Origin of the sequence: Actinomadura geliboluensis, assembly GCF_005889745.1 — a bacterium.
GTDB classification, from domain to species: Bacteria; Actinomycetota; Actinomycetes; order Streptosporangiales; family Streptosporangiaceae; genus Spirillospora; species Spirillospora geliboluensis.
In genome coordinates this window covers 1-102,943 of the sequence record NZ_VCKZ01000001.1, presented here as the reverse complement: position 1 = coordinate 102,943, position 102,943 = coordinate 1, and the positions used below count along the sequence as shown (strand labels likewise).

At 71.3% G+C, this 102,943-nt stretch carries 98 protein-coding genes; 35 read left to right on the top strand and 63 right to left on the bottom strand.

Going from position 1 to position 102,943, the window contains the following annotated elements; genetic code table 11:
• The first annotated feature begins 141 nt into the window (after nucleotides 1-141).
• Nucleotides 142-912: a glycosyltransferase gene (locus ETD96_RS00490; protein ID WP_138632179.1), complete on the top strand. Its 771-nt coding sequence runs from the start codon at nucleotides 142-144 to the stop codon at nucleotides 910-912.
• On the opposite strand, the gene ETD96_RS00485 is transcribed toward ETD96_RS00490, so the two are convergent.
• On the bottom strand, nucleotides 818-1,504 hold the full coding sequence (locus tag ETD96_RS00485) for a glycerol-3-phosphate acyltransferase (RefSeq protein ID WP_240807031.1): 687 nt from the start codon (nucleotides 1,502-1,504) through the stop codon (nucleotides 818-820). The two genes, ETD96_RS00490 and ETD96_RS00485, sit on opposite strands and share 95 nt — an antisense overlap.
• A 40-nt stretch (nucleotides 1,505-1,544) precedes the next feature.
• On the opposite strand from ETD96_RS00485, the gene ETD96_RS00480 reads away from it, so the two are divergent.
• Nucleotides 1,545-2,210 carry a spheroidene monooxygenase gene (locus ETD96_RS00480; protein WP_240807030.1) on the top strand — a complete coding sequence of 222 codons (666 nt, stop codon included), beginning with the start codon at nucleotides 1,545-1,547 and terminating at the stop codon, nucleotides 2,208-2,210.
• A gap of 50 nt (nucleotides 2,211-2,260) precedes the next feature.
• Here the strand turns inward: ETD96_RS00480 and ETD96_RS00475 are convergent, their stop codons facing one another.
• Complete coding sequence (locus ETD96_RS00475) at nucleotides 2,261-3,730, bottom strand: phytoene desaturase family protein (protein WP_138632176.1); 1,470 nt, start codon at nucleotides 3,728-3,730, stop codon at nucleotides 2,261-2,263.
• A 520-nt stretch (nucleotides 3,731-4,250) separates the two neighbouring features.
• Nucleotides 4,251-4,547 (bottom strand): hypothetical protein, encoded by a 297-nt coding sequence (locus ETD96_RS00465; RefSeq protein ID WP_138632170.1) that lies wholly within the window; start codon nucleotides 4,545-4,547, stop codon nucleotides 4,251-4,253.
• 102 nt (nucleotides 4,548-4,649) lie between these two features.
• On the opposite strand from ETD96_RS00465, the gene ETD96_RS48005 reads away from it, so the two are divergent.
• From ETD96_RS48005 to ETD96_RS00430, 6 genes are all read left to right on the top strand, one after another.
• Nucleotides 4,650-5,120 (top strand): transposase, encoded by a 471-nt coding sequence (locus tag ETD96_RS48005; RefSeq protein WP_205719032.1) that lies wholly within the window; start codon nucleotides 4,650-4,652, stop codon nucleotides 5,118-5,120.
• A gap of 340 nt (nucleotides 5,121-5,460) precedes the next feature.
• The gene (locus tag ETD96_RS00450; RefSeq protein WP_171068773.1) at nucleotides 5,461-8,796 is read left to right on the top strand and encodes a DUF6603 domain-containing protein; all 3,336 of its coding nucleotides are present in this window, start codon (nucleotides 5,461-5,463) and stop codon (nucleotides 8,794-8,796) included.
• A complete protein-coding gene (locus tag ETD96_RS00445) occupies nucleotides 8,793-11,207 on the top strand; it encodes a hypothetical protein (protein WP_138632161.1) in 2,415 nt (804 codons plus the stop codon). Before ETD96_RS00450 ends, ETD96_RS00445 begins: the two co-directional genes overlap by 4 nt.
• A gap of 89 nt (nucleotides 11,208-11,296) precedes the next feature.
• Nucleotides 11,297-15,022: a hypothetical protein gene (locus ETD96_RS00440; RefSeq protein WP_138632158.1), complete on the top strand. Its 3,726-nt coding sequence runs from the start codon at nucleotides 11,297-11,299 to the stop codon at nucleotides 15,020-15,022.
• 23 nt (nucleotides 15,023-15,045) lie between these two features.
• A complete protein-coding gene (locus tag ETD96_RS00435; protein ID WP_138632155.1) occupies nucleotides 15,046-15,414 on the top strand; it encodes a hypothetical protein in 369 nt (122 codons plus the stop codon).
• A 16-nt stretch (nucleotides 15,415-15,430) separates the two neighbouring features.
• Nucleotides 15,431-16,264: a hypothetical protein gene (locus ETD96_RS00430; RefSeq protein WP_138632152.1), complete on the top strand. Its 834-nt coding sequence runs from the start codon at nucleotides 15,431-15,433 to the stop codon at nucleotides 16,262-16,264.
• A gap of 114 nt (nucleotides 16,265-16,378) precedes the next feature.
• On the opposite strand, the gene ETD96_RS00425 is transcribed toward ETD96_RS00430, so the two are convergent.
• From ETD96_RS00425 to ETD96_RS00400, 6 genes are all read right to left on the bottom strand, one after another.
• A complete protein-coding gene (locus tag ETD96_RS00425; protein ID WP_138632149.1) occupies nucleotides 16,379-16,867 on the bottom strand; it encodes a hypothetical protein in 489 nt (162 codons plus the stop codon).
• Nucleotides 16,864-18,675, bottom strand: coding sequence for a glycoside hydrolase family 15 protein (locus tag ETD96_RS00420; protein WP_138632146.1), 1,812 nt, complete (start codon nucleotides 18,673-18,675; stop codon nucleotides 16,864-16,866). Before ETD96_RS00420 ends, ETD96_RS00425 begins: the two co-directional genes overlap by 4 nt.
• A 77-nt stretch (nucleotides 18,676-18,752) precedes the next feature.
• Nucleotides 18,753-19,046, bottom strand: a complete 294-nt coding sequence (locus ETD96_RS00415; RefSeq protein ID WP_138632143.1) for a hypothetical protein — start codon at nucleotides 19,044-19,046, stop codon at nucleotides 18,753-18,755.
• A gap of 589 nt (nucleotides 19,047-19,635) precedes the next feature.
• A complete protein-coding gene (locus ETD96_RS00410; RefSeq protein ID WP_171068772.1) occupies nucleotides 19,636-21,192 on the bottom strand; it encodes a serine/threonine-protein kinase in 1,557 nt (518 codons plus the stop codon).
• A gap of 345 nt (nucleotides 21,193-21,537) precedes the next feature.
• Complete coding sequence (locus ETD96_RS00405) at nucleotides 21,538-22,305, bottom strand: hypothetical protein (protein ID WP_138632137.1); 768 nt, start codon at nucleotides 22,303-22,305, stop codon at nucleotides 21,538-21,540.
• A gap of 833 nt (nucleotides 22,306-23,138) precedes the next feature.
• On the bottom strand, nucleotides 23,139-23,693 hold the full coding sequence (locus ETD96_RS00400; RefSeq protein WP_171068771.1) for a histidine phosphatase family protein: 555 nt from the start codon (nucleotides 23,691-23,693) through the stop codon (nucleotides 23,139-23,141).
• 506 nt (nucleotides 23,694-24,199) lie between these two features.
• Here ETD96_RS00400 and ETD96_RS00395 point away from each other — a divergent pair.
• Nucleotides 24,200-24,805, top strand: coding sequence for a dihydrofolate reductase family protein (locus ETD96_RS00395; protein ID WP_138632131.1), 606 nt, complete (start codon nucleotides 24,200-24,202; stop codon nucleotides 24,803-24,805).
• Between the two features lie 507 nt (nucleotides 24,806-25,312).
• Here the strand turns inward: ETD96_RS00395 and ETD96_RS00390 are convergent.
• Nucleotides 25,313-25,483: an SDR family oxidoreductase gene (locus ETD96_RS00390; protein WP_240807028.1), complete on the bottom strand. Its 171-nt coding sequence runs from the start codon at nucleotides 25,481-25,483 to the stop codon at nucleotides 25,313-25,315.
• 68 nt (nucleotides 25,484-25,551) lie between these two features.
• Nucleotides 25,552-26,121, bottom strand: a complete 570-nt coding sequence (locus ETD96_RS00385) for a TetR/AcrR family transcriptional regulator (protein ID WP_138632127.1) — start codon at nucleotides 26,119-26,121, stop codon at nucleotides 25,552-25,554.
• Nucleotides 26,122-26,225: 104 nt separating this feature from the next.
• Here ETD96_RS00385 and ETD96_RS00380 point away from each other — a divergent pair, with 104 nt between their 5' ends.
• The 3 genes from ETD96_RS00380 to ETD96_RS00370 all read left to right on the top strand — a co-directional run bounded on the left by ETD96_RS00380 (nucleotide 26,226) and on the right by ETD96_RS00370 (nucleotide 28,808).
• Entirely contained in the window at nucleotides 26,226-26,852 is a 627-nt protein-coding gene (locus tag ETD96_RS00380; protein ID WP_138632124.1) for a dihydrofolate reductase family protein, read from the top strand.
• 25 nt (nucleotides 26,853-26,877) lie between these two features.
• Nucleotides 26,878-27,099, top strand: a complete 222-nt coding sequence (locus ETD96_RS00375; protein ID WP_138632121.1) for a PNPOx family protein — start codon at nucleotides 26,878-26,880, stop codon at nucleotides 27,097-27,099.
• 521 nt (nucleotides 27,100-27,620) lie between these two features.
• Complete coding sequence (locus ETD96_RS00370) at nucleotides 27,621-28,808, top strand: DUF4241 domain-containing protein (protein WP_138632118.1); 1,188 nt, start codon at nucleotides 27,621-27,623, stop codon at nucleotides 28,806-28,808.
• Here ETD96_RS00370 and ETD96_RS00365 read toward each other — a convergent pair.
• Nucleotides 28,768-29,502, bottom strand: coding sequence for a diacylglycerol/lipid kinase family protein (locus tag ETD96_RS00365; protein ID WP_138632115.1), 735 nt, complete (start codon nucleotides 29,500-29,502; stop codon nucleotides 28,768-28,770). The genes ETD96_RS00370 and ETD96_RS00365 overlap by 41 nt on opposite strands.
• Nucleotides 29,503-29,948: 446 nt before the next feature.
• Here ETD96_RS00365 and ETD96_RS00360 point away from each other — a divergent pair, with 446 nt between their 5' ends.
• Together ETD96_RS00360 and ETD96_RS00355 are read left to right on the top strand one after the other, a co-directional pair.
• A complete protein-coding gene (locus ETD96_RS00360) occupies nucleotides 29,949-32,420 on the top strand; it encodes a winged helix-turn-helix domain-containing protein (RefSeq protein WP_138632112.1) in 2,472 nt (823 codons plus the stop codon).
• Nucleotides 32,363-32,602: a response regulator transcription factor gene (locus ETD96_RS00355; RefSeq protein WP_138632109.1), complete on the top strand. Its 240-nt coding sequence runs from the start codon at nucleotides 32,363-32,365 to the stop codon at nucleotides 32,600-32,602. Before ETD96_RS00360 ends, ETD96_RS00355 begins: the two co-directional genes overlap by 58 nt.
• A gap of 71 nt (nucleotides 32,603-32,673) precedes the next feature.
• Here ETD96_RS00355 and ETD96_RS00350 read toward each other — a convergent pair whose 3' ends face one another.
• Nucleotides 32,674-32,931, bottom strand: coding sequence for a hypothetical protein (locus ETD96_RS00350; protein WP_138632106.1), 258 nt, complete (start codon nucleotides 32,929-32,931; stop codon nucleotides 32,674-32,676).
• A gap of 47 nt (nucleotides 32,932-32,978) precedes the next feature.
• Entirely contained in the window at nucleotides 32,979-33,152 is a 174-nt protein-coding gene (locus ETD96_RS44315) for a hypothetical protein (RefSeq protein ID WP_171068770.1), read from the bottom strand.
• 220 nt (nucleotides 33,153-33,372) lie between these two features.
• Here ETD96_RS44315 and ETD96_RS00345 point away from each other — a divergent pair, with 220 nt between their 5' ends.
• Together ETD96_RS00345 and ETD96_RS00340 are read left to right on the top strand one after the other, a co-directional pair.
• A complete protein-coding gene (locus ETD96_RS00345; RefSeq protein WP_171068769.1) occupies nucleotides 33,373-33,825 on the top strand; it encodes a DUF7144 family membrane protein in 453 nt (150 codons plus the stop codon).
• Nucleotides 33,826-33,871: 46 nt separating this feature from the next.
• A complete protein-coding gene (locus ETD96_RS00340) occupies nucleotides 33,872-34,411 on the top strand; it encodes a hypothetical protein (RefSeq protein WP_138632103.1) in 540 nt (179 codons plus the stop codon).
• A 9-nt stretch (nucleotides 34,412-34,420) separates the two neighbouring features.
• Here ETD96_RS00340 and ETD96_RS00335 read toward each other — a convergent pair whose 3' ends face one another.
• Both ETD96_RS00335 and ETD96_RS00330 read right to left on the bottom strand, forming a co-directional pair.
• A complete protein-coding gene (locus ETD96_RS00335) occupies nucleotides 34,421-36,031 on the bottom strand; it encodes an MFS transporter (protein WP_138632100.1) in 1,611 nt (536 codons plus the stop codon).
• Between the two features lie 87 nt (nucleotides 36,032-36,118).
• Nucleotides 36,119-37,519 (bottom strand): DUF2252 domain-containing protein, encoded by a 1,401-nt coding sequence (locus ETD96_RS00330; RefSeq protein ID WP_171068768.1) that lies wholly within the window; start codon nucleotides 37,517-37,519, stop codon nucleotides 36,119-36,121.
• Between the two features lie 237 nt (nucleotides 37,520-37,756).
• Here ETD96_RS00330 and ETD96_RS00325 point away from each other — a divergent pair, with 237 nt between their 5' ends.
• Complete coding sequence (locus tag ETD96_RS00325; RefSeq protein ID WP_240807026.1) at nucleotides 37,757-38,218, top strand: SHOCT domain-containing protein; 462 nt, start codon at nucleotides 37,757-37,759, stop codon at nucleotides 38,216-38,218.
• Between the two features lie 194 nt (nucleotides 38,219-38,412).
• Here ETD96_RS00325 and ETD96_RS00320 read toward each other — a convergent pair whose 3' ends face one another.
• The 15 genes from ETD96_RS00320 to ETD96_RS00250 all read right to left on the bottom strand — a co-directional run bounded on the left by ETD96_RS00320 (nucleotide 38,413) and on the right by ETD96_RS00250 (nucleotide 53,505).
• Nucleotides 38,413-39,558: a hypothetical protein gene (locus ETD96_RS00320; RefSeq protein WP_138632094.1), complete on the bottom strand. Its 1,146-nt coding sequence runs from the start codon at nucleotides 39,556-39,558 to the stop codon at nucleotides 38,413-38,415.
• Nucleotides 39,558-39,941, bottom strand: coding sequence for a RidA family protein (locus ETD96_RS00315; RefSeq protein ID WP_138632091.1), 384 nt, complete (start codon nucleotides 39,939-39,941; stop codon nucleotides 39,558-39,560). Before ETD96_RS00315 ends, ETD96_RS00320 begins: the two co-directional genes overlap by 1 nt.
• 10 nt (nucleotides 39,942-39,951) lie before the next feature.
• Nucleotides 39,952-40,902, bottom strand: a complete 951-nt coding sequence (locus tag ETD96_RS00310) for a sugar kinase (protein WP_138632088.1) — start codon at nucleotides 40,900-40,902, stop codon at nucleotides 39,952-39,954.
• A complete protein-coding gene (locus tag ETD96_RS00305; RefSeq protein WP_138632085.1) occupies nucleotides 40,899-41,549 on the bottom strand; it encodes a bifunctional 4-hydroxy-2-oxoglutarate aldolase/2-dehydro-3-deoxy-phosphogluconate aldolase in 651 nt (216 codons plus the stop codon). The genes ETD96_RS00310 and ETD96_RS00305 overlap by 4 nt, the downstream gene beginning before the upstream one ends.
• Before the next feature lie 11 nt (nucleotides 41,550-41,560).
• Nucleotides 41,561-42,772: an alanine racemase gene (locus ETD96_RS00300; protein WP_138632082.1), complete on the bottom strand. Its 1,212-nt coding sequence runs from the start codon at nucleotides 42,770-42,772 to the stop codon at nucleotides 41,561-41,563.
• A complete protein-coding gene (locus ETD96_RS00295) occupies nucleotides 42,769-43,587 on the bottom strand; it encodes an IclR family transcriptional regulator (RefSeq protein WP_138632079.1) in 819 nt (272 codons plus the stop codon). Before ETD96_RS00295 ends, ETD96_RS00300 begins: the two co-directional genes overlap by 4 nt.
• The gene (locus ETD96_RS00290) at nucleotides 43,584-44,318 is read right to left on the bottom strand and encodes an MBL fold metallo-hydrolase (RefSeq protein ID WP_171068767.1); all 735 of its coding nucleotides are present in this window, start codon (nucleotides 44,316-44,318) and stop codon (nucleotides 43,584-43,586) included. Before ETD96_RS00290 ends, ETD96_RS00295 begins: the two co-directional genes overlap by 4 nt.
• Nucleotides 44,315-45,451 (bottom strand): M20 family metallopeptidase, encoded by a 1,137-nt coding sequence (locus tag ETD96_RS00285; RefSeq protein ID WP_138632073.1) that lies wholly within the window; start codon nucleotides 45,449-45,451, stop codon nucleotides 44,315-44,317. The genes ETD96_RS00290 and ETD96_RS00285 overlap by 4 nt, the downstream gene beginning before the upstream one ends.
• Nucleotides 45,451-46,407, bottom strand: a complete 957-nt coding sequence (locus ETD96_RS00280; protein ID WP_138632070.1) for an ABC transporter permease — start codon at nucleotides 46,405-46,407, stop codon at nucleotides 45,451-45,453. Before ETD96_RS00280 ends, ETD96_RS00285 begins: the two co-directional genes overlap by 1 nt.
• Nucleotides 46,407-47,351: an ABC transporter permease gene (locus ETD96_RS00275; RefSeq protein WP_138632067.1), complete on the bottom strand. Its 945-nt coding sequence runs from the start codon at nucleotides 47,349-47,351 to the stop codon at nucleotides 46,407-46,409. The genes ETD96_RS00280 and ETD96_RS00275 overlap by 1 nt, the downstream gene beginning before the upstream one ends.
• On the bottom strand, nucleotides 47,344-48,954 hold the full coding sequence (locus ETD96_RS00270; protein WP_138632064.1) for a sugar ABC transporter ATP-binding protein: 1,611 nt from the start codon (nucleotides 48,952-48,954) through the stop codon (nucleotides 47,344-47,346). Before ETD96_RS00270 ends, ETD96_RS00275 begins: the two co-directional genes overlap by 8 nt.
• Nucleotides 48,955-48,956: 2 nt before the next feature.
• Nucleotides 48,957-50,009 carry an ABC transporter substrate-binding protein gene (locus ETD96_RS00265; protein ID WP_138632061.1) on the bottom strand — a complete coding sequence of 351 codons (1,053 nt, stop codon included), beginning with the start codon at nucleotides 50,007-50,009 and terminating at the stop codon, nucleotides 48,957-48,959.
• Nucleotides 50,010-50,079: 70 nt separating this feature from the next.
• Entirely contained in the window at nucleotides 50,080-51,642 is a 1,563-nt protein-coding gene (locus ETD96_RS00260) for an N-acyl-D-amino-acid deacylase family protein (protein WP_171068766.1), read from the bottom strand.
• A gap of 319 nt (nucleotides 51,643-51,961) precedes the next feature.
• Nucleotides 51,962-52,753 carry an SAM-dependent methyltransferase gene (locus tag ETD96_RS00255; RefSeq protein WP_240807025.1) on the bottom strand — a complete coding sequence of 264 codons (792 nt, stop codon included), beginning with the start codon at nucleotides 52,751-52,753 and terminating at the stop codon, nucleotides 51,962-51,964.
• A gap of 158 nt (nucleotides 52,754-52,911) precedes the next feature.
• Entirely contained in the window at nucleotides 52,912-53,505 is a 594-nt protein-coding gene (locus tag ETD96_RS00250; protein ID WP_138632055.1) for a TetR/AcrR family transcriptional regulator, read from the bottom strand.
• Between the two features lie 60 nt (nucleotides 53,506-53,565).
• Between ETD96_RS00250 and ETD96_RS00245 the strand changes: the two genes are divergently transcribed.
• On the top strand, nucleotides 53,566-54,756 hold the full coding sequence (locus ETD96_RS00245; RefSeq protein WP_138632052.1) for an MFS transporter: 1,191 nt from the start codon (nucleotides 53,566-53,568) through the stop codon (nucleotides 54,754-54,756).
• Nucleotides 54,757-54,884: 128 nt separating this feature from the next.
• Here ETD96_RS00245 and ETD96_RS00240 read toward each other — a convergent pair whose 3' ends face one another.
• The gene (locus ETD96_RS00240; RefSeq protein WP_171068765.1) at nucleotides 54,885-55,703 is read right to left on the bottom strand and encodes an NUDIX domain-containing protein; all 819 of its coding nucleotides are present in this window, start codon (nucleotides 55,701-55,703) and stop codon (nucleotides 54,885-54,887) included.
• A gap of 248 nt (nucleotides 55,704-55,951) precedes the next feature.
• On the opposite strand from ETD96_RS00240, the gene ETD96_RS00235 reads away from it, so the two are divergent.
• Both ETD96_RS00235 and ETD96_RS00230 read left to right on the top strand, forming a co-directional pair.
• A complete protein-coding gene (locus ETD96_RS00235) occupies nucleotides 55,952-56,194 on the top strand; it encodes a hypothetical protein (RefSeq protein WP_138632046.1) in 243 nt (80 codons plus the stop codon).
• A gap of 481 nt (nucleotides 56,195-56,675) precedes the next feature.
• Nucleotides 56,676-57,917, top strand: coding sequence for a glycosyltransferase (locus ETD96_RS00230; RefSeq protein WP_138632043.1), 1,242 nt, complete (start codon nucleotides 56,676-56,678; stop codon nucleotides 57,915-57,917).
• 73 nt (nucleotides 57,918-57,990) lie between these two features.
• Here the strand turns inward: ETD96_RS00230 and ETD96_RS00225 are convergent, their stop codons facing one another.
• The 4 genes from ETD96_RS00225 to ETD96_RS00210 all read right to left on the bottom strand — a co-directional run bounded on the left by ETD96_RS00225 (nucleotide 57,991) and on the right by ETD96_RS00210 (nucleotide 61,838).
• Nucleotides 57,991-58,485: a hypothetical protein gene (locus ETD96_RS00225; protein ID WP_138632040.1), complete on the bottom strand. Its 495-nt coding sequence runs from the start codon at nucleotides 58,483-58,485 to the stop codon at nucleotides 57,991-57,993.
• A 563-nt stretch (nucleotides 58,486-59,048) separates the two neighbouring features.
• The gene (locus ETD96_RS00220; RefSeq protein ID WP_205719031.1) at nucleotides 59,049-59,993 is read right to left on the bottom strand and encodes a hypothetical protein; all 945 of its coding nucleotides are present in this window, start codon (nucleotides 59,991-59,993) and stop codon (nucleotides 59,049-59,051) included.
• A gap of 356 nt (nucleotides 59,994-60,349) precedes the next feature.
• Nucleotides 60,350-60,661, bottom strand: a complete 312-nt coding sequence (locus tag ETD96_RS00215; RefSeq protein WP_138632037.1) for a hypothetical protein — start codon at nucleotides 60,659-60,661, stop codon at nucleotides 60,350-60,352.
• 142 nt (nucleotides 60,662-60,803) lie between these two features.
• Entirely contained in the window at nucleotides 60,804-61,838 is a 1,035-nt protein-coding gene (locus ETD96_RS00210) for a PucR family transcriptional regulator (RefSeq protein WP_138632034.1), read from the bottom strand.
• A gap of 69 nt (nucleotides 61,839-61,907) precedes the next feature.
• On the opposite strand from ETD96_RS00210, the gene ETD96_RS00205 reads away from it, so the two are divergent.
• On the top strand, nucleotides 61,908-62,828 hold the full coding sequence (locus tag ETD96_RS00205) for an alpha/beta hydrolase (protein ID WP_240807023.1): 921 nt from the start codon (nucleotides 61,908-61,910) through the stop codon (nucleotides 62,826-62,828).
• A 237-nt stretch (nucleotides 62,829-63,065) separates the two neighbouring features.
• Here the strand turns inward: ETD96_RS00205 and sigJ are convergent, their stop codons facing one another.
• The 5 genes from sigJ to ETD96_RS00180 form a co-directional block, all read right to left on the bottom strand.
• Nucleotides 63,066-63,932, bottom strand: coding sequence for an RNA polymerase sigma factor SigJ (sigJ, locus tag ETD96_RS00200; protein WP_138632031.1), 867 nt, complete (start codon nucleotides 63,930-63,932; stop codon nucleotides 63,066-63,068).
• A complete protein-coding gene (locus tag ETD96_RS00195; protein ID WP_138632028.1) occupies nucleotides 63,929-64,510 on the bottom strand; it encodes a carboxymuconolactone decarboxylase family protein in 582 nt (193 codons plus the stop codon). The genes sigJ and ETD96_RS00195 overlap by 4 nt, the downstream gene beginning before the upstream one ends.
• A 130-nt stretch (nucleotides 64,511-64,640) precedes the next feature.
• On the bottom strand, nucleotides 64,641-65,096 hold the full coding sequence (locus tag ETD96_RS00190; protein ID WP_138632025.1) for a MarR family transcriptional regulator: 456 nt from the start codon (nucleotides 65,094-65,096) through the stop codon (nucleotides 64,641-64,643).
• Nucleotides 65,097-65,345: 249 nt separating this feature from the next.
• On the bottom strand, nucleotides 65,346-66,326 hold the full coding sequence (locus ETD96_RS00185) for a zinc-binding dehydrogenase (protein WP_138632188.1): 981 nt from the start codon (nucleotides 66,324-66,326) through the stop codon (nucleotides 65,346-65,348).
• Nucleotides 66,326-67,207 carry a haloalkane dehalogenase gene (locus ETD96_RS00180; protein WP_138632022.1) on the bottom strand — a complete coding sequence of 294 codons (882 nt, stop codon included), beginning with the start codon at nucleotides 67,205-67,207 and terminating at the stop codon, nucleotides 66,326-66,328. The genes ETD96_RS00185 and ETD96_RS00180 overlap by 1 nt, the downstream gene beginning before the upstream one ends.
• A 74-nt stretch (nucleotides 67,208-67,281) precedes the next feature.
• Between ETD96_RS00180 and ETD96_RS00175 the strand changes: the two genes are divergently transcribed.
• Entirely contained in the window at nucleotides 67,282-67,779 is a 498-nt protein-coding gene (locus ETD96_RS00175) for a MarR family winged helix-turn-helix transcriptional regulator (protein WP_138632019.1), read from the top strand.
• A gap of 108 nt (nucleotides 67,780-67,887) precedes the next feature.
• On the opposite strand, the gene ETD96_RS00170 is transcribed toward ETD96_RS00175, so the two are convergent.
• Both ETD96_RS00170 and ETD96_RS00165 read right to left on the bottom strand, forming a co-directional pair.
• The gene (locus tag ETD96_RS00170) at nucleotides 67,888-68,847 is read right to left on the bottom strand and encodes a sigma-70 family RNA polymerase sigma factor (protein WP_171068764.1); all 960 of its coding nucleotides are present in this window, start codon (nucleotides 68,845-68,847) and stop codon (nucleotides 67,888-67,890) included.
• Nucleotides 68,848-68,868: 21 nt separating this feature from the next.
• Nucleotides 68,869-70,089 carry an NAD(P)/FAD-dependent oxidoreductase gene (locus ETD96_RS00165; RefSeq protein WP_138632013.1) on the bottom strand — a complete coding sequence of 407 codons (1,221 nt, stop codon included), beginning with the start codon at nucleotides 70,087-70,089 and terminating at the stop codon, nucleotides 68,869-68,871.
• Nucleotides 70,090-70,429: 340 nt separating this feature from the next.
• Between ETD96_RS00165 and ETD96_RS00160 the strand changes: the two genes are divergently transcribed.
• Nucleotides 70,430-70,837, top strand: a complete 408-nt coding sequence (locus ETD96_RS00160) for an arsenate reductase ArsC (RefSeq protein WP_138632010.1) — start codon at nucleotides 70,430-70,432, stop codon at nucleotides 70,835-70,837.
• Between the two features lie 105 nt (nucleotides 70,838-70,942).
• Here ETD96_RS00160 and ETD96_RS00155 read toward each other — a convergent pair whose 3' ends face one another.
• Nucleotides 70,943-71,356 carry an ArsR/SmtB family transcription factor gene (locus ETD96_RS00155; RefSeq protein WP_138632007.1) on the bottom strand — a complete coding sequence of 138 codons (414 nt, stop codon included), beginning with the start codon at nucleotides 71,354-71,356 and terminating at the stop codon, nucleotides 70,943-70,945.
• A gap of 88 nt (nucleotides 71,357-71,444) precedes the next feature.
• On the opposite strand from ETD96_RS00155, the gene ETD96_RS00150 reads away from it, so the two are divergent.
• A complete protein-coding gene (locus tag ETD96_RS00150; RefSeq protein ID WP_138632004.1) occupies nucleotides 71,445-72,545 on the top strand; it encodes a flavin-containing monooxygenase in 1,101 nt (366 codons plus the stop codon).
• Between the two features lie 122 nt (nucleotides 72,546-72,667).
• Here ETD96_RS00150 and ETD96_RS00145 read toward each other — a convergent pair whose 3' ends face one another.
• Nucleotides 72,668-72,937 carry a hypothetical protein gene (locus ETD96_RS00145; protein WP_138632001.1) on the bottom strand — a complete coding sequence of 90 codons (270 nt, stop codon included), beginning with the start codon at nucleotides 72,935-72,937 and terminating at the stop codon, nucleotides 72,668-72,670.
• A gap of 446 nt (nucleotides 72,938-73,383) precedes the next feature.
• Between ETD96_RS00145 and ETD96_RS00140 the strand changes: the two genes are divergently transcribed.
• The 3 genes from ETD96_RS00140 to ETD96_RS00130 all read left to right on the top strand — a co-directional run bounded on the left by ETD96_RS00140 (nucleotide 73,384) and on the right by ETD96_RS00130 (nucleotide 76,841).
• Nucleotides 73,384-74,541, top strand: a complete 1,158-nt coding sequence (locus tag ETD96_RS00140; RefSeq protein WP_138631998.1) for a serine/threonine-protein kinase — start codon at nucleotides 73,384-73,386, stop codon at nucleotides 74,539-74,541.
• A gap of 243 nt (nucleotides 74,542-74,784) precedes the next feature.
• A complete protein-coding gene (locus tag ETD96_RS00135; RefSeq protein ID WP_138631995.1) occupies nucleotides 74,785-76,368 on the top strand; it encodes a N,N-dimethylformamidase beta subunit family domain-containing protein in 1,584 nt (527 codons plus the stop codon).
• Between the two features lie 137 nt (nucleotides 76,369-76,505).
• Nucleotides 76,506-76,841: a hypothetical protein gene (locus ETD96_RS00130; RefSeq protein ID WP_138631992.1), complete on the top strand. Its 336-nt coding sequence runs from the start codon at nucleotides 76,506-76,508 to the stop codon at nucleotides 76,839-76,841.
• 201 nt (nucleotides 76,842-77,042) lie between these two features.
• Here ETD96_RS00130 and ETD96_RS00125 read toward each other — a convergent pair whose 3' ends face one another.
• The gene (locus ETD96_RS00125) at nucleotides 77,043-77,435 is read right to left on the bottom strand and encodes a hypothetical protein (protein WP_138631989.1); all 393 of its coding nucleotides are present in this window, start codon (nucleotides 77,433-77,435) and stop codon (nucleotides 77,043-77,045) included.
• 384 nt (nucleotides 77,436-77,819) lie between these two features.
• Here ETD96_RS00125 and ETD96_RS00120 point away from each other — a divergent pair, with 384 nt between their 5' ends.
• The 5 genes from ETD96_RS00120 (at nucleotide 77,820) to ETD96_RS00100 (ending at nucleotide 82,009) form a co-directional block, all read left to right on the top strand.
• On the top strand, nucleotides 77,820-78,020 hold the full coding sequence (locus tag ETD96_RS00120) for a hypothetical protein (RefSeq protein ID WP_138631986.1): 201 nt from the start codon (nucleotides 77,820-77,822) through the stop codon (nucleotides 78,018-78,020).
• Nucleotides 78,021-78,132: 112 nt separating this feature from the next.
• Nucleotides 78,133-78,933 (top strand): VOC family protein, encoded by an 801-nt coding sequence (locus ETD96_RS00115; protein ID WP_138631983.1) that lies wholly within the window; start codon nucleotides 78,133-78,135, stop codon nucleotides 78,931-78,933.
• 185 nt (nucleotides 78,934-79,118) lie between these two features.
• Nucleotides 79,119-80,462: an LCP family protein gene (locus ETD96_RS00110; RefSeq protein ID WP_138631980.1), complete on the top strand. Its 1,344-nt coding sequence runs from the start codon at nucleotides 79,119-79,121 to the stop codon at nucleotides 80,460-80,462.
• A 258-nt stretch (nucleotides 80,463-80,720) separates the two neighbouring features.
• Nucleotides 80,721-81,500, top strand: a complete 780-nt coding sequence (locus tag ETD96_RS00105) for a sulfite exporter TauE/SafE family protein (RefSeq protein ID WP_138631977.1) — start codon at nucleotides 80,721-80,723, stop codon at nucleotides 81,498-81,500.
• Nucleotides 81,501-81,619: 119 nt separating this feature from the next.
• A complete protein-coding gene (locus ETD96_RS00100) occupies nucleotides 81,620-82,009 on the top strand; it encodes a YkvA family protein (protein ID WP_138632185.1) in 390 nt (129 codons plus the stop codon).
• A gap of 94 nt (nucleotides 82,010-82,103) precedes the next feature.
• Here ETD96_RS00100 and ETD96_RS00095 read toward each other — a convergent pair whose 3' ends face one another.
• The 14 genes from ETD96_RS00095 to ETD96_RS00030 form a co-directional block, all read right to left on the bottom strand.
• The gene (locus tag ETD96_RS00095) at nucleotides 82,104-83,633 is read right to left on the bottom strand and encodes a sialidase family protein (RefSeq protein ID WP_171068763.1); all 1,530 of its coding nucleotides are present in this window, start codon (nucleotides 83,631-83,633) and stop codon (nucleotides 82,104-82,106) included.
• Between the two features lie 118 nt (nucleotides 83,634-83,751).
• Nucleotides 83,752-84,855 carry an alanine racemase gene (locus ETD96_RS00090; protein WP_138631971.1) on the bottom strand — a complete coding sequence of 368 codons (1,104 nt, stop codon included), beginning with the start codon at nucleotides 84,853-84,855 and terminating at the stop codon, nucleotides 83,752-83,754.
• A complete protein-coding gene (locus ETD96_RS44310) occupies nucleotides 84,852-85,679 on the bottom strand; it encodes an amidohydrolase family protein (protein WP_171068762.1) in 828 nt (275 codons plus the stop codon). Before ETD96_RS44310 ends, ETD96_RS00090 begins: the two co-directional genes overlap by 4 nt.
• Entirely contained in the window at nucleotides 85,676-86,575 is a 900-nt protein-coding gene (locus tag ETD96_RS00080; protein WP_138631965.1) for an IclR family transcriptional regulator, read from the bottom strand. The genes ETD96_RS44310 and ETD96_RS00080 overlap by 4 nt, the downstream gene beginning before the upstream one ends.
• Nucleotides 86,576-86,623: 48 nt before the next feature.
• Complete coding sequence (locus ETD96_RS00075) at nucleotides 86,624-88,168, bottom strand: N-acyl-D-amino-acid deacylase family protein (RefSeq protein ID WP_138631962.1); 1,545 nt, start codon at nucleotides 88,166-88,168, stop codon at nucleotides 86,624-86,626.
• The gene (locus ETD96_RS00070) at nucleotides 88,165-88,632 is read right to left on the bottom strand and encodes a RidA family protein (protein WP_240807021.1); all 468 of its coding nucleotides are present in this window, start codon (nucleotides 88,630-88,632) and stop codon (nucleotides 88,165-88,167) included. The genes ETD96_RS00075 and ETD96_RS00070 overlap by 4 nt, the downstream gene beginning before the upstream one ends.
• 15 nt (nucleotides 88,633-88,647) lie before the next feature.
• Nucleotides 88,648-89,682, bottom strand: coding sequence for an ABC transporter ATP-binding protein (locus ETD96_RS00065; RefSeq protein WP_138631959.1), 1,035 nt, complete (start codon nucleotides 89,680-89,682; stop codon nucleotides 88,648-88,650).
• Entirely contained in the window at nucleotides 89,669-90,691 is a 1,023-nt protein-coding gene (locus ETD96_RS00060) for an ABC transporter ATP-binding protein (RefSeq protein ID WP_138631955.1), read from the bottom strand. Before ETD96_RS00060 ends, ETD96_RS00065 begins: the two co-directional genes overlap by 14 nt.
• Complete coding sequence (locus ETD96_RS00055) at nucleotides 90,688-91,602, bottom strand: ABC transporter permease (protein ID WP_138631952.1); 915 nt, start codon at nucleotides 91,600-91,602, stop codon at nucleotides 90,688-90,690. The genes ETD96_RS00060 and ETD96_RS00055 overlap by 4 nt, the downstream gene beginning before the upstream one ends.
• On the bottom strand, nucleotides 91,599-92,558 hold the full coding sequence (locus ETD96_RS00050; RefSeq protein ID WP_138631949.1) for an ABC transporter permease: 960 nt from the start codon (nucleotides 92,556-92,558) through the stop codon (nucleotides 91,599-91,601). The genes ETD96_RS00055 and ETD96_RS00050 overlap by 4 nt, the downstream gene beginning before the upstream one ends.
• A gap of 62 nt (nucleotides 92,559-92,620) precedes the next feature.
• Nucleotides 92,621-94,261 carry an ABC transporter substrate-binding protein gene (locus tag ETD96_RS00045; RefSeq protein ID WP_138631946.1) on the bottom strand — a complete coding sequence of 547 codons (1,641 nt, stop codon included), beginning with the start codon at nucleotides 94,259-94,261 and terminating at the stop codon, nucleotides 92,621-92,623.
• 51 nt (nucleotides 94,262-94,312) lie between these two features.
• Entirely contained in the window at nucleotides 94,313-95,164 is an 852-nt protein-coding gene (locus ETD96_RS00040; protein ID WP_138631943.1) for a fumarylacetoacetate hydrolase family protein, read from the bottom strand.
• Between the two features lie 3 nt (nucleotides 95,165-95,167).
• Nucleotides 95,168-96,091, bottom strand: a complete 924-nt coding sequence (locus ETD96_RS00035; RefSeq protein ID WP_138631940.1) for a Gfo/Idh/MocA family protein — start codon at nucleotides 96,089-96,091, stop codon at nucleotides 95,168-95,170.
• Entirely contained in the window at nucleotides 96,091-97,113 is a 1,023-nt protein-coding gene (locus tag ETD96_RS00030; RefSeq protein WP_171068761.1) for a Gfo/Idh/MocA family protein, read from the bottom strand. Before ETD96_RS00030 ends, ETD96_RS00035 begins: the two co-directional genes overlap by 1 nt.
• A 177-nt stretch (nucleotides 97,114-97,290) precedes the next feature.
• Here ETD96_RS00030 and ETD96_RS00025 point away from each other — a divergent pair, with 177 nt between their 5' ends.
• Complete coding sequence (locus ETD96_RS00025; RefSeq protein ID WP_138631935.1) at nucleotides 97,291-98,625, top strand: aspartate aminotransferase family protein; 1,335 nt, start codon at nucleotides 97,291-97,293, stop codon at nucleotides 98,623-98,625.
• Nucleotides 98,626-98,996: 371 nt separating this feature from the next.
• Nucleotides 98,997-99,428 carry a hypothetical protein gene (locus tag ETD96_RS00020; protein WP_138631933.1) on the top strand — a complete coding sequence of 144 codons (432 nt, stop codon included), beginning with the start codon at nucleotides 98,997-98,999 and terminating at the stop codon, nucleotides 99,426-99,428.
• Between the two features lie 128 nt (nucleotides 99,429-99,556).
• Here the strand turns inward: ETD96_RS00020 and ETD96_RS00015 are convergent, their stop codons facing one another.
• The 3 genes from ETD96_RS00015 to ETD96_RS44300 form a co-directional block, all read right to left on the bottom strand.
• Nucleotides 99,557-100,270 carry a restriction endonuclease gene (locus ETD96_RS00015; RefSeq protein ID WP_138631931.1) on the bottom strand — a complete coding sequence of 238 codons (714 nt, stop codon included), beginning with the start codon at nucleotides 100,268-100,270 and terminating at the stop codon, nucleotides 99,557-99,559.
• 176 nt (nucleotides 100,271-100,446) lie between these two features.
• The gene (locus tag ETD96_RS44305) at nucleotides 100,447-101,232 is read right to left on the bottom strand and encodes a quinone oxidoreductase family protein (protein ID WP_171068760.1); all 786 of its coding nucleotides are present in this window, start codon (nucleotides 101,230-101,232) and stop codon (nucleotides 100,447-100,449) included.
• A gap of 5 nt (nucleotides 101,233-101,237) precedes the next feature.
• Nucleotides 101,238-101,441, bottom strand: a complete 204-nt coding sequence (locus tag ETD96_RS44300; protein ID WP_171068759.1) for a hypothetical protein — start codon at nucleotides 101,439-101,441, stop codon at nucleotides 101,238-101,240.
• A gap of 367 nt (nucleotides 101,442-101,808) precedes the next feature.
• Between ETD96_RS44300 and ETD96_RS00005 the strand changes: the two genes are divergently transcribed.
• Entirely contained in the window at nucleotides 101,809-102,339 is a 531-nt protein-coding gene (locus ETD96_RS00005) for a TetR/AcrR family transcriptional regulator (protein WP_138631927.1), read from the top strand.
• Nucleotides 102,340-102,943 lie beyond the last annotated feature (604 nt).

The window sequence follows — 102,943 nt, the reverse complement described above, 5'->3', positions numbered from 1 at the left end:
TTTCGTCCGGCCGACTTCGGCCGCCCGTTCCCGCACTTGGCGTTCGGTCCGTTCGAGGTCCTTCGCGCTAGGGCCGGGGTCGGCGGACGGACGCGCTGACGCGGCCGGCACCAGCAGGCTCATGCCCGTCCCAAGGCCGGGTTGTGCGCGAAGCTCGCCGAGCTGCTGGACACCTGGGATCTGGTCAGTGCCGGTCCCCGGTTCATCACCGGCGGCGCCGTCGAGCAGGCGCTGCACGCCGCGTTGCTGAGCACGCTGGTGTACCGGTTCGGTCCACTCGGCCCGGAGGCGAGGTCGCCGCACCGCCTCCTGGTCAACGGCCAGTGCATGGCCTTCCGCAAGGCGCCGATGGTGAGGGCGGACGCGTTCGCCCGCGTCCGCCGCCACCTCACCGACGATGCCGCGCTGGGCCGGTCGCTCGCACGGGACGGCTGGAGCGTCGCGTTCGTCGACGCGGGTGCGCTCCTGGAGGTCGACATGCACGGCTCCGCCCCCGGCGTGTGGCGCGAGTGGGGACGCTCGATCGCGTTGCGGGACGTCACCGCACCCGTCCGCCTCGCCGGTGACCTGGCGGTGGTGTGGCTGACGGCGGCGCTGCCGGTCCTGCGGCTGGCCGGGGGACGCCCGACACGGCTCGACCTGGCTCTGCTCGGGCAGCGGCTCCTGCTGACCGCCGCCCTTCGCGGCAGCTACCGGGAACCGGGTATCGGCCTGGCGCTCTCACCGCTGCTGGACCCGGTCGCCGCGCTGCGGCTGGCGCTGTCCGCGGTGCGCCCCCGGCGCGCCTGGCGCGGGCGGACCTATGGCCGCGACGCGGTCAGTCCCGCCGGGCTCGCCGCTCGCCCCGGCGACCCGGGCCCCGCCGGGCCGCGCGGCCTGCGAGCGCGGCCTGGCCGAAGCGCAGTCCGATGAGGGACATCAGCGCCCCGGTGCCGGCCACCTGCTTCGCCGGAGCGAACAGCAGCTGCAGCGCGGGGAGCGAGAACACCGCGACGCGGGCGCCGAGGGCGAACGAGCGCCCGCCGACGCCCGTGGCGGCGAGCAGCCCGAGACCGAGCCCGAAGGCGGGCGGGCAGATGACCGCGAAACCGCCGGCGAAGGTCAGGACGCAGCGCCCGCCCTTCCGCCCGGCGAACAGCGGCCAGGCGTGGCCCGCCATCGCGGCGCCCACCGCCGCGTACACCGGCAGGACCCCGGGCCCGGTGACCGTCCCGAGGCGGCCTGCCCGGCCTCCGCCGGCCGCGCGCCCCAGCAGGCCGGCCGCCGTGCCCTTCAGCAGGTCGCCGGCGAACACGGGCGCGGCCGACCGCCCGCCCACACGTTGCATGACGTTCCAGAAGCCGGGGTTGCGGTCGCCGACCGAGCGCGGGTCGAACCCGTGCGCGCGCCCGACGAGGACCGCGACCGGCACCGAGCCGAGCAGGTAGCCGCCGATGACGGGCACGAGCAGAGATCTCAGAGTGGGGGGCGTCCCGTGCGGGGACGCCTCGGGAAGCGGTGTCATCGCCTCGTTTCACCTCATCAGGTACGCGGGTGTGGACGCCATGAGGCACATCGCGTTCGACCGGCCGGAACTGCGCGCCGCGCGCGGCCTGCGGTTCTGGCGGTTGCTGGGCACCGGCCGAGGCCGGTCCATGAGTCTGGGGGCCGATCTGCGCCGCTGGGCCCTGTTCGCCGTCTGGGACGGCGCGCCGGCACTGGACGGATTCCTGGAGCGCTCGGCGATCGCCGCGCGCTGGCGCGCGGAGGCCGAGGAGTCGTGGCACGTGCGCTTGGCGCCCCTGGCCTCGCGCGGCCGCTGGGGCGGCCGCGACCCGTTCGGGGCGCCGGCGGTCCGACCGCGGGGCGCCGCCCCGCGCGGGCCCGGTCCGGTCGCCGTCCTGACCAGGGCCTCGATCCGTCCGGCCCGGCTGGTGGCGTTCTACCGGTCGATCGCCGCTGTGGACCGGGCGCTGCGGCGCGCGGACGGCTGCTTCGCCTCGATCGGGGTGGGGGAGTGGCCGCTGGCGCGTCAGGCGACGTTCTCGCTGTGGGAGGACGAGGCGGCCGTCGCCCGCTTCGCCTACGGGGAAGGCGCGCACCGTCACGTCATCGCGCGAGTCCGCGACGGGGACTGGTACGGCGAAGAACTGTTCGCACGATTCGCGCCCTATGGAAGCCACGGCACCTGGGACGGACGCGACCCGCTGCGCGACCGGGGCCGCGGTTGAGCCCGTCGTCCGGCTGCGCTCCCGTGCGGGACGTCCTGGGCGCGGCTCTCTCACCGGCAGCCCTCCAGTATCCGCGCGGCGGCCAGCCTCCCGGAGATCAGGGCAGGTGGGATGCCCACCCCCGGAGCGGTGTACATCCCGGCGAAATGCAGGCCGGGAACGCGGCGGCTACGGCCCGAGGGCCGGAGCCACGCCGTCTGCCGGAAGCGGTGGTCCAGGGCGAAGGGAGTGCCGGCCGAGTGGCCGAGGCGTGCCCAGGCCGGTGGATCGAAGGTGACCCTCGGTGCCGCGGACAGGTCACCGTAGCCCAGATCGGCGAGGCGGCTCAGCATCCGCCGCTCCAGCCTCGGCGTGAGATGCTCCCAATCCGCTCCGGAGGCCAGGTTGGGAGCGGGCTCCAGCACGCTCAGCGTCGCATGCCCGTCAGGTGCTGCGGAGGCGTCGCCGCTGGGGCAGGTGACCAGCAGGCTCGGGTCGGCCTGCGGACGTCCGGACGCCAGCGCGGCGAACGTCGCCTCCCACTCCCGGCCGAAATGCAGCGTGTGGTGGGCCCGACCCGGCGGCCGGTGGTCGAGACCGAAGTGCATGACCAGGCAGGACGGTGAGTAGCGCGGCCGCCGCAGCCGCCAGTCGCCCGCCGCCTCCGGGAGCAGGCCGGTATGGGCGCGCACCAGATCGCAGGCGATCACGGCGTGGCCGGTGGTGATGTGCTCCCCGGTGTCGAGGCGGACCGCCGACACCCCGGACGGACCGGTCTCGACGCGCTCCGCGCGTACACCGAACCTGAGCTGGGCGCCGGCCTTCCCTGCCGCACAGGCCAGGGCTTCCGGGATGGCGCGCATACCGCCTTCGACCGGGAAGTAGACGCCGCCGACGGTGTCCATATGGGAAACGGCGGAGTAGATGGCCAGTGCCTTGTCCGGGGCCAACCCGACGTACAGCGCCTGGAAGGTGTGCGCCCTGACGAGCCGCTCGTCGGTCAACTGCGCGGACACGAACCTGTCCATGCGGCGGAATCCCCCCGCCGCCGCCAGCTTCAGCAGCGCGGCGGGACGGGCCATGGCGCGCAGCCGGGTCATGTCCGCGTCGATGAACGACGACCACTCCGCGTCGAACATCGCGCCGAGCCGCCGCCGGAACCGCACGTATCGAGCGGCCTCCTGCGGTCCGCACAGGGCCCGTACGTTGTCGGCCATCTCCTGCTCACCGGCCACTACGTCCAGGTGCGAGCCGTCGTGGAAGGTCATCCGGTAGAACGGGTCCAGACGGCGGAGCGGCAGCGAGTCCTCGATGTCCTCACCGGCGGCGCCGAGCGTGTCGGCGAGGACGTCCGGCATGGTCAGCACAGAAGGGCCGGTGTCGAACCGGTAGGGCCCGAGGCTCGCCGAGCCGCAGCAGCCGCCGGGCGCGTCCCGGGCCTCGACCACCACCACCTCACGTCCCCGGGCCGCCAGATGGATCGCCGCGGACAGGCCGGACAGTCCCGCGCCCACCACGACGACCGGGCCGGTCACCGCCATCAACGCGACCGCGGCGAGCCGCCGCGCTCTGGCCGAGCGGCGCTCGAGAACGGTTCGCGGCGCACAGTCTCCTCCATTGCCGTCCGTAGGTTCCGTCGACCTCGACGATCCCCACCCGTCCGGCCCAGGGCTGATCGCGTAGCCGCCGCGCCGAACGGGCCATGCATCGCACCCAGTGACCGGTGTCCCCGATACAACCGCCGGCCCCCATCACCAGGCACAGATCCCACGGTCTGTGGCCTGCGCCGTTCCGGAATGGCCATAGCCTCGCCCGTCGGTCGGACGGTGCCTACCCGGGCTCCGGCGCGCACAAGCGCACGGTGACCGGATTTTGACGTGGCCTGGGGCGCCGCATCGCCGCGATCGGGACTGCCCGGCAAGATGGCGGGTACCGCCAGCCGATGAACAGGAAGCGCGACGACGATCCCGACGTCGGTGACGAGGTCACGTGGCGCAGCCACGGCTCGACGGCGGAGGGACGGGTGTGCGAACCCCGCGGCAGGCTACACGCGACATGTCCCTAGAGGGGGTCGCTGGTCCAGCTCCAGACGCCTCCCTCGTGTCGTGCGCGCACGAGTTGTGCGCCGCTGGAGTCGGCGAGCTCGGCGACGGTCTGGATCAGCCGGCGGTGGAAGTCGTCGGGCGGGCGGGCGCCGGATGAGCCTTCCAGCAGGGTCACACTGACCTTGGCGTCGTCGCGCAGTTGCGCGGTCAGCCTTCCGGTCCCGTCCAGCCGGAGCATCACGATCGCATCGGCGCGGACCAGGTCATGGCCCCCGCCAGCCTCGATCCAGACCTGGTGCATCGTCCCGCTCACCGGCCCCATCTCCTCGGCTCCAGGCTGTCCGTCAGGCCCTACCACCCAACATAAAGGGCCCGGCATCACCTCGTCACAGCACGGCTGGAGCGGGACGGGCGGTTGAGCCTGCGCGCGATGGTGTTCACCCGCGACGGGTCTGAACTCGTGCCGCCCACTGCGGAAGCGATCGATCCGGCCGCGTGGGCGGGCGCGTTCGGTGAGCTGTTCGCGCTGGTGGCGCCGTTCTTTGGACGGCACGCGAAATGGGACGTCGATGCGGTGCGTGACGCGCTGCGGGCCCAGGTCGCCGAGCGGCTCGGTGACGCCGGCGGGGTGCTCGCGATCGACGACACCCGGTTCGAGAAGAAGGGCCGCCGCTCGGCGGGGGTGCAGCGATCTCGGCATCCGCGACCAGTGAGCACATCAACGCCGGCCCCGAGCGCCCCTGCGGCCGGGGAAGCCGCAGCCTGCTGCGTTTTCCCTGGTGAGGGGTGGTGCCTCGCGCGGAAAAGCTATGACCACCTTCTGGAATGCTTAGAGTTACCGGTCGCATGCGAAGCGTGGTGGCCGGGCATGGCGATCGCTGGCTGAGACGTGACGATGCGGAGGGTTGCGGGTCTATGCCGGTGGCGGAGCTGCGCGAGGGTTCTACGTATGCCGTGGGCCTGTACGGCGGACGGCGCGAAGAACGGCGCCGAACCTGCGGGAACCAACGGGGGCCGCGTGCATCGAAGGCGGTACATCCACAGGTACCCCAGGTGAAGGACGGCGCCGAGCACCGCGAAACAGATCTGCACGCTCGCGCCGCACGAGTTCCATCCCGAGTGACGCGCGGGAGTGTCCTGCGCGCAGCCCTGTACGAAGCATCTAGGCGGACGACCATAGGAATTCCGTGACCCAGACATTGGCCCGGTCATCGACGACGATGACCATGGGAAGTCTCCAGACGTGGCTGAAGCGGCTCAGTACGCCGGACGGGCTGGAGATCCCCGCGGGGCTTCCCTGCGACCTGGGGGAGGTTCGGGTCGCCATAGATCTGAGCCCCCTCAAGGAGTGGGCAACCGAGCTTGCCAGGACGACAAAGCTCGTCGAGATATCGGTGAGCACCAAGAAATTGGCGGATCTGTCGCTGAGTGGCACGGTCGCCGGCACGGAATTGAAGGTGACCGTCCGGTTCGTCGCCGCGAGCGATGAACCCAAGGCCGGCGACCCGGTCGCCGGGGTCGTGGTGAGCCTGTCGCTGGCCGGGACGGAGAAGTTCGCGTTCCTGGCGGACGTCCTGAAGACGGTGACCCTCGACCTCGAGACGCGGATGATGGACGGCGGGACGCGGCGCCGCTTGTCCGTTTCCGCGGAGTTCCAGGTCTCCAGCGAGAGGACGCTGACGGCCACCGCCGAGCTGGACTCCAAGGCCACCGCCAAGTCGGATTCCAAAGCCACTGGCAAGACGGATTCCAAGGCGACTTCCAAGGGGGACTCCAAGGCCAGCGCCGAGCTGGACTCCAAGGCCACCGCCAAGAGCTTCGAGTTCACCGTGGCGTCGTCCGCCCCGATCTCGGTGGCCGAGGCGCTGTACGCGCTCGGATTCACTGAGGCGCGGTCGCTGACGTTCCTTCCGTCGTTCACCGGCATCGTCCTGCGCTACGACGTTCCGGAGGCGGGCAAGCACCGCATCGTCGTCTATCCGGCCGGGACGAAGAAAGGGACGGTGGCGTGGGCCGCGGCAGTGCTGCCCAAGGAGGGCGAGGAGAAGAGCCGGCCCGTCGTGGCCTCGGCGATGGTGCCGTTCGGCTCCAAGACGCGGCTTTCCGAGCTGGATCTGCTGCGCGGGCAGATCCCCGCCGACAGCGATCTCCAGATCGGCCTCCAGGCCGTTTACGCCTCCCAGGACCTGAGGGTGGACCGGATCAAGGCGCTCAACGGCGCCTTGGGCAAGGCGGCGGCGCCGCTGCCGGACACCGGAGACCTGGCGGCGGGCAGCACTCTGGTCGCGTGGGTGACGATCGGGGACAAGACCCACAAGATGCCGGTGCGCGAACCCGCTTCCAAGCAGTCGCGGCAAACCGGTGACGGGAAGCAGACCGGTGACGGGAAGCGGGACGAGCCCGGCGATGACGCGCAGGCGGTGCAGAAGGTCGAGCGGGCACTGGGGACGCTGCATCTGCGGCAGGTCAAGGTCCGGCTGGTGCCCGCGGTCGAGGGGCGGGCGGCGAGGCTCGTCGTGGGCCTGGACGCGGGGTTCGTGGCGGCCGGCTTCGAGCTGCAGGCGACCGGCCTCGGCATGGAGATCGAGCTGACCGAGGACCCCGTCGTCCGGGTGGTGCTGCGCGGCCTCGGCGTGGCGTACGCGCGGGATCCGCTGCAGGTGCTGGGGATGCTCGCGTCCCGTCCTCCTGACGCCGAGTACGAGTTCGCCTACGACGGGCTGATCATGGTCAAGGCCGCCAAATGGGGGCTCATGGCCGTGGGGTCCTACGCCCGCGTCAAGAAGACGAAGCAGCACCCCGCCTACACCTCGCTGTTCGTCTTCGGCGCGTTGGAGGGAAAGATCGGTGGGCCGCCGCCCGTCGTGTTCACCGGGCTGGCGTTGGGCTTCGGTTACAACAGCCGGCTCACTCTGCCCGAGGCCGACGAGGTGGCCCAGTTCCCGTTCGTGCGGGCCTTGGGCGACCTGGGGCAGCTGACGGGGGCCGAACCCGACCAGCCGATCAGCCCCACCGAGGTGCTGGAGAAGGTCACCGGCGGCGCCGACGCCGTGGTGTCACCGGCCGCCGGCGTCCTGTGGCTGGCGGCGGGTGTGAGCGCCTCGGTCGCCGAGACGGTGGACCTGACGGGGCTGCTGATCGTCCAGTTCGGCGACCGGGACTTCCTGGTGGCACTGCTCGGGACGATGTCGGCCGACTTCCCCACGGGCTCGACCGAGGCTGAGAAGACGCCCCGCATCGCCCACATCGAGCTGGGGTTCCGGGCCCTGTACGAGCACGCGAAGCGGCAGTTCTCGCTGACGGCGGCGCTGGGCGCCAACTCCTGGATCTTCCACGAGGACTGCAAGCTGACCGGCGGCGCGGCCCTGTGCGTGTGGTTCCCCGGCAGCGTGCATGAGGGCGACTTCGTGGCCACGGTCGGCGGCTACCATCCCGCCTTCGGCAAGCCCGACCACTATCCGGCGGTGCCGCGGGTGGGGCTGAGCTGGTCGCCGAGTTCCGCGGTCGCCGTCAAGGGCGAACTGTACGTCGCCGTCACTCCCGAGGCGGGCATGGTCGGCGGCCGGCTGGAGATCAGCTACGACGCCGGGGGCCTGCGCGCCTGGCTGGTGGCCCATTTCAACGTCATCGTGTGGTGGGCGCCCCTGTACTTCCGCGCCGACATCGGCGTCACCGTCGGCGCGTCCTACACCCTGGACTGCTGGTTGTTCAGCGTGACGGTCCGGGTGGAGATCAAGGCCACGCTGCAGGTGTGGGGGCCGCCCGCCGGCGGGCGCGCGCACCTGAAGGCGGGCCCGTTCTCGGTGAGCATCGGCTTCGGCGCCGACGCGGACCCGCGCTCGCGGCGGCTGGCGTGGAAGGAGTTCCAGAGCAGGCAGCTGCCCGAGGCGCCGTTGACCCTGTCGGTGCTGGACGGCCTGCTCACCGATCCGGTCATGATGAAGAAGGCGGTGCCGGGGAGCTGGATCGTCTCCACGGACGGGTTCGCGTTCACGACCCGCACCGCGATCCCCGCCACGGAGGTCGGCTACAACTCCGAGCGGCAGACACTCGAGGACGAGCCGGAGGTCGGCGGCGTCAAGCGCCGCCGCAAGACGCAGCTCGACGTGCGGCCCATGCGCTACACGGGGGAGCCGTCGAAGCGCTCCGTCCACAACGTGTCGGTCGTGAAGAACACGCACGGCGGATACCGGGACGACGGCGAGGCGTACACAGGTGCTGACGACTGGATCGTCGTCCCCCAGTACTCGGCCGTGCCCAACGCGCTGTGGGGCAAGGTACTGGACGCGCCGCCGCGCCCCGAGGACGTTGCGACGCGCCCCACCGAGGTTTACGCGACCGGTCTCGAAGTGCGGATTCCGGCCCCGCAACTGGTCGGCCGCAAGGTCGACACGTCCATCGAGGCGATCCGGGAGCGGCCGTGGACGGGACAGGTCAATCCGCTCCGGCACGCCACGTCCGAGTGCACTGCGCCGGGCGGCCCGGGAGTCCCCCGCGAGACCGCGTTCGAGGAGATGGGCAAGGTGCTCACCGGACTGGGACTGCTGGAGGTCCAGCGATGACCACGCGTCCTCTGACGTTCGCCGACAACCTGGCGCCCTCCATCGGCCGGGGCGCCTACACCATCACCGTCGCCCAGACGCTGCCGGACGACCTGCCGCTCGACGGCGAGCCGCCGCCGGTGCCCGTCACCCAGCGGATCGAGGTGGCGGGCCTGCGCCTGCACCTGGGGGAGCAGGAGGTCCACGGCGCCTACCCGCCGACCGGCTCCGGCGGCCCGCTGGACACCGTCCTGCCGCACATCGCCTTCGAACGGCGCGTACTGCCCTGGGAGAACCGGCTGGACTGGAAGGCCGGCGAGGAGGAGGACCGGAAGCGCCCCTGGCTGGCGCTCCTGCTGTTCACCCGCGGCGAGATCGTCGACGACCCGGAGGCGGCCGGCTTGACCACCGCGGGCACGGCGGGGGAACTGCTGGTCGACGCCGCGGACGTGACCGTGCCGGAGTTCTCCCCGCGACTCACCGAGGACGAGCGGGCCCAACCGGTCCGCACCATCCGCGTCACCAGGGAGACCTTCCGCGCGGTCGCCCCGCGCGCGACCGAGGTCGCGCACCTGGCCCACGTCCGCGGCACCCTGCCGGGCGAGACGGGGGACGACGCGACCAGGCGGGCGGCCGAGTACTCGTTCATCACGGCCAACCGCCTCCCGTCCAGGACGGGAGGCCCCTACGTCGCGCACCTGGTCTCGCTCGAAGGGCACACCGGACGGTTCGCCGACCCGAGCACGCTCACCCGAGACATCCGGCTCCTGTCGCTGTACTCGTGGACCTTCACGTCCGGGCCGGGCGGGCATGCGAGCTTCTCGGGACTGCGCGAGCAACTGCTCGCGTCGGCGATGCCGACCGGCGCGACGGACAACTCGCGGCGGCTCCTGCTGCGCCTGCCGCAACCGGAGACGACTCGCACCGGCGAATACACCGAGCACACCCGGTACAGGCTTGCCAACGGCTTCGTCCCGGTCGCCCACGACAGCGGGAAGCCGGGGGATTTCGCCTGGTACCGGGGGCCTCTGGTGCCCTACGAGGTGACCGGTCCGTCCCCCGCCGACACCGAGTACGGCGTCGACGACCTCGGCTACCCGGCCGCGCACGCCCTGGGCCGCGGACTCGTCCTGGCCGACCAGGACGTCGCCGCGGCGCTGGCCGCCTACCTCGACCGCGCGCACGCCCGCCTCGCGGAGGCGTGCCGCATCATCGCGCCCCAGATCCCCGCGGCGGCGGCAGAGGGGGCCGACGGGGACGGTGCGGACCTGCGGGAGGCGGTCGTCTCGCTGTTCGGGCAGGCCGGCGACGCCTGGCGCGCGGCGTTCCGGAGCGTGGTCGTGGACGGTGAGCCGGCGCAGTACCACGCCGCCGTCCTGGCCGCGGACGCCTCGGGCGCGGGCGGCCCGGCCGGTGCCGGCGCGGCCCGCGACGAGCCCGGACCCGGCGCGGGAACCGAAGCCGACCTGGTCGCGGTGCTCCGCGAGGGCGACCTCGGCTCGGCCGCCGCACCGCCCATGACCGGGTTGATGAGCGCGTTCCTGGCCGCTGACGACTCGGTCCTGGGCGACCTCGCCGCGCAGGTCACGGCCCCGGCCCCGGCGCCCGCGGCGGCCGGTGAGCCGGACGGCGGCGACGCCGGGGCCGCCGGGAGCACCGACCCCGACGAATCGACGATCGTCCAGTGGCTGGACCGGCTGCGCCGCCTGGAGCAGGTACCGTTCGACCACCTCGTGCCGCACGCGGAGATGCTGCCGGCAGAGAGCGTCCGCGTCTTCCAGGTCGACTCCGCATGGGTGGACCACCTGCTCAACGGCGTTTTCGCCGCGGCTAAGCGCTCGCGCCTCGACTGCGAGGCGCTGGAGAAGCTGCGCGACACCTACCTGCAGCGGACCTGCGGACTTCCCCGGTCCGGGATTCTGATCCGCTCGCAACTGGTCTCCGCGTACCCGGAGATGCGGGTGAGCGTCTCCGCCGAGCAGGCCGACGGCTCCGCTCCGGCGGCCGGGGAGGTGCTGCGGTGCGACCGGATCGCCCCCGACGTCCTGCTGTGCCTGTTCGACGGCCTGCCCGCCAGGATCGTCCTGCATGAGCCGATGCAGGGCCTGCACATCGGCTTCCAGAGGCGCAAGGGCGCGGGCGTCGAAGGCGACTGGGTCAGCCTGCGCACCCTGGTTGACATCGACGACCTCAAGGCGGGCCAGGCGTTGGCGCCCCCGGTGTGGGTCAGGGTCCCCTACCGGTCGGCCGACGGTGCGGGAGCCACCGTCATCGACTTCAACGACGGCGAATCGGCCCTGGCGACGGCCATCGCCGGGGCACTCGACGGCAGGTTCAAGCCGGACGGCACCACGAGGCTCAGCCCGGCCCAGCTCGCCCTGCAGATGATCCAGTCACCTGAAACCGCGGCCATGACCGTCTCTCCCGGTTGACCACCGTCTTCCCCAGCCGACCGACGTCCCGCCTCCCATCGCCCGCCGGCCCGGAGACCGTCCGGGACGTGCCTGTCAAGGAGCGCCCTGTGAGCAGCCCAGAAGCCGTCATCGTGCCCGTCCGCGTCACGGCGCTGATGGTCAACGACGCCGTCCGCAATCAGGACTGGCGCCGCTGGCGCCCCGACTTCACCAGACGGAGCGACCTCGGTCCGGAACCGGATCCGCTGAACCAGCCGGTGAGCCGTCCCGACACGGGTGTGCTGGTGCACTGGGAGCTGCCGGCCGCCTTGCGCGCCGGCGCCCTGCAGCCCGACGGGACGACGGCCTACGCGGCGGTCCCCACCCGATGGCTCGTGGTGCGCTACGGCGGCAGGACCGGCACCGATGAGCGTTCCGCCGCCGGATGGCTCGTCCACAGTGATCATCTGAGCGACACCGAAGCCGCCGACAACTCGCCCTATGCCGTCCCGGCGTCCGCCACCGACCCAACACCGGTTCCCAAGCGCGTCGGCCGCGTCCGGCCGTTGGACGGGGATCTGTCCGAGCCCGCCGAGCCCGCCGGCGTCCTGTCCGGCCCGCTCACGGCGATCGGCCCCGGCCTGCCGACCTTCGCGACCTACCAGCCCTACAACATGGGCGTCTTCTCTATGCACGACCCCCTCACCGGACTCACCGGCGACCCGCTGGATCTCAGCTACCTGGTCATGGGCTGGTACGGCACTGACGCGCACGATCCGCTCGCCGGCGTCACCGCCGGCCCGCCATCTGAGTTCCAGGAGAAGATCACCGAACGGATCGAGCGCCTCGGCTGGGATTGCCCCGTCCCGGCGACGCCGGTCCGCACCGTCTGCGCCGGCGCCGCCGTCGGCGTCCGCTGGGAGAAGACCGGCGTGCCGGAGCCGGACCACGACGAGGCGCCCGTCACCGAGGACGACCCGAAGAAGCGTCCCGTCACCTACGGCGTCGCCGAATCCTCGGCGGACGGGATCAGCGCGCTCGCCCTCGCCCATGACACCGGCTTCTGGAAGGACCCGGGCCGGCTCCGGCGGCTGCAGGCCCTCCAGTACGGGCTGCTGCACCAGCTCGACACCCGGGACGGCATGGCGGCCGTCCAGCAGCGCACGCGGGAGGCCCGATTCGAGCCGGTCGCGGGCGGCTTCACCTGGGACATCACCACCCCGCCGGCGGTTCAGGGCGAGGACTCGCAGCCGGTCCGGCCGCTGCCGGAGCCGGAGCGGGAATGGCTGGCGGACACCAACGAGGCCCAGCGGGCCTACGACGCCGCCGCCCGGCGGCTCGCCCGCCGCCAGGAACGGCTCTCCGAGCTGTGGTGGTACGTCCAGCGGCTCAACGCGATCATCCCGTCTCTCAAAACGGCCAGACAGCGGGTGGTCAAGGGCCGGCTGGAAAAGCTGAAGCGGAAGGTCGAAGCGGACCTGGCCGCCTTCGCCGGCAAGGTCACGGCCGAGCGCACCGCGCTGGCGCAGGCTCCGGCGCTGCTGAAGGCCGTGACGCCCGAAGACCTGGACACCGCGATCGACGCCGAGGTCAAGCGGCTCACCGGGCTGTGGAAGCGCGCCCCTGTGGGGCGGCCGATACGGACGCCTCGGCCGGTGTTCCACAACGCTCGCGAGCCGGTCGTCCTCATCAAGGGCGCCAAGGCGACCCGGCTGCTCGACGACCCCGCGGTCATCCCGTGCCGGTTGTCGGGGGAGACAGTGACCAAGGCCGGTGAGAACGCCGCCGTCACCGCCTTGCTGCCTCCCGGCTGGGCGGCGGTGGCGGACATGATCCCCGCCAATGTCCCCGCGGAACTGCCCGGGAACCTGCTGACCGAATTCGCCGCGCTGGACCGCTACCGGGCCCCGGCCACCGCCACCTTCGCCGACCAGGCAGCACCCGTCGCCTGGTCCGCCCCCGACCGGCGGGTCCATGCCGTCCGCCGCGCGACCGCGTTGTGGAAGCAGCCGTGGACTCCACTGCTGCTGGTGTGGGAGGCGGAGTACTTCGCCGTCCCCTACCACCACTATCAGGACGCCGGGAGGTCCGACCCCCGCAAGAACTGGGAGTTCGGAGACGACTTCTACCAGTGGCGCGGCGAAGGCGACGCGGCGGAGGACAAGGCCGTCCCGCGCAGCGTCTCGGGTTCCATCCTGCTGTCGGCGCATGCCGTGGACAACATCGCCGAACGCCTCCAGAACGTCGATTCCGAAGCTCCCGGGCAGAGCGAGGAGTTCCTCCACGCGGTCGGCGACCTCGCCAGGCACCTCGCCGACGCCGGCGGCGGCACCGACCTGATCTCGCAAGCCCTGGACGGCTTCACCGAGAAGCTCACCGGCCGCGAATCCCGGGTCCGCCCCCGCCCGGATGCGGCCGTCGCCGACATCCTCGACGGGCACCACACCTTCGCGCCGAGGGCCCTGTCCGCCGTCACCCGGGAACCGGCGAACCCCGCTCCGGACGAGAACTGGCTCGCCGCCCCCGGCTACGAGCCCTACCGCGCCGGCCAGTTCCGGTTCAACCGCCTGTTCCTGGTCGACCGCTTCGGCCGCGGATACGAGGTCGTCCAGACGGCCGACCGGCCGGACCAGCGTCCGGCGCCCGCCCGGGCCGCGACGGTCGTCCCCGATGCCAAGGACCCCCGCAAGCCGGGCGACGCCGACGCGCTCGTCCACGTCGGGCGGCAGCGATCCTGGGCGCCGCACCTGTTCCAGCTCCGGCCGCGGCTCCCGCAGCCCGCCCGGCTCGGCTTCGACTTCGTGTCCCGGCTGGACGACGCGCAGGTCGCGTTCAGCGCCGACGCGGGCGACCAGATCAGCGCCTGGATCGTTCCCAGCTACTTCGACGGGGCACTGCTGTGCATGGCGGCCGACGGCCGCCTACTGGGGGAGCTGCGTCCCGACCAGGACGCACTGGTCTTCGAGCGGTATCACGCGGACGCCCCCACCCTCGGGCGGGACAGCGCCGAACACCCCCACCTCGCTCGCTTTCTCAACGGTCTCGACTCCAGGGACGACCGGGTCAGGTCCCTGGAGGACCTGATCGCCGCGGTCGAGGCCGCACGGCTGGCCATCGTCCCGGACCGCCCGTCGGCGTCGCATCCCACGCTGCGGATGCTCGGCCACCCGCTCGCGCTGATGCGCGCCCGGCTCGAACTGGAGGGGGACGCCGAACCGATCGTCCCGATCCTGCCCAGCCGGCTCGCGGCCGACCCGCCCACCGCCGACTACCAGGAGTACGCCTGGCCGGTCCTGCTCGGCTCGAACTCCTCGTTCGAGGACGGTCTCATCGGCTACTTCGACCAGGACGACTACACCAGGCTCTACGCCGTGGCCCCTCCGCACAACCCGCCGGAGGGCTATGTGGCCGGACGGCACAAGGGGGCCGGCCTGGCCCTGAGGCTGGGCGACTCACGCCTGGTCACACTGCTCGCCGATCCATGGGCCGGTGTCCAGGCGAACACCCATATTCTGCCGACCGGCTACCTGCGGCCCGACGTCGACTACATCTCCCATGCGCTCGCGCGCATGGACGCCGTCTTCCACGTCGGCCCGGTCCTGGGGCGCCTCCAGGGCGTCACCGTCGAGCGCGGCGACGGCACCGAGACGGTCACGCAGGCATTCAGCCTTCCACTGCCGGTCGTGGAGAGCGGCGAATGGACGTGGAGGCGACCCGACGGGACCACGATCGCTGTGACCGCCACCGACACCACCGCCCGCATCACACCCGAATCCCGCACGCACCTGCGCACCGGGCTGCTGCATCTCGCCAACGGCATGACCCGACGCCACGACTCGCCCACTCGCCCGTAACCGAGCACTCACAGGAGCCCGGCATGACCAGTACCATCGCACCGCCCAGCATCGAGACCGAAGAGCGCAACTTCCCGTTCCGCTCCAGTATCAGCACCCATCCCGCGCCGATGACGGTCTCCGAGAGCTCCAACGCGCCGACGAAGGCGTCCTTGGACCTCCTGATCTCCAACGACGGCTTCTCCCGCATCGAGTTCGAATCCCTGACGATCACGTTCGCCGTCGCCGGCAACGACTGGGGAGAGGACGCCCCAAGCATCCTCACCCCCGTCTGGGACAAGGTCAGCCGGCCGAAGCTCGAACTGCCCCCCCGGCTGGACCGAGGTCACCGGCGACCAGGAACCCGGCCAGTTCACCTTCAAGCCCGCCAACAAGGAGGCCGGGCCGAATGACGCGCTGCGCCTGCACTTGGACGACATCCACGTCAGCGCCATCGAGGGCATCACCGACGTCGTCGTCTCCATCGAGGCCCCCGATGGCCGGCCAGGATTCAAAGACGCCACTCATTCGATCGGAAAGTTTCCCACCGGCTTCGAGCTGAAGAACTTCCGCGCCGATGACCCGATCGTGGAGAACGGTCGTTCTACTAAACTCAACTGGACGGTCAACGGCGACCACAATGTGAGGTACCAGTTCTTCGTCAACGGTGTGGAGAAGAAACTCGGAGGCGGTCGGATCGAACCGCCTTTCCACACCGGCCCCTTGCACACCACGACGGTCTACGAGATCGTCGCCGAACACCAGGTCGGCAACGACTGGCTCCCCTACTCCGACTCGACCGTCGTCCAAGTCCACGGCGGGGATATCACCGCGGCCAACGCGCTCATCGCCGGGCTGCGGCCCGCGCTCCTCAAAACTCTGATCTCCTTTGAGAGCCAAGAGGTGATCGGCGGAGGTGGCGAAGAGGCCAAGTATGAATGCCAGGGCCCCGGCGACGGTCTCGTCGTGGGTGAGTTGTCGATCTCCGAGGGGCAGGAGAGGGCGCAAGCAGACCTCGAAGTGCAGCTGACCTGCAAGGGGTTCGCCCCCGTCGCGGCAAGGGTGTCCGCCGGCACCGGCGGCGGATACACCAGGCAGCACATCATCATGCCGATTCCCGGGGGGGAAGTCTGCGAGGTGCGGATCAAGGCTGAGAACAGCAGCAGCACCACAGGCCGGGTCAAGCTCTACTGGGTCAGCCTTTCCGGGGACAATCGTGCTCCGAGTTGCGAGCCGTTCGCAGCAAACCCGACAGGAGCCTAGCAGGGGCGCGATCGCCGAGCCTTCTGACGCGTTGGGCTGAGCCGGCTAGGAGTTCGGACAGGACTGGAAGCGTCGATCCCGGAGCCATTTCCGCCCGCAGGGCGAAGAGTCGGGTCAGCCGGGGGGCCCGAGGGAGGTGAAGCCTCCGACGATGGCACCGAAGCCCACATGGGCGAGGACGGTGACCAGGGGCGTGCTCGGGCCGTAGTTGAACATGAGGAAGCCCGGAGGTTCCAGCAGGGCGACCTTGGGAGCGCTGGTCAGCGGGCTGCCCATCCGCGGGTGGACCAGCGGCAGCAGGATGTTCACCAGCGCCGTGCCGGCGAACGTGCCGTGCACCAGACCGAAGAGCGCCCCGAGCCACCAGCCGGCGTGGCCGATGGCGAGGAAGACGGCGTAGTAGACGAACGCGAACACCTCGCCGTTGGCGAAGTGCATGAGGTACCCGATCGCCTTGGCGCGGGCCCGGTTCGCGGTCACGGCGGTGCCGAGCAGGAACGGCAGGTCCATCCGGGTCAGCTTGAACTCGCCGGCGGCCCGCAGCGCGGTGGTCAGTACCAGCGTCCCGGCGAAGCCGCCCGCGGCGGTCCCCCAGGCGTTCACGCTCCCCCCTCCCCGGCGGCCGAGCCGATGGCGCACGCGGCATTGATCAACGCCAGGTGGCTCAGTCCCTGGGGCAGGTTGCCCAGGAAGGCGCCGGTTTCCGGGTCGATCTCCTCGGCGTACAGGCCGACATCGTTGGCCAGCCCGACCAGGTCGTCCATCAACGCGACGGCCTGGTCGAGGCGCCCGGTCCGGGCGAGGCACTCGGCCAACCAGAAGGAGCACGCCAGGAACGCGCCTTCGGTGCCAGCCAGCCCGTCCTCGCCGGAGTACCGGTCGACGAACGGGCCGTGCCGCAACTCCCGTTGCACGGCGTCCACCGTGGCGCGCATGCGGGGATCACCGGGCCGCGCGTAGCCCTGGAGGAGGCCGAGCAGGACGGCGGCGTCCAGCTCCGAACCTTCGGCGGAACGCGTGTAGCAGCCGCGGTCGGGAGAGAAGCAGCGCGTCTCGACGAAGTCGCGTATCTGGGCGCGGCCGCGCCGCCAGCGATCCGAACCGCGGCCCGGGATCAGCCCGCGCTCGGACAGGTCGATGGCGCGGTCGAGCGCCACCCAGCACATCATCTTCGAATGCGTGAAGTGCAGCGGAGCGCTGCGGACCTCCCAGATGCCCGAGTCCGTCCACCGCCAGGCGTCGCAGACGAAGTCGGCCAGCTCGGCCAGCCGCCGGGCGAGGTCGGCGTCCAGCCGTCCGGCGGCACCGGCGTAGACCCAGCCGCTCTGCAGCAGCTCACCGTAGGTGTCCAGTTGGACTTGGGCGCCCGCCGCGTTGCCGATCCGCGCCGGCGTGGAGTCGCGGTACCCGCGCAGGGGCAGGGTGCGTTCCGGGGCGCGGCCGCCGCCGTCCAGCCGGTAGAGGACCCGCAGCCGCGGATGCGTGAGCTGGGTGGCGTGCATGAGCCACCAGAAGTAGGCGTGCGCCTCGGCGAAGCAGCCCAGCCGCAGCAGCGCGTGGAGGGTGAACACCGAGTCGCGGACCCAGGAGAAGCGGTAGTCCCAGTTGCGTTCGCCTCCGACATGTTCCGGCAGCGACGTCGTCGCCGCGGCGGCGATCGCTCCGGAGGGCGCGAAGATCAGCAGTTTGAGCGCCAGCGCGCTGCGCAGCACGGCGTCCCGCCACCTGCCCTCGTACGCGCGTTCCCGCGACCATCCCTGCCAGGCCGCGACGGTGTGCTCCATGCGCGCGTCGCATTCGGACCGGGTCGGCAGGACGAGCGGTTCCTGGTGCGCGAACGCCAGGGCCAGCAGGGCCCGCCGTCCCCGCCCGAGCTCGAGACGCCCGCTGATCGCCCCGCCGGCGCACTCCGGCTCACCCGCGTCCCAGCTGCAGACCGCCAGCGCGTCCGCGCCGGACGCCACCACCGGCACACCGGCGCGCCACCTGACCCGTGGACGGCGGGCGCCGTAACCGAACCGCGGCTGCACGCTCCAGCGCAGCGGCACGGTACCGGCGACCCCGTCGAGGCGCCGCTGCAGTTCCCGCATCGGCCCCAGCGTCCCGCAGCCCTCCAGAGTCAGCGAGTCGGTGACCCGCACACTGCCGCGCCCAGTGGTGAACGTGGTCTCTAGCACGTTCGTGTCAGGCAGGTACCGGCGCGCGACCGTGAAGGGCTCCGCCGGCTCCAGCAGGAAGCGGCCGCCCCTGGCGGGGTCCAGGATGGCGGCGAACACCGACGGGGAGTCCAGATCCGGCGTTCCCAGCCAGTCCACCGACCCGTCGGAGGCGACCAGCGCGGCGCTCCGCCCGTCCCCGATCACCGCGTAGTCGCGCAGCCGGACGTAGCCGTCGCTCCGGAAGACCGTCATGCGTCCGGACCGCCCGAGCCGCCACCGGCGAGGCCGACGGCTTCGACGCACCCATGCTCCCACTCGGTCACGTTCCGTTACTTGCCCTGCCCTCCCCATATGACTCCACCGGTGGGGGAACTCCGGTCCCTCAAGGCCGGACGGCCGGCGAGAGCGTGCAACCACCCCCCGCCGCCGTGCAGCGCCTCATCAAGTTCGGAGCAGTCCAGTTCCACGTCGTCCTTGTGCTTGAGGATCACCAGCGACTCGCCGCCCGGGCCGATCTCCGCGGCCGCCACCCCGATCTGCGGGGCCGCGCTGACCTGCCCGGCGCCATGACCGAACGAGCCGTCCGCTACCCCGGCCGAGACCCGCGAGGTCGCCACCTCCACCGTCCATCCCGGCGGCACCGCCATCACGCGCGACGGCGACAATGTCCGCTGGCGGAACTGGGCCGGCTCCCGGGCGAACGCTGCCAGGGTGGCGCCCGATGGTGGGATCTGGCGATAGGGGCCGCGGCTACCGCTATGCAGGGGACACCGGTGTCGAACCTCAGCAAAAGACCGGATGGGACTGATGCAGCGAACATAAGCGTTGGCCTCGAATCCAGTGCGAGTTCGAGGAGTTGATCTCGGTCGGTGTGACTGCGTAATGTCCTGCGCTGGTTCGTGCAGAGTGTGGCGGTGGCTCCGACGTCGTGTTATCCCTCGGACCTGACCGACGACGAGTGGGCGCTGGTGGAGCCGCTGCTGCCACCTGCAGTGATCGCCTCACTGGCTCTGCATGGGCTATCGGATTTCGAGACGGTGCGGGAGTCGCGGTGTGACCTGCAGTGGAGAGGGGCGCCCCGGCCCGCAGCCGGACAGCCCCTCCAAAAGGGTCTTCAGCAGTCTTTTTAGCCTTGGAGGCCGCTGGAGAAGCCGTGTGAGGGCGGTCCGGGCGTGGCTCGGGCGTTCCCGACGGCCGTCCCCGGTCCGCGGGTCAGGTGCCGTTGGTCCGGGTGAGTCCGAGCCCGACCGTCTCGTTCTTGATCTTCGCCGCTATCTCGACGGCCAATTCTCGTGCTGTGGCCCGCACCTTGTTCTCGTCCATGTCTTCGAGGTCGCTGCGATCCTCCACGTAGGAGACCACCGTGACGAGATTGTTGATACGGAATGCGAATGTATGACTGCCCGTTATTTCGTAGTCCGTATTTGAGTCCCCGTCGTCCGCGTACGGACTGTGGTCCAGGGAATAATAAGCACCAGGCCCCAGTCGTGGCTCACCGACGGCATCGCCGTGAATGTTCTGTTTCTTTAGGTAGGTCGCGGCTACGTCCGGCCCCGACAGCCACTCCCACGGCTTGGGGGAGTGCAGTGACATGCTGACTCTGAGGTCCCAGATGAGTTTGTACTCGTATTCCTTGTGACTTCCGTCGTCCACGACGCCCGTTTTCTTCTGCTCCTTGTACCAGTGGCAGTCGATGCCGCCCTCATCCTCACTGGCGGCGTTGGAGAAGACGGCGGGGCGCAACTCGCCGCAGGCGGGCTTGGCGCGGAAGTCGCCGCCGTCCTGCAGAGGACCGCCGGGGTTGACGTAGAACGCGCCAAGGGCTACCGCCAGCACCAAGAGGAGCGTCGCGGCGAGCCACCACGGCGGGCCCGAGCGTTTGCTCCGTGAGTCGGAGGTGGGGAGCCTCACCGTGGGCTTCACAACCGGTCCGGCCGGGGGTGCGCCGGATTGCAGCCCGGCGGCCACAGGGGCGGGTGCCGGGCGACGATCGACGGCGCGAAGGCGTGCGGCGACGCACTGGGCGTTTTCGGGCCGGGCGTCCGGGTCTTTGGCCAGCAGTTCGGCGATCAGATCGTTCAAGGCCGGGGGGACGTGCGGGTGCGTGTCGCGGACCGCCGGGGCCGGAGTGAACAGGACGTCATGAAGGAGCCGACGGACGGTGTCGGCGGTGAACGGCCGCTTGCCGGTGAGGAGTTCGTAGGCCAGGGCACCCAGTGCGTACAGGTCGGTGCGGTGGTCGACGCCCTCGTTGCGGTCGAACTGCTCGGGTGCCATGAACGCGGGGGTGCCGATCAGGGCGCTGCCGGTCAGGTCGGTGGTCTGCTCGGTGTAACGGGCGATGCCGAAGTCCAGGAGCTTGACGCGGTCGTCCTTGAGCAGCATCACGTTGGCGGGTTTGATGTCGCGATGGACGATGCCCTTGGCGTGGGCCTCGGCCAGCGCGTCGGCGATCTGCGCCAGCAGCGTGACCGCCCGCACGGCCGGCAGACCGTGGGAATGGCGCCTGATCACCTCGGCCAGATCGGTGCCGTCCAGCAGTTCCATCACCAGATACAGCACGTCGTTGTCGATGCCGGTGTCGAACACCACGGCTATACCCGGATGCTGCAGGCCGCCGGCGATCTCGGCCTCGCGGCGGAAACGCGCCACGGCCTGCCCGGGCATCCCGTCCAGCGACAAGATCTTGACCGCCACGGTGCGTTTCAGGCGCAGATCGGCTGCTCTCCAGACCTCGCCCATACCGCCACGGCCCAGCGGCGTCTCCAAGCGATAGCGCCCTGCCAAGGTCCGCCCCTGCATCCCCGCTCCCATCCCGCCCGCACGCCTGAATGATCTCCAACGCATGCACCTCGGGTCCAGTGGAGAACGGGCCGAATCACCATTGCGGTGTGCCAGGCACGATTCACGCGACCGGTTCGGATCGCGCCCGGTCGAGCGCACAGAAACCCGCCGCAATCCCGTGGCCGACAGCCAGCGGGCCGGTGCCTCGCTGGCCGCATCCTGAAGCGAGGCGGCGGTGACCGGCAGCCCGAGGGATTTGCCGCGATGCCCCGCCGGTGCACGGTCGGCGTGCCCCTGACAGGTGCCGCCGGACGTTCTGCGCCGGCCGGGCTACCCCATGATGGCCGCGTCGATCTGCGTGGAGTACTCCTTCACAACCTGGTCACCGTTGTAGAGCTTGACGGTCACAGAAACCATTCCACCACCGGGCGTGGGACCGTTCGCGCCGCCGCCGCTTCTCCTGAGGACGAAGAAGCGATCGGTCACCGGGGCCTGCACTGAGTTGCCGTCCGGGCCCGTGAAGGTGATGCGCGTGCCACCCGGCATGACCCGTCCGGCGACATGCAGTTCCCAGCCCTTTCTGGAGGCGGGATCGTCGAAGCGCAGATCACCGCCGCCTGTGTCGTCATAGATCACGTGGTCGGGGACGATTGTCAAAGGAACACCCCAGACGCGGGCGGACTGATTGGGAGCCCGGTCATTCGGGGTCGGCTTGCCGGATCGATCGAGCATGCACAGCCGGTACGCCGTCCCGCTGCCGAGCAAGACCGTCCGTCCACGGGCGTCGCGAACGGACTCGGCCAGAACCCGGAAGTCGGACACGGCCGTCCCCGACCCGGTCAGCCGCTGAGGGTTCATCGGATCGCCCTGGACCGGCGCCATGACGAGAGGATCGCCGACCATACAAGCGCGAACCAGGGCAAGCTGTGCAGGGCTGTTGCTGGGCAACACCTGCGCCCCCGCCAGGCGCTCGGCCGCCGCCTCCGTCGGCCCGGACGAATCAGTCGAAAGCAGCAACAGTGCCGTCACGGCCCCGGCCGCGGCCACGGTGCCCGCGCCGATCAGGACCGTCTGGCCAAGCCATCCGATGTTTCCCACCGCTGCCCTTCTCCTCGCGGTCACAGGGCAGGATCCTCCCGCCCGCCGACCGCCCCCACAACCCCGAACGAGCGTCGGCGTCACCGTCCTGCGAAACGGACAACGGACACCCGGACATCGCGCACCGATTGGCCGGGCGCGGTGGGTGCAGGCAGCCGGCGTGCGACGTCGCCGATCTCGACCGTTCAGTCGGGCGTCGACAGTGCTTTGGCTGCCGCCTCGGTGTGGCCTTTCCGCTGGTCGTCCCGCTGCGGTGAGGTATCACTGGCCGGGATGCCGCAGCGGTGCCCGCGCAGCATGCTGAGTGAGATGACCGCGCTGATCGCGCTGATCGCGCTGATCGCGGTGATGAGGGCACGGGTGAGGCCGATCGCGTTGAGCCCGTTGGTGTAGGTGGCTTCGGCGGCGGTTGTCAGGGCCTTCGCGGGGCTGGCGGGCAGTTCCTGGGCGGGGTGGTAAGGGCGTCCTTCATACTCGCGGCGGCGGTCTCGGTGGCGTCGGCGGGGATTCCGGCGGGGGCGTGATGGTGTCGCGGTAGACGGCGGTGCCGAGGCTGCCGAGGGTGGCGACCCCGAGCGCGTTGCCCAGGTCACCGCTGATGGAGGACAGCGCCGACGAGGAGCAGCGGCAGCCCGCCGACCGGGTCGACCGACCCCATCGACCGGATCGCCGAAGCCCAACGCGAGGGCTGGTTCGGCGAGGCCGAGGGACTCAAGGTCGGCCTCGCCGGGGCCGAAGACGAACTCGCCCGGATGAACCGGCTCTCACGCGCCGCACCAGTTGACCTCGGGCTGCCCTTCATGGCCAGTGGGAAGAAGTAACCCGCCGCGTTCTTACTCCAGATGGTTCACCGAAGCAATATCCAGGACCGTCTGATCTTGAAGAGTCGTGATCGCACATGACGGGATGCCCTCAGCGAGCAACCGCGGATCCAATTCCTGGTCACCGACCAGAGTCCGTAGCAAGTCCACCGTCACACCGCCATGAGTGCAGACCACGATCACCTCGGGCCCCGTCGCGACGTCCCGGAGGAAGGAGCGAAACCGTTCACCGGCCTGGCGCGAGGAGTCGCCGGCCTGAGGCACGAAATCGCGATCACGGACTGAGGCCGCCCACTCAGTCAGGAACTCATCGAACGGCTGAGAGCCGTCCCAGTTCATCCGTTCTCGCAACCGCGTGTCCTCGCGGACCGGGGTGTTGATCACCGAGGCGATCAAATCGGCAGTCTCGCGAGCCCGCCGCATCGGACTGCTGAACACCGACATGACCTCTGCTTGGCGCAGCCACATGGCCGTACGGTCAGCCTGCCAGCGGCCGAGATCGGTCAATCCCGGGTCGCCAGGCAGCCGCTCCTTCTCGCCATGCTGCACCACATAGAAGATCGTCACAGCGCCCCAGAATACCGCGCCAATCCCAGAGTCGATATCCAATTTCCCGCCGGAGAGCAAGCGGGACGTCCTTGAGGGAATATGTGCAGTTCAAAGAATGCGGCATGGATGCCTTTTACCGCTGGTCGGACAATGAAGGTGAGGTCGGCCGGTTCCGCCGCAACCGCTTGGTCCCGGTCTCGCACGTTGGCTTGCCTTACGGAACTGAACGCCCTGGTTGATCATGGGACGCCGAGGATGACCTTGGTTGAGGGTCCGGGGCCTCTTGGAGTCATCGCGGTCCTTTGACCTGTGAGCCGAGGGGGCAACAGACGCACCGGCCGGCAAGGAGAACGTTCACCGTCGCCGACATCGTCGAGATCTACGTTCACTGGTGCGCGGGCCGCTCCAAGAGAGCTTGACGGTCACCACGATCCACCAATCCGTGCGGGATCTCCACAGCGCGGCCGATGAGTTTGTGGCTCCCGGCTGGTCCAAGCTCGTGACACCTAGGAAAGGACACCGCCATGTCGGAGCTTCTCCTCGACTTCATCACCTCCCTCGACGGCTACGCGTCGGGAGAAGGATGGCCCGGGTTCTGGGGCCTCGAGGGCCCGGAGTATCTCGCATGGCTCGGCGAGCAGCCCGAGGCCACCTACCTGATGGGAGCGAACACCTACCGCCTGATGTCGGGCTTCGCCGCAGGTGAGGTCCCCAGCGGCCAAGACGAGTTCAGGCCCGAGGAAGAGGCGTCCGTCGACGAGCTCACGCAAGCCACCAAGGTGGTGTTCTCCTCCTCACTCGAGGACCCACTGACGTGGGCCAACTCCACGCTCGTCCGCGACGACGCCGTCGAGGCGGTCCGCGCCATGAAGTCGAGTGGCTCCGGGCTCCTCAGCACGATCGGCAGCCTCAGCCTGTGCCGGTCCCTGCTACGAGCCGGACTCGTCGACCGCTTCCGGGTCGTGATGTTCCCGGTGATCACCGGGGCCACGGGCGAAGAACGCATCTACGACGGCTATCCGGACGTTGCCCTTGAGATGATCGAGCACCGCACCTTCGACGGCCGCATCCAGCTGGTCGAGTACAAGCCCCGCGTGCTCGAGCACCCGCCGCTCGGCGTCCCTGGGTGACGTCCGCCGTTCCGGACGGCCGCCAGACCCGCGCCGGCGGGCGCGGAACAAGACCTTAATAGGGGGCGAACGACCGACGTCAGGACGCCCGGTCCAGGCGCCGAGGAGTGGGCACACGGTCGCCGCGCTCGGCGTGGGCGCGGTGGCCGAGGTGGCCAGGTTGATCGCCGACGTTTTCCTTGGCGTGATCGAGACCGCGAGCGCCGGCAGGCGATCCAGGCACTTGAACAGCTGATGGACCAGCACGCCGCCGGGCTCTCAGACGCCGATCTGCACGTGGTGAAGCAGCTCGCGTCTCTCCAAGCCTCGGCGTCCAAAGGCAGGGACGACCGCGGTTCCCTACCGTTACCAGGACGTCGACCTGACCGGCCTGCTACGGCTGTGCCCGGCGGAACTGCAGCGCAGGGCAACGATGTAACGACTCCGACCCACTGACCACGGGTTGAACATCAAGCTAAGCGTCTGTTCCGAACCCTCTGAAGGCGGTGCCAGCGCGGCTCCTCGGGGTCATTGGGCGGTGAAGTCGCCGTCGACCGGGAGTGCGACGCCGGTGACGTAGCCGGCGCCGGGGCTGCACAGCCACAGTACGGCCTGGGCGATCTCCTCAGCGGTTCCGAGCCGGTCGATGGCCTGGCCTGCCTCGGCTTGGCCGCGATCGAGTTCTCCGCCAGCGATCATGGCGTCGGCCCAGATGCAAAATGCCGAGCGCCAGCCGCCTGGGAGGACGTCCGCCAGCGGAACGGTGGTCAGGGGAGGAGGCGGTCCACCATTTGCTCGATGAGGTCGTCGGTCGAGTAGGGCTCCAGGAGGGCGGGGGCGGTTAGGTCGTCCGCGATCAGCCCGGACATGGCGAAGTAGAGCAGGGCGACGCCGGTGCGGTCGCCTGGCAGGCCCGCGTTCACGTGGTAGTCGATGATCTCCCGATGCTCCTCGGTGAGGAACCCGCTGAGCTCGGCGTTCAGGCCGGCGCGGCGGGTGGCCTCCAGGCGCAGCTCCAGCATGGCGAGGTTGCCGGCGCGGTCGTTGCGCATTCGGGCCAGCAACTGGCGCATCAACTCGGTGACCAACTCGTGCGACGGTGCCTGCTTCATGGTCTCGGCTAGCGCCTCGGGATCGGGGGTGAGGCGCTCGCGGGTGCGGCGCATCACCTGGGCGAGCAGCTCGTCCCGGTTGGCGAAGTAGTTGGAGGCGGTGCCGGTGGGCACGCCCGCCTGCTTGTCGATCGCGCGCAGCGTCAGACCGCGCGAGCCTTCCCGGGCCAGGACGTCGATGGCGGCGTCGAGGAGCGCGGTGCGCCGGGTCGGGTTCTGCCGCATGGGGGCCTCCACGAAGGACGATTGACACCACTGCAAGTGCAGTACTAAGGTTCAAAGCACTTCAACCACAGTACTACGACTGCAGTGATCAGAAGGGCGTCTCCATGCGAAAGCTCGTCTACTACATCGCCACCACCCTCGACGGCTTCATCGCCGGACCGGACGGCGCCGACCCCACCGGTCCGGACGGCTTCTGGCCCATCCCCGCCGACTACATCGAGCACCTCGTGGCCAACTACCCCGAGACTCTCCCCGGACCGGCGCGGTCCGCGCTCTCGGTCACCGCCGAGGGCACCTGCTTCGACACCGTCCTGGAAGGGCGCCACAGCTACGAGATCGGGTTGAAGGCCGGGATCGCCGACGCGTATCCGCACCTGCGACACCTGGTCTTCTCCCGGACCCTCGCCGAGAGCCCCGACCCCGCCGTCGAGATCGTCGCCACCGACCCCGCAGAGAAGGTCCGGGAGCTCAAGCGTCAGGACGGCAAGGACATCTGGCTGGTCGGCGGTGGCGAACTCGCCGGCGCCCTGTACGGCGAGATCGACCGGCTCATCCTCAAGGTGGGCCCGCTGACCATCGGCACAGGCATCCCGCTCTTCTCGCGCACGGCCGCCTTCGATCCGCGCAAGTGGGAACTGACCGACCACACCGTGCTCGGCAGCGGCGCCGCGTTCCTCACCTACGACCGACCCGCTGAGCCCGGCGAAACTGCCTCCGACACCGGCAGGTGAGGCCACCTCCCCGCAGGACAGTTCGATGCCCGCTCCGGCAGAGTTCGACCAGCAGGCCGCCCGACCCATCGGGCGCCTGGCCATCGGCTCGCCCGCCGGACGGGTGCAGAACAACCCGGCCAACTTCTTCGTCCCCGCCGGCAGCGGTCCGATCGTCATCGGCGGGGGCACGCTGGGCCGGTCGAAGAAGTTCCAGAACATCCGGCGGGGCCGCATTGAGACCTGGCATCAGCGTGGATCAGCGTGACCAGTTAGCGAGACTGGTGGGGATCAGTGCGGTCGACGGCCTTTGTCGGGCCACCGGTGGCGGTGTGAGTGGGCTTGAGACCGACCTTGAGCCGATGCGTTGATCTGACGGACTGGCCCCGCTGCTCCTCCTGCAGTGAGCGCAGCTCGAAGCCTGGAGACGTCCTGCAACGGATGTCCGAAGCGGGGTGCGCGGTGTAGTCAGCGGGCCCGCAGAGCCAGGAACAGGGGATCTCCGAGCGGCCCGGTCGATGCTGAACGCTGGCAGGGAGTGGCCCGCCAGCGCGCCGGGGACGCGCCGGCCCGACGGCACGGGCGCCGAATCCGTTCGATCCGGGATGTCGGCCGGGGGCGCTAGTGTTCCGCCAGGTTTCCTTGCTTGGCGCGAGTGAGCGTGGCGCGGAGGCCCCGGGGGCGCGGAATCGGCACCCTGGCCCGTCCCAACCCGACAGATCGCATCACCATCGGTGGGTGCACAGTTCGGTTCGGGGCAGTTGCTGGCGATGAGGGAGATGTGGGTCTGTGATTCTGGACAGTCTTGATGTGTCGTATGGCGAGATGTGGGGTTCCGGGCATGCTTTGACTCACCCTGATCCGATGTCGCCTGCGGTTGCTGCGCGTAGACATGCTGCTGAGGAGGACTATGCGGTCTTGCTGGCCGGGCGGGAGCGGCCGCTGGCGCTGCTCGAATACTGGCCGAACCGAATGTGGCGTGTGTATCTGTTCGACGACAGGTCCTATCGCACGCAGATGATCGACCTCAAGTGCGACCGCGGCAAGAAGGTGTTGTGGGCCCACCGGAACACGCGCTGGCAGTTCTCCAGCGAGCGGCAGTACTTGTCCGGTAAGTGGGACGTCCAGGAAACCACGACCGTATCGGCCAACGGCGAGGTCGAGATCAGGTCCGAGTTCAGCAGGTCGGAGCAATCCTCGGTCGCCGAGCCGGAAAACGTCACGGTGCGCCGATTCTCGGCTCCCATCCAAGACTTCCTCCTCCCCGCACCGGAATTCGGCGACTGGCAGGTCTTCGTACGGTTCCTCACCCAGCAGGGCCACGAGCCCGCCACGACGGTGGTCCTGAACGAGGTCTCGATGGAGGATGAGCAGGGACCGCTGCGCGCGACCGGAATCGAGCAGCTGTTCACTCCGGGCACACGCGACACTCCGGATGGTCCGGCCGTTGTCGAGCTCACCGATGCTGGACTGCTGCGGGTCCCGTCCGGGCAGCTGATCGTCTCGGACCCTGGCTTGATCGACGAAACGGCGCGGCGCATCACTGTGCCACCGGGCGAGTTCCCGGTCACGGTGTCGCTGATGCGCACGACGAACGAGGTGCGTGTCGCCGCGGCCAAAGTGACCCTTCTGGACGCCCCGCCCAGCGAGTGGGAAATGGCCATCCGGCCCGAAGAGGACCTGGAACTGCTCGGCGAGGGTCAGTTTTACGGGGTCGGTGTGGATACCGGCACAGTCGCCTTCCTCGATGCGACTCGGCCGGTAAGCAGAGAGAAGCTCGAGGACGACCTGATCGTCCTCCTCGACAGCCGTTTCACGGTGGAGTTGGCCGGCCCAGAGTCCGAGCCGAACCTTATCGCCTTCCGCGCCGGCTGGGGCGACGGATACTACCCTGTCTGGATTGGCCGCACCGAAGACGGGCAAACGAGTTGCGTCGTCATCGACTTTCGACTCTATCCCGCCGCCGAGGGTGAGTAAATTCAAATAGCCGCCGGGCGGGAAGGTGGGGCGGTGTCCTGCGGTGGTCGCACGGCACCCGGACGCGGAGCCCGCCCGGTTGTATTCCACAGATGACGGGTGTCGGCAGGGTGAGCGCTTCACCGTCGACACCGACCGGTATCTCGCCGCTCTCGGAGTCGATGACGACTTCGCTCGCCGTCAGCATGGAAAGGCCGCGGCCGCGTCGGCCGCGGAGCAGACCGGCGGCCTGCGCCGCGCTGTCCACGGTGACGGCCAGGACGCCGAGGACGCCCGCGTCCAGCCGCTCGCGGCGTCCGAATCCCGTAGGGTCGCCGCCCTGGTACGGGTTGTTGCTGACGAGGACGGCCTGCGGAGCTTCGATGAGCACGTTGCCGGCGCGGACGCTCAGGCGCGGCCCCTGGTGGTGGGTCAGCAGTTCGGGGAGTAGTCGGAGGCTGGTGCGGACCTTGCCGTCGCGGTATGCCGGGCTCTGCACGATCGCCGCGTAGGCGCCGAAGGAGGCGTTGTTCACGAAGGCGCGGCCCGCGATGCGGCCGAGGTCGAGGGCGAAGTGGTTGCGGGTTCCGGCCGGGACGACCAACGGCATATCGTGCCGGGCGGCGCCGGCGGTCACGGCGTCGGTGCCCAGTTCTCGTGCCTTCTCGGCCAGGTGGAACCGTTCGACCTTGCCGCCGCCGGAGCGTGGATTCATGAAGACCACCGGGTGCCGCGGAGGCGGTACGGGTGCGGGGACGGTCACCGGGCCGCCGGCTGAGAGCGCGGCCCGTCCGGTCAGCACGGTGAGGGCCGAGAAGGCGGCGAAGACGAGGACGGCCCACAGCAGACCCAGCGCGATGTAGTACGACGCGGCGGCGATGGGTGCGGCGACGGCCAGGATGCCGGACAGGTACCGGATCGGGCCGCGATGTGGATGTCATCGTGCCGCCACGGCGACGGGAGGAGGGCCGGGGGCATCCGGTGACCGTGGCCAAAGGGGTGGGACGTCGCCGAGGGAGCCGCGACGGTGCCCCCGGTCCCTTTCCATACATATTGGTTTGCCGTAGATAAGCGCAAAGATTCCGCTAGGTACCGTTATGTTCGACTTTGTTGCTTTTCCGTTCTCTTGTGGGGCCTCTTGCACGTGGGGGAGGAGGCATCATGAACGAAGCCTTGCCGCAAGATCCTGCTTCGGATCGCGAGCGTCCCAGGGCACCGTCGCCGATCTCGGCGGCGAAGGTGCGGGTGCCCGGCCGCCGCAGTTGGTTCATCACCCGGCAACGTCTGATGGAGCGGCTCGAGAAGGGCACACGCGGCCCGCTCACGGTCGTGACGGGACCTCCCGGCGCGGGGAAGTCGGTCGCGGTGGCCTCCTGGGCGACCACGGGGCGCCGGCCCGGGCCGGTCGCCTGGGTCTCCCTGGACGAGGCGGACCACCGTCCGGCCGCGTTCTGGAGTCTCGTGGCCGCGGCGCTGGAACAGGCGGGAGTGGCCGATGTCCCTCGGCCCTCGGAGCGCGGGCACGACATCTTCTGCGCGCGGCTCATCTTCGCCTTGTCCGGCCGTGCGGCCCCGGTCGTCCTCGTGCTGGACGATTTCCATCCGCCGGCCGGCTCCGATCTTCCTCGCGACGTGGCGCGCGTCCTCAAAGGGGCCGGTCCGGTGCTGCGGCTGGTGCTGATCTCCCGGACCGACCCGCCCCTTCCCCTGCACCGCTACCGGCTGACGGGTGAACTCGTCGAGATCCGGAGCGCGGATCTGGCCTTCGACGACGGCGAGACCCGCACCCTGCTCGCCCACCACGGGGTGCCGGCGACTCCGGCCTCGGTCAGCGCCCTGCGCGACCGGACCGAAGGGTGGGCGGCCGGTCTGCGGCTGGCCGCCATGACGATGGAGGGCCATCCGGATCCCGACGGCTTCGCCGCCGCGTTCGCCGGGGACGACCACGCCGTCGTCGACTACCTCGTCGCGGAGGTGTTGAACGTGCAGCCCCCCGCGGTCCGCCGGCTGCTGCTCAGGCTCAGCGTCGTGGAGAGCTTCGACGCGGAACTGGCGGCAGAGCTCGCCGGACCGGACACGGGTGAACTGTTCGCGAATCTGGTGCGCGAGAATGCCTTCGTCCTGCCGGTGGCCCATGGGTGGTACCGCTTCCACTCGGTGCTCGGTGCGGCCCTGAACCTGACGCTGCGCCAAGAGCATCCGGCGGATGAGGCCATGCTGCATCGGCGTGCGGCGGAATGGTTCAGCCGCGCCGGGTCGCTCGAGGAGGCCGCTCGGCACGCGGTGCTGGCCGGAGACCCGGCCTACGCCTCCCGGCTCATCGTCGACGGTCTGGCGATCGGCCGTGTGCTGGGCCTGTCGGACGGCCGGGCGATCCTCCCGCTCTTCGGTGATCTCCCGGACCGTGCTCTCGCCGGAGCCGCTGGACCCGAGCCGTACCTCGTGGCCGCCGCGGTTTCGCTGGACCAGGGAGACGACGCGGGGCGCGCGGCGCACCTGACCCGGGCGGAGCACCTTCTGGCGGAACTGCCCGACGACCAGGCGATCCCGGCGCGGCTGGCGGCGGGAGTGATCAGGCTCGTCGCCGCCTGCCCGGAGCGGCAGGCGGACCTCCGCGACCTCGTCCACGACCTGGACCGGTCGCTGGACGCCCTCCCGTACGGGGCGCAGCACGATCTGCCGGAACTGGACGCACTGGTCGGCTACGCGCATGGCCTCCTGGAACTGCGCGCCGGGCGGCTCCGGCGGGCCGAGGAGGAGTTCGAGCGCGCCCTGCCCGCCGCCGAGGCCGGCGGCGATCTCCAGCATCGCCGGTGCCTGGGCGGGCTCGCGCTGGCGGGGGCGCTCCAGGGCGGCTTCCGCCGGGCGGCCCGGCTGATGTCGGCGGCGGCGCAGTTGCCCGAGATCTCCACCGGTCCCGCCGGGCGGCGGGTCGCGGCGGTTCATCTGGCGTGCGCTTGGGTGGCACTGGAGGAGGCCCGCCTGGACGAGGCGCGGGACGAACTGGACAAGGGCCGGACGGCGAACGCCGACTCTCCCGACGCACTCCTCTCCGCCCTGCATGACCTCCTCACCGCGCGCCTGGAGGTGGCCGCCGGCCGGCCCGACCGGGCGCTGGCCGTGCTGGACGCCATCGGCGGGGACGCCGCCGGCATGCCGTGGTTCCGGCGCCGGGTGCGGCTGGCCGAGGCCGAGGCGCACCTCGCGGGCGACGCGCCGGCGGAGGCGAGGGATGCCGCCCGCGACGCCGGCGGTGCCGAGGGCGCGGTCGCGCTCGCCCGCGTCCATCTGCATGAGCGGCACCCGGCGGCGGCGTCCCGGGCGGTCCGTCCCGTGCTGATGGAGCCGTCCGCACCGGCCGCCGTCCGGGTGGACGCGTGGCTGCTGGACGCCTGCCTGGCCTACCGGGAGGAGGACCGATCACGGGGCCGCCGCTCGCTGGAGCGCGCGCTGCGCCTGGGCGAACGCGAGAAGATCGGGCTGCCGTTCGCAGGGCGCGCGGCTGGCTGCTCCCCGTGCTGCACCGGGATCCGGAGCTTTTCCAGCCGCACCGGCGGTTCCTCGGACAACTCGGCATGGGAGTGCTCCCTGACCGCCGAGAAGCCGCCGCCCCCGCCGTCGTGGGGTCGCTGAGCAGGCGGGAACTGGAGGTGCTGACCCTGCTCTCCAAGATGCTGACGACGGAAGAGATAGCCACCGAGATGTACCTCTCGGTCAACACCGTGAAGACCCATCTGAGGAACATCTACCGCAAGCTCGCGGTGACCCGCCGGGGCGAGGCGGTCCGCCGCGCACGCCGGTACCGGCTGCTGTGACCCCGCCCTGAGGCAGGCCCGTCCTGAAACGTGCCCGTCCTGAAGCGCGCGGACGTCCCTGAGCCCGCGAGTCAGGGCGGAGTGGGCGGGAGCCGGCGGACCGGGAGCCGGCGGACCGCGACCAGCTCGAACCCCAGCGCCTGGACCCGGTCCAGGATTCCGTACAGGGCCGCCTGGTCCAGTCCCCGGCCGCGCAGCACCGTCTCGCCGGGGTTGAGCGTGACGCTGAGCTCCTCGAAGGCGAGCCGGAGCGATTCGCCGACCCGCCCCTTGATCCTTATCTCGTAGTCCCACGTCGCATGCGGTGCGCCGTGGCCCCATGCCGGCACATCGCCTCCTCTCGGCCCGCCGGTCGCGGGATCGCGGGATCGCGGCATCACCGTGCGGACGCGGCCTGCCGGCCGGCGTGCCGGATCCACAGGGTGACGAGGACGCTGATGATCCCCCAGGTGATCAACCAAAGGCCGAACAGCCAGGTCAGGGCGACGAGCATCGTGCCCTGCCTGCGATCAGGGACGGTTCCTCCCGTCCTCGGGGATGTCGTCGACATCGTCGCTCCTCCCACGCTCTCGTACGACGTCTGGACTCCGGCCCCTGGACGGCTCGTCCGTCCTGGCTGGGGCCGGTACCGGAATGACACCGTTTCCGCAGATCGGGTCGCATCCTCCGCGGCGGGTGATTGAGGCGTTTCCAGTTCACCCGCCGAGGGTGAGCCCACAGCACCGCCGCCGGGTGATTCTGCGAGTGATCGATGGAATGAGGAGGTTCACATGTCACAGCGGATTTCCACCCGGCCGGGCCCCGGTGCGGACACCGAGCCCGCCGGCGGCTGGGCGACCGGCTTCGCGGTCTTCGCCGGCGTGATGATGGTGCTGATCGGGTCGTTCCAGGCCCTGCAAGGGCTGGCCGCGATCCTGCGGGACCAGTTCTATGTCGTCACGCCCCGCTACGTGTACGACTTCGACGTGTCCGCGTGGGGGTGGACGCATCTGGGGCTCGGCATCCTCGTCGCCGTCGCCGGGGTGTTCGTCTTCACCGGCCACGCGTGGGCCCGGGCGATCGGAGTCGCCTTCGCCGTGGTCAACGCGATCTCCCAGTTCCTGTTCCTGCCCTACTACCCGGTGTGGTCGGTGGTCATGATCGCCTTGGACGTCACCGTGATCTGGGCGCTGTGCGTGTACGGCCGGCGCGCCGCCGAACATGCGGGCTACCCGCGACGGTGACGCTCAGCGGAACACCGTCCGCCGAGCAGCGCGCGGAACCGGCCTGATGCGGCGGCGCCCAGTGGACGGGCGGCGGGTTGACGAGCGGCGAAGGACGGCCGGGCTCGACGAGAGGGAGCGCGCGGACTACGCGGGGGCCGTGTACGGGTCGCTGCTGGCCGCGTCGGTGGTCGTGGGGGCGAGCCCCCGGCAGGAGCCGGCGTCCGCCCCGACGCTCATCGCGCTGCTGCTCGCGACCGGGCTGGTCTTCTGGCTGGCGCACGTGTACGCGAGCCTCGCCGGTGACCGGCAGCACGGCCTGCGGGTGAACTGGCCGGAGATCCGGTCGGTCGGCCGGCGCGAGTGGCCGCTGGCTCAGGCGGCCGTACCGCCCGCGGCGGCGGCCTTCGCCTGCTGGGCCGCCGGTCTGTCCGACGGTGCAGCCGCCTGGACGGCGCTGTTCACGGCCCTCGGAGGGCAGGTCGGATGGACCGTGGCCGCCTGGCGGCGGGCCGATGCCGGCGTCCGGCTGATCGTCGTGTCGGGGATGGTCAACCTGGTTCTCGGCCTGCTCATCGTCGCGCTGAAGGTGGTGCTCACTCACTGACGGCGCCGGTCATCGCCGCCGGCTGCGGCCGGCTGGTCCGTTACCGGGCGCGGTCGGCGTGCGCGGGAGGTCGCGGGTGAACGCCAGCGAACCCAGCACGAGCAGCGCGGTGGCCAGCAGCCCCGCCTTCAGCGACAGGATCTGCGCCTTCCCGTAGTTGTCGACGAGGGCCTCGGCGGTGGCGCCGTCGAGGCCCGCCTTCCGCGCGGCCGCCCGGATCTGGCCGGTGGCGACGAAGTCGACGCCGCCGCCGGCGGCCACGCCGACCTGCTCGGCGACCTGCGCGCTGATGCGCTCGTCCTGGCCGACCTTCGACACGAACGCGCCGGTCAGGCCGGCGAGGACGATCGCTCCGATGAGCGCGATGCCGAGCGAGGAGCCGAGCTGCTGGCCGGTGTACTGCAGGCCGCCCGCCTCCGCCCGGCCGGACGCGCCGACGGAGGACTGCACCAGGTTCCCGAGCTGGGAGACCATGAGTCCCATGCCGGTGCCGAGCGCCCCCATCGAGAGCGCGAAGGCGAGGCCCGCCAGGTCCGGCCGCACGGTCGCCATCAGTGCCAGGACCGCTCCGCCGGTGAGCACCAGGCCGGTCCGGACGATCGCCCGCACCGACAGCCGCGACGACAGCCGGGATCCGGCCGCGGAGGCGGCGAACATCATGACGGAGACGGGCAGCATCCTGACGCCCGTCTCCAGCGCGTCGAGGCCGAGGACGAGCTGCAGGTACAGCGGCATGACGAAGAAGACGCCCATGAGGATGAGGTTCTGGGTGAACAGGCCGATCAGCCCGGCCCGGAGCGGCGGCGACGTCAGCAGGTCGAGGTGCAGCAGGGGATCGCCGGCCGCGTGCTCGCGGTGCCGCTGCCAGGCCGTGAAGGCCCAGAGCAGCGTCCCGCCGAGCGCGATGACGAACAGCGTCGGCGACAGGCCGAACGGCTCGACCGGGGCGTCCTTCGGCCGGACCCAGCCCCAGGTGCTGGACTGCAGGGTGCCGAGCACGACCGTCCCGACTCCGCAGGCCGACAGCGCGGTGCCGACGAGGTCGAGGCGGGGAGCCGGGCGGCCGCGGGCGGACTCCGCCAGCAGGCGCGCCGCCGGCAGGATGAGCAGGACCAGCACCACCTCGCCGACGAAGATCACCCGCCAGGTCAGCTCGGTCGTCGCCCAGCCGCCGAGAATCGGCCCGACCGCGATCCCGGCGCCCGCGACCCCGCCGATCACGGCGTAGGCGGCCGCGCGCTCGCGTCCCGTGAAGTTGTCGGCGACCAGGGCGACCAGTGCGGGCAGGACCAACGCGGCGCCGATGCCCTCCAGTATCGACCAGCCGAGCGCAAGCACGGCCAGGGTCGGGGCGGCCGCGGTCAGCGCCGATCCGCAGGCGTAGACGACCAGCCCGGTGACGAAGGCGCGGCGCCGGCCGATGATGTCGCCGATCTTGGCGCCGGTCAGCATGAACATCGCCATCACCAGGCAGTACAGGGTGATGACCGCCTGGATCGCGGGGACCGTCGTGTCGAAGTCGTCCACCAGTGTGCTGATCGAGACGTTCATGACCGACTGGTCGAGGACCATGACGAACTGCGCGGTCGCCAGTGCGAGCAGCGGCCCCCATCGTCCCATCGCGTGCCTCCGATACGCCGTGTCCGCGTCGCCGCCCGTACTCCGCCTGCCCGCGTTACACCCCGGGTGCTTCGCGCGGGTGGCCTGTCATGCGGCTTCCGCGGGGACCCGTCCGGCGCGCGCTGCCTCGGCGAGGGCCTCGCGGTCGCGTTCGTTCTGGTCGGCGTAGGCCTCGGCGAACACGGCGAGCGCCCGGTCGAAGACGTCGCCGCGGCCGAGGTAGGCCCCGATGGCGATCGGGTCCCCGGAACGGGCGTGCGCGCGGGCCAGCGAGGCGCCGCAGATCCGGCCGAAGGCCGTCATGACGCCGGGCGTCATGGTCTCCGGCCGGGCGATGCCCTTCCAGTCGCGCAGTTGGCGGACGTAGAAGTCGCGGCGCCGGCCGTCGATCCCCCGGGCGGTCTCCCAGCCGAGGAAGATGTCGCTCGCGGCCTGCATCAGCCGCTGCCCGGCGACGACGCGCTCGCCCTGGTCGGCGTAGCCGGCCGGGCCGGTGTACGGGGCCAGGACCGACGCGCCGGCCTCCTTGGCCTGGAGCAGCAGCGGATCGTCGTCGTCCCGCCCCAGCATGAGGACGATCCAGCAGCGGGTGCCCACGCTGCCGACCCCGACGACCTTGCGCGCCATGTCGGCCACGCGGTAGCGCCCGAGCAGGGCCCGCCGCTCGGCGGAGAGACTGCGGCCGTAGTCCTCGATCAGCCGGCCCAGCATCTCCGCCGTCCCGGCGCCCTCTTCCCCGGGAAGCAGGTCCCGGACCGGAGTGACGAGCGGCGGGTCGGGGACGATCCGCCGCACGCCCCCTTCCAATCGGGTCAGTTTCGCGACGGCCTGCAGGTTCGTCCGCGTGCGTGCCCGGTCGGCCGCCGCGGAGAACCGCCGGCGGGCGCCGCCGCTCAGCCGGTCCGCCCGGATCGAGTCCAGATCGTCGGCGCTGTCCTGCGCGTACCAGATGTCGAGGATGCGCATGCGGGCGAACTCGCGCATCCGCTCCCGGTAGCTCCGCACGCACGCCCGCACGGCGGCGGCGCGCCGCCGGGCGGAGAACCCGTTGGCGCGGCCGGCGATGGCCAGGCTCGCGGCGAGCCGCTTGACGTCCCACTCCCACGGGCCGGGGAGCGTCTCGTCGAAGTCGTTGATGTCGAAGATCAGGTGCCGCTCGGGGGAGGCGAGCAGCCGGAAGTTCAGCATGTGGGCGTCACCGCACAGCTGCACCGTGAGCCCCGTGCGGGGCGCGGCGCCGAGGTCCGAGGCCATGATCGCCGCGGCGCCCCGGTAGAAGCGGAACGGCGACTCCAGCATGCGGCCGTAGCGGAGCGGCACCAGTTCCGGAACCCTCGCCGCGGACTGCGACTCCAAGATGCCGACCGGATCGGGTCGCTCGCCGTGCTCGAACCGCCCATGGCTCGAACGGGGCACCTCGGCGCGCGCCTGCTTCCCGTGGGCCGCCCGCTCCGCCGGAGTCTGGACGGCGGCACCGATGGTGGTCATGGGCGGAACCCCTCTCGTCAGAAGCACGAACGGCATCCTCGGCGATGTCGCAGACGGGCCGCTTCACCCGCATGGGGTGAGCCCGTCCGCCGACAGGAGCCGTAACCGAGTCCCCCTTGGGGACGGCCTTCCCGCAGTGGCGCCGGCCTACCGTCGAGTCGCGCGGAGCGATAGTGCGCTGCTCTTGCGAAAGCCACCCGCTGCGGGTGATGCGGCGAGATGAGGGGCGTGAGGAGCATGGCCGCATCAGATGCGGAGGCGCACGACTGGAGGATCACCATGAACGAGCTCGCTGGCTCCATCGCCGCAACGGACTATCCCCTGCTGAACGTCTTCTGGACCATGCTCTGGTTCTTCCTGTGGGTGCTGTTCTTGATGTTGATCTTCAGGATCATCGCCGACATCTTCCGCGACGACCGGTTGAGCGGCTGGGGCAAGGCCGGATGGTCGATCTTCGTGATCGTGCTGCCGTTCCTCGGCGCCTTCGTGTACCTGATCGCACGCGGCCGGGGCATGGGGGAACGCGACCTGCGAGCGATCCAGAAGCGCGATGAGCAGTTCCGCGCTTACGTCCGCGAGACCGCCGGCACCCCCGAGCCAACGAGCACCGACGAGTTGGTCAAGCTCGCCGAGCTCAGGAAGCACGGTGACATCAGCGAAGTGGAGTACCAGCAGGCCAAGACCAGAGTCCTCACCTGACCGGGCTGCGGAGGTTACGTTGGGCGTCTCTGCCGGCCGACGATCTTGGAGGTCGGCTGGTCGGGGTGCAGGCCGAGGCGGTCGATGCCGCGCTCACGCAGTTAACCGCGGAGGGCCAGTACGGGCGGCAGGCTGCCAGGAACGTTCTCGTATGTCAGGACCGTGATCCGGGCGTGCATGGCGTCCATGATGCCTTAGGTGCGAGGAATGCGGGCCAGGGTCGGGAGCGGGGCCAGGCCGTAGGCGTAGTAGTCGACGGCGTCCGCGCCGGATGCGCGGGCCGCGGTGACCTTCGCCGCCAGGTGGTCGGCCGACGTCGTGTCCGGATGGCCGGGACGAAGGACGGTCCGAAGCGCCGGTTCGGGGCCGAGGGCCTCGCGGTAGGCGGCCACGTCCTCGGCCACGCGAACCGTTTCGCGGGCGTAGCAGAGGATCGCGTAGGACGGGACGGCCGACGCCAACGATCTCGGGTCCACGCCGATCCGCCAGGCGGAGGCGGCGGCCGGGGGGCCGGTGGGACGGCCGTCGGCGTAGCCCAGGACGGCACCCGTGAGGTCGATGAACGTCAGCTGAGATCCCTCCGCCGACACGGCTTCTGCCACCTCGGCCGCCAGGGACGTGACGATCGGCGCGCGGGCCTGGGCGTAGGCGGTGAGGACGTCCGGGACGTCGCTCGCGGGCGGGCCGCCGTCCAGAACGGTGGTCGTCAGGCGGGCGGCTTCCGCGCGGGCCTCGGCGGCGTGCGGGATGCGGGCGACACAGGAGGGGCAGAAGCACAGGCCAAAGGCGAACTCGGCGGCCGGGCCCAGGTCCACGAAAGAGCGCTCGTGGTGGTAGCCGTGGCCGAACGTCCCGAAATGCAGGGATTCCGCGACGACCGTGTCGACGCCTTGGCGGGCGATGGCGCGTCCGAGGGCGACGGCGTACGCGCGGACGTCCGGGTTGGACGGGCACAGGTCGGCGGGTGCGGCACGGTCGCCGAAGCAGTTCTGATGGGTGACGTCCGGAAAGGCCAGACCCAGGGTGGTGTTGTGCAGGAAGACGCCCCATCCGTGCAGCGCGGCACCGAGCCGGTGGGTCTCCTCCCGGAGGGTTCGTATGGGGTCGCGCGCGGCGTCCTTCTGTACCGGTGGCTGGAGGCGAAGCCCGTCGAAGAGGTCGCCGGGAGGGAAGTGGATTCCGTCATGGCGAAAGGTGACACGGCTGGCGCCGTGCGGGGTCACGTCCCTGGCGCGGTGGTAGGCGGCCCCGATGGTGATGGACGAGACGTTGTGGGAGAGGATCCGCGCGGCGTCCGCGCCGCGCAGATCCTCCACCATCACATAGAGGGACGAGTCCATCAGCTCTTCTTGTAGGCGACGAAGTCGATCTCGACCAGGATGTTCATCAGGGTCGAACCCACGGTCGTGCGCACCGGGTAGGGCTGCGTGAAGTGCTCCCGGTACACCTCGTCAAAGGCGGCGAAGTCGCGGTGGAGGTCCTGCAGGTGGACGGTCGACTTCACCACGTCGTCCAGGCCCAGCCCGTGCTCGCGCAGGATCGCGGCCAGGTTGGCGAGAACCTGCCGGGTCTGCGTGGCGACGTCCGTGCCGACGACCTCGCCGGTCTTCGGGTCGAGCGGCCCCATCCCCGAGGTGTACACGAAATCGCCGACCACGAGGCCCTGCGAGTAGGTGCCGGCGGGCGGGGCGGAGTCCGCGCTGCGGAGTTCGCGCTTGCTCATATCTGTCTCCTCATCGGCTGACGTTGTCTTCGGTGGTCTTCAGGAAGTCCAGGTCGGCGCGGCTGGGCAGGCCCTCCCAGTCGCCGCGGACGGTCACCGCGTACGCGCCCGCCGCCGTGGCGGTGGCCAGGCGGGCGGCGACCGGCAGGCCGCGGGCGAACTCCGCCAGGTAGCCGGCGGCGAAGGCGTCGCCCGCGCCGACCGGGTCCACGACGGGCACCTTGTGCGCGGGCTGGACGTGCAGCGTCCCCGCGCAGTACGCGACCACCCCGGCGGCGCCCCGCTTCACCAGGACGTCGCGCGGCCCGAGCGCGGCCAGCGCCGCGGCGAGCCCGGCCGGGTCGTCGCCGGGGACGACCAGCCGCGCCTCCTGCTCGGTCGCGAACACCAGGTCGGCGCGTTTGACCAGGTCGTGCAGGCATTCACCGGCCTCGGCCGGCGTCCAGAGCGCCGACCGGTAGTTGAGGTCGAGCGAGACCGGCACGCCCGCGGCCCGGGCCGTCTCGACGGCGTCGTCCACGGCCCGGCGGGCGGTGTCGCTGATCGCGGCGGTGATCCCGGTGACGTGCAGGACGCGGGCGGAGCGGATCAGGTCGTGCGGGACGTCGGCGGGGCTCAGCCGCGACCCGGCGCTGCCCGTCCGGTAGTACTGGACGCGGGTCAGCGTCCCCGACCGGCGCTCCTTGAACAGCAGCGCGGTCGGCGCGGACTCGTCCACCACCGTGTGCCCGAGCCGGACGCCCTCCCCGGCGAGCGCCGTGGTGATGAGGCGGCCGAACTCGTCGTCGCCGACGCGGCCGAACCAGGCGGCGGTGCCGCCGAGGCGGGCGAGGCCGATCGCCGTGTTCGACTCGGCGCCGCCGATGCCGAGGTCGAGCGAGCGGGCGTGCCGCATCGGCCCGACGACCGGGTTGTCCAGCCGCGCCATGGTCTCGCCGAACGTGACGAGATCGACGCTCATCGGGCGGCCTCCACCGTCGCGAGGAGGCGGCGCGCGCGGGAGGCCAGGGCGTCGAGGGAGCCGCCGTCGAGGGCGTCGCCGATCAGCGAACCGCCCGCGCCGACGGCCACGGCGCCCGCCGCGATGTAGTCGGCGGCGTCGTCCGGGCCGATGCCGCCCGTCGGCAGCAGCAGGACGTCCCGGAACGGTTCCGCCAGGGCGCGCAGGTAGCGCGGGCCGAACGTGCTCGCTGGGAAGATCTTGACGGCGGTCGCGCCGAGGTCCCAGGCGCGGGCGACCTCGGTCGGCGTGAGCGCGCCCGGGTAGTAGCCGACGCCCGCGTCGCGGGCCACGGCGGCGACCTCGGCGTTCGTGTCGGGGGCGACCAGGAAGGACGCGCCCGCGGCGACGGCGGCCTTCGCCTCCGCCGCGGTCCGGACCGTGCCGGCGCCGAGGTCGGCGTCCCCGGGCAGCCGGTCGCGCGCCGCGCCCAGGGCGTCCAGCGCGCCCGGGGTGTTCAGGGTGACCTCCAGGCAGCGGACGCCGGCGGCGGCCAGGACGTCCAGGACGTCCAGGACGTCGGTGACGCGGTCGGCGCGGGTGCCGCGGACGACCGCGACCACTCCGGTCGCCGTCAGCGCGGCGCCCGGCGCCATGCGGGGCATCATGGGGCGTCCTCTCAGAAGTACGTGCGGATCAGGTCGATGACCGTGTGGTCGTCGTCCACGACGGGGATGACCTGCCACTTGTCGAAGGCCGTGCACGGGTGGGAGATGCCGAAGCAGATCAGGTCGCCGGGGCGCGGGGCCTGGTCGCCGAACGCCACGTAGGCGTGGTGGTCGTTGGTGTCGGTGACGCTCAGCCCCTCGGCCGGGACGATCGTGCCGTCCGCCCGGCGGAGCTTCAGCGGGACGGGCAGCCCGGCGTCGTAGGGGGCCTCCCGCTTGCCCATCCCCACGATCGCGAGGCCGGGCTCCGGCACGGACGTGACCTGCGCCCAGATCTCCAGCGCCGCGTCCAGCGACCCCGGCACCCGGGTGAACGGCGTCTTCTTGGTGTAGATGCCGTCGTCGTGCGACACGTAGGCGCCGCTCCGCAGGACCACGGTGAGGTCGTGGCCGGGCAGCCAGTCGCCCGCGAGATGCTCGGCGACCTGGTCGAAGTAGGCGCTGCCGCCGGCGGTGACGACGGCGTCGCGGGGGAGCAGCGGGGACAGCGCGATCGTCGCGTCGCGGAGCGCCCGCAGGTACGCGGCGGCGGACGGGACGTCCGGCAGCCCGCCCTCGTATCCGGCGACCCCGGCGAGTTCGGCGCCGGGCGCGGCGGCGACCGCGCGGGCGACCCCGGCCAGCTCCTCGACGGTGCGGCAGCCGGTGCGCCCGCCGGGGTGCCCGAGTTCGACCAGCACCCGGAACGGACGCTCCCCGGCCGCGGCGGAGACCGCGGCGACGCCCTCGGGCGAGTCCGCGTACAGCAGGAACTCCATGCCGCGGTCGACCTCGCCGCCCAGCCAGCGCAGCGCGGTCGGATCGAGCAGCTCGTTGGCCAGCAGGATCCGGGGGACGCCGAACGTCCGGTAGGCGAGGACCTGGTTCGCGGTCGCGGCGGTGATCCCCCAGGCGCCCGCGTCCAGCTGGTCCTGGAAGAGCGACGGGGCCATGGTCGTCTTGCCGTGCGGCGCGAACGCCAGTCCGTGCTCGCCGCAGAACGCGGCGAGCGCCGCGATGTTGTGGTCCAGCGCCGACCGCCGTGCCACCATGACCGGCCAGGTGAACGGGCCGCCGAACAGCGGATGCCGGGCGGCGGCGAACTCCTCCAGCGGGACGGCCCGCGGCTGCCACAGGCCCTTCGTCCGCCAGTCGGCCTGCTCGTTCGGAATGGTGAGGTTCACGGCTGGTTCCCTTCGTCGTTGCGGCGGCGGCGCGGCCGGGACGAGCCGAGCACGCGGGAGATCTCCAGGCCGGTCCGCGCCACCATCGGGCCGACCTCCCTGACCCGCGCCGGCGTCATCCGGGACGTCAGCCCGGACACGCTCAGCGCGCCCACGGCCCGGTCGGTGTGGTCGAAGATCGGCGCCGCGACGCACCGCACCTCCGGCTCGTTCTCCCGGTCGTCCACGGCGTACCCGGACAGGCGTACCCGTTCCAGTTCGGCGGCGAGGCGTGCCGGGTCGGTGATCGTCCGCTCGGTGCGCGGCGGCATCCCGGCGGCGACCACGAGCTGGAAGTCGTCCTCACCGAGCCAGGCGAGGATGGCCTTGCCGACGGCCGTCCGGTAGGCGGGCATCCGCATCCCGACCCGGGACGCCATCCGGACGTTGTGCTCGTTCTCCACCTTGTCGATGTAGACCACGTCGGGCGCCTCGTAGACGACGAGGTGGCAGGTCTCGCCCACGACGTGCTGGAGGCGGCGCAGCGGGTCGGCGGCGACCGCCCGCATGTCCAGCGTCGACAGGTACGCCTGGCCGAGCCGCAGTGCGCCGTGCCCGAGCCGGTACCAGCCGGTGTCCCGGTCCCGGGTGAGGAGGTCGCCGTCGATGAGCGGCTGCGTGAGCCGCAGCACCGTGCTCTTGCTGATGCCGAGGTCGTCGGCGATGCGGGTCAGCGAGATGCCCCGCGCGTCGGCGTGGTCGCGGACGTGGTCGAGCACCGCGAGCGCGCGGCGCAGCGACGACGACTGGTTGCGGGGCTTGGCCTCGTCGGTCATGTGGTGCTCCCCGGAAGCAGGCCGCGGCTGAGGACGTCCCGCGCGGCTCGCAGGTGCCGTCCGGCGCGGGCGAGCGATATCTCGTGGTGGCCCGGCAGCAGCATGTCGACCTCCAGGCCGGCGAGCCGGGTGAGGCTCGCCGCGTACTCCGGCACCCGCGTGTCGTGGAGGTTCTGCAGCGAGATCCGTCCGCCGGTGAACACGCAGTCGCCGGAGAACAGCGCTCGCCCTTCGGGCGCGTCGAGCAGGTAGCAGATGTGCCCGTCCGCGTGCCCGGGGGTGGCGACGGCCCGCAGGACGACGCCCCCGCCGAGGTCGATCTGCTCGCCGTCCGCGATGGGACGCACCGCCGGGCACGCCGCGAACGCGTACTCGTCCGGGTAGACCCCGGCAGCCTTGCCGCGGTCGACGCTGAGCAGTTTCTCGTCGCCGGACGCGATCCACTGGTCCGCCGGTGCCCCCGCGCGAACGGCGATCCCCTCCACGCTCCGCGCCAGCTCGGCGGCGCCGCCCGCGTGGTCGGCATGCCCGTGGGTGAGCAGCAGGTGCCGCTCGCCCGTCTCGCCGCGCAGCCGTTGGGCGAACTGCCGGGCGGACGCCCCAGCTCCGGCGTCGATCAGCGCCGCTCCGGCCGGCCCCCGCACGAGGTACACGTGGCAGTCCAGCGGATCGGTGAGGTCGAACCCGGCCGCTCCGCTGCCGATGAGGTCGATGTGCTCCGTCAGCTTCACGTCTGGCCCCCGTCGAGGGAGCGGATGGTGTCGACGACCAGCCTGGTCGCCAGGTCCACGTCGGCGAGCGCCACCGATTCGTCGGCGGAGTGGGCGTCGGTGATCGAGCCGGGGCCGAAGACGACCGAGGGGATGCCCGCGCGCGCCAGCTTGCTCGCGTCGGTGCCGAACGGCATGCCCTGGACGGCCGCGGGACGCCCCGCCGCCTCCAGCACGCGGCAGAGCGCGGCCGGCACCGGGCTGGCCGCCGGGGTGTCGAGGGCGTAGTCGACGGTGAACGGCTCGTCCACCTCGATCTGGCCGGGGAGGAGGGCGGTCAGCTCGGCGCGGTCGCGGCGCCACACGTCCAGGGGGTCCTCGCCTGGGAGGGTGCGGCGGTCTATGTCGATCTCGCAGCGGCCCGGAATGGTGTTCGGCCCCTCGCCGCCCCTGATCCGGGTGACGCAGCGCGTCGCCGGCCCCAGCAGGGGATGCGGCGCGACGTCCGGCTCGGCGGAGGCGATGTGGTCGATCACGCGGGACATCAGGGTGACGGCGTTGACGGCCTCGTCCGGCCGGGAGCTGTGCCCGGCCCTGCCCAGCGCGCGGACGGTGTAGCGGACGCAGCCCTTGTGCGCGGTCGCGGGCACCAGCCCGGTCGGCTCGCCCACGATCGCGCCCACCACCGGCATGTCGCCGAGGTCGGAGATCAGGCCGAGGACGCCCTGGTAGGCGTGCTCCTCGTCCATCACCCCGGCGAGGACGACCCCCGCCTCCGCCGGGTCGGCGGCGAGCTCGACCGCCGCCCGCATGAACGCCGCGAGGGGTCCCTTGGCGTCGCAGGCGCCGCGGCCGTAGAGGCGGCCGTCCCGGATCGTCCCGGCGAACGGGTCGATCGACATGCCGGTGGTCTCGACCGTGTCCAGGTGCGATTCGAGCAGCACCATGCGCGGCCCGCGCCCCGGCACGGTCGCGACGACGTTGGGACGTCCCGGCAGCACCTCACGCAGCTCGGCCTCGATCCCGTGTCCGGCCAGCCAGTCGCGGACGTACTCGGCGATCGCCGCCTCGCCGAACCCGGGCCCGGAACCGGCGCGCGGGTTGACGCTGGCGATGCCGACCATGGCCCGCAGAAGCTCCCCCGAGGACGTCATCAGGACCGCCGTTCCCTTGCGTAGGCGAGCAGCAGCGCGATGATGAGCAGCCCGAGCACGATCTGCCGGACGCCCTCCGACACGTTCCACGCCGCCAGCAGCGCCGTCAGCAGCGTCAGCAGCAGGGCGCCCGCGACCGTCCCGAGGACGTGCCCGCGCCCACCGAGAATGGACGTCCCGCCCAGCACGACCGCCGCGATCGACAGCAGCTGGTACGGGTTGCCCATCGTGAGCGAGCTGGTGGAGGTGAACCCGAGCAGCACCAGCCCGGACACCCCGGCGAGCAGCGCGCACGTCCCGTAGGCGATGAAGGCGGTGCGCGCGAGCGGCACCCCCGACGCGCGCGAGGCCCGCTCCCCGTTGCCGAGCGCGAACACGTACCTCCCGACCCGGGAGGCGTGCAGCAGCCAGGCGGCGACCGCGGTGATGGCGATCCACAGGACGAACGCGAGCGGCACCCCCGCGACGCGGTCGTTGGCGAACGACGCCAGCAGCGGCACCTTCGCCGACTTCGGCGACCCGTCGGTGTACACGAGCAGCGCCCCGGCGACGATCGTGCCGGTGGCCAGCGTCATCACCATCGGCGGCACCCGCAGCCAGGTCACCCCGGCCGCGTTGGCGACCCCGACGAGGACGCTCGCGAGGAGCGCCGCGGCGATGCCCGCCGTCCCGCCCGAGCCGGACGCGACCTGCGCGCACACGACCGCCGACAGCGCGACGACGCCCGACACCGACAGGTCGATGCCGCTCATCATGATCACGAGGGTCTGGCCGACGGCGACGATGCCGAGGAACGCGGCGGTCTGCACCAGGTAGCGGACGCTGGAGACGCTGTCGAAGCCCTTCGCGAACAGGATCGCGGCGATCCAGGTCACGATGAGCACGCCGAACGCCCAGGCGGCGCGGTTGTCCCGCAGCACCCTCGGCACTGCGGCGGCGCGCGGTAGCGCGGTCATCAGTCCGTCCTCTCCCGGGTCGCGAACGTCTTGACGGCGATCGCCACGATCAGCACCGCGCCCTGCATGATCAGCTGGTAGAAGGGCGACAGCCCGGTGAACAGCAGCAGGTTCGTCAGCAGGCCGATCAGCAGCGCGGCCAGGACGGTCGCGCGCATCTGCCCGACGCCGCCGAAGAAGCTGACCCCGGCGAGCACGGACGCGGCGATCGAGTTGAGCGTGTACGGGGCGCCGATCGTGGCGTCCCCCGAGCCGGTCTGGACGGCGAGGCCGATCCCGGCGAGGCCGACGAAGACGCCGGCCAGCGCGTAAGCGGAGATCTTCACCTTCCGCGTCGCGATGCCGCTGGCGTAGGCGCCGTGCTCGTTGCCGCCGACCGCGTACAGCGAGAGCCCGAACCGGGTCGTCCGGACGACCTTCCACAGCACCAGGACCAGGGCGATCGCCAGGAACGGCAGCGCGATCCCGTTCCAGCCGTTGTTGTACGCCTTGACCAGGCCGGCCGGGACGCTGCCGCCCGGCTGGGGGAGCACGACGAGCGTGACGCCGCCCCACAGGAACGACGCGGCCAGCGTCACGATGATCGGCGGCAGCCCCGCGTACGCGACGAGCACGCCGTTCGCGGCCCCGGTCGCGGCGGCGGCCAGCAGCGCCAGCACGGCCGCGAGCACGACGCCGTCCTCCGCCCGGACGGCGAACACCGCCATCGCGAGCGCCAGCACCGAGCCGAGCGACAGGTCGATGCCGCCGGCCAGCATGACGGTGCTCTGCCCCATCGCGGCCAGGATCAGCGGCAGGAACTGCGCCGACAGGATCGTGATCGACGCCGGGGTGAACACCTCGGGGTCGTAGTGGCTGTAGACGGCGAGCAGGACGATCAGCAGCGCGCCGAGGCCCGCCACGTCCACGTTGCCGCGCAGCGCCCCGGTGAGGCGGTCAGGCATGCGCCACCGTCCCGGTCACGGAGGCGCGGACCAGCCGCTCCTCGGTGAGGTCGCCGCCCGACAGCCGGTCGACGACCGCGCCCTCGTACATGACGGCGACCTCGTCGCACAGGCCGACCAGTTCCATGGTGTCTCCCGAGGTGACCAGCACCGCCACGCCGCCGTCGGCCAGCCGGCGGAGCAGGTGGTAGATCTCGCGCTTGGTGCCGACGTCGATGCCGCGGGTCGGCTCGGCCAGCAGCAGTACCCGCGGCTCGGACGGCAGCCAGCGGGCCAGCGCGACCTTCTGCTGGTTGCCGCCGGACAGCCGGCGCGCCTCCTGCTCCGGCCCGGCCACCTTGATCCGCATCCGCTCGATGAGGTCGTCGACCAGCCGGGCCTCGGCGCCGCGGTCGACGGTGGTGAGCCGCCGCGCGGGCGTGACGACGTCGAGGTTGGTGAGGGACAGGTTCGCCCGGACGGTCTGCGCCACGTGCAGGCCCTCGACCTTGCGGTCCTCCGGCACGTAGGCGATGCGGGCGCGGATCGCCGCGCGCGGCGACCCGAGGCGGGCGGGGCGCCCGTCCAGCTCGATCCGCCCGGTGTGCCGGACGAGCCCGAACAGCGCGCGCAGCACCGCCCGCTGCCCCTGGCCCTGGAGCCCGCCGAGGCCGATGATCCGGCCGGGATCCAGGTCGAGGTCGACGCCGGCGCAGGCGCCGGGGACGGTCAGCCCCCGCGCGCTCAGCACCGGCCTGCCGGCGGGGACGGGTGTCGCGTCCGTCGCGGCCTTCTTCTCCTCGGCGATCTCCTTTTCGGAGGGAATCGCCGCGATCTCCGCCGCGACCGGGCCGGCCGCGGTCCCCGGCGGGACCGCCCCGGCCTTCGGCGGGAACAGGTCGGACAGCTCCCGGCCGATCATCAGGCGCACGATGTCGTCGTGGTCGGTCTCCGCCCGCTCCCGGGTGGCCATGACCGCGCCGTCCTTCAGGACCGTCAGCCGGTCGGCGATGGTGAACAGCTCGCCCATCCGGTGGCTGACGGTGATCACGGACGAGCCCGCCTCGCGCAGCTCGTCCACGACCTCGAACACGCTCTTGACCTGGTCGTCGTCCAGCGCGGACGTCGCCTCGTCCAGGATCAGCAGGCGCGGGGAGGACGCGAGCGCCTTGGCCAGCTCGACGAGCTGCTGCTGGCCGAGCGGGAGGCGTCCCGCCCGGGTCAGCGGGTCGGCGTCCAGGCCGACGCGCTCCAGCAGCGGCCGGGCGCGCCGGGCCAGGTCGCGGCGCAGGACGAGCCCGCGCCGCGCCGGCCACTGGCCGAGGAACACGTTCTCGGCGATGGTCTGATGCGGGTTGAGGCTGAGCTCCTGGTGCACCGAGCCGATCCCGACGGCCCGCGCACGGTGCGGCGACCAGTCGCGGACGGGGTCGCCGTCGTAGACGACCCGCCCGGCGTCCGGTGCCAGCAGCCCCGTGATGAGGGACAGCACGGTGCTCTTGCCCGCGCCGTTCTCGCCCACGAGCGCGAGCACCTCACCGGCGCGGACGTCGAAGCTCACCTCGTGCAGCACGCGGTTGCCCGCGAAGGACTTGGAGACCCGCTCGACGGCCAGGAGTGTCATGGCTACTTGCCGATCAGCTTGTCGATCTCGGACTGCGGCAGGTCCTGGATGGGGTACGAGTCGTCCGGCTGGTCCGCCTTGACGTACTGGGCCAGGTTCTCGTTGGTGATCCTGGGCAGCGGCACGGTGATCTGGTTCGGCACCGTCGCCCCGCCGGCCTTCGCGACCGCCGCGCGCAGCGCGATCACGCCGAGGTAGTTGGGCTGCGCCGTGGACAGCGAGGAGAACCCGGCGTCCTTGTTCTGCTGCCACAGCTTCAGGAAGCCGTTGTAGTTCTCGCCGGTGATCGGCACGAGCTTCTTCTTCTGCTTGACGAGCGTCTGCAGCGCCGCCGCCGACAGGGCGCCGCCCTGCGAGAACACGCCGTCGATGTCGGGGTTCGCGGAGTACGCCGAGGCGAACGCCTGCGCGGCCGGGGCCAGGTTGTACTCGCTGTGCACGTTCGAGACGACCTTGATGCCGGGGTACTTCTTCAGCGCCTCCTCGGCGCCCTTCCAGCGCTGCTCGCTGACCGCGACGCCGGCCGGCCCGTTGAACGCGATGATCTTGCCCTTGCCGCCCAGCGTGTCGCCGAGCCATTGGCCCATCATCCGGCCCCACTCGGTCTGGTCGGTGCCGACGCGCACGACCTTCTCGGAGGTGACCAGGCTGTCGAAGTTGGCGACCGTGATGCCCGCGTCCGCCGCCTGCTCCAGCGCCGAGTTCAGCGCCGTGGACGACCCGGCGTCCACCAGGATGACGTCGTACTTCTGCTGGATCATCGCCCGGATCTGGGCGATCTGCTGGGAGGTGTCGCCGTTGGCGTTGAACACCTGGTAGTCGGCGACCTTGCCGTCCTGCTTCAGCTTCGCGACATCGTCCTTGATCATCTTGTCGGTCTGCTGCATCCACGACGGGGTCAGGTAGATCGTGGACCAGCCCACCTTGAGGGCCTTGGACTTGCCGGTGCCGCCGGACGAGCCGCCGTCGCCGGACTCGACGCCGCAGGCGGCCGTGGCGGTCAGCGTGCCCAGCGCCGTGACGGCCACGATGGCGCGCGTGAACCTACCGATCATGGATGGACTCCTTGTGCTGGTCCGGAGCCCGAGCGGGCTCCGGCGAACTGGGCGGGGGGTCGTTCTGGGGTCAGGCGGGTGTCAGGGCCCGTCCGGGCGGCTCGTGGGCCGCCGCGAGAGCGCCGTCCCTGAGGACGGCCACGCCGTTCACGACGACGTGTTCCACGCCTTCGGCGGGCACCCTGGGACTTTCGTAGGTGGAGCGGTCGGTGACGGTGGCGGGATCGAGGACGACGAGGTCGGCGGCGTACCCCGGCTCGACGCGGCCCCGGCCGGCGAGCCGGAAGCGGTCGGCGGCGCGGCCGGACAGATGGACGGCGGCCTGCTCCCACGTCCAGTCGCCGAGGTCGCGGACGTGCCGCCCGAGCAGCCGGGCGAAGGCGCCCCAGCCGCGCGGATGCGGATGCCCGCCCTGGTAGATGGCGTCGGAGCCGGTCGTCTGGGCGGGGTGCTTGAGCAGCGCCCGCACCGACTCCTCGCTGTTGGTCGGCGGCTGCCCGAACACGCAGCCCGCCTCCAGCCGCGTCGCGACGAGCAGGTCGCAGCAGAACTCGCCAGGGGCCTTGCCGGCCTGGGCCGCCGCGTCCGGAAGGGCCATGCCCTCGGCCCAGCGGTACTCGTCCGACGGGACGTGCGACAACGTGATGCGCGGCCAGACCTCGGGCCGGTGCGCGAACCACTCCCGCTCCAGCCGCCGCCGGACCGCCGGGTCGGCGAGCGCCTCCAGCGTGCCGTCCAGGTCGGCGATCGGGAGCCAGCCCGGCAGCGTGACCAGCGTCAGCGTGCTGGACCCCCGCAGGTACGGGTAGTTGTCGAAGGTCAGGTCGATGCCTTCGGCGCGTGCGTTGTCCACGAGCGCGACCAGCTGGTCCTTGGGGCCGTGGTAGTGCGACACGTGCGGGGCGACGCGTCCGGCGCGCGCGATCTCCAGCACCTCGGCCATCGCCGTGACGGCCTCCGACTCGTACCCGCGCATGTGCGTGACGTAGGGCAGCCCCGCCGCGCCGACCGGCTCGCACAGCGCGGCGATCTCGGCCGCGTCCGCGTAGGCGCCGGGCACGTACTCCAGCCCCGTGGACAGCCCGGCCGCGCCCTCCGCCAGCCCCCGCTCGACGTGGGCGCGCATCGCCGCCAGCTCGCCGGCCTCCGGGGCCCGCCGCGCGGTCCCCATGACGCTGTGCCGGATGGTCCCGTGGGGGAGCAGGTAGACGGTGTTGAGCGGCGTCCTCCGGTCGTATCCGGCGAGCAGCTCGGCGACCGAGACCGGCCCGTCGTCCAGGCCCGGATGGACGCCGTTCACAGGAGCGAAGTACCGGCTGACGTACCGCAGCGTCGCCGCGCTCGCCGGGGCGTAGGACACGCCGTCCTGCCCGAGCACGAACGTCGTGACGCCCTGCCGCAGCGCGGCGTGCTGCACGTCGGGGTCGAACACGGCCGCGTCACCGTGCACATGGGTGTCGATGAAGCCCGGCATGACGTACCGGCCGGTCGCGTCGATCTCCTCGGCGGCCCGCGCGCCGTCCAGGAGGCCGACCTCCGCGATGCGTCCCGCGGTGACGGCCACGTCCGCGCGGCGGCGGGCGGACCCGGTGCCGTCCAGCACCGTCCCCCCGCGAACCAGCAGATCGTACATTGGACCTCATTCACCCCAGGAGCCACGTAACCGGACGTCTGTGCCGGTAGTCGTGGAGGCTAGGGCGCGCACCAACCCCCGCACCAGATTCACAACACATGATTTTGCACTGCAAAACTACCCGCTGACCTGCACGGTTACGCTAAGGCCCGCAACGGCCGAGCCAGCCTGGGCCGCCGGACGACCTCACCCGGACACATGGGCCCGCCGGCTGACGGGGCTGGACGGAGCCTGCCGAGGGCTCGGTTGATGAACGATGGCGCCTTCCCCGGCAGAGAACTCGATCAGGGCGTTGCTCGCGCCGATCGCCACATGCCGTTCACGGCTTTCGCAGGATGCCGCCGTATTCGCAGACGTCTCGTCCCATCCTGGAGGCGCCGACGAACCGGGCCAGTTCGTCGGGGACGGGCGGCAGGGGCGACTGGTCGGGGTCGGGGCGCCAATGCAGCAGGTTGACCAGTCCCGGATCGACCGGCTCCAGTCCGTCCAGCAGGAGTGCGCCGACCTCCTCGCGAGTGCGGTTCTGCCACGGGATGCCGGCGGCGTTCATGCGCGCGTCGAGTTCGGCGGCGCGGCCGGGGTCGGAGCAGACGACCTGGGAGAACGCCAGGTGGCTGCCGGGCGCCGCGCGGTCCATGACGGTGTGCAGGATGCCGCGCGGATCGTCGGCGTCGGTCAGGTGGTGCCCGACCGACAGGAACAGCACCGCCAGCGGCTCGTCGAAATCGATCAGCCGCCCGACCTCGGAGTGGCTCAGGACGGCGTCCAGGTCGCGGAAGTCGGCGTTGATGACGACGGTCGAGCCGTCCCCGGCCAGCAGCGCGCGGCCGTAGGCCAGCACGATCGGGTCGATGTCGACGTAGACGACGCGGGCGTCGGGCGCGAACCGCTGCGCGACCTGATGGACATTGTTGTCGGTGGGCAGCCCGCAACCCAGGTCCAGGAATTGCCGTATCCCGGCCTCGGTCGCCAGGTACCGCACCGCCCGGTACAGGAACAGCCGGTTCTGCCGGCTGATATCGATCGACTCGGGAAAGGCGGGCGCGGTCTTCAACGCGAAGTCGCGGTCGACCTGGTAATTGTCCTTACTGCCGAGCGCCCATCCGTACACCCGAGCCGACGCCGGTATGTCATCACGGATCTCGATCGGCGATTCACGTTCTTCCGCGGCCACCATGCGCTCCCGATCCCGCAGTGCAGTTGCCCGACCAGGCAACGGTAACCGCCGTCTCCGACCTCACCCCGATCTTCGACAGTCCCGTCCGAGTATTACCCGGTTGAGTTCGTTGCCGTCCAGGAGTCGGCGAGCTTGCAGAGGTCGTCGAGGGCGACTTCGACGCGGGTGTGGTCGCCGGTGATCAGCAGGTCGGTCTGCAGGCCGGCGTAGGCGCTGTTGAGGTAGGTCGCCTTGATCATCGCCTCGCGGGGATCGAGTCCGCGGGCGGTCAGTGCCCCGGCGACGAATTCGGCCCGCTCGGCCAGGAACTTGGGAACTTGGCCACCGAGGCGCCCGGCGGCCGCCAGTCCCTCGATCTCGTGGATCAGGCGAGTGTAGGGAAGGTTGGCCGGTCTGAGATGGCGGTGCCAGGAGTCGCGAACGATCGATCCGATGCCCCGATCGGTGTCGTCCCAGCCTTCCGTCGCGTGGAGTTGCTCATGCTGGATCTCGTCCAGACGTGTCAGCAGAGCGGCCAGCAGCGCGTCCTTGTCGGCGAAGTGATGGGTGAGCACGCGCGTGCTGTGGCCTAGCGCCTGCGCGATCGGCCGGAAGGAGAATCCGCTGGACAGCCCGGTCTGGGCGAGGTGGTCCAGAACCGCGTCAAGGATCTCGGTGCGGCGGTGCGGGTCGCGGGGTCTGGCCACTGGCGGCGCTCCTGGCTCGGTTGGTCGGAGTTAAGGAAACACATGTTACGTTAACGTCCCATGGATGTCACACGCCGCCGCGCGTTCGCCGAGCCCTGGCTTCTCGCGCTCGCCATCACTGCTCTGGCCCTGCAGACGGACGACTTCGTCATCGTGGGGGTGCTGCCGTCCATCGCGCACGACTTACAGGTCAGCGAGGCGGCAGCCGGCCAGCTGGTGAGCGTCTTCTCGGTGATGTGCGCGGTAGTCGGACCGGTGGCCGCCGTCGTCACCGCTTCATGGCCTCGGAAACGCCTGCTCATCGGCGGCCTGCTGTTGTTCTGCACCGCCAACTTCGCCGTTCCGCTCGCCGCCTCCTATCCGGCCTTGATGGCATTGCGGATCCTGGCCGCATTCGCGGCTGCGGTCACCTTGCCCACCGTGTTCGCGGTCACGGCTGCGCATTCTCCGCCTGAGCGGCAGGGCCGCCACCTCGCCACCGTCATGACCGGGCTGACCGGTGCCGTTGTCATCGGAGTTCCGCTGGGCACCTGGACCGGTGCGGCATTCGGATGGCAGGCCACCTTCGTGCTCGGCGGCCTTCTCGGCCTGATAGCGCTGGTCTGCGTGGGCCTGGCGGTGCCAGATGTTCCGCCCTCGCCGGCCGCCGGCCTCGCTGAGCGACTTAGCCCTCTGGCGCGTCCCGCCGTGCTGTGCGTTCTGCTCGCCGCTGTCGTCGCGGTGCTGGGAAATCTGCTGTTCCAGACCTATCTCGCGGCCTTCCTCCACGACGCGGCGGGCGTGACGCCGGCCATGCTGGGCGGGCTACTGGCATTGACCGGCGCTGCGGGCATCGCTGGAGCACGTCTCAGTGGTGGGCTCGTCGACCGGTTCGGCTCGGGACGGGCGTTCACCACCGCGGCGGTGGTCTTCGTCGCCGCCATGATCGGACTCGCGCTGTGCTGGTCGCTGCGACCCGCGTACCTTCCCGTCGTCGTTGTCCTCCTGCTGGTGTGGTCGGCCGCCGCATGGGCGATTCCCCCGCCCGTCCAGGCCCGCGTCCTCAAGTTGGCCGGACCGGAGACCGGGCCGCAAGCCTTGGCGCTCAGCAGCAGCGCGGTCTATGTCGGAGCCTCACTCGGTGCCGGTCTCGGTGGCTGGCTACTCAGCGCGCACGGCTCTGGCGCGCTTCCGCTCATCGCCGCCGTGAGCGCCCTGGCGTCGTTGGCCTTGTTCGCCGGTACCGGACGCATCACTGGAGGGCGTGGTTAGGAAGGGTGCTCGGGGTGGCCGGTTACAGCAGATCGTCGTCGGCCTTCTCGGTTCAAGAACGAAGTGGTGGACGGCCTGAAAAGCGGCCGGAGCTTCTTCGTCCGGCCCTCGGGGGCGACAAGTGGATCTCAGGACCAGCCGTGGACGCTGAACGGTTCGCCGCGCATGATCGCGGCGAGGGCCATGGCGCAGTGGGGGATCAGGTCGTCGGGTGGGTTCGCCGGGTCGATCCACAACGCCTCCGATGCCTTGTTGGGTTCGGCGGCGCGTGGTTCGCCCTCCCAGCGGTCGAAGCGAAACCAGTAGTCGCTGACTGCGTGGCATGGACCGGGCAGTGTCGTTTCGGTGCGGTGCATGACGTGGACGAACTGGGCGTCCTGCTTTCGTAGCCGGACGCCGCTCTCCTCCGCGGCTTCGCGGATCGCGGCGGCCAGCACGTCCTCGCCCGGCTCGATCCGCCCGGCGGGTGGGCACAGCCACCCGTCGCGGTACCCGGTGGCGTGGCGGCGCAGCATCAGTACGTGACCGTCCTGGCGCTGCAGCAGGACGTGGGGGGCGATGAAGGACCCGTGCCAGCCGCTCGCGCCCCGGGCCCCAGCCGGGGGAGCGGCCACATCGCGGGCGGAGACGACACCGAGCCGTCTGGCCATGTGCGCCTCGGCCTGGGCGGCGCCGCCCGCCAGATCGACCATGGGGATCGCAGCGGCCAGGATGACGTCGGCGAGCTCGTCCAGGACATCGGTTCTGTTCTTGTGGACGCCCTTGCGCGGGTTGCCGCCGGTCATCCCGATGTAGGCCTCGGCGACCTCACCGACCTCTTCGGCGACCTTCAACACCAGGGTTTGGGTCGGCACCTCGGCTAGGTAGCCGGCCCGGATGCGGGCGGTGTCGTCCCAGAAGCCGCGACACGGCTCGGCGGGTTCAACAGCTGGTTCAGGGGTCGTCACGGCATCGAGCCTAGAAGCCGAGGGAGCGCCCGTCTCAGTAATCTCGAACATTAGATCGAGTCGCTCGCCGAGTGCTGAGGAGCGTGACCGCAGTCGCTGCGGGGGTGAGCCAGGTCGGAACCTTGGTGACCAGATGGCGCATGTCGAAGCGGTCGCCTGGGCCACGCGGCGGTCTTCCCCTAAAACCCGATCGCAGCACGGCTGATGGATGTGGCTAGCATTTCGCCTCAAACAAGGCGGAGGTGCTCATGTACAACGGCCGGAACCGCCCGACCAAGAAACGCACCCTCTCGCCATGGCAGTCGCTGCTGGTCAGCGTCGTTGTCGCGGGCGCGCTGGCAGCATGGATCATCGCGGAGCTGGCCCCGGTCCGGGCATTACAACTCTCCTGGCGGGGCTTGTTCGGTGGGGTGGTGATCGCGGCTGGGATCGCCTTCCTCATCGCCTTGGTCATGAAGCTTCGTAGGGACCGATCAGGTTCGGGGCGTTAACCGGCCCTGATCACACTCTCCCAGCAACGCGGACCTGCAGAGCGAAAGGCTCACCGGCGTGCACCGACGTGCGCTGCGGTTCGCTGTTGCAGAGCCGAGCGTGGGCCGCTGTCAGGTGATCAGGTCGCGGATGTGCTGCCCGACCCGTCCACGAACGCCAGGTAGTCGGCGAGGACCGGGTGCAGCACGCCGTCCTCGTCTCGGAGGGCACCAGGGCCTCCGGAAGACGCGCGAAAGCAAACAGCCAGATCAGACGGGATATGCGGCCACGTCTCGTCTTTGAGCGGCGTCATTTTCGTCTTCGCTCGGTGCCCGTCCGGGCTGCCAAAAAATAATCAGGAACATGCCTCGAATGTCGATGGCCACTGGCGGAAATAACTGCTTGTTCCTCGCCTGGGGCTAGTTTGCCTGGGCAAGCAATGCAATCTCGTACGTTGCCATATGGTAAGTTCGTAGTTTCGCATGAAGGTTGGGGAACGGCATGCGTGTAATGGTGGTCGCTGGTGGCTCTCGCGGCGATGTGCAGCCGCTGATCCCGCTCGCCCAGGGCATCCAGGCGGCCGGGCACGAGGTGACCGTCGCCGCCTCGGTCGACTCCGAGCGGCTCGTGACGGACCGCGCTCTGCGGTTCCAGCCGCTCGAGGTGTCGATCACCGGTCAGATGACGAGCGGCGCCGGCCGCACCTGGATCGCCGATTCCGCCGGCCGGCCTTTCCGTGAACTGCGCCACATGCGGCGGGTGTACGCCGACGCCGCCCAACCGCTCGCCGACGGGCTCCTGAGCCTGGCCGGCACCGCCGACCTGTTCGTCAGCGGCATTTTCACCCTGGACTCGGTCGCCTCGATCGCTCAGCACGACCGTGCGGCCCACGCCATCGCCTTGCTCTGCCCCTTTCACCCAACGGCGGACGGCCGTTCCGGCCTCACCGCTCAGAACGCCCGCACCCAATCCGCGAACCTGTCCCGCACCCGACTGGGCCGCTGGCTCCTATCGCGCTCGGTCACCCAGGCGGGTCGCCTCGTCCGCCACCGGCTGGGCATGCCTGAGACGGGGGCGAAGGGCTTTCGCCGGACTCTCGACACCGTTCCCACCGCGCTCGGGGCCAGTCCGCTCCTGGTTCCCGCCGCGCGGGACTGGCCGCGCAACGTCACGGTCACCGGCCCGTGGACGCTCCCGACACCCGACGACTGGGTGCCGCCGCAGGAACTGCTCGACTTCCTGGAGGCCGGCCCACCGCCGATCTACCTCGGCTTCGGAAGCATGTCGGTCGTTCAGCCCGATCGAACTCGCGAACTCGCTCTGGCCGCTGCTCGTGCGACCGGTCTGCGGCTGGTCCTCTCCGGCACAGATCTCACCGGGCCAGCCGGCGACGATGTTCTCGGGATCGCCGACGTCCCGCACGATTGGCTGTTCCCCCGAATGCGGGCGGTGGTGCACCACGGCGGTGCTGGGACCACGCATGCGGCGTTGCTCGCCGGGGTCCCCCAACTGGCCGTTCCCCACATCGCGGACCAGCCCTACTGGGCGCGCCGCATCCACGAGGAGCATCTCGGCCCCGCGCCTCTTCCACTCAACCGCCTCACCGCCGACCGGCTCATCGAACGGTTGCGCGCGCTGTCGGACTCCTCCGATTTCACCGCACGCGCGGCCAGTCTGAGGGAGTCGGCCAACCAACACCACGGCGTACGCGACGCCGTTGACGTCCTGCTCGGACCCGGGTAATAGGGCCGGTCCACCCGCACCTAGCCAGGGTGATGGGCGTTTCCGCCAGCATGAGCAGGAGCCGCCACCCGATCTAAGCGGATCGCAGGTTCTCGACGACCATCTCGGTGATCTCGCGTATCGGCTTCTTGGCTCGTAGCAACTCGATCCCGATCACTCCCCGGTCGGGGCCGGCCGCGACCGACATCTGATAGCCGAGAAGACTGGTGCGCGATCCGGACACCGGCTCGGTCTTCCCCTTCTTCCCGACCCAGGCGTTGTCACGCGAAGGTTGGAGGGACACCGAGATCGAGTACCACGCGGTGCGCGGGGACGACTTCCACGTGCACCGCGTATAGTCGCCGTTGCTGCCGCCCCCCTGCGCGCGGCCCGCCGGATTTTGCGCCGACACGTGATCCACCCCGATGGCGTCCAGTTGGGTACTTTCCAGGACGTCGCAGGCATGCAACCCGGAGATGTCGAGCTTCGGTTCGTCTGCGGAGCAGGCTCCGGCAGCCGCCACCAAGACCCCCAGCACGACCAGCCGCGCATTCCGTTTCGTCCGGCCCAGGAAAATGTCGGCGCGCAACGTTGTTCACCCCAGAAGATCGCTTCTTCGGCCGGAGTCTACTGATCAACAATGACGACCGCGATGGAAGTCGGCGGTCGCATGCAGCGGGCCCCTTGACGGGAGCCCCGCACGCAGAGGACCGAACTTTCCGTTATCGATGCGCCGGGCCACCGGTCGGCGGCCGGTGGAGCGTCCCAGCGGCATCCGGGGGCGGGCATTTCGTGGCATGCTCAGCCCTCGCACCCCGCCTGCTCACCGTGCCGTTCCAAGGGGGTGCTGAGTCGAGTCACGATGGCGCTAACAGCGTCCTTGAACTGGAGCAGGTGCTCGACATCATCGTCCCGTCGGGCCCAGAGCGTTTTGACACGGGGCCGAGGGAGGCAAGACGAGACCGACCGCGCACGGGTGGAGCGGGCCCCTACACCGGCAGAGCCGAACGCGAGCAGTACAGCGTGACCAGCGGCATGAGAGGGCGATCGTGGCGAACATATGAACCAGACATGCGAACAGACTGCGGGAGAAATTTTGCTACCACGCAATTCCCGGATCTCGGGTGACCAGCCGAAACTCCCCGCGGACGGCTAGTTAGCGGAAGATCTAACGGTTCGATGCCAGTACGAGCGGGCGGCGATGGTCAGCGCGACGCCGTACACGGCGAATGCGACCATGCCGATCCAGCCGACCAACAGCGCGTCACTCGCGGTGTGGAAGTCCCCGCGCCGCATTGTGACGATGCCGGCCGTGGCCAGAGTGGTGTAACCGATCCCGACCACCCCGTACGGAGCGAGGGTGGCGGTGCCGAGCAGGGCCGGGGTCAGGGGGAGCCAGCGCGGGACGCGGCTGCCGTGCAGCAACGGCAACCAGCGCGGGAAGACCTGGCCCCATGGGCGGACCAGTCCCCAGAGCAGGAAGAGCCCGAGCACGGCCAACAGCGCGGTGCCGTCGAGTCCCCACGACTCCAGGGTGAGCCAGATTCCCGAGGCGCCGTTGCGCTCGGAAATCGCGATGATCTCGTCGCCGGTCGTCCCGGCGAAGGTACCGCCGGACGCCCAGATCAGTTTCATCACCGTGTAAGGAAAGAAGGCCGCTGTCCCGGCGCAGGCAGCGAGGTGGACCGTCCGGGAGGCGGCCGTCGGGGCGGCGACCGCGGTGGAGGGAGCGAGTTCGGAGACGGTGGCCGGGCGGCGGTCGGACCGGGCCGTGGCCGCCAACAGGAGCGCCCCGGTTGCCGCCAGCCCGTGGTTCGCAGCGGCCGCCCCGCTGTCCACCCCTTGGCCGAATACCAGCGTGACGACGTCCATGAGCAGGCCGAACGCAGCTGCCCCGGCCAACCCGCAGAGCACCCACAGCCACACGCGCAGCATCGGCCGCAGCCCGTACCGCCCCACCGCGACACAAGCCGGCACCGCGAGAAAGCCCACCGCCACGACTGCCCAGCCCAGCGCGGAAGGCGCCGGGGTGTCGCCGCGGTAGAGCAGCGGGGTCCGGCTGAGCGCACATGCCAGGCCGAAGGCCGCGTACGCCACACCCCAGACCATCGTTGCTCGGCCCACCCATCGAGGCCATTGACGCCACCACGTCAGCCGGGATGCCGTCATCCCACGTCTCGAACCCGTCATGCGGTTGAACATCGCACCGACCGTCGCGGCGACGCCTCACCCGGCAGGGCGATCCCGTTCCCCTCACCGGGTGAGTGGGCTTCTGAGGCTCAGGAATGCCTCACGGAACGCGATGCCTCAACTGACCGCACGTGGGGAACTGGAGCGGCCGCCGTCGCCCGTGCTCGGCCGGCTCGCCAAGACGTCAGATTGGGCCGCTGTCAAGATGTCGAGTCCCTGGCCGCGGCGGGGCAGGCGGTCGGCAATTGCGGTGCCGTGCCCGGTCATTGGCTGTGGAACGTCACCGGGTGCCGGTGATCGGCGGAGCATCCGAAGAAGCCGCCGTGGCTGTAGCGGCCGATCTCCAGGCCGGTCGGCTCTTTGGCGGCCCAGTAGGCGTCGTCGGAGGCGCTGATGTCGATCTCGGCCGCACGGCGTCGCTCGCCGAGGACATGCTCGGCGTCAGCCGGGAGATGTGGCAGGGGTGGCTCACCGAAGGGGCGTTTACGAGCCAGGCCGACGAACTGCCCGGCCTGCTCGTGCCCACCTGCTACGTCATCAGTGGGAAGGACGGTGTCGTCGATCAGGCCAAGCAACTCGACGACATCCGTCGCGCCCCCCGGGCCGTGCCGTCCTGCTCAGCGATCACGGTCACCTCGGCGTGCTGGAGGCCCGGACGATTTCGCCCGCGAGACCGCCGCGTTTCTGGAGACCGTCACGCCCTGGGGCGTGCGCGGCTCAACGCTCCAGGAGCCGCCATGCGGTGAGGGCGAGCCGGGCCCGGGTCAGGCCGGCGGGGTCGGTGAGTTCGATGCCGAGGGCCTTGGCGATCTGTTCGAGGCGGCGGGAGACGCTGCTGTGGTGCAGGTGGAGGAGGTCGGCGGCGCCGCGCAGGGAGCCGGTGGCGCAGTAGGCGTCCAGGGTCTCCAGGTCCTCGGGGCTGTCGGCCATGCGGGCGATCGCGGCCACGTCGGCGTTGCCGCGCGCGGCGTCGGGAGGGATCTCAGCCAGCAACGCCAGCGCGCCCAGGTCGTCGTGGTGGACGACCGGCTGACGCGGAGTGGTGAAGCGCAGGGCGGTGCGGGCCTGGTGCCAGGACCGGTCGGGGCTCGCGGCGGCGCCGATGCCGGCGCGGACGTCCGGCGGGAACCGGTCCGGGGCGACGGCGGCGGCCAGGATCACTCCGACGTCGGCGACCGAGGCCGCCTTCACCGGACGAGCCGGGCAGATCAGCGCCGCGATCCGGTCGAGCGGCAGCGACGAGCGCACGGCGACGACGAGGACGGGCAGATCGGCGGCGAACCCCAGCAGCCGCAACGCCCGGGAGCGGGCCGCCTCGTCTCCGTCGGCGCTGACGACCAGTTCGACCAGGGCGGGATCGGCCATGGTGGTGCGGGCCGGACCGTACCGCTCGACGACCCCGGCGGCGGCGATGGCGAGCCGCTCCAGCAGCGCCGCGTCGAGCGGACCTGGCGGGCCGGGGCGCTCCAGCCACACCGTGCCGATCTCCTCCTCGTCGAGGGTGATCGGCGCCGTGCCGGACGCGGGCGCGGGTGGGCCGGACGCCTCTCGGCCGTCGGGCGCCATGCGGATATCCCGTCCGGTGCCGTGCAGCCGGATCCCGGCCGTGCACTCGGCCAGGCCCGCCGAGGCCCGGGCGAGCGCCGGCAGGTCCACCCGCCGGCGCATCAGCGTGTCGTAGAACAGCACGACGCGGATCACGCCGTCGACGTGCGGATCCAGTCCCGACAGCCGTTCGGCCAGAGCCTCCATGGCGCCAGAATAGGCGCCGATCGGTGCGTGGCCGACGCTGAACGCCCGACGGGTGGCGGATGATTCGGGATGGGGGTAACCGCGATGGTGGACGGCATGGATCCCGAACTGGAAGCCTTCGCGCCGCTGCTCCCCGACCTCGACCTGACCGATCCGGCCGCCACCCGCGCCGGGCTCGCCGCGAGCGCCGCCCTGCGACCGCCACCCGACACCACGGGATTGGAGATCGAGGATCGCACGGTGCCCGCCGCCCCGGACGTGCCGGTGCGGATCTACCGGCCGGGCCGGGCGCAGGGCGCCGTGGTCTGGCTGCACGGCGGGGGCGGCGTCTTCGGCAACCTGGACTCCGAGCACTCGCAGGCCGTCCGGATGGCCGACGGCTCCGGGGCGGTGCTGATCTCGGTCGGCTACCGGCTGGCCCCCGAGCATCCGTTCCCAGCCGCCCACGAGGACGCCTACGCCGTGCTGCTCTGGGTGGCCGAGCACGCCGCGGAGCTCGGCGTCGCCCCGGAGCTCATCGCCGTCGGCGGCCACAGCATGGGCGCGGGCCTGGCTGCCGGGCTGGCGCTGCGGGCGCGCGACGAGCAAGGCCCGGCGATCCGCTTCCAACTGCTCAACCAGCCGATGCTCGACGACCGGCAGGAGACCTGGTCGCAGCGCACCTTCACGGACACGCCGTGGATGACACGCGACAAGCTCGCCGTCGCATGGCGGCACTACCTGGGCTCCCAACCCGCCACCCACTACGCCGCGCCGGCGCGGGCCGGCGACCTGTCCGGCCTGCCTCCGGCCCACGTCGCCACCGCCGAGTTCGACCCGCTGCGCGACGAGGCCATCGAGTACGCGCTGCGGATGCTCCAGGCGGGCGTGCCGGTCGAACTGCACCAGTGGCCCGGCACGTTCCACGGATCCCAGGCCCTGCCCGCCGAGGTGTCCCAACGGCAGATGGCCGAACTCGCCGCCGCCCTGCGCCGCGGCCTGGCCGGATGAACCGCCGACCCCGTTCGGGTGGAGGAGGACGGTTGTGGTGAAGACGCGACTGCTTGTGCGGGCGAGCGCGGTCGTACTGAGCGTGCGCCGAAGGTGGGCAGGAGTTGCAGGCAGATGCAGCCGGTGGTGGCCATGAACACCACCGCCGCAGGGTGATGGTCGGCGGCGTGCCGAGGACCACCACCCTGCGGCTGCGCGGGCCAGACGGGACTGTCCGCTGGAACGGCGGCGCGGGGGCTATCTGGCGAGGTCGGTCGGCTTCTCCAGGCGCGTCAGTTTCTGCGGGTTCGCCACCGCGTGGATCAGGGTCACCCGCCCGTCCTCGACCACCAGGCTCACCGCGGCCACCCGGCCGCCGATCTCGATCCGGCCGGCGGGCGCGCCGTTGAGCCAGACGGTCGACACCGTCCGGCCCGGGCGCGCGAGCGACTCCGCGACGAGTTCGGCACCGTGGATCGGAGCGCGCGCTGCGGGCGCGAGCCCGCCGCCGTCGGGGATCAGGACCACGTCCGGTGCCATGACCTCGATCAGTTCCTCCACCTGCCCGGTGCGCACCGCCGCCAGGAACCGCTCCACCACGGCTCGCTGCTCCGACCGGCTCACCCGTACCCGAGGCCGTCGGGCCGCCACCCGCTCGCGGGCCCGCCGGGCGATCTGCCGCACCGTGGGCGCGGACTTGTCCACGGCCGCGGCGATCTCGCCGTAGGGCAGCTCGAAGACCTCCCGGAGCACGAACACCGCACGCTCCACCGGAGCCAGCGTTTCCAGCACGGTCAGCATCGCGATCGAGACGCTTTCCGCAAGGGCGCTGTCCTCCGCGGCGTCAGGGCTGGTGAGCAGTGGTTCCGGCAGCCACTCGCCGACGTAGTCCTCGCGCCTGCGCGACAGCGTGCGCAGCTGGTTGAGTGACTGCCGGGTGACGACGCGGACGAGGTAGGCCCGCGGGTCGCTCACCTGCGCGCGGTCGATGCCGGCCCACCGCAGCCAGGAGTCCTGCAGCACGTCCTCCGCGTCGGCCGCCGACCCGAGCATCTGGTAGGCGACGGTGAACAGCAGGCTGCGGTGGGCGATGAACGGGTCCTCGGCCGTCGCTTGCTTGATCATGCCGTCGACGCCGCCGCACGGGGCTTCTCCGGGACCTTCGCCAGCGGAATCTCGCAGGCGTCCGAGAAGCCCTGCGAGGAGACCCCGTTAGCCACGTTGGCCCTCGTCGCCATGTTGACGAAGGCGATGTGCACGGTGAGCTCGACCATCGCCGCCGGGCCGAGCCGCTCCAGCAGGCCCGCGTACTGCTCGTCGGTGACGGTCGGCGGCGTGTTCGACATCGCCTCGGCGTACTCCATCACGTCCCGCTCCAGCGGGGTGAACACGTCCGAGGTCCGCCAGCGGGGCACCTGGCTCGCCTTGGTCAGGTCCAGGTCGTCGTTACGTGCCTGGAAGTAGCCGACGTCGAGGCACCAGCTGCAGCCGACCTGCGCCGCGACGGCCATGTGCGCGAACGACTTGAGGCTCTTGTCGGCCGCACTCCACGCGCCCGCCTTGGCGCCGAACTCCAAGTTGTCCAGGGCGACCGCGGGGCTGTGCCACAGCACTTCGACGTTCTCGGGAACGTCACCGAGTTGCTTGATCATGTTCTCCTTGACCTCGGCGGGAAGCTCGGCCTTCGGTACGCGCAGCGCCATGACGTTCTCCCTGTGTAGGTGTGTGTTCTGGCTGTTCAACATGAAGACACCGCCCGTCCCTCGGGCGTGACACCCCCAGGGAAGAGATCGCGCGTTCAGCAAGTGCTTCGGCGGGAGGTGCACTAGGCGCTCAGGGCGCGGTTTGATGCATTTTCTCTGCGTTCAAGGTCATTTGGCGGAGCACCTCAATGGCGTCGGCGTATCGCTCTGCGGTCACTCCTGCTCTGATCTGGCGCCCTGCTCTTTGGACCTTCTGCGCCAGAGCAGCGTGCGCGGTCTTGCCTGCGGGGGTGAGAGCGTGGGGTTCCTGCTCGGTGATCCAGCCACGCCGCTTCAACTCCTCGACCGCCTCGTCCACGTCGACCGAACTCCCGGACCAGAAGGGCCGTAGTCTCTGCGCGATCGCTTCTTTTGTGGCCGGTCCACGTCGGCCCGCGCGGTCGAAGTCGGGGCCTGGCGCGAGCAGGTTCATCGCTTGCCAATGGCGGCGATGAAGCCCGTCCGCTTCAAGGACCCGGTTGAGGTTGTCTTCGATGAGCTGGTCGAGGAGCTTCAACCAATAACCCAACGGCCGACGCTGTTCCATGCTGGTCCTTAGGGGTGTGGGTGTGGGCTGATGCTGATTTGCCGTGAGAGGAACTGAGAGGACTGGCCGCCAGGCTTCTCCGCCCTCTGGCCGGGGTGTGACGGGCCACCGCCAACCGGATGGCCGACGTTTTCCCTGGTGAAGCCTGGATGCGCCGCGACCGCGGGCGCCCGGTGAGCCGGTTGCGGGCGGTGGCTGAGTGCACGAGGCGGTGGTGCGCGATGCCTTCGTTGCGAGGAAGATCGCGAGTCACGGGCGCAGGACCGTTTTTCCGGTGGTCGCTCGCGATTGCAGGGCGGTGTGGGCGGCGGCCGCGTCTGCGAGGGCGAACCTCTGTCCGATCACGGGGACGAGGCGTCCGTCGTGCAGTGCTTGGAGGGCGTCGTGTTCCAGCGTCCGGGTGCCGCCCGGGCGTTGGAGGATGCGTGCGCCGACGGCGGAGGCGGCGCTGATGCCCCGGCTGAACAGGTCGGCGGCCGACAGTTCGGTCAGGGAGCCCGAGGACGAGCCGAACATCACCAGGCGTCCGGTGACGCCGAGCAGTTCCAGAGCGCTTCGGCCGATCCGGCCGCCGACCCCGTCGAGGACGAGTGTCACCGGCCTGCCCTGCAGGGCCCGGCGCACTCGGTCGGGCCAGTCGGGGCGGGTGTAGTCGATGGCGTGGTCGGCGCCGGTCCGGCGGGCGAGCGCGGTCTTGCCGGGGCCGCCCGCGACGCCGACGACCGTCGCTCCGGCCGCGTGGCACGCCTGGACCAGCAGGGTTCCGATCCCGCCCGCGGCGGCGGTGACCAGGACGACGTCTTCGGCGGCCGGCGCGGCGAGTTCGAGGATCGCCATGGTGGTCCGGCCGGTTCCGACCATGGCCACGGCGCAGTCGGGGTCGGCGTCGTCCGGCAGGACGTGGACGGACGCCGCAGGTGCCAGCGCCAGCTCTGCGTATCCGCCACTGGGCGGGCCGAGGTCGGCCACGACGCGGCGGCCGAGGAGACCGGTGTCGGTGCCGGCGCCGACCTCGTCGACCGTTCCGGCGACCTCGCGGCCCGGTGTCATGGGCAGGCGGGGCGCGACCCGCGGCCCGCCCGCACCCTGGCGGATGACGGTGTCGAGCAGGTGGACGCCCGCCGACTCGACCCGGATCCGCACTTGGCCGGCCGGCGGATGCGGGTCGGGGACCTCCTCCAGCCGGAGTTCCTCCGGGCCGCCGAACGCGTGCTGCCGGATCGCGCGCATCACGCCCGGCCCTTCTCGGCGGAGAGCAGGTCGTGCTCGTCCAGCCAGGCGACGAGCGAGGAGGCGATGGCTTCGGGCTGTTCCTCAGGCGTGTGGTGGCCGGCCGTCCCGAGCGTCTCGGTCTCCAGAGCGGACATGTGCGCGGTGCACCAGTCGATGATCTGCGGGCTCATCATCGTGCTCTCGCCGGGCTCGAAGGCGAGCAGGAGCTTGGGCACGTCCGCGCTGTCGGCCAGCCATCGGCCGTAGGCGTCGATTCTTGCGACGATGTCGGCGGGCTCGCCGTCCAGCGGCATCGACCGCGGCCATTGCAGCAGCGGCACCCTGCTGCGTCGGGTCGGGTAGGGGCGGCCGTAGACCGCGAGATCCTCCTCGCTCAGCCCGGGGACGGTGCGAGGCAGCGCCTGCTCGATGAAGGCGTTCTCCTCCAGCACCATCGCCTCGCCGACCCCGGGGGACCGCATCGCTTCGAACAGCGGGCGGGCGCCGGCCGGGAACTCCTCCCAGGACATCGGTTTCACGATCGTCTCGGTGAACGCGATCCCGCGTACGCGTCCGGGATGGCGGGCGGCCCAGTCGAAGGCGAGCGCGCCGCCCCAGTCATGGCCGACCAGTACGACCCGGTCGAGTTCGAGGGCGTCGAACCAGGCGTCGAGGTACCGGGCGTGGTCGTCGAAGCTGTAGGCGATATCGGGCTTGCCGGACTCGCCCATGCCGATCAGGTCGGGTGCCACGCACCGGCCGGCGGCCCCGACGACGGGCAGGACGTGCCGCCACAGGTAGGACGACGTGGGGTTGCCGTGCAGGAAGACCGTTGGGGTCGGCCCCCGGCCGACCTCCCGGTAGAAGATCGTCGAGTCCAGGACGGGTGCGGTGGGCATGGCGCTCTCCCTGGGAGAATGACATACTAGACAGGTACCTGACCAACCTAGAAAGTAGACAGGAACCTGTCAATATGCCGGGAGACTCCACTTCGAGGCGTGCGAGGCTGTCGCTGCTCCTGCGCCTGCTCCATCGCGAGTACACCGTCGGCATCGAGGCGGCTCTGGCCGAGGCGGGCTTCGGCGACATCCGGTCCGGGGACGCCAAGGTGTTCCCGTTCGTCCCGCCGGAGGGGATCACGGTCCGCGACCTGGCACTTCGCGCGGGCGTGCGCAAGCAGACCATGGCGCAGTCGGTCGACCAGCTCGAGCGGGCCGGGTACCTGGAACGCCGCCCCAATCCCCGCGACGCCAGGTCCCGGCTGATCGTCCTCACCGAGCGGGGAAGAGCGGTCCAGCCGACGGCGGCCGGCGCGGGGGACCGGATCGAACAGCACTGGGCCGAACTGACCAGCCCCGAGGATTTCGAGGCCCTTCACACGCTGCTGCACCGCCTGCTGAACCGCATCGGCGAAGCGGACCCCGACGCCGCCGACCGTCTGACCTCGATCAGCGAGAGCCAACTCGACTGATGTGAGATCGAGGCGAGCTGTCGGGCGCGATGACGTCTCTGGGCGGGTGCCGTCAGCGGCCGCTCGCCGCAGCGCGGATGCTTCATCCGGCCCGTGGTCGGGGGCGAGTCACCATTGGGTGATGAGCAGTGTGTCCTGTTCCTGCTGCCGCCAGGCTCGGGTGAGGCGGACGAGGCGGGTGGGCGCGGCGATGCCGTGCACGGCTGCGATCCTGCCGCCGGTGATGTCGAACGCCACGACGCCGACGACCTGGTCGCCGAGCACGAACAGGATGGCGGGGGTGCCGTTGACGAGCGCGTAGTGCGCGGCGGGCGTGCGGCCGGCGAATCGCCGTTTCGCGGGTGTGGGATTGAATCCGGCCCGTGCGATGGCGGCGATGCGCTGCGGAGTGTCGTATCGCAGCAGGGTCGCGGTCAGGCCGGCGCCGTCGGAGATCGCGGTCGCGTCGTCGGTGAGCAGTGCCACCAGCCGTTCGGTGCGGCCCGAGGAGGCGGCGGCGAAGAACTCCTCGACGACCCTGCGGGCCGATGCCGGGTCGACTTCGCCGCATCCGCCGCCGCGCTGGGCGGCGGTGATGCGGCGCCGGGCCCGGTGGAGGTGCTGATGGCTCGCGGACTCGGTGATGTCGAGGATCTCCGCGATCTCGGTGTGGCTGTAGGAGAACGCCTCGCGCAGGACGTAGACGGCCCGCGCGAGGGGGGACAGTCGCTCCATGAGCGTCAGCACGGCCAGGGAGACCGCCTCGCGCTGCTCGAACGAGTCGGCCGGGCCGAGCATCGGGTCGCCGTCGAGGAGCGGTTCGGGCAGCCAGGCTCCGGCGGTGCGTTCGCGGCGGACGCGTGCCGAGCGGAGCCGGTCGAGGCACAGGTTGGTGACGACCTTGGTCAGCCATGCCTGCGGCACCTCGATCCGCTGCCGGTCGGCCGCCTGCCAGTGCAGCCACGCGTCTTGCACGGCGTCCTCGGCGTCGGCGGCCGAGCCCAGCAGCCGGTAGGCCAGCGAGGCCAGCCGATTGCGGCTGGCCTCGAACCGGCCGGTGTCGAAGCGATCGGTGGCGGTGCCGTCCACGTGGACCAACCTATGCGGCGGCTAAAGGGCCGACTTCTCGGCGGACGCGACCGCCCGCTCGGCGACCGCACCCGGTGCGGCGGCCAGGCGGCGCCTGCGCCTGGGCCGGCCGAAGGTCGGGTGCGAGGTGCCCCACAGGGCTCCCCGTTGGATGCCCGCCTTGACCCGCACGGCCTTCCGGCCGCCCATGTACTTCGGCTTCGCCTGCCCTGCACCGTCGATCAGCTGCAGGATCCCGTCCCACCGCCCGAGGCTGATCGCGTTGTACCAGTAGACCAGCTTGACGTTCGCGATCTTGCGACCGGTCAGGCGTCCCACGATCGCCTCGATGGCCTGCCGGCCGGTGTAGCCGGCCGAACCGCAGTTCATCGGCAGTTGCCGGCCGTTCTCGCAGAGGGTGTAGACGCTGTCGCCGATGGCGTAGACGTTCGGGTGCGAGACCGACCGCATGGTCCGATCGACGATGATCTGACCGTTCCCGGTGACCTCCAGGCCGGCGGCGGCGGCGATGGGGCTGACCGCGAACCCGGCCGTCCACACCGTTGCGTCGGACGCCAGGACGGTGCCGTCGGCGCACCGCACCCGCGCGGCCTCGACGGCCTCGACACTGGTGTGCTCCAGGACGGTGATGCCCAGCCGGTCGCAGGCCCGGCGCAGGTGGCCGCGGGCTCCGGCGGACAGCCGGGCGCCCAGCTCGCCGCGGGCGAGCAGCGCCACCGACAGGCCGGGCCGGGACTCGGCGATTTCGGTGGCGGTCTCGATGCCCGTCAACCCGTCGCCGACGACCAGCACCTTCCCGCCTTCGCCCCGCCCCTCCAGAACGTCCAGCCGCTCGCGCAGGCGCAGCGCCGAGGGCCGTCCGGCGACGTCGAACGCGTGCTCGGCCACGCCGGGGACGCTTTGATCGGCGACATGGCTGCCGAGCGCGTACACGAGCGTGTCGTAGCCGACCTCGCCGCCGCCCTCCGCGTCGGCGACGGCGACCACCTGGCGTTCAGGGTCGACGGCGGTGACACGGGCCACGCGCAGCCGGATCTCCGTGCCCGCGAAGACGTCGGTGAGCTTCGGAGCCTCGACCTGCCGCCCGGCCGCGAGCTGGTTCAACCGCTGCCGCTGGACGAAGTCCGGCACGGCATTGATCACGGTGACCTCGGTGTCCACCGGGGACAGCCGGCGGGCCAGGTTCCCGGCCACGTAAGCCCCGGCATACCCGGCGCCGAGGACGACGATGCGGTGCTTCATGTGATGCTCCTGTCGAGTCGCTCTGCTCTTTCGTGAGTTGAGCGGGACAGCGCCCCGATTCCTGACAGGAGCAGCGTGTGGCTTGGGTCACGGAGCGGCGGGAGCGTGTTCATGTGCCCTGCTGCTCGCGCATGCCGCACTCGGGCGTCCGTCCTTCATATGCCCGGCGGCCCTGCGAATGGCGTGTTCACTCTGCGTTCATCGGAGTGATGTACGTTCACCGCCTGATATTGACAAATCCTCGTGAGGCGAAGCCGCTGTTCGCGTCTGCGGGAGATGGTGCGTCGACCGCAGGAGGAGGGGAAGACATGCGAGCTTCTGCCGATGGTCGAGGAATCTGATGTCCGAGAAGCCCAGCGTCCTGTTCGTGTGCGTGCATAACGCCGGTCGGTCGCAGATGGCCGCCGCCTACCTCACGCACTTGGCGGGGGAGAAGGTGGAGGTCCGCTCGGCCGGCTCGGCACCCGCCGACGCGGTGAACCCGGCCGTGGTGGAGGCGATGGCCGAAGAGGGCATCGACGTCTCGGGCGAGATCCCCAAGGTGCTCACGGTCGAGGCGGTGCAGGCGTCCGATGTGGTGATCACAATGGGGTGCGGCGACACCTGTCCGGTGTTCCCGGGCAAGCGGTATCTGGACTGGACGCTGGACGACCCGGCGGGGCAGGGCCTGGCGGCGGTGCGTCCGATCCGCGACGAGATACGCAAGCGGATCGAGGGCCTGATCGCCGAACTCGTCCCCTCGGATTGAGATCGGCGCCGTTCACGGTGACGGAGTGACCGGCGCAGCCGTTGTCTCTGACCCAGCCGTTGAACAGGGCTGATGCCGTGTCCCTGTCGAAAGGGCTTACTCCGGCTACGGTGCCGGGTCGTCAGTTTCGGGTGGTGGGCAGCAGGTGTACAGGTAGCTGCGGAGTTCGGTGAGCGAGCGGTCGACCGCGGCGGAGTCGATGCGGTAGTAGACCTGCTTGCCGTCCCGGCGTGAGGTGAGGAGGCCGCCTCGGCGCAGCAGGGCGAGTTGTTGCGAGGCGTTGGACTGGCCGATGCCGAGGCGCTCGGCGACGGTGCCGACGGTGAGTTCGATTCCGCCGGTGAACAGTTCGAGCATCTGCTGTCGCTGCTCGCTGGCCAGCGCCTTGAGGAACTCGCGCGCTTCGGCGCTGAGCGGGCCTGCCGACGTCCCGCACTCGTCCCCGAGCGGAGTCGTCCTGCTCACGTTCTCCGCCGATGCTTCCCTGGACGGCGGCGGGCCGGCCACCGGCTTGACCATCGTTGCTGGCTCCTCCCGAGGCGTGCTCCCACCTTACGCCACATATCAACACATTGACATATTATGAAGTATTGATATGTTCGCCCGCATGCTCACCGCGACACCTCTCCTCATCGTCGGGGGCGGCCAGGCCGGTCTGGCCACCGCTCACGTCGCCCGATCCCTCGGCCTGGCGCCCATCATCCTGGAGGAGGGCGATCAGCCGGTCGGTTCGTGGCCGCACTACTACGACAGCCTCACCCTGTTCTCACCGGCCCGGCGCAGCGCCCTGCCCGGGGCGGTGTTCCCTGGTGATCCGGACGGCTACCCCGCGCGGGACGAGGTCGTGGCCTACCTCGCCGACTACGCGTCGCGCCTGGACGCCGACATCCGCACCGGCCACCGCGTCGAAAAGGTCGTAATCGCAGGGGCGGGGGACCGGCGCGGGTTCGAGGCGGTGACGGCCGCCGGCGAGGTCTTCGCCGCTCCGATGGTGGTCGCCGCGACGGGCGGGTTCAGCCGCCCCAACCGTCCGGACCTGCCGGGACTGGACGGCTTCTCCGGCACGGTGCTGCACTCGTCCGACTACCGGCGTCCCGAGCCGTTCGCGGGTAAGCGGGTGGTGATCGTGGGCGGCGGCAACTCGGCCGTTCAGATCGCGATCGAGCTCGCGGCCCATGCGCGGGTGACGCTGGCGACCCGGCATCCGCTGCGCTTCATGGCGCAGCGCGTCCTGGGCGTCGACATGCACATCTGGTTGCAGCGGACCGGGCTGGATGCCGCGGGGTGGGCACGGCCTCTGCTGACCGGCGGCAAGGGCACTCCGGTGTTCGACACCGGGACCTACCGGGACGCCATCGCCACCGGAAACCCCGATCGCCGTCCGATGTTCACTCGCCTGGACGGCGACCAGGTCGTGTGGAGCGACGGCAGCAGGGAGCGTGCCGACGTGCTGCTTCTGGCCACCGGGTACCGACCCGGCGTCGACTATCTCGCAGGGCTGGGTGCCCTGGACGAGGAGAGCCGACCGCGCCACCGCGGCGGCATCTCCACCACCCATCCAGGTCTGGGGTATGTCGGGCTGGAATGGCAGCGCTCGTTCGCCTCGGCCACCTTGCGCGGTGTCGCCGCCGACGCCCGCCACGTCCTGACCCGGCTGTACAAGCAGACCCGCGCCGGCCGTCCGCCAGCGGCCCCATCCGCGAGATGACGACGCGAGGCGCACGCGACAGCGCACGCCGCGTTGAAGGACCGGTCTCCAGAGGTCCGGCGTCCACGGCACCATCTTGGGCGACTTCTCATCTGTTCCATCGCGCCTCTGAAGAGAGTCGGCTATCCGCTGGTGACATCGATGACGCCAAGGACGAGGACAACGAGGCCCACCACGGCGAAAACAGCCGATCCAAGGCGCTGATACAACACAGATTGTCGATGGCTCTTGTGCAGTGCCCTGTTCCAACGGCGGCTGGCGGTCCAGTCAGCGAAGCCGCGGTAGTTGATCAACAACGGGATGCATATGGCCAGCGCGGCGAGCCCCCAGAAGACCAGGGTCCAACCGCCGCCCGACTGTTCAGGTGGGGATGCTGCCGATTCCGGGAACATGGACCACTCCCTGCGATGTGTTCGTCGTCATTCTCCAGGTTTGCGGTCGTTAGCTGGGTGTGGAAGGCGTGGTTAATGGCGGCGACTTTGTCCGCAGGGGTGGGGCGGGGACTCAGTGGTCGGGGTTCCGGAGCGCTGAGACCGGGCGATGCGCGGGCTGCATGTGGGCGCGCAGCGCACAGCGTGAGCAGGACAGCTCGATGGCGGCCGACTTTGACGTTCAGCGGCTTCTCGGTCGGTCGGTGCGCCGCCGACGGGCCGCTACCGTTGGGACTTCCCCCTCGAGGGGTGTGACATTTCGGGAGAAGTCGACGCTGAGGTGAGTGTGTACCCGGCCCCCGTCTGGCCGGTGACCGCTGCGGGTAGTCCCGTCCCGGGCCACGAAATCCCCGCGCGTGGTCCGGGACGGTCCCGCCGAGGACGCATGCGGGGGTTCGGGGAGCGAGATGCTGGTAGCGGGTCGGTACCGACTGGATGAGCCGATCGGCAAGGGCGGGATGGGCGAGGTCTGGCGCGCCACCGACGAGAGCCTGGGCCGGACGGTCGCGGTCAAGGTGCTGCTGACGACCACCACCGACCCGCAGGCGGCCGCGCGGTTCCGGATGGAAGCGCAGACCGCGGCCCGGCTCAGTGACCCCCATGTGGTCGCCGTGTACGACTTCGGAGCCCATGAGGGCCGGCTGTTCCTGGTGATGGAATACGTCGAGGGGCACAGCCTGGCCCACGAGCGCGCCGTGCACGGCGTCCTGGACATCGAACGCGTCGCCGACATCGCCGCCCAGACGGCGGCCGGGCTGGCCGTCGCGCACGGGCAGCGCGTAGTGCACCGCGACATCAAACCGGGGAACCTGCTGCTGGCCGCCGACGGCACCGTGAAGATCGCCGATTTCGGCATCGCGCGGTTCGCCGGTGAGGCGTCGTCGGCGCTCACCGGCACCGGGCAGGTGATCGGTACCAGCGCCTATCTGGCGCCCGAACGTGGCCTCGGCCGCCCCGCCGGACCGGCGTCCGACGTCTATGCGCTCGGCTGTGTCCTGTACGAATTGCTGACCGGACAGCCGCCATTCCAAGGCGATAATGCCGCCGCCGTCGTCTTCCAGCACATCGACGCCACACCCGTACCGCCTCGTCAGTGGTGCCCTTTTCTGCCAGGGGCGTTCGAGGACTACCTGATGCGGTTGCTGAGCAAGCAGCCGGAGCAACGTCCCACGGCCGCCGAGGTGGCCGCCTGGTTCGCCGGCCCGGCGTGGCGCGCAACCCACCTGACCGAGGACGCGCCTCTCACCAAAACGGCCCGGCTGCCCATCGCCCATCTGCCGGAACCTGAGCGGCCCACCAACTCGTGGGGAAGGCACGTCCTCATCGCCGCCGCCGCGGCCGCCGCAGTGGTGATCGCAGGTGTGGTCGGGGTGGCGATCGCTTCCGGCGACGACAAGCCTGCCTCACCGCCCACCGTTCCCACGTCGGCGCCTCCGACAATCAGCACTTCTCCACAGCCATCCGATGAGAACAGTTCCAGCAGCGCTACCCAGGCACCCATGAAAACCAAGAAGGCTGGAAAGAAGAAGCCTCCGAAGCACAAGGAGGGCAAGAGCAAGCCGTGAGGGTCATGGCCACTCACCGACCCCGCATAGGCAAGATCGCGCCGCGATGCTCCTCGGCCCCCTGGTCACCCGTGTCCCCTGGCAACTCGGCTCCGCCCAGCGCTCGCCCAGCGGCCTGAGCGCCCCGGTCCTCATCCTCGCGGTTGATGACCATCCGTTTCCGGTGGGTTGATCGGTGCCATGGCTTCCAGTACTGCGGGACGGGAAGGAGGCCCGCAGTAGTCGACCATCGGGGGAGTCGTCGTGGGAAGTCGTGCGCGCGGCAGGATCGAACGCGGCGGACGCGAGGCCGCCGCCGCGCGTCCCGCGACGGTGCGGCGGGCTCTGCCAGGTGGGGTCACGTTCGTGCTCGTCCTGGTGTTGCTCCTGGCCGGGGCCTGCTCGTCCGGGACGGACAGTCGCGACTCCGGCGGGCGGCAGTCACAGAAGACGGTGAGCGTCGCGGAGAACGCGAAAAAAGGCGACTCCGACTGGCGGATCGCCCGCCGCGGACGAGGGGCCGAGCACGAGATCGAGGGCTACGCCGACCAGGTGAGCGTGCTTCCCGGCCAGCAGTTCCGGCTGTTCGTCTCGACCACGACGTCCGGGTTCAGCGTGCAGGCGTTCCGGATGGGCTGGTACGGCGGCGTGCAGGCCCGCCGGGTGTGGCGGTCCGGGACGTACCCGGGGGTCCGGCAGGCGGGCGCCCGCATCGACCCGGCGACCCGGACGGTGTCGGCACCGTGGCGGCCGTCGCTGACCGTGTCCACCAAAGGGTGGCCCGAGGGGAGCTACCTGATGATGCTGACCGCGGCGTCCGGGGCGCGGCGGTACGTGCCGGTGACGGTCCGCTCCTCCAGCGCGGTGGGGCGCGTGGTCGTGCTGAACGCCACCACCACCTGGCAGGCGTACAACATGTGGGGCGGGTACGACCTGTACATGGGGCCGTCCGGTGGGGATGGCGACCGGGCCAGTGCGGTCAGCTTCGACCGTCCCTACGACGGCAACGGCGCGGGCAAGTTCATGACCTACGAGCAACCCGCGATCGCGCTCGCCGAAAAGGTGGGCGTGCCGCTGGCATACGCGACCGACAACGACCTGCACGCCGATCCCAACCTGCTCAAAGGCGCGCGCGGCCTGTTGACCCTCGGGCATGACGAGTACTGGTCGTCCAACATGCGCCAGCGTGCGACGCAGGCCCGCGATCAAGGAGTCAACATCGCGTTCCTCGGTGCGAACGCGGTCAACCGGCACATCCGGTTCGCCGCGACGCCGCTGGGGGCGAACCGGCTCGTGGTCTGCTACAAGGACTCCGGCACCGATCCGGTCGCGAGGCACAACCCGGCCGAGTCGACCCAGGACTGGCGGCTTCCGCCGATGCCGCGTCCGGAAAGCGACCTCATCGGCATCCAGTACATGTGCTTTCCGGCGGAGGGCGCGTTGACCGTCACGCGGCCCGATTTCTGGTTGTTCCGCGGCACCGGTGTGCGCGCCGGGACGCGGTTCCCCGGCGTCATCGGCCCGGAGGCCGACGCGCTCAACCGCGACGGCCCCACCCCCGACACGCTGGAGATCGTCGCCAACTCGCCGATCACCTGCGGGAACCGGACGGCGGTCGCGCACACCTCTTACTACACCAACCGCCAGGGAGCGGGCGTGTTCGCGACGGGCACCATGCGTTGGGTGTGCGCCATGCGCGGCCCCGCCTGCGGGCACGGCGTCACCGAGGCGGGACAGCGGTTCGTCACCCAGGTCAGCGAGACGCTCGTCCGCGCCATGGCCGAAGGGCCGCTCGGGCGATCCCACCCGTCCCGTCCCAATTACAAACTCACCGGCAACCCGCGCTGAACCACGGTGGTCGAGTGAGTTCTGTCGTTTGGCGGGTAGGGGCTAAGCCACTCACATCTTCGGACTCATTGGGCGTGCACCTCGGGTGCCCCTTTGTCCGGTCTGCGGAACGATGAAGGGTAGGGCGCGCTGTGGGCGTGACGGATCAGATGCTGCGGTTGCTCGGCTTGAGCGGCCCGTCCCGGCCCATCGTGCTGTCCGGGCCGCCACCGACGACCGCGCAGAATCGGGAGCTGGCGGACACCATGCGGCGCCTTCCCGGCCGTTTCCAGGATCGGCTGCCCGCCGCGGTGCTGCAGCGCATCACCGGCTCGGCCGCCAGCGGGCGGTGGGAGAAGGCGGCCGGTCAGTTGGTGATGGCCTTGTACATGAGGGGTGCGCCCGTCAGTGCGGCGGAGCGCGATGAGCTGCGCGGTGCTCTGCAGGCGCTCGGTGTACCGGCCCATCGCGTCGACGGGCTGCGCTCCCGCTGAACCCCGGGACAACAAAGTGGGCCACGACCCGCGGCGGTGCAGCCATTCAGCCCGTGCCTGGCGTTGTCGAGGCATCGCGGTTGCCAGCGGGGCGGTCGTGCTGCCCATCGAAGGACACGGCCGCCCCGCCCTCTCGTACTGGCCCGGCGGGCGGCCGGCGAGGTTGTCGCCGGTATCCCGGCCGAGGTCCAGGAGCCCCCGCTATCGTCGGACGCGCTGCGCGGGAGACATCGCCAGAGGCGGCGCAGGGGACATCGCCAGGACGGTCGCGATGCGGGCCGCGGCCGTCTCGGGCTGGTCGGCGGGGCACAGCGGCTCCAGCTCGGGAGGGCATTGCCCGGTCGCGTCCCACCACACCCAGAACCACCACGCCGCCCCGCCGGGGCCCCGGGCGCACCGCACCTCCTGTCTCAGCCCGGGACCGAGCGCCCGGTCGGCCTGATCGCCGGCGCTCGGCTCGGCCGCCGGGTTGGACACCATGACGACCCCGCGCTCCTGCACCGCCGCGATCAGGCCGCGCTCACGTAGCAGAGCGGCCAGCGCGCCCGCCGCCGCAGTTTGCGTCTCAGTGGCTAAACAGCCCCTCGTTTCCATGCCTCGCCCCTCACGCTCACCAACCGTCTGTAACGGACAGTACAAGGAGCGTCACTGATCGTTTCGGGATTCTCAAGAATCCGGACTAAGAGCGTGTCTCGCGTGGGTTCGATGGGTGGTGCGGCGCGATCGGAGATCGTGTCGGCGGGCCTTGCGCTGCGGCCGGATCAAGATCACCGCCGGGAGCGCTGCACCGGGGCTCCCTCGAACGCTCGCCGACAGTACGAAGGGTCGTGGCGGAGCAAACGTGCGGGGTGGACACGCTCAGGCCAATGCCGAGGTGATTGACCGGTCCCGGCGTCCCGCGATTCGCTCGCCCTCGTGATGCGGCCCGATGAGCACACCCGTGCCCCACACCGTCCTGGCCTGTTCACTCGGAAGCTCATGAACGGGCTGGCGAAGGTGTTCGAGATCGAACCCGCGGGCGTCAACTGGCCGCGAGCGGTGGCATTCCTGGACGTCGGGCCGGGCGGCGCCTCGGAGATCCTCCGCAACGTCGTCGCCGAGCGTGCCAAGGCCGACCAGATCGGTCTGGGCACACCGAGGGCATATCGCGCTCGGCTCGCCGACCTGGTCGGCCTGTAGGGCGCCAGGCGCGAGGGTGTGTCGCATTTGGGCGATTTGACTGTCCGGTGGCGCTGGGACGGGCCGGGCCCGGGTAACGCCTCCATATGCACCCGCGCGCAGGGGAGTCGGAATGCCGCTGGTGACCGGGCACCGTCCCGGATGGCCGTGCTGGGTCGAACTGGCGACCCCCGACAGGTCGGCCTCAGAGCGGTTCTACTCCGGCCTCTTCGGCTGGGACTCCTACACGCTGCTCGTTCCGCACCGCGGCGAAGTCGAGGTGTTCACCCTCGACGGCGCCGACGGTGAGGAGGTCGCCGGTCTGGAACCGCTGGCCGACCCCGCGCAGCCGGCGTCGTGGACGTGCTACTTCCGGACCGCGGACATGGCCGCCACCACCACCGCGCTCCACCGCGCCGGCGGTAGCGAGTTGATCGAGGCCGCCGACCTGGGCAACCTCGGCCGGGCGGCGCTGTGGGGAGATCCGCAGGGCGCCGACTTCGCCGTCATCGACACCTACGACTTCATCGGGGCCCGAGTGGTGGACGAGCCGTCCGCGCCGTGCTGGATCCAGCTGGCGACCAGCGACGTCGCGGGGGCGCGCCGGTTCTACGGCGAGGTGTTCGGGTGGCGGCCGGTCGACCGCGAGTACTTCGGCATCGCCTACACCGAGTTCAAGGTGGACGAGCAGTCGGTGGCGGGGATGCTGGCGCTGGAGGGGCCGGTGTCTCGGCCGGAGTGGATGCCCTTCTTCGAAGTCGCCGACTGCGACGCCGCCGCCGACCGCGCCGCGAAGCTCGGCGCCGAGGTCAGCGTCCCTCCGACCGGCACCCGGTCCGGCCGCTTCGCCATCCTCACCGACCCCACCGGCGCGCGGCTGGGCGTCATCACCCCCGACCCGGGAACGCGAGCCGGGTTCCGCCTACGCCCCTGAACCGCTGAAGGCGACGCGGCGCGCATTGACTCGACCGCCGAATTTCCATCACGTCATCGCCAGGTGGTTTTAGCGCGACTCAGGCCGGACCCGCCGGGTGATGATCAAGGCCCTTTCTTGTCTGGAGCTGTGGATCTTCGGCTTTGGTCGAGGGGATGACAGTGGGCTGAGAGGAGTACTCGGCCATGATCACATCAAGGGGGACGCACAGGGCACCGCGTACCGCGGAGACCGGTTTGCGGCGGGCGCTGCTGCTGACCGCCGCGTCGGCCGTGCTGCCCGGACTGGCGCACCTGCGGTCCGGGCGGCGGGTGACCGGGACGATCCTGCTGAGCGGCTACGTCTGCGCGATCGTCGCGGTGGTGCTGACGGCCGTCGCCCTCCGCGGGGACCTGGTCCAGCTCGCGGTCCGGTCGGATCTGCTGCTGGCGCTGATGGTGGCCTCGGGGGCGGTCGCCATCGGCTGGCCCGCTCTCCTGGTGTGGTCGTACCGGGTCGCGCGGCCGGCACGGATCTCCCGGGGGGCCCGGGCCATCACTGCGATCATCGTGGCGGGTCTGTGCACCTTGGCCGCCGCCCCGCCGCTGGCGGTGGCTCGCTACAGCTACGTCCAGCGAGACCTGGTCCGCACCGTCTTCCGCGACCCTGCGCCGTCGAAGCTGGTCGTCGGGACTCACCCCCAGCGCGGCACGGGGTCGCTGCCACGTCGCCTGAACGTCCTCTTGCTCGGAGGTGACGCCGACGTGCACCGGCCCGGCGTCCGGACCGACAGCATGACGCTGGCCAGCGTGGACACCCGGACGGGTACGACGGTCCTGATCAGCCTGCCGCGGAACCTGCAACAAGTCCCGGTCTGGGACGGCCACCGCAAGGTCACCGGGTTCCCCAGGAAGGAATTGCTCAACGAGGTGTACGAGTACGGGCATTCCCACCCGCACCTGACGCCTGGCCGCAACCCCGGCGCGCAGCTCCTCAAGCGCACCTACGGACACATCGTCGGGCTGCCCGTCCACTACTACGCGATGGTCGACATGCGCAGCTTCCGGCAGATCGTCGACGCCGTGCACGGCGTGCGCGTCTGCGTGCGGAAGGCCATTCCGGTGCCGCGTGAGCAGGTCGCGGCGGGGGTGATCCGTCCCGGCTGCCAGCGGCTCAGCGGGCGGCAGGCGCTCTGGTACGGGCGTTCACGCACCGGCAGCGACGACTATGCCCGCATGGCGCGGCAGAAGTGCCTGATCTGGGCGCTGTACAGGCAGGCCGACCCGATGACGGTGTTCCGCGCCTTCCGGCGGCTCGCGGAGGTGTTCAAGTACTCCGTCAACACCGACATCCCGCTCGGCATGCTGCCGTCCCTGGTCGGCCTGGTGAGCAAGATCCGGGGGGCGGGGCTGCACAGCATCCAGTTCGTCCCGCCGCTGATCCGTTCCGCGCACCCGGACTACGCTCGCATCCGGTCCCTCACAGCGCAGGCCCTGACCGAGGCGACCGACCAGCCCAAGACCGAAATGCTCGGCCAGAAATGCGGCTGACCCTGCCCCGGAACTGCGGTTGCAAGTATGCCGTACGGGACGAACTCGGGGCCCACGGGCAAGTGGAGTGGACCTCAGCGATCGTGGGCGCCGCCACACCCCGCAACACCTGATCAGCGCCGAAACCACGCCACTCCATGACCGGCGCCCAGGGCACGGGATGAGCCGGACACAGGGCAGTGCGGGGTCGCCGCCCGCCCTGGCCACTGCGCCCCGAAGGGGATGAGGCAGGCTTGGCCCGATGCCTGGGCTGAGGACATGACGGTGCAGACGGAACTGTTCGGCTTCGCCGCCGGCGCGCTGATCGCGGTGGTGACCGCCCCGGTCGGGGTGTCGGGGGCGGTGTTCCTGCTGCCGGTGCAGCTCAGCGTGCTGGGGGTTCCCAGCCCGGCCGTCACCCCGACCAACCTGCTGTTCAACGTCGTCGCCGGCCCCGGCGCGCTGATCCGCCACCACCGCCAGGGGAGCCTCACCGGGCCGCTGACCCGGCGGCTGATCGCCGGGGCGCTGCCCGGCGTGGTCATCGGGGCGGTCATCCGGGTGTTCGCCGTTCCCGGCGCCACCGTCTTCCGCGTTCTGGTCGGCCTGCTCCTGCTGCCGCTGGGGCTGTGGCTGTGCGTCCGCGTCCTGCGTCCGCGCCGCCGCCGTCCCGGGCAGCCGTCGGCACGGTTCATCACCTCGCTCGCCTTGGTCGTCGGCACTGTCGGCGGGGTCTACGGCATCGGCGGCGGCTCCATCGCAGGGCCCGTCCTGGTCGGACGGGGCATACCGGTCGCCCAGGTCGCGCCTGCCGCGCTGGCCTCCACCTTCCTCACCTCAGTGGCGGGGGCGTCCACCTATGCGATCCTCTCGCTCACCGCGCACGGGGACATCGCGCCCGAGTGGTCCCTGGGGCTGGCCTGCGGCTTGGGCGGACTGGTCGGCGGCTACCTGGGCGCGCGGCTGCAGCCCCGGCTCCACGAGACCGCGTTGCGGTTCGGCCTGGGCCTCGCGGCCACCGCGCTGGCCGTCCTCTACCTCCTCCAGGCGCTCACCTGACGGCCGCAGCCCGGAACCGCATCAGGCCGTCGCCAGGGGCGTCGCGGTCGTGGTGGAGCCAGCCGAGTGGAATCGTCTGCGATGGCAATACCAGAGAACACGTCCCCCCGGAGGTGCGCATGGCATGGCTCGGAGTCGTCCTCGTCGTCGCGGGTGCCTTGCCGGCACTTACCGTGGACGGTGACCTGGCCGGTATCGACATCACCGCAGCGGGGGCCGCCGTGATGGCCGTTGGTGCGGTCCTGCTGCTCGCGGGCATTCTGCGGCTGCGGAGGCGCCGCCGTGGCGGGCCGTCCGGCACGGCGGCGCAGGCTTACTACCGGACCTCCAAAGGCAGGATCGTCGCGATGGTGATCGCGGTGATCTACATCGTCTCCCCGATCGACCTGATCCCGGACGTCTTCCTGCCATTCGGAATCGTCGACGACGCCACCGCTCTCACATGGCTGCTGTTCGCGCTCGGCCAGGAGTACACGCGCCGATCGCGCGGAGAACGCCGCGCCCCCTGAAGCCCAGAACGGCGTACTGCCCGGATAGCCGCGTCATTCTTCGTAGAAGTGAGGGCGGGGCAGGACGAGTGTCCTGCCCCGCCCTCGGTGGAAACTAGGGGGCGGCGGGGGAGCGGAGTCCCAGTTCGGCGAGGACGGCCCAGCCGTTGGACTGGGTGATGTCCACCTGGACGGCGTCGATCGGGGTGCCGGGGCCGACCGGGAACCAGGTGAGGTCGTCGCCGTAGCGGACGCGGTCATCGAGGTCGCCGATGGTCCGCCAGGTGCCGTCCGGGGTGCGGACCTTGATCGTCGCTGCTTCGGCGTGGCCGGGCTTGAGGGCGACGCCGGCCTCCAGTACGCGGCGCGGCTCGTCGAAGGTGACGGTGTAGCGGGCGGGCGCGGCGCCGGCCTTCCAGGCGGCGTCGTTGTAGCCGACCACGCCGTCGATCGCGCCGCCCGGGCCCACGTTCGGCCGGCCCGCGCCCGTGTACGTGAGGTCGGTGTCGATCGTGAGGCGGCCCGCGGCGTGCAGGGCGGCCAGGTCGACGCGACGCGGGTCGGCGGGCTCGTCGCGGATGCCGTTCACGTCGACGAAGTCGCCGATGAGCTGGCTCTTGGCGGAGTCGAAGCCGAGCACGAGGACCCGGCCGGGACGGACCTCGGCGACGGCGGGGTTGGCCTGGTCGCCGGTCCCCGAGTCGTACACCAGTTCGCGCGGCGCGCCCGTCCACGAGCGGCCGGGGTCGCGCAGGACGGCTCCGACGGTGCCGCGCCGCTCGGTGAAGTGGCCGGACAGGTCGCCGTAGGCGAGGAAGACGTCGCCGTTCCGCAGGACCTCGGTGTGGGCCGAGGAGGTCACGAGGTCGATCTCGGCGGGGGCCGTCCAGGTGCGGCCGCCGTCGCGCGACCAGGACTCCTGGGAGTTGACCGCGCCCATCGTGGACGCCGCCGTGCCGATGCGCAGCAGGGCGTGGACCGTGCCGTCCGGGAGGACGGTGAGCACCGGCTCCTGGTAGTGGGTGCCCTGCGCGGACGCGATCAGCGACTCGGTGCCCGCGTGCCAGGACGCGCCGCCGTCCAGGCTGCGCACCACGGTGGCGCGCTGCCAGCGGTCGTCGGGGACGGTGCCGTAGAGCGGGACGATCAGCTCGCCGGAGGGCAGTTCCTTGATCTGCCCGTGGCTCGCCGCCCAGCCCAGCTCGTAGGTGTCGACGATGTCGGACTCGCCGCTGAGCGAGGTCTGCACCGCGACCGGCTCCGACCAGGTGGCGCCGCGGTCGTCGCTGTGCCGGACGAACACCCCCATCGGCTCGGCGGGGGAGACCGAGTAGTCGATCTGGAACCAGCTCAGCAGCAGCCGGCCGGACCGCAGTTGCGTGATCATCGGGTCGCGGTCGTCGTAGCGGGAGTCGTGCACGGTCCGCGGCGCCGACCAGGTGCGGCCGCCGTCCTCGCCGGTGAGGATCAGCAGCCGGCCGTCCTGCCCGGTGTGGCCGGCGCCCTCGCGGGCCACCGCGACGAGGGAGCCGTCGTTCAGCCGCTCCATGTTCGGGAAATGCAGTTTCTTGCCCGGGGCGGCTTGGGCCACGACCACGTCGGGCCGGTCCGGGGTTGAGGGAATGGTCGGGGCCGCGTGCGCCATGGCGCCGGAAAACCCCAGAGTGAGCAGTGCGGTCAGGGCGATGGCGGTACTTCGACGGACTCGCATACTTCCTGGATGCAACACGGAATACCATTCCATGTCAACGCTCGAACGGATGTTAATAGCGGGCCTCGATCGGGTGGCGTTCGACGGCCCGGGTGCCCTCGACGAAATGCAGCGTGCTCCACATGTTGGTGGTGCCGCAGGCGTGGTTGGGGACGATCCGGAGCAGGTCGCCGACCCGGAGCCCGGACGTTCCCGGGCCGGTCAGGTAGCCGTGCTCCTCGTTGCCGGCGGTGAACTCGACCCCGTCCAGCGGACGGCCTGACTCCGGGTCGCAGACGATGCCGAGGATCCCGGCGGTCGCGATGGTGTCGGAGCTCATCGCCTTGATGCCCGCGTCGATGATGACGGTTCCGGGCCGCTGGGCGCTCGTGACGCGGGCCAGGACGGTCTGCGCGCACTGCTCGATCCGGGCGCTGCCCAGGCCGACCTGGTTGGCGTCGAAGTACACGTACGTGCCGGGACGGGCCTCGGTGACCCCGGCGGCGAAGGGCGCGGACGTGGCGCCGGGCGTCGAGCCGACCGAGACCAGCGGGCAGGCGTGGCCGTCGGCGCGCAGTGCCTCGGCAACTTGCACGAGGGTGCGTCCCGCCATGTCGCCCGCCGCCTCCAGGCCGGCGCGGTCCGAGCCGTGCGCGGCCAGGTGGCCCTCGTGGGTGAGGACGCCCCGCAGCTCCAGCGCGGGCAGGGCGGTGAGCGCGGCGGCGGTCGCCACGGCCCGGTCGGGGTCGACGCCCGCCCGGTGCAGGCCCGTGTCGACCTCCAGCACGAAGGGGACGGTGACGCCGGCGGAGGCGGCCGCCTCCGCGAGCGGTCCCGCCGCTTCGAGGGAGTCGAGCGCGATGGTCAGCCCGCCCCGGCCCAGGGCCCGGACGGCGAACGCGACCTTGGCGGGGCCGACCGGCTGGTGCGCCCACAGGACGTCATCCACGCCTTCGTCCTGGAGCAGCTCCACCTCGGCCGGTGTGGCGCAGGTGAAGCCGATCGCGCCGTGGGCGAGCTGGCGGCGCGCGACCGCCAGGCACTTGGACGTCTTGAAATGCGGGCGCAGCGCGACGCCGGCGGCGCCGATCGCGGCGGACATGGCGGCCAGGTTGGCCTCCATGCGGGCGCGGTCGACGAGAAGGGCGGGCGTCGGCAGCTCGTCCAGCGGCGTCATGCGAGGCCCATCTGCGGTCGCGGGTCGCCGTCCAGCAGCCACTCGACGGTCTCCTTCTTGATCTCGGGGAAGCCGGACGGGCGCCGCCCGACCATCTCGCGCAGCCCGGCGACGGCCTCGGCGGGCGTCCAGAGCGGGAAGTCGGAGCCGAAGACGAGCTTGTCGACCACGTCCCACTCCTGCGCGCGGGCCAGCGCGAGGTAGCCGTCCATCGGCCGGGCCCAGGACGCCGACACGTCGGAGTACACGCGGCGGTTCTTGCGCAGCGTCACGATCGTCTCGCGCTGCCACGGGTGCCCGAGGTGCGCGATGATCTGCACCAGGTCGGGGTGCCGGCGGGCGACGTCGTCCACGACCAGCGGATTGCTGACCGACAGGTCCCCGGCCGGGCTCGGGGTGGCGCCCATGTGCCACAGGACGACGAGCCCCGCGTCGGCCGCGGCCCGGTAGAACGGGTCGTGGCGGGTGTCGCGCGGGTCGAACAGCGCCAGCACCGGGTACAGCTTGATGCCGCGCAGGCCGCGCGCGACGCCGTCGGCGAGCTGGTCGAGGACGTCGGGGTCGGTGGGGTCGAGCGCCATGAAGCCGATCGTCTCGGTGGCGGTCTCCGCGCAGAACGCCTCGGTGTGGGCGTTCGGCGTGAGGACCCCGGCGGCGGTGGCGCGGATCCCGAACACGCACGCGGCCGTCACGTCCGCCATGGCGCGGTCGTAGTCGGCGGCGGTGAACTCGTGGGCGCCGCGCCCGTAGACGGGCTTCCAGTGGTCGTCCCACTCGTGGCCCCAGTGCTCGGGCCGCTGGCAGTGGGTGTGGAAGTCGATCAAGAATCCTCCCGGGGACGGGGTACGTCGGAGCGCAGGGACGAGCGCAGGAACTCCAGGGCGGCGACGACGTCGGCGTCGGCCGCGAGGCCGGCCGCGGCGGCGCGCAGCAGGTCCAGATAGCGGCCGCGGCGGTCGCCGTCGAACTCGGCGGACGGCCCCGACACGCTGAGCGCGGCGACGCAGGCGCCGTCCACCTCGACCGGCACGGCGACGCAGCGCAGGCCGACGCTGCCCTCGTTGTCGTCCAGCGCGTGGCCGCGCTCGGCGGCGCCCCGCAGGTCCTCGGTCAGCGCGGCGACGGTCGTCAGCGTGTGCTCGGTGCGGGCGGGGAACGGCTCGGGCGGCAGGTGCGGGGCGAGGACGGCCGGGTCGAGCCCGGCGAGCAGCATCTTGCCGAGCCCGGTGCAGTACGCGGCGTCCCGCGTGCCGGGCGTGGTGTGGAAGCGGATCGGCCGGTCGGGTTCGCGGACGCACACGTGCAGGACCTCGCGCCCGTCCAGCACGCCGAGGTTGGCGGTCTGCCCGGTCGCCTCGGCGACCTTCGCCAGGTGCCCGCCCGCGACCTGGGACAGGTCCAGCCCGTTCAGGTACGCGGTGGACAGGGTGAGGGTCTTGTGGCCGAGCCGGTAGGCGGGGCGCTCGTCGGCGCGGACCACGTACCCCATCTCCTCCAGGACGGCGAGGAGCCGGACGAGCGTGCTCTTCGGCAGGCCGGTGCCCGTCGAGAAGTCGTTCAGGGTCAGCGTGCCGCCGCGCGCGGCGAGCCGCTCCAGCAGCGCCAGGCCGCGGGCGAGCGCGTTGGCGTGGTAGTTGGCCGCCGCGGGCCGGTCGTCGTCCACGTTGCGGCGGCGGGCCGCGGGACGCGTCCCGGATGCCGTCCCTCTGCCTTGGTCCATCGGTGCCTCGTCTCCGTTCAGGGAATGCGCGCTGCGGAAGATCCGCGTTCAGGGGATACGGAGGATCTCGCCGGGCCGGGCGCCGCCGTGCGCGCCGTCCTCGACCACGGTCCGGCCGCCGACGACGACCGCGGAGATCCCCTCCGGATACCGCTGTGGTGCTGCGAACGTAGCCCGATCGGCGATGCGGGCGGGGTCGAAAACGACGATGTCGGCGGCGGCCCCGCCGCGCAGCACCCCGCGCCCCGCGAGCCCGGCCCGCTCGGCGGCCGCGGACGTGCATTTCCGGACGGCTTCGGCGAGCCCGATCCGGCCCGTCCGGACGTACTCGGCGAACAGCCGCGGGAAGCAGCCGAACGATCGGGGGTGCGGCGTGCCCCGCCCGGTCGGCCCGTCCGGGTCGAGGGCCTGGCCGTCGGAGCCGATGACGGCGGCGGGATGCGTGAGCGCGTCCGCGAGGTCGCGTTCGCTGCGCCCGCCCGCCACCATCTGCACGCCGTTGCCGTGCTCGGCGACGAGGTCGAGGGCGATCTCCGGCGGGTCGGCGCCCGCGTCGGCGGCGAGATCGGGCAGGGCGCGCCCGCCGACGGCGATGTCGTCCCACGCGTTCGGCATGCCGCGCCACTCGTCCCGGACGCGGGCGCGGACGCCGGGCTCGGTGAGCCGGGCCCGCATCGGCCCCTCGCCGCCCTCCTGCGCCCACGCGGGCAGCAGCTGCGACAGCGGCGCGTTCCCGGCCAGGTAGGGGTAGATGTCGAAGGCGACGTCCAGGCCGGCGTCCCGCGCGGCGTCGATCAGTTCCAGCGCCCGCGCGACCGAGCCGTGGTTGCGCCGCCCGACCGCGACCAGGTGCGAGATCTGGGTGCGGCAGCCGGTCGCCGCCGCGACCCGCAGCGCCTGCCGGACCGAGTCGAGCAGCCCGTCGGCGTAGTCGCGGACGTGCCAGGAGAACAGCCTGCCGTGCGCGGCGGCGGTGCGGCCGAGCGCCTCAAGCTCGTCCTCGCGGGCGTAGCAGACGGGCGCGTAGACCAGGCCGGTGGAGACGCCGGCGGCGCCCGCAGCGAGCGCGTCGCCGAGCAGGCCCCGCATCCGGTCGAGCGCGGCCGCGTCGGCGGGCCGGTCGCCGAACCCGACGGCCGCCGCGCGCAGCGGCGTGTGCGCGACGAGCGCGGCCACGTTCACCGACGGGCGCGCGGCGTCGAGCGCGGCGAGGTAGCCGGGCAGGTCGGTCCAGTTCCAGCGGACGGACGGGTCGAGGTCCAGGTATCCGGCGGCCTGGCGCAGGGCGTCCGGGTCGGCGGCGACAGGGGTGACTCCGAGGCCGCAGTTGCCGACCACGACGGTCGTGACGCCCTGCCGCACGGCGCTGTGCGCCTCCGGGTTCGACAGCAGTGTCAGGTCGGAGTGGGTGTGGACGTCCACGAACCCGGGCGCCACGACCTGCCCGGACGCGTCGATCGTCCGCGCGGCCGGGCGTCCCGCCAGGTCGCCGATCGCCTCGACCCGGCCGCCCTCGACGGCGACGTCGGCGCGGCGCGGCGCCGCCCCGGTGCCGTCGACGAGCGTCCCGCCGGTGATGAGCAGTTCCGTCATGGCGTGCGCAGCCGGAACGTGGCCTGCACCTCGACCGGGCTGCCGGTCGGCAGCGCGGCGACGCCGAGCGCGACCCGCGCGTGCCGTCCGGCGTCGTCGCCGAACACCTCGGTGAACAGGGCCGTCGCCGCGTCCGCGACCAGGTGCTGGTCGGTGAACCCGGGCGCGGACGCCACCCACACCGACACGGCCTCGACGTGCTCCACGGCGCCGAGCCCGGACAGCTCGTCCCGGACGGCGGTGAGGACGTTGCGGGCGCACTGCCGCGCGCAGGCGCGGGCCACATCGAGCGACACGTCCTCGCCGACGCGGCCCTCGGCGATCAGCTTCCCGTCCCGGGCGGCGACCTGGCCGGAGGCGATCAGGACGGCACCGGAACGGCGCGCGGCGGCGACGGACGGCCGTTCGCCCGCGGGCCCCGGCTCCAGGGCGGAGGCGGCCAGTCGCTGGTCTGCGTCGTGCACTTTCGCTCCTTGAGGTCAGGCGGTGGCCAGCACGTCGGCGGGCTCGGCGAAATGGCAGGCGGCCGGGTGGCCGACGCCGTCGCGGTCGGTGAGCGCGGGGGTCTCGGTGGCGCAGACGTCCTGCGCCTTCCAGCAGCGGGTCCGGAACCGGCAGCCGGAGGGCGGGTCGATCGGGCTCGGCACGTCCCCGGTGAGCATGATCCGCTCCCGGCCCGCGCGGGCGCCGGGCCGCGTGCGCGGCACGGCCGACAGCAGCGCCTGCGTGTACGGGTGCGCCGGGCTCCGGAAGATCTCGTCCCGGGTGCCGCGCTCCACGATCGTCCCGAGGTACATCACCGCGATCTCGTGCGAGACGTGCCGCACCACCGACAGGTCGTGCGAGATGAACAGGTACGCCACCCCGAGTTCGCGCTGCAGCTCCCGGAGCGTGTTGACGACCTGCGCCTGGATCGACACGTCCAGCGCGCTGACCGGCTCGTCCAGCACGAGGACCTTCGGGCCGAGGGCGAGCGCGCGGGCGATGCCGATGCGCTGCCGCTGCCCGCCGGAGAACTCGTGCGCGTACCGGCGGGCGTGCGCGGGCGCGAGCCGCACCATGTCGAGCAGCTCGGCGACGCGCTCGGGGCCGCCGTCGTCGTAGCGGCCCTGCACGCGCAGCGGCTCGGCGATGATGTCGTGGACGGTCATCCGCGGCGACAGCGACGCGTACGGGTCCTGGAACACCAGCTGCAGGTCGCGGCGCAGCGCGCGCAGCTCGGCGCCGCGCACGCGGGTGACGTCCCGCCCGGCCACGACGATCCGCCCGGCGGTGGGCTCCAGGAGGCGCACCACCATCCGCCCCGCGGTCGTCTTGCCGCAGCCGGACTCGCCGACCAGGCCCAGTGTCCGCCCCGCCCGCAGCGAGAAGTCGACGCCGTCGACCGCGTGGACGCTGCCGGTCCGCAGGCGCAGCGGCCCCGACCGGACGGGGAAGTGCTTGGCGAGGCCGGTGACGGCGAGGACCTCGTCCGGCCGCGCCCGGTCCGGCCGCGCCGCGTCAAGCTCGGTCATCGGTCTCCTCCTCGGCCATCTCGTCGTGGAAGTGGCAGGCGCTCGCCCGTCCCGGCCCGGACCGGGTCAGCTCCGGGCGCTCCGCGCGGCACCTGTCCCGCGCCATCGGGCAGCGGGGCGCGAACGCGCAGCCCTCCGCGACCTCGCCCGGCAGCGGCGGGGACCCCGGGATCGGGGTCAGGTCGCCGGCGTCGCCGTCCAGCGCGGGCAGGCTGTCCAGCAGCCCCCGCGTGTACGGGTGCCGGGGCGAGTCGAAGATCGCCGCGACGGTGCCGTGCTCGACGACCCGCCCCGCGTACATCACCACGACCCGGTCGGCCAGCTCGGCGACCACGCCGAGGTCGTGGGTGATGAGCACGGTGGCGGCGCCGGTCTCCCGCCGCGTCAGCCGCAGCAGGTCGAGCACCTGGGCCTGGACGGTCACGTCCAGCGCGGTCGTCGGCTCGTCCGCGATCAGCAGGTCGGGGTCGTTGGCGATGGCCATCGCGATCATCGCGCGCTGCCGCATGCCGCCGGAGAACTCGTGCGGGTACTGCTTCAGCCGCCGCTCCGCGCCCGGCACCCCGACCAGGGTCAGCAGTTCGGCGGCCCTCTTGCGGGCCGCCGCCCGGGACATGCCCGGCTGGTGCAGCCGCAGCGCCTCGCGGATCTGCGCGCCGACGGTGACGACCGGGTTCAGCGCGGTCATCGGATCCTGGAAGATCATCGCGATCCGGCCGCCGCGCAGTCTGCGCAGCTCGCGGGGACGCATGGCGCGCAGGTCGGACCCGTCGAACACGACCCGCCCCGACACGACCCGGCCCGGCGGCCTGATCAGCCCGAGCGCGGACATCGCGGTGACGCTCTTGCCCGACCCCGACTCGCCGACCACGCCGAGCGTCTCGCCGGGCGCGACCGTGTACCCGGCGCCGTCCACGGCCCGGACGGTCTCCTCGTCGCCCGCGAACTCGACGACCAGGTCCTCGATCTCCAGCAGCGGCCCGCTCCCGGGCCCGGTGCGCGCGGTCATGTGCGTCCTCCCGGCGTGACGGCGTCGCGGAGGCCGTCCCCGACGAAGTTGACGGCGAGCACCGTCACCGCGATCGCGATGCCCGGCGGGATCCACAGCCACGGCATCGTCTGGATCAGCGTCAGGTTCTGCGCGTCGTTCAGCATGTTCCCCCAGCTCGCCTGGGGCGGCCGGACGCCGAGCCCGAGGAAGGACGCGGTCGTCTCCAGCATGATCGCCTGCGCGACGGCGAGGGTGCCGGTCACCGTCACCGGCGCCAGCGCCGCGGGCACGATGTGCTTGCGGATCAGCCACCACGCGTTCGCCCCGGACGCCTCGGCGGCCTGGATGTACTCGCGGTCGCGCAGCGACAGCGTCACGCCGCGCACCACCCGGCCGGCGACCGGCCACTGCGTCAGCCCGATCGCGACGATCAGCACGGTCACGCTCGGCCCGACGATCCCGGCGAGCACCAGGATGACCACCACGGTCGGGAACGACATCACGATGTCGGCGATCCGCATGATCACGCTGTCCACGATGCCGCCGAACAGCCCGGCGACCGAGCCGAACAGCGTGCCGACGAGGACGGCGCCGAGCGCCGCGGCGAGCCCGACCAGCAGCGACACCCGGCCCGCGTGCAGGGTGCGGGCGAACACGTCGCGGCCGGAGGGGTCGGTGCCGAACCAGTGCGCGCCGGACGGCCCCTGCCGCACCGCGTCCAGGTCGACCGCGTTCGGGTGCCCGGCGATCCACGGCGCCAGCAGCGACGCCAGCACCACCGCGCCGAGCACGACGCTCCCGGCGACGGCGAGCCGGTTGCGGCGGAACCGCCGCACCGCCCGCGCCCGGGGCGACGCCGACGCGGCGGCCTTCTCGGCCGCGGGCCTCTTCTCCAGGGGGACCTTCGTCCGCTTCTGCGCCGTGGTCATCGCAGGCTCACTCTCGGGTCGACGACGGCGTACAGGACGTCCGCGATCAGGTTGCACAGCAGCACCAGCACCGCCACGTACAACGCGAACCCGACGATGACCGGGTAGTCGTGCTGGCCGATCGAGCTGACCGCGAGCTGCCCCATGCCCGGCCAGGCGAAGACCTGCTCGATCACCACCGCGCCCGCCAGCATCTGCGGGATCTGGTACATCACCACCGTGATCAGCGGGATCAGCGAGTTGCGCAGCGCGTGCCGCAGCACGACCCGGGCCCGCGACGCGCCCTTGGCCTCGGCCGTCCGGACGTAGTCGGCGCCGAGTTCGTCCACCAGGCCGCCGCGCACGTAGCGGGTGAACGGCCCGGCGGTGACGAACGCCAGGATCAGCCCCGGCAGGACCAGGTGCCGGAGTTGGTCGGCGGGGCCGCCGCCGCCCGGCGTGGTCATCCCCGCCGACGGCAGCACCCCCCACTTCAGGGAGAACAGGTAGATCCCGACGATGCCGAGGAAGAACGGCGGCACCGAGACCGCGGCCAGGCCGAGGACGGTGGCGCCGTAGTCGACGGACGTGTTGCGGCGCACCGCGGCGGCCACGCCGAGCGCCACCGACACCACCAGCGCGACCGCGAGGGCGGCGCCCATCAGCTGCAGCGTCGGGCCGACCCGCTCGCCGAGCACCGCCGACACGGGCCGGTGCCCGACGTAGGAGTAGCCGAAGTCGCCGTGCAGCGCCCCCGACAGCCAGTTCCCGTACTGGACGACGATCGACCGGTCGAGCCCCAGCTCGTGCCGCTTGGCCTCGATGAACGCCTGGCCGCCGCCGCGCATCTGCTCGGGGTCGACCATCATGCGCACCGGGTCGCCGGGCGCGACCCGCACCAGCACGAAGATCCCGACGCTGATCAGCAGGAACACGAACGCGTTCACCAGCAGGCGCCGGATGACGTAGGCCGCCACGCCTCACCTCCTTCCTTGCACGGCGGCCGGGCCGGGGGCGCCCGCCCCCGGCCCGGCCGGGATCAGCTCAGCTTCCAGTTCGCGAAGTCCCAGGTCCCGACCTCGTTCGTCGGGAGACCCGTCGGCTCGAAGCCGGACAGCCGGGTCCGGTACGCCCAGACCGCGTCCGGGTTGTAGAGCCACAGGTACGGCACCTGCGCGTTCTCGACCTTGGCGGCCTCCTGGAACAGGCTCGTGCGCTCCGCCGGCGCCGCGACCGAGTCGGCCTTGGACAGCAGCTCGTCGAGCTTCGGGTCGCAGAAGTGCGCGACGTTGCCGCCCGCCGGGTAGGACTGGTCGCAGGCGTCGATCGTCGCGACGGTGGACGGCTCGGTCGCGTAGTTGCCGCCGCCGAACAGCGCCATGTCGTACGACTTCTTCTCGTAGGACGACAGCAGCTCGTCCGCCTGCACCTGCTTGAGCTCCACGTTCACGCCGACGGCCTTGAGCTGGCTCTGGATCACCGTCACGGCGGTGTCGCGGTCGCGCTGCCCGGGGATCCACGACAGCGTGACGGGCTTGGCCCCGTCCCAGCCGGCCTCGGCGAGCAGGCTCTTGGCCTTCGCGGGGTCGTAGGCGTAGTCGTTCGCCGCGGACGTCGCGAGCTCCCCGTAGAAGCTGGAGTTCACGACCGTCCCGGCGCCGCCGAGCACCTTCTCGACCAGTCCCTTGCGGTCGATCGCGGTGAGCAGCGCCTGCCGGACGCGCGCGTCCTTGAACCGCTTCTGCGACTGGTTGAGGGCGATCCGGGTGAAGCCGGGGCTCTTGGCGGACACGACCTTGACGCCGTCCATCTTCTTCACGGTCGGCAGGTCGGTCGGCGAGACCTGGGTGAGGTCCATCTCGCCGGTGCGCAGCTGCGCGGTCGCCACGTCGGAGGTGACCGGCTTCAGGAACACCTTCTTGACCGATACCGGCTCGCGGAAGTTCGGGTTCGCCTTCAGCTCCACGTACTGGTCGGTCTTGTAGTCGGCGAACGTGAACGCCCCCGAGCCGACGGTCGGCCGGGTGAAGAAGCCGTTGTCGCCGAGCCCCTTCGCCGGGCCCTCGCCGAGGACGTGCCGGGGCAGGATCGGGGTGTTGCCGATCAGCCCCGGCAGCCCCGCCGCCGGCCGCGTCGTGGTGATCTTCACGGTGGCGGCGTCGGGCGCGGTCACGCCCGTGAGGGAGTCGGCCTTGCCGTCGGCGAGCTCCTTGGCGCCCGCCACCGCGGCGAACTTGCCCGCCTGCGCGCTGCCCGTCTCCGGGTCGGCGAGCACGGTGAAGGTGAATACCACGTCCTCGGCGGTGAGCGGCTTGCCGTCGCTCCACTTCAGGCCCGGCTTCAGCTTCACCGTGATCGTCTTGGCGTCGTCCGACACCTCGGGCGCGGCGGCGGCCAGGTGCGGCTTCAGCCCGTAGGACCCGTCCGAGCCGTACAGCGAGTCGAAGATGAACGACATGACGAGCTGGTCGGGCCCGTTGTTGGGCGCGAGCGGGCTGAACGTCTTCGGCTTCTGGTACAGGTACATGTTCAGGACGCCCGCGTCCCCGCCAGCGGACTTCTGGGTGGGGTCGGAGCTGCAGGCGGCGAGCGCGCCCGCCGCGAGCACGCCGCCCAGCGCGGCCGCGGCGGCTCGCCGCCCGGGGCCGCGGGCCCTCGTTCTCCCGGAACGAATGGTCATTGACTGCCTCTTCTCGGCGGTGGCCGGGCACCCGCCCGGCCACTGGTCCGCTCAGCGGACGCGGTTCACCAGGCTTCCGAGCCCGGTCACGCGGACCGTCATCTCGTCGCCTGCGGACAGGAACTCCCCCGATGCCATCCCCACCCCGGACGGCGTGCCGGTGTACAGCACGTCGCCGGGCTCCAGCGTCATCAGCCGGGACGCGAACGCCACCAGCTCCGCGACGCTGAAGATCATCTGACCGGTGTCGCCGTGCTGCCGGACCCGCCCGTTGACCTCCAGGATCACCTCGAGCTTCTGCGGGTCGGGCACCTCGTCCGCGGTGACGAGGTACGGGCCGAGCGCGGCGAACCCGTCGAGCCACTTGCCGTTCAGCCAGTCGAAGAACGCGACCGCGGAGTCCTCGGTGTCGCGGTCGTGGCCGTAGTCCATCTTCCGGGCCGACACGTCGTTGCCGATCGTGTAGGCGCCGACGTGGCCGAGGGCGTCCTCGACCGGGATGTCCTTGCCGCCGCGCCCGATCACCGCGACCAGCTCGGCCTCCCAGTCGATGCTGGGGCTGACCGACGGCAGCGCGATGTCCTCGCCCGGGCCGCTGACGGCGGTGCCGGGCTTGATGAACAGCCGCGGCGAGATCCGCGACTTGTCGAGCGCGTCCCCGCCCGTCTCGGTCACGTGCTCCTGGTAGTTCGCGGCCACCGCGAGGACCTTGCCGGGACGCAGCAGCGGCGCGAGCAGCGTCACCTCGTCCAGCGCGTGCTCCGTCCCGCCGGACGGCACCGAGCCGAGCCCGCCGACCAGCGCCGAGAGGTCGCCGGGGCCGAGGTCGGTGACGCGGCCGCCTTCGACGATCTCGCCGTGGCGGACTCCGCCGTCCGGCAGGCGGTACGTCGCGAGCTTCATGGATCAGACCTCCGGGGAGTCGATCGGCACGGGCGTGCCGAGGGCGAGGGAACGGGCCGCGGCGTCGGTGACGCGCAGCGCGGCGAGGGCGTCGGCCGGGCCGGCCTCGGGCGGCCGGCCGGTGACGACGGCGGTGTGCAGCGCGGTGAGCATCCGGTCGACGGTGCCGGGGCCGTGCCAGGCGGTGCGGCTGCCCGTCACCGTCCGGACGGACGCGCCCGGCTTGGCGGCGTCGACGTCCATGACCCCGCCGGAGCCGCTGATGCGGTACCGGTGCAGCGCCATGCCGGGGGCGTCGACGGTGCCGCGCAGCCGGCCGACGGTGATGGTGCTGGTCATGCCGTGCTCGTGGTCGAGCAGCAGGACGGTGAACCGGCTCCGCTCGCGGCCCGGCACGGCGTGCACGCGGCGGACCGCCTGCCCGGTGAGGGCCCGCACCACGTCCACGGGGTAGAGGCCGAAGTTGACGAGTTCGCCGTCCGGGCACGGGTCGCCGCCGTCGACGAGGAAGTCGGCCTGGACGTTCCAGGGCAGCCCGACGCGTCCGGAGGCGAGCGCCCCCTTGGCGGCCTGGACGGCGGCGCCGAACCGGTGGTGGTGCGCCGGCATGCAGACCAGGCCGGTCTCGGCCGCGACCGCGGCGATCGCCTCGACGCCGGCCGCGTCCAGCGCGAGCGGCTTGTCGGCGAGGACGTGGCAGCCGGCGCGCAGCGCCTCGACGACCCGGTCGGCCCGCTCCTCCGGCGGCGCGCACACGCAGACGACCTCGGCGCCCGTCGCGCGGACGGCTCCACTGATGTCCGGCCGGTCGCTCTCCACGACCTCGAACCCGGCGTGCGCCCGGAACGCGGGAAGGTACATGTCGTGCTGGTGGTCCTGGGTCCCGAACCCGCCCGACCCCCAGGGCAGCACCTTGAGCGTGCGCATCAGGACGCCTCCTTGAGGACGTCGGCGACCCGGACGGGCTCGCCGGTCGCGATCGATCGTTCGGCGGCGACGCCCATCGCCACGGCCAGCAGCCCGTCCTCGCCGGTCACGAGCGGCGGCTCGCCGGTGACGGCGTCGGCCCAGGCGGCGATCTGGAGGGCGAACCCGTCGCCGCCGCCGGGCGGGAGCAGCGCGGTGCCGGTCTCGTCGGTGGCGGTCCCCGACTCGGCGTCCCAGGGGAGCGTGAGGATCCCGCCGCTCCCGGCGACCATGACGTCGCGGCGGGCGAAGGACGCCGGGCGGTGCCCGCGGCTCATCTCGCACACGGCGGTCGCGCCGCCGGCGAACCCGACCGTCATCTCCAGGTAGTCGTAGATGCCCAGTTCCGCAGCGGTCTGGCGGCGGCCCCGCGCGTACACGGTCTCCGGGGTGTCGTCCGTCCACCAGGCGACGAGGTCCAGCAGGTGGACGCCGTTGTGCAGCGCGTGCCCGCCGGACCGGGCCGGGTCGAGCATCCAGCCGCGCCAGTCCGGCCAGATCCAGCCGCCGAGGATCGCCAGCCGGACGAGGTCGACCGTGCCCAGCTCACCGGAACGCAGCACGTCCCGGACCGTCCGCGCGTAGTCGTAGTAGCGGTGGCTGTGCGCGGGCATCAGCACCCGCCCGGCCGCCGCGAACGCCTCGACCGCCCGGCGCGCGCCGGCCACCCCGGTGGCGAGCGGCTTCTCGATCAGCAGGTGCGCGCCCGCCTCCGCGACCTCCACGGCGATGTCGGCGTGCGTGTCGTTCGGGGTGCAGACGACGCAGCCGCCGGCGCCGGTCTCCGCGAGCGCCGCCGCGAGGTCGGTGAAGGCCGGCACGCCGCCGTTCGCGCGGGCCGCGGCGGCGGCCCGGCCGGGGTCGATGTCGACCACGCCGGCGAGCTCCAGCCGCGGCTCGGCATGGATCGCGGCGGCGTGCTGCGCGGCGATGAAACCGGTGCCGACGACCAGCGTCCGAAGCGGCACGGAATGGGATTCCATGTCGAGGGATCCTGATCCCCAGGCCATTCACGTGTCAAGGGTTCGCGGGAGAAAAACTTGAGGTCTCCCTGCTCAACCGGAGGCCCCGCAATCGAAGGGTTGACATGGAACGCCTTTCCATGAACTATTCGCCGACAGCGTCACCCATCACTCGCCAATCTCTTGGGGGCTCCCAGAATGACCACCGCCGAGCTGGCCGGGCGCAGGTCCGGCGCGGAACTGCTCGCCGCCGCGCAGGCCGTGATCCCCGGCGGCGTCAACTCCGCCACCCGCCTGGTCGGCGTGCCGCACGCGATCACCGCCGCGTCCGGCGCGCACGTCACCGACGCCGACGGACGCCGCTACCTCGACTACCACGCGGCGTTCGGCGCGATCCTGCTCGGCCACGCCGCGCCCGAGGTCGACGACGCGGTGCGCGCCGCCATCGGGGGAGTCGACCTGGTCGGCTGGGGGGTCACCGAGCCGGAGATCGAGCTGGCCCGGCTGGTCACCGAGACCATTCCGTCCGCCGAGCAGATGATCTCGGCGATGTCGGGCAGCGAGGCCACCGCGCAGGCGGTCCGGCTGTCCCGCGCGGTCACCGGCCGGCCGCTGATCGTCAAGTTCCAGGGCGGCTTCCACGGCTGGCACGACGCCGTCGCCCGCAACGTCATCTCCGCGCCGGACCGCGCCTACGGCAGCGACCCGCTGTCGGGCGGCATCCTGCCGGAGGCGCTGGACGCCACGCTGATCGCCGAGTTCAACGACCTGGACTCCGTCCGCGCCCTGTACGAGGCGCACCCGGACCGGATCGCGGCCGTGATCATGGAGCCGATCCCGCACAACGTCGGCGCCCTCGTCCCGACGCGGGAGTTCGTGACCGGGCTGCGCGCCCTCACCGCCGAGCAGGGCTCGCTGCTCATCTTCGACGAGGTGATCACCGGGTTCCGGCACGCGCCCGGCGGCTACCAGCAGGTCTGCGGCGTCCTGCCCGACCTCACCACCTTCGGCAAGGCGATGGGCAACGGCTACCCGATCGCCGGGCTCGCCGGCCCGCGCCGCCTGATGGAGCACTTCAGCTCGGCGGGCGGGGAGGTGCTGCTCGCCGGGACCTTCAACGGCAACCCGGTCTCGTCCACCGCCGCCATCGCCACCATCACCTACCTGCGCGAGCACCCTGACTTCTACGAGCGCACCCACGCCCTCGGCGACCGCATGCGCTCCGGCCTCACCGGCATCTGCGCCGACCTCGGCATCGCGGCCACCGCCGCGGGCTTCGGCGGGGTGTTCAGCCTCTACTTCATCGAGGGGCCGATCCGCGGCTACCGCGACCTCCTGCGCAACGACCATGCCGCTTACGTGGCCTTCCATCGCCGCATGACCGACCGCGGCTTCCTGATGCTGCCGCTCACCCTCAAGCGCAACCACATCTCCGCCGCGCACACCGAGGAGGACATCGACCGCACTCTGGACGCGGCCCGCGACGTCCTCCGCTCGATCCGCGACGACGGCATCCTCACCCCTGCCGAGTAGACGACGGAGGGGAACGGTGGCCGCTTTGCAGAGCGGCCACCGTTCCATTTCGGAATGGCTCAGCGCGCGAGCATCAACTCGGCGAGCATGGACGCACCATCGGATTGCGAGATGACCACCTTGACGTGCTTGGCCGTAGTGGCCCGGCCGAGTTCCGCCCAGGCGATCTGCCCGGCCCGAACAGTGACATGGAACAAAATTCCGCGTTGAGTCGGTGTCGGGTGAAGCTCAGGCGTCCTTTTCGGTGACACCCCCACTTCTCGTAACTGGCGGGAAATCCGGTTGTTCGCGCCGGGCGCGCGCCCCAGGATGGAACGTGTGGACGTTCCCGGGCTCGTCCCCGAGGCGGTCGGACGTGGAGGTGGGGAGTGGTGGGAAGCAGGAACCCTCGGGAGAAGAAGCGGCTCAGCTATGCCAAAGATCGCCGCAACGCCTACGCGGAGAACGACAAGTCGTCGAGGAACGCGGTACGGCTGAACAAGCGGTTCCCCAATCGCGCCAACCGCCATCGTCTCCAGCGGATCCTTCGGAACGCCACGGGCGCCCTTGACGCCGACAGAGCCGGGGAAGTCGAGGACATGCTGGCGCGCCGGCGGCCGAAGACGTGGCGGAAGGAGCCCGGTCTACCGCTGGGGGACTGGGTCGAGAGCAGGCTGCAACGGCGCATTCACCAGGAAGGCGAAGGCTCCGCTGACGAGCGCCGCCTTGCCAGAGTTGAGCGGCGCCGCAGCCGGCGAGCGAAGCTCCGCTCCCTCAGGCAGGCGCAGGTCGCCACCAAGGGGACCGTCGAGCGGCGCTGGTGACGCGGTGATCTAAAGGTCACCTTCGGCGTCCACGCTGATGTCGTGCAGGCCGCAAGCGGTACCGGTTCAGCCTGGACGATTACGTGACCAAGCCGTCCAGCCTGGAAGAGGTCCTGGCGCAGCCAGGCTCAACTGGCGTTGCCGTAGCGGGCGTCCGCAGCGATGCCGAGGACGTCGTGCAGGTGGACGCCGTCGGTGGCCCAGCGGATGAGGGCGGCCTTGTCGATGAGGTGGATCCCGGCCTTGGCGGAGAAGGCCAGCGCATCACGGGTGTATCCGCTGGTGGTGACGACGAGCATCATCCGGGCCTGGTAGATGGGCCAGGCGGCACCGGCGACCTTCTGGACGTCGTCGGACTTGACCTTGTTATTCGGGGTGTAGTGCTTGACCTGAACGATCCAGCGTTCGTCGAGCGCGGCGTCGTAGCCGATAACGTCGCCGGAGAAGTCGCCCGTTCTGCCGGTGTGCTCCGCGTCGATCCCGTCGCGGCGCATGAGGTGCATGATCGCGATCTCGAAGTCGCGCCAGTGCATGTCCCGCATCTGCGCGAATGTCAGGCTGTAGGAGCTGACTCTTTCCCGGCGTTCCAGCTCGGCGGACCACAAGGACCGCCAGTAGCGGTCGGACGCGAACGCGAGCAGTGCGAGGCCGGGGAGCGACAGATACCAGTAGGTGATCGAGAGTTGCCACAGGTATGCGAGAAGCGCGATCAGGCCCAGCAGCAGGAGCACGCATACGGCCCATCCCTCAACGCTGCGCGGCCTTCGGGGCAATGCCACCCAGCCCGGCAGCCACCAGGGCCGTAAAGCCCCGTACTCCTCGGTGGACCAGTCGTGACCCATGCGTTCCTCCTGCCAGTTCCCCGCGCCGACGAGGCCGTGGCCAGGATCGAAACACACCGGTCCGACAGGATCCGCCGCAAACCCGAGACAGTGAGAAACTTGTCCACCGGAAGGCAGACCAACCTGCCTTCCGCGCCCGGAGGCGGCGCCTCAAAGCCGCGGGCCACGAGGCGGGCTCAGGTGCGGGGATCGAGGAACACTCTCCCGAGAGGACGGTCCTCGACGACGCGTCTCTGGGCCTCGGCGACCTGGTCGAGTGGATAGACCCCGTCTATCGCGGGTTTGATGGCGCGGACGGAAAGATGCCCGAGCAGGGTGCGGTAGGTGTCGGCGACTTCCTGCTGGGTGAAAGCGGTGAACAGGAAGCCCTCCATGCGCGCGGTCTTCCAGATGAGGTCGGTGACGTCGATGGCGGCCTTCGTGCCGGCGATGTAGCCGATGCTGACGAGGACTCCGCCGCGCCGAAGGGTGCCAAGTGCCTGGCCGGTGAGATCGCCGCCGAGGCCGTCGAGGACGATGTCCACTCCTGCGCCGTCGGTCAACCGCGCGACTCCGGCGCTCAGCGTCTCCTGCTCCAGGTCGATGATGGCAAGGTCGTCGGCGTGTGGGACGGCGGCGAGGCGGTCAGCGCCGCGGGCGGTGGAGATGACCCGCGAGGCGCCCAGGAGCGGAGCCACCTGCGCGGCGGCGTTGGCGACCGCGCCGTAGATTCCAGGGGCGAGAACGACCTGACCCGGCCGCATTCGTGCGGTCCTGGTGGGCGCCAGCCTGGCGGTCAGATACCCCGATCCGGTCACGAGGCCGGCGGCGTCGTCGCCGACGTCGTCGGGAATGGGGACGAGGTGACTCGGCGGGACGGTCGCCAGTTCCCGCCAGGTGCCGTCGCGGGTCGTGCCGTAGCCCCAACCGCACAGCAGGACGCGGGCACCGGGCGCATGCCCGGACGTGCCGGGATCTTCCACGCGGCCTACGGCGCTGGCCCGGGCGCCAGCGGCAGCGGCTTGTGCATCGAGGAGGGCAGGACACCGGTGCGGACCTTGTCGTCGAGAGGGCTGACGCCGGTGCGGACGATCCGGATCACCACGCTGTCGGCGTCCGGTTCCGGCTGCGGCAGCTGGCCGATCCGCAGGACGTCCCGTCCGCCGAACTCGTGAAACCGTACGGCGCGCATCAGGCCAGCCTCTGCGCGTTCGGCCAGACGGTGCCGGGGTTGAGCCGGTCCGGGAAGCGGCGCGACCGTAGCGCGCAGGCGGCCAGGTGGACTGGCCGGTCGGTGAAGCGGTGCGCGATTGAGGGACGGCAGACGACCAGGCGACGGCGCCCTTGCCGGGGGAGCAGAACATGTACCGCGTCAACGGGTTCGCGAGTATGGGCGCCGGACAGTAGACCGGCCGGGAGACCGTGGTCGTGCACATAGCGCTGGATCTTCAGCCCGCCGCGCACGGAGCCTCCGCCTGACCGTTTCGCCGGATCGCCCGGATCATCGGCTTCGATCTGGCTAGCTCCCGACCGTCTGGACGGTCGGGAGAAGGGGAGTCATGCGCGACAGAATCCTGGACGCGGTCGAGCGCATACTGATCGCGGGCGGCGCCGACGCGATCCGGCTGGACGCCGTCGCCGCCGAGGCCGGGGTCAGCAAGGGCGGGCTGCTGCACCATTTCCGGTCCAAGCGCGCGCTGATCGAGGGGGTGCTCGGCCGTCTGGTCGAGCGGTTCGAGGCCGAGTTGCCGCCGCCCGGCTCACCACCCGGGTCGTTCACCCGGGCCTGGCTCGACGCGACCATTCCGGAGGAGGACGGAGCACCGGACGACCGTTTCGATCAGGTCGCGGTGGCCTTGCTCGCCGGGATATCGGGCGGGCCCGAGGTACAGGCCGTGCTGCGCCAGTGCTACGAGCGCTGGCAGCAGCGGATCTGCGATGACGGACTCGACCCGGCGACCGCCACCCTGGTGCGGCTCGCCGTGGACGGCTGGTGGATGGCCCGGCTGCTCGGCCTCGCCCCGCCGCGCGACGGCCTGCACACCGAGGTGCGCGCGCGGCTGACCGCGCTGATCAGCGAGGAGCACTGAATGCCGTACGTGCTGCTCGGCGCGGGCATCGTCGTCGCCGGCATGACCGTCATGAACCTCGGCGGCGGGGTGAGCCACGGATGAGGCCGGACCGGCTACTCGCGGCGACCAAGGTCGCCATGTTGCTCACCGACATCGGGTTCTGTTCATACGACGACGCCTTTTGCGCTCGGTCACCGGCAACACGCCGCCTGCCGAATGCGAGGCACCCCACTACCGTCCGGCCAACAAACCAGTGCCAACTGGTGCCAGGTAAATCGGGCTTCAGTGAACCCGGCACACCTCAAGGCATCGTGGTGCTGTGGGGGAGGGGACTTGCGATTATTGGCGACTGCCGGTGTACGCCAGATGTCGTTGGTCGGCCGTGGACTGGTTTTGTTCACCTTTGGTCGATGCCCTTCAGGTGACGAGTTGGCGATGTGGTCATTTCCTCAATGGCGCGGGCGGTCGGAGTGCGGCCGTTGTCGCCCCGCACAATGACCCTTTTTCATCGGTCTGGGGAGATGGTGATCACGAAGTGATCGCGATGCTGGCGTTCGGCCGGTGAAGCGAAGAAGCCCCTGTTAGACGGCTTGATCGCCACGATCTCGACGTCCGAACCAGG

Coding starts and splice junctions, on each gene's coding strand:
- ETD96_RS00355 (WP_138632109.1), top strand. CDS start 32,363: ATGGGAGTGCTCCCTGACCGCCGAGAAGCCGCCGCCCCCGCCGTCGTG.
- ETD96_RS00175 (WP_138632019.1), top strand. CDS start 67,282: ATGCCGGGAGACTCCACTTCGAGGCGTGCGAGGCTGTCGCTGCTCCTG.
- ETD96_RS00210 (WP_138632034.1), bottom strand. CDS start 61,838: ATGGAGGCTCTGGCCGAACGGCTGTCGGGACTGGATCCGCACGTCGAC.
- ETD96_RS00245 (WP_138632052.1), top strand. CDS start 53,566: ATGGATGTCACACGCCGCCGCGCGTTCGCCGAGCCCTGGCTTCTCGCG.
- ETD96_RS00380 (WP_138632124.1), top strand. CDS start 26,226: ATGCGAAAGCTCGTCTACTACATCGCCACCACCCTCGACGGCTTCATC.
- ETD96_RS00345 (WP_171068769.1), top strand. CDS start 33,373: ATGTCACAGCGGATTTCCACCCGGCCGGGCCCCGGTGCGGACACCGAG.
- ETD96_RS00065 (WP_138631959.1), bottom strand. CDS start 89,682: ATGACCGAGCTTGACGCGGCGCGGCCGGACCGGGCGCGGCCGGACGAG.
- ETD96_RS00275 (WP_138632067.1), bottom strand. CDS start 47,351: ATGCCTGACCGCCTCACCGGGGCGCTGCGCGGCAACGTGGACGTGGCG.
- ETD96_RS00145 (WP_138632001.1), bottom strand. CDS start 72,937: ATGTTCCCGGAATCGGCAGCATCCCCACCTGAACAGTCGGGCGGCGGT.
- ETD96_RS00420 (WP_138632146.1), bottom strand. CDS start 18,675: ATGACGGTCTTCCGGAGCGACGGCTACGTCCGGCTGCGCGACTACGCG.
- ETD96_RS00095 (WP_171068763.1), bottom strand. CDS start 83,633: ATGGCGCACGCGGCCCCGACCATTCCCTCAACCCCGGACCGGCCCGAC.
- ETD96_RS00485 (WP_240807031.1), bottom strand. CDS start 1,504: ATGACACCGCTTCCCGAGGCGTCCCCGCACGGGACGCCCCCCACTCTG.
- ETD96_RS00395 (WP_138632131.1), top strand. CDS start 24,200: ATGTCGGAGCTTCTCCTCGACTTCATCACCTCCCTCGACGGCTACGCG.
- ETD96_RS00230 (WP_138632043.1), top strand. CDS start 56,676: ATGCGTGTAATGGTGGTCGCTGGTGGCTCTCGCGGCGATGTGCAGCCG.
- ETD96_RS00055 (WP_138631952.1), bottom strand. CDS start 91,602: ATGACCACGGCGCAGAAGCGGACGAAGGTCCCCCTGGAGAAGAGGCCC.
- ETD96_RS00025 (WP_138631935.1), top strand. CDS start 97,291: ATGACCACCGCCGAGCTGGCCGGGCGCAGGTCCGGCGCGGAACTGCTC.
- ETD96_RS00390 (WP_240807028.1), bottom strand. CDS start 25,483: ATGATCGCTGGCGGAGAACTCGATCGCGGCCAAGCCGAGGCAGGCCAG.
- ETD96_RS00335 (WP_138632100.1), bottom strand. CDS start 36,031: ATGGGACGATGGGGGCCGCTGCTCGCACTGGCGACCGCGCAGTTCGTC.
- ETD96_RS00075 (WP_138631962.1), bottom strand. CDS start 88,168: ATGACGGAACTGCTCATCACCGGCGGGACGCTCGTCGACGGCACCGGG.
- ETD96_RS00385 (WP_138632127.1), bottom strand. CDS start 26,121: ATGCGGCAGAACCCGACCCGGCGCACCGCGCTCCTCGACGCCGCCATC.
- ETD96_RS00195 (WP_138632028.1), bottom strand. CDS start 64,510: ATGGCGCTGCGCGTACCGAAGGCCGAGCTTCCCGCCGAGGTCAAGGAG.
- ETD96_RS00340 (WP_138632103.1), top strand. CDS start 33,872: ATGCGGCGGCGCCCAGTGGACGGGCGGCGGGTTGACGAGCGGCGAAGG.
- ETD96_RS00475 (WP_138632176.1), bottom strand. CDS start 3,730: ATGGCGGTGACCGGCCCGGTCGTCGTGGTGGGCGCGGGACTGTCCGGC.
- ETD96_RS00295 (WP_138632079.1), bottom strand. CDS start 43,587: ATGACCGACGAGGCCAAGCCCCGCAACCAGTCGTCGTCGCTGCGCCGC.
- ETD96_RS00090 (WP_138631971.1), bottom strand. CDS start 84,855: ATGACGCCGCTGGACGAGCTGCCGACGCCCGCCCTTCTCGTCGACCGC.
- ETD96_RS00160 (WP_138632010.1), top strand. CDS start 70,430: ATGTCCGAGAAGCCCAGCGTCCTGTTCGTGTGCGTGCATAACGCCGGT.
- ETD96_RS00365 (WP_138632115.1), bottom strand. CDS start 29,502: ATGAATCCACGCTCCGGCGGCGGCAAGGTCGAACGGTTCCACCTGGCC.
- ETD96_RS00310 (WP_138632088.1), bottom strand. CDS start 40,902: ATGAGCGTCGATCTCGTCACGTTCGGCGAGACCATGGCGCGGCTGGAC.
- ETD96_RS00035 (WP_138631940.1), bottom strand. CDS start 96,091: ATGCGCACGCTCAAGGTGCTGCCCTGGGGGTCGGGCGGGTTCGGGACC.
- ETD96_RS00015 (WP_138631931.1), bottom strand. CDS start 100,270: ATGGGTCACGACTGGTCCACCGAGGAGTACGGGGCTTTACGGCCCTGG.
- ETD96_RS00325 (WP_240807026.1), top strand. CDS start 37,757: ATGGCCGCATCAGATGCGGAGGCGCACGACTGGAGGATCACCATGAAC.
- ETD96_RS00305 (WP_138632085.1), bottom strand. CDS start 41,549: ATGATGCCCCGCATGGCGCCGGGCGCCGCGCTGACGGCGACCGGAGTG.
- ETD96_RS00190 (WP_138632025.1), bottom strand. CDS start 65,096: ATGGAACAGCGTCGGCCGTTGGGTTATTGGTTGAAGCTCCTCGACCAG.
- ETD96_RS00120 (WP_138631986.1), top strand. CDS start 77,820: ATGAACGGGCTGGCGAAGGTGTTCGAGATCGAACCCGCGGGCGTCAAC.
- ETD96_RS00105 (WP_138631977.1), top strand. CDS start 80,721: ATGACGGTGCAGACGGAACTGTTCGGCTTCGCCGCCGGCGCGCTGATC.
- ETD96_RS00040 (WP_138631943.1), bottom strand. CDS start 95,164: ATGAAGCTCGCGACGTACCGCCTGCCGGACGGCGGAGTCCGCCACGGC.
- ETD96_RS00270 (WP_138632064.1), bottom strand. CDS start 48,954: ATGACACTCCTGGCCGTCGAGCGGGTCTCCAAGTCCTTCGCGGGCAAC.
- ETD96_RS00005 (WP_138631927.1), top strand. CDS start 101,809: ATGCGCGACAGAATCCTGGACGCGGTCGAGCGCATACTGATCGCGGGC.
- ETD96_RS00155 (WP_138632007.1), bottom strand. CDS start 71,356: ATGGTCAAGCCGGTGGCCGGCCCGCCGCCGTCCAGGGAAGCATCGGCG.
- ETD96_RS00165 (WP_138632013.1), bottom strand. CDS start 70,089: ATGAAGCACCGCATCGTCGTCCTCGGCGCCGGGTATGCCGGGGCTTAC.
- ETD96_RS00480 (WP_240807030.1), top strand. CDS start 1,545: ATGAGGCACATCGCGTTCGACCGGCCGGAACTGCGCGCCGCGCGCGGC.
- ETD96_RS00180 (WP_138632022.1), bottom strand. CDS start 67,207: ATGCCCACCGCACCCGTCCTGGACTCGACGATCTTCTACCGGGAGGTC.
- ETD96_RS00360 (WP_138632112.1), top strand. CDS start 29,949: ATGAACGAAGCCTTGCCGCAAGATCCTGCTTCGGATCGCGAGCGTCCC.
- ETD96_RS00100 (WP_138632185.1), top strand. CDS start 81,620: ATGGCATGGCTCGGAGTCGTCCTCGTCGTCGCGGGTGCCTTGCCGGCA.
- ETD96_RS00110 (WP_138631980.1), top strand. CDS start 79,119: ATGATCACATCAAGGGGGACGCACAGGGCACCGCGTACCGCGGAGACC.
- ETD96_RS00235 (WP_138632046.1), top strand. CDS start 55,952: ATGTACAACGGCCGGAACCGCCCGACCAAGAAACGCACCCTCTCGCCA.
- ETD96_RS00450 (WP_171068773.1), top strand. CDS start 5,461: ATGGGAAGTCTCCAGACGTGGCTGAAGCGGCTCAGTACGCCGGACGGG.
- ETD96_RS00435 (WP_138632155.1), top strand. CDS start 15,046: ATGACCAGTACCATCGCACCGCCCAGCATCGAGACCGAAGAGCGCAAC.
- ETD96_RS00285 (WP_138632073.1), bottom strand. CDS start 45,451: ATGACGTCCTCGGGGGAGCTTCTGCGGGCCATGGTCGGCATCGCCAGC.
- ETD96_RS00320 (WP_138632094.1), bottom strand. CDS start 39,558: ATGGACTCGTCCCTCTATGTGATGGTGGAGGATCTGCGCGGCGCGGAC.
- ETD96_RS00265 (WP_138632061.1), bottom strand. CDS start 50,009: ATGATCGGTAGGTTCACGCGCGCCATCGTGGCCGTCACGGCGCTGGGC.
- ETD96_RS00115 (WP_138631983.1), top strand. CDS start 78,133: ATGCCGCTGGTGACCGGGCACCGTCCCGGATGGCCGTGCTGGGTCGAA.
- ETD96_RS00125 (WP_138631989.1), bottom strand. CDS start 77,435: ATGGAAACGAGGGGCTGTTTAGCCACTGAGACGCAAACTGCGGCGGCG.
- ETD96_RS00315 (WP_138632091.1), bottom strand. CDS start 39,941: ATGAGCAAGCGCGAACTCCGCAGCGCGGACTCCGCCCCGCCCGCCGGC.
- ETD96_RS00445 (WP_138632161.1), top strand. CDS start 8,793: ATGACCACGCGTCCTCTGACGTTCGCCGACAACCTGGCGCCCTCCATC.
- ETD96_RS00260 (WP_171068766.1), bottom strand. CDS start 51,642: ATGTACGATCTGCTGGTTCGCGGGGGGACGGTGCTGGACGGCACCGGG.
- ETD96_RS00185 (WP_138632188.1), bottom strand. CDS start 66,326: ATGCGCGCGATCCGGCAGCACGCGTTCGGCGGCCCGGAGGAACTCCGG.
- ETD96_RS00280 (WP_138632070.1), bottom strand. CDS start 46,407: ATGACCGCGCTACCGCGCGCCGCCGCAGTGCCGAGGGTGCTGCGGGAC.
- ETD96_RS44315 (WP_171068770.1), bottom strand. CDS start 33,152: ATGTCGACGACATCCCCGAGGACGGGAGGAACCGTCCCTGATCGCAGG.
- ETD96_RS00030 (WP_171068761.1), bottom strand. CDS start 97,113: ATGGAATCCCATTCCGTGCCGCTTCGGACGCTGGTCGTCGGCACCGGT.
- ETD96_RS00060 (WP_138631955.1), bottom strand. CDS start 90,691: ATGACCGCGCGCACCGGGCCCGGGAGCGGGCCGCTGCTGGAGATCGAG.
- ETD96_RS00140 (WP_138631998.1), top strand. CDS start 73,384: ATGCTGGTAGCGGGTCGGTACCGACTGGATGAGCCGATCGGCAAGGGC.
- ETD96_RS00045 (WP_138631946.1), bottom strand. CDS start 94,261: ATGACCATTCGTTCCGGGAGAACGAGGGCCCGCGGCCCCGGGCGGCGA.
- ETD96_RS00330 (WP_171068768.1), bottom strand. CDS start 37,519: ATGACCACCATCGGTGCCGCCGTCCAGACTCCGGCGGAGCGGGCGGCC.
- ETD96_RS44300 (WP_171068759.1), bottom strand. CDS start 101,441: ATGCGCGCCGTACGGTTTCACGAGTTCGGCGGACGGGACGTCCTGCGG.
- ETD96_RS00205 (WP_240807023.1), top strand. CDS start 61,908: ATGGGGGTAACCGCGATGGTGGACGGCATGGATCCCGAACTGGAAGCC.
- ETD96_RS00080 (WP_138631965.1), bottom strand. CDS start 86,575: ATGGACCAAGGCAGAGGGACGGCATCCGGGACGCGTCCCGCGGCCCGC.
- ETD96_RS00150 (WP_138632004.1), top strand. CDS start 71,445: ATGCTCACCGCGACACCTCTCCTCATCGTCGGGGGCGGCCAGGCCGGT.
- ETD96_RS00375 (WP_138632121.1), top strand. CDS start 26,878: ATGCCCGCTCCGGCAGAGTTCGACCAGCAGGCCGCCCGACCCATCGGG.
- sigJ (WP_138632031.1), bottom strand. CDS start 63,932: ATGATCAAGCAAGCGACGGCCGAGGACCCGTTCATCGCCCACCGCAGC.